General features: G+C 36.9%; 112 protein-coding genes, 6 tRNA genes and 1 rRNA gene (1 of these 119 running past the window's edge). 91 read left to right on the top strand and 28 right to left on the bottom strand.

All coding sequences use genetic code 11. The features are described 5' to 3' along the window. The first annotated feature begins 91 nt into the window (after positions 1–91). From rrf to H9632_RS11445, 23 genes are all read left to right on the top strand, one after another. Positions 92–207 (top strand): 5S ribosomal RNA (gene rrf, locus H9632_RS11340). A 381-nt stretch (positions 208–588) separates the two neighbouring features. Further along, positions 589–729, top strand: a complete 141-nt coding sequence (locus tag H9632_RS18865) for a hypothetical protein (RefSeq protein ID WP_225223808.1) — start codon at positions 589–591, stop codon at positions 727–729. A 116-nt stretch (positions 730–845) separates the two neighbouring features. Further along, on the top strand, positions 846–1,037 hold the full coding sequence (locus tag H9632_RS18870; RefSeq protein ID WP_225223809.1) for a hypothetical protein: 192 nt from the start codon (positions 846–848) through the stop codon (positions 1,035–1,037). A gap of 274 nt (positions 1,038–1,311) precedes the next feature. Continuing rightward, a tRNA-Asn gene (locus H9632_RS11350) sits at positions 1,312–1,387 on the top strand. Between the two features lie 134 nt (positions 1,388–1,521). After that, positions 1,522–1,596 (top strand) — tRNA-Glu (locus H9632_RS11355). A 44-nt stretch (positions 1,597–1,640) separates the two neighbouring features. Next, positions 1,641–1,716 (top strand) — tRNA-Val (locus H9632_RS11360). A gap of 31 nt (positions 1,717–1,747) precedes the next feature. Further along, positions 1,748–1,831: transfer RNA gene (locus tag H9632_RS11365), tRNA-Tyr, on the top strand. A gap of 13 nt (positions 1,832–1,844) precedes the next feature. Beyond that, positions 1,845–1,919: transfer RNA gene (locus H9632_RS11370), tRNA-Gln, on the top strand. A gap of 18 nt (positions 1,920–1,937) precedes the next feature. Beyond that, positions 1,938–2,010 (top strand) — tRNA-Lys (locus H9632_RS11375). Between the two features lie 190 nt (positions 2,011–2,200). Then, positions 2,201–3,103 (top strand): arginase, encoded by a 903-nt coding sequence (gene rocF / locus H9632_RS11380; RefSeq protein ID WP_191704200.1) that lies wholly within the window; start codon positions 2,201–2,203, stop codon positions 3,101–3,103. A 154-nt stretch (positions 3,104–3,257) separates the two neighbouring features. Beyond that, complete coding sequence (gene sigW, locus H9632_RS11385) at positions 3,258–3,821, top strand: RNA polymerase sigma factor SigW (RefSeq protein WP_191704201.1); 564 nt, start codon at positions 3,258–3,260, stop codon at positions 3,819–3,821. Between the two features lie 13 nt (positions 3,822–3,834). Further along, complete coding sequence (locus H9632_RS11390; protein ID WP_191704202.1) at positions 3,835–4,452, top strand: zf-HC2 domain-containing protein; 618 nt, start codon at positions 3,835–3,837, stop codon at positions 4,450–4,452. A gap of 234 nt (positions 4,453–4,686) precedes the next feature. After that, a complete protein-coding gene (gene cdaA, locus H9632_RS11395; RefSeq protein WP_191704203.1) occupies positions 4,687–5,523 on the top strand; it encodes a diadenylate cyclase CdaA in 837 nt (278 codons plus the stop codon). Continuing rightward, positions 5,516–6,514: a CdaR family protein gene (locus tag H9632_RS11400; RefSeq protein WP_191704204.1), complete on the top strand. Its 999-nt coding sequence runs from the start codon at positions 5,516–5,518 to the stop codon at positions 6,512–6,514. Before cdaA ends, H9632_RS11400 begins: the two co-directional genes overlap by 8 nt. A gap of 86 nt (positions 6,515–6,600) precedes the next feature. Next, on the top strand, positions 6,601–7,953 hold the full coding sequence (gene glmM, locus H9632_RS11405; RefSeq protein ID WP_191704205.1) for a phosphoglucosamine mutase: 1,353 nt from the start codon (positions 6,601–6,603) through the stop codon (positions 7,951–7,953). A gap of 356 nt (positions 7,954–8,309) precedes the next feature. Further along, positions 8,310–8,834, top strand: a complete 525-nt coding sequence (locus H9632_RS11410; RefSeq protein WP_191701466.1) for a type 1 glutamine amidotransferase domain-containing protein — start codon at positions 8,310–8,312, stop codon at positions 8,832–8,834. 641 nt (positions 8,835–9,475) lie between these two features. Next, complete coding sequence (gene glmS, locus H9632_RS11415; RefSeq protein WP_191704206.1) at positions 9,476–11,275, top strand: glutamine--fructose-6-phosphate transaminase (isomerizing); 1,800 nt, start codon at positions 9,476–9,478, stop codon at positions 11,273–11,275. A 590-nt stretch (positions 11,276–11,865) separates the two neighbouring features. After that, the gene (locus H9632_RS11420; RefSeq protein ID WP_191704207.1) at positions 11,866–12,393 is read left to right on the top strand and encodes a hypothetical protein; all 528 of its coding nucleotides are present in this window, start codon (positions 11,866–11,868) and stop codon (positions 12,391–12,393) included. Between the two features lie 546 nt (positions 12,394–12,939). Beyond that, positions 12,940–13,290 carry a TIGR04104 family putative zinc finger protein gene (locus H9632_RS19130; protein ID WP_404829026.1) on the top strand — a complete coding sequence of 117 codons (351 nt, stop codon included), beginning with the start codon at positions 12,940–12,942 and terminating at the stop codon, positions 13,288–13,290. An 85-nt stretch (positions 13,291–13,375) separates the two neighbouring features. Continuing rightward, positions 13,376–13,888 carry a sigma-70 family RNA polymerase sigma factor gene (locus H9632_RS11430; protein WP_225223810.1) on the top strand — a complete coding sequence of 171 codons (513 nt, stop codon included), beginning with the start codon at positions 13,376–13,378 and terminating at the stop codon, positions 13,886–13,888. Continuing rightward, the gene (locus H9632_RS11435) at positions 13,881–15,011 is read left to right on the top strand and encodes a hypothetical protein (RefSeq protein WP_191704209.1); all 1,131 of its coding nucleotides are present in this window, start codon (positions 13,881–13,883) and stop codon (positions 15,009–15,011) included. The genes H9632_RS11430 and H9632_RS11435 overlap by 8 nt, the downstream gene beginning before the upstream one ends. 120 nt (positions 15,012–15,131) lie before the next feature. After that, the gene (locus H9632_RS11440; protein WP_191704210.1) at positions 15,132–15,749 is read left to right on the top strand and encodes a YdhK family protein; all 618 of its coding nucleotides are present in this window, start codon (positions 15,132–15,134) and stop codon (positions 15,747–15,749) included. Between the two features lie 241 nt (positions 15,750–15,990). Then, positions 15,991–16,866, top strand: a complete 876-nt coding sequence (locus H9632_RS11445; RefSeq protein WP_191704211.1) for a pirin family protein — start codon at positions 15,991–15,993, stop codon at positions 16,864–16,866. A 48-nt stretch (positions 16,867–16,914) separates the two neighbouring features. Here H9632_RS11445 and H9632_RS11450 read toward each other — a convergent pair whose 3' ends face one another. Further along, positions 16,915–17,682 carry a sulfite exporter TauE/SafE family protein gene (locus H9632_RS11450; protein ID WP_191704212.1) on the bottom strand — a complete coding sequence of 256 codons (768 nt, stop codon included), beginning with the start codon at positions 17,680–17,682 and terminating at the stop codon, positions 16,915–16,917. Positions 17,683–17,780: 98 nt separating this feature from the next. Between H9632_RS11450 and H9632_RS11455 the strand changes: the two genes are divergently transcribed. Then, a complete protein-coding gene (locus H9632_RS11455; RefSeq protein WP_191704213.1) occupies positions 17,781–18,668 on the top strand; it encodes a LysR family transcriptional regulator in 888 nt (295 codons plus the stop codon). Between the two features lie 344 nt (positions 18,669–19,012). Here the strand turns inward: H9632_RS11455 and H9632_RS11460 are convergent, their stop codons facing one another. After that, positions 19,013–19,516, bottom strand: a complete 504-nt coding sequence (locus H9632_RS11460; protein ID WP_191704214.1) for a hypothetical protein — start codon at positions 19,514–19,516, stop codon at positions 19,013–19,015. A 141-nt stretch (positions 19,517–19,657) separates the two neighbouring features. On the opposite strand from H9632_RS11460, the gene H9632_RS11465 reads away from it, so the two are divergent. Together H9632_RS11465 and psiE are read left to right on the top strand one after the other, a co-directional pair. Next, positions 19,658–20,245: a DUF4166 domain-containing protein gene (locus H9632_RS11465; protein WP_191704215.1), complete on the top strand. Its 588-nt coding sequence runs from the start codon at positions 19,658–19,660 to the stop codon at positions 20,243–20,245. A 130-nt stretch (positions 20,246–20,375) separates the two neighbouring features. Then, positions 20,376–20,804: a phosphate-starvation-inducible protein PsiE gene (psiE, locus tag H9632_RS11470; RefSeq protein WP_191704216.1), complete on the top strand. Its 429-nt coding sequence runs from the start codon at positions 20,376–20,378 to the stop codon at positions 20,802–20,804. A gap of 69 nt (positions 20,805–20,873) precedes the next feature. On the opposite strand, the gene H9632_RS11475 is transcribed toward psiE, so the two are convergent. Then, the gene (locus tag H9632_RS11475; RefSeq protein WP_191704217.1) at positions 20,874–21,806 is read right to left on the bottom strand and encodes an S-layer homology domain-containing protein; all 933 of its coding nucleotides are present in this window, start codon (positions 21,804–21,806) and stop codon (positions 20,874–20,876) included. Between the two features lie 193 nt (positions 21,807–21,999). Beyond that, positions 22,000–23,988, bottom strand: coding sequence for a methyl-accepting chemotaxis protein (locus H9632_RS11480; RefSeq protein WP_191704218.1), 1,989 nt, complete (start codon positions 23,986–23,988; stop codon positions 22,000–22,002). A 133-nt stretch (positions 23,989–24,121) separates the two neighbouring features. On the opposite strand from H9632_RS11480, the gene H9632_RS11485 reads away from it, so the two are divergent. Both H9632_RS11485 and H9632_RS11490 read left to right on the top strand, forming a co-directional pair. Next, on the top strand, positions 24,122–24,664 hold the full coding sequence (locus H9632_RS11485) for a GNAT family N-acetyltransferase (protein ID WP_191704219.1): 543 nt from the start codon (positions 24,122–24,124) through the stop codon (positions 24,662–24,664). A 183-nt stretch (positions 24,665–24,847) separates the two neighbouring features. Then, positions 24,848–25,912 (top strand): PQQ-dependent sugar dehydrogenase, encoded by a 1,065-nt coding sequence (locus tag H9632_RS11490; RefSeq protein WP_225223812.1) that lies wholly within the window; start codon positions 24,848–24,850, stop codon positions 25,910–25,912. A gap of 58 nt (positions 25,913–25,970) precedes the next feature. Here H9632_RS11490 and H9632_RS11495 read toward each other — a convergent pair whose 3' ends face one another. Beyond that, positions 25,971–26,174 (bottom strand): helix-turn-helix transcriptional regulator, encoded by a 204-nt coding sequence (locus H9632_RS11495; RefSeq protein WP_191704221.1) that lies wholly within the window; start codon positions 26,172–26,174, stop codon positions 25,971–25,973. Between the two features lie 6 nt (positions 26,175–26,180). After that, positions 26,181–26,699 (bottom strand): DUF6773 family protein, encoded by a 519-nt coding sequence (locus tag H9632_RS11500; RefSeq protein WP_191704222.1) that lies wholly within the window; start codon positions 26,697–26,699, stop codon positions 26,181–26,183. 183 nt (positions 26,700–26,882) lie between these two features. Here H9632_RS11500 and H9632_RS11505 point away from each other — a divergent pair, with 183 nt between their 5' ends. Continuing rightward, positions 26,883–27,365, top strand: coding sequence for a GNAT family N-acetyltransferase (locus H9632_RS11505; RefSeq protein ID WP_191704223.1), 483 nt, complete (start codon positions 26,883–26,885; stop codon positions 27,363–27,365). Between the two features lie 34 nt (positions 27,366–27,399). Here H9632_RS11505 and H9632_RS11510 read toward each other — a convergent pair whose 3' ends face one another. From H9632_RS11510 to H9632_RS11520, 3 genes are all read right to left on the bottom strand, one after another. Next, positions 27,400–27,831 carry a hypothetical protein gene (locus tag H9632_RS11510; protein ID WP_191704224.1) on the bottom strand — a complete coding sequence of 144 codons (432 nt, stop codon included), beginning with the start codon at positions 27,829–27,831 and terminating at the stop codon, positions 27,400–27,402. Positions 27,832–27,905: 74 nt separating this feature from the next. Next, a complete protein-coding gene (locus H9632_RS11515; RefSeq protein WP_191704225.1) occupies positions 27,906–29,078 on the bottom strand; it encodes a M20 metallopeptidase family protein in 1,173 nt (390 codons plus the stop codon). Between the two features lie 18 nt (positions 29,079–29,096). Next, positions 29,097–29,636 (bottom strand): GNAT family N-acetyltransferase, encoded by a 540-nt coding sequence (locus H9632_RS11520; RefSeq protein WP_191704226.1) that lies wholly within the window; start codon positions 29,634–29,636, stop codon positions 29,097–29,099. Between the two features lie 437 nt (positions 29,637–30,073). On the opposite strand from H9632_RS11520, the gene H9632_RS11525 reads away from it, so the two are divergent. Beyond that, the gene (locus H9632_RS11525; RefSeq protein WP_191704227.1) at positions 30,074–31,777 is read left to right on the top strand and encodes a putative bifunctional diguanylate cyclase/phosphodiesterase; all 1,704 of its coding nucleotides are present in this window, start codon (positions 30,074–30,076) and stop codon (positions 31,775–31,777) included. Between the two features lie 107 nt (positions 31,778–31,884). Here H9632_RS11525 and H9632_RS11530 read toward each other — a convergent pair whose 3' ends face one another. Beyond that, positions 31,885–33,096 (bottom strand): NAD(P)/FAD-dependent oxidoreductase, encoded by a 1,212-nt coding sequence (locus H9632_RS11530; protein ID WP_191704228.1) that lies wholly within the window; start codon positions 33,094–33,096, stop codon positions 31,885–31,887. Between the two features lie 126 nt (positions 33,097–33,222). On the opposite strand from H9632_RS11530, the gene H9632_RS11535 reads away from it, so the two are divergent. The 4 genes from H9632_RS11535 (at position 33,223) to H9632_RS11550 (ending at position 35,800) form a co-directional block, all read left to right on the top strand. Further along, positions 33,223–33,882, top strand: coding sequence for a phospholipid phosphatase (locus H9632_RS11535; RefSeq protein WP_191704229.1), 660 nt, complete (start codon positions 33,223–33,225; stop codon positions 33,880–33,882). A gap of 119 nt (positions 33,883–34,001) precedes the next feature. Continuing rightward, positions 34,002–34,316: a PadR family transcriptional regulator gene (locus tag H9632_RS11540; RefSeq protein ID WP_191701435.1), complete on the top strand. Its 315-nt coding sequence runs from the start codon at positions 34,002–34,004 to the stop codon at positions 34,314–34,316. Position 34,317: 1 nt separating this feature from the next. Then, complete coding sequence (locus tag H9632_RS11545; protein ID WP_191704230.1) at positions 34,318–35,364, top strand: DUF4097 family beta strand repeat-containing protein; 1,047 nt, start codon at positions 34,318–34,320, stop codon at positions 35,362–35,364. A gap of 79 nt (positions 35,365–35,443) precedes the next feature. Continuing rightward, entirely contained in the window at positions 35,444–35,800 is a 357-nt protein-coding gene (locus H9632_RS11550) for a hypothetical protein (RefSeq protein ID WP_191704231.1), read from the top strand. Between the two features lie 71 nt (positions 35,801–35,871). Here the strand turns inward: H9632_RS11550 and H9632_RS11555 are convergent, their stop codons facing one another. Together H9632_RS11555 and H9632_RS11560 are read right to left on the bottom strand one after the other, a co-directional pair. Then, positions 35,872–37,584, bottom strand: a complete 1,713-nt coding sequence (locus H9632_RS11555; protein ID WP_191704232.1) for an ABC transporter ATP-binding protein — start codon at positions 37,582–37,584, stop codon at positions 35,872–35,874. Further along, positions 37,581–38,315, bottom strand: coding sequence for a MerR family transcriptional regulator (locus H9632_RS11560; RefSeq protein ID WP_191704233.1), 735 nt, complete (start codon positions 38,313–38,315; stop codon positions 37,581–37,583). Before H9632_RS11560 ends, H9632_RS11555 begins: the two co-directional genes overlap by 4 nt. A gap of 337 nt (positions 38,316–38,652) precedes the next feature. Here H9632_RS11560 and H9632_RS11565 point away from each other — a divergent pair, with 337 nt between their 5' ends. The 8 genes from H9632_RS11565 (at position 38,653) to H9632_RS11590 (ending at position 45,263) form a co-directional block, all read left to right on the top strand. Then, a complete protein-coding gene (locus tag H9632_RS11565) occupies positions 38,653–40,209 on the top strand; it encodes an NlpC/P60 family protein (RefSeq protein ID WP_225223813.1) in 1,557 nt (518 codons plus the stop codon). A 118-nt stretch (positions 40,210–40,327) separates the two neighbouring features. Next, on the top strand, positions 40,328–40,732 hold the full coding sequence (locus H9632_RS11570) for a DUF948 domain-containing protein (protein WP_191704235.1): 405 nt from the start codon (positions 40,328–40,330) through the stop codon (positions 40,730–40,732). A gap of 368 nt (positions 40,733–41,100) precedes the next feature. Continuing rightward, the gene (locus H9632_RS19015) at positions 41,101–41,223 is read left to right on the top strand and encodes a hypothetical protein (RefSeq protein WP_263618330.1); all 123 of its coding nucleotides are present in this window, start codon (positions 41,101–41,103) and stop codon (positions 41,221–41,223) included. Positions 41,224–41,246: 23 nt separating this feature from the next. After that, on the top strand, positions 41,247–41,369 hold the full coding sequence (locus H9632_RS19020; protein ID WP_263617279.1) for a hypothetical protein: 123 nt from the start codon (positions 41,247–41,249) through the stop codon (positions 41,367–41,369). A 442-nt stretch (positions 41,370–41,811) separates the two neighbouring features. After that, the gene (ahpC, locus tag H9632_RS11575) at positions 41,812–42,375 is read left to right on the top strand and encodes an alkyl hydroperoxide reductase subunit C (RefSeq protein ID WP_191704236.1); all 564 of its coding nucleotides are present in this window, start codon (positions 41,812–41,814) and stop codon (positions 42,373–42,375) included. A gap of 228 nt (positions 42,376–42,603) precedes the next feature. Further along, positions 42,604–44,160: an alkyl hydroperoxide reductase subunit F gene (ahpF, locus tag H9632_RS11580; protein ID WP_191704237.1), complete on the top strand. Its 1,557-nt coding sequence runs from the start codon at positions 42,604–42,606 to the stop codon at positions 44,158–44,160. A gap of 164 nt (positions 44,161–44,324) precedes the next feature. Next, positions 44,325–44,546, top strand: coding sequence for a hypothetical protein (locus H9632_RS11585; RefSeq protein WP_191704238.1), 222 nt, complete (start codon positions 44,325–44,327; stop codon positions 44,544–44,546). A 144-nt stretch (positions 44,547–44,690) separates the two neighbouring features. Beyond that, entirely contained in the window at positions 44,691–45,263 is a 573-nt protein-coding gene (locus H9632_RS11590) for a CueP family metal-binding protein (protein WP_191704239.1), read from the top strand. Positions 45,264–45,342: 79 nt separating this feature from the next. Here H9632_RS11590 and H9632_RS11595 read toward each other — a convergent pair whose 3' ends face one another. After that, positions 45,343–46,215: a MerR family transcriptional regulator gene (locus tag H9632_RS11595; RefSeq protein ID WP_191704240.1), complete on the bottom strand. Its 873-nt coding sequence runs from the start codon at positions 46,213–46,215 to the stop codon at positions 45,343–45,345. 180 nt (positions 46,216–46,395) lie between these two features. Between H9632_RS11595 and H9632_RS11600 the strand changes: the two genes are divergently transcribed. Continuing rightward, complete coding sequence (locus H9632_RS11600) at positions 46,396–48,597, top strand: MMPL family transporter (RefSeq protein WP_191704241.1); 2,202 nt, start codon at positions 46,396–46,398, stop codon at positions 48,595–48,597. A 47-nt stretch (positions 48,598–48,644) separates the two neighbouring features. On the opposite strand, the gene H9632_RS11605 is transcribed toward H9632_RS11600, so the two are convergent. Beyond that, positions 48,645–50,381: an ABC transporter ATP-binding protein gene (locus tag H9632_RS11605; protein ID WP_191704242.1), complete on the bottom strand. Its 1,737-nt coding sequence runs from the start codon at positions 50,379–50,381 to the stop codon at positions 48,645–48,647. Continuing rightward, positions 50,378–52,120, bottom strand: a complete 1,743-nt coding sequence (locus H9632_RS11610) for an ABC transporter ATP-binding protein (protein WP_191704243.1) — start codon at positions 52,118–52,120, stop codon at positions 50,378–50,380. The genes H9632_RS11605 and H9632_RS11610 overlap by 4 nt, the downstream gene beginning before the upstream one ends. A 566-nt stretch (positions 52,121–52,686) precedes the next feature. Between H9632_RS11610 and H9632_RS11615 the strand changes: the two genes are divergently transcribed. The 5 genes from H9632_RS11615 (at position 52,687) to H9632_RS11635 (ending at position 57,735) form a co-directional block, all read left to right on the top strand. Then, positions 52,687–53,193 carry a membrane lipoprotein lipid attachment site-containing protein gene (locus H9632_RS11615; RefSeq protein WP_191704244.1) on the top strand — a complete coding sequence of 169 codons (507 nt, stop codon included), beginning with the start codon at positions 52,687–52,689 and terminating at the stop codon, positions 53,191–53,193. A gap of 17 nt (positions 53,194–53,210) precedes the next feature. Then, a complete protein-coding gene (locus H9632_RS11620; RefSeq protein ID WP_191704245.1) occupies positions 53,211–54,788 on the top strand; it encodes an amidohydrolase in 1,578 nt (525 codons plus the stop codon). A gap of 149 nt (positions 54,789–54,937) precedes the next feature. Further along, complete coding sequence (locus H9632_RS11625; protein WP_191704246.1) at positions 54,938–56,554, top strand: glutathione ABC transporter substrate-binding protein; 1,617 nt, start codon at positions 54,938–54,940, stop codon at positions 56,552–56,554. A gap of 146 nt (positions 56,555–56,700) precedes the next feature. Further along, on the top strand, positions 56,701–57,204 hold the full coding sequence (locus H9632_RS11630) for a DNA-deoxyinosine glycosylase (protein ID WP_191704247.1): 504 nt from the start codon (positions 56,701–56,703) through the stop codon (positions 57,202–57,204). A 60-nt stretch (positions 57,205–57,264) separates the two neighbouring features. Then, positions 57,265–57,735, top strand: coding sequence for a DinB family protein (locus H9632_RS11635; RefSeq protein ID WP_191704248.1), 471 nt, complete (start codon positions 57,265–57,267; stop codon positions 57,733–57,735). Positions 57,736–57,808: 73 nt separating this feature from the next. Here the strand turns inward: H9632_RS11635 and H9632_RS11640 are convergent, their stop codons facing one another. Then, the gene (locus H9632_RS11640; protein WP_191704249.1) at positions 57,809–58,579 is read right to left on the bottom strand and encodes a TSUP family transporter; all 771 of its coding nucleotides are present in this window, start codon (positions 58,577–58,579) and stop codon (positions 57,809–57,811) included. Positions 58,580–58,712: 133 nt separating this feature from the next. On the opposite strand from H9632_RS11640, the gene H9632_RS11645 reads away from it, so the two are divergent. The 9 genes from H9632_RS11645 (at position 58,713) to H9632_RS11685 (ending at position 67,073) form a co-directional block, all read left to right on the top strand. Then, entirely contained in the window at positions 58,713–59,426 is a 714-nt protein-coding gene (locus tag H9632_RS11645; protein ID WP_191704250.1) for a YjjG family noncanonical pyrimidine nucleotidase, read from the top strand. A 132-nt stretch (positions 59,427–59,558) separates the two neighbouring features. Further along, a complete protein-coding gene (locus tag H9632_RS11650) occupies positions 59,559–60,224 on the top strand; it encodes a nuclease-related domain-containing protein (protein ID WP_191704251.1) in 666 nt (221 codons plus the stop codon). Between the two features lie 273 nt (positions 60,225–60,497). Beyond that, entirely contained in the window at positions 60,498–62,120 is a 1,623-nt protein-coding gene (locus H9632_RS11655; RefSeq protein WP_191704252.1) for a glutathione ABC transporter substrate-binding protein, read from the top strand. Between the two features lie 124 nt (positions 62,121–62,244). Further along, positions 62,245–63,003: an SDR family oxidoreductase gene (locus H9632_RS11660; protein WP_191704253.1), complete on the top strand. Its 759-nt coding sequence runs from the start codon at positions 62,245–62,247 to the stop codon at positions 63,001–63,003. Positions 63,004–63,169: 166 nt separating this feature from the next. Beyond that, positions 63,170–64,057, top strand: coding sequence for a polysaccharide deacetylase family protein (locus H9632_RS11665; protein ID WP_191704254.1), 888 nt, complete (start codon positions 63,170–63,172; stop codon positions 64,055–64,057). A 100-nt stretch (positions 64,058–64,157) separates the two neighbouring features. Continuing rightward, positions 64,158–64,994 (top strand): methyltransferase domain-containing protein, encoded by an 837-nt coding sequence (locus tag H9632_RS11670; protein WP_191704255.1) that lies wholly within the window; start codon positions 64,158–64,160, stop codon positions 64,992–64,994. Positions 64,995–65,000: 6 nt separating this feature from the next. Then, positions 65,001–65,888 carry an NAD-dependent epimerase/dehydratase family protein gene (locus tag H9632_RS11675; RefSeq protein ID WP_191704256.1) on the top strand — a complete coding sequence of 296 codons (888 nt, stop codon included), beginning with the start codon at positions 65,001–65,003 and terminating at the stop codon, positions 65,886–65,888. A 67-nt stretch (positions 65,889–65,955) separates the two neighbouring features. Continuing rightward, the gene (locus H9632_RS11680; RefSeq protein WP_191704257.1) at positions 65,956–66,558 is read left to right on the top strand and encodes a lysophospholipid acyltransferase family protein; all 603 of its coding nucleotides are present in this window, start codon (positions 65,956–65,958) and stop codon (positions 66,556–66,558) included. Positions 66,559–66,608: 50 nt separating this feature from the next. Next, the gene (locus H9632_RS11685; protein ID WP_191704258.1) at positions 66,609–67,073 is read left to right on the top strand and encodes a low molecular weight protein-tyrosine-phosphatase; all 465 of its coding nucleotides are present in this window, start codon (positions 66,609–66,611) and stop codon (positions 67,071–67,073) included. A gap of 40 nt (positions 67,074–67,113) precedes the next feature. Here H9632_RS11685 and H9632_RS11690 read toward each other — a convergent pair whose 3' ends face one another. Together H9632_RS11690 and H9632_RS11695 are read right to left on the bottom strand one after the other, a co-directional pair. Then, on the bottom strand, positions 67,114–68,469 hold the full coding sequence (locus tag H9632_RS11690) for a hypothetical protein (RefSeq protein WP_191704259.1): 1,356 nt from the start codon (positions 68,467–68,469) through the stop codon (positions 67,114–67,116). Next, on the bottom strand, positions 68,462–68,980 hold the full coding sequence (locus tag H9632_RS11695) for a sigma-70 family RNA polymerase sigma factor (RefSeq protein ID WP_225223814.1): 519 nt from the start codon (positions 68,978–68,980) through the stop codon (positions 68,462–68,464). The genes H9632_RS11690 and H9632_RS11695 overlap by 8 nt, the downstream gene beginning before the upstream one ends. Before the next feature lie 230 nt (positions 68,981–69,210). On the opposite strand from H9632_RS11695, the gene H9632_RS11700 reads away from it, so the two are divergent. The 6 genes from H9632_RS11700 to H9632_RS11725 all read left to right on the top strand — a co-directional run bounded on the left by H9632_RS11700 (position 69,211) and on the right by H9632_RS11725 (position 75,780). Continuing rightward, a complete protein-coding gene (locus H9632_RS11700) occupies positions 69,211–69,930 on the top strand; it encodes a YebC/PmpR family DNA-binding transcriptional regulator (RefSeq protein ID WP_191704260.1) in 720 nt (239 codons plus the stop codon). Positions 69,931–70,104: 174 nt separating this feature from the next. Then, a complete protein-coding gene (locus H9632_RS11705; protein WP_191704261.1) occupies positions 70,105–71,853 on the top strand; it encodes a methyl-accepting chemotaxis protein in 1,749 nt (582 codons plus the stop codon). A gap of 165 nt (positions 71,854–72,018) precedes the next feature. After that, the gene (locus H9632_RS11710; protein ID WP_191704262.1) at positions 72,019–73,716 is read left to right on the top strand and encodes a M3 family oligoendopeptidase; all 1,698 of its coding nucleotides are present in this window, start codon (positions 72,019–72,021) and stop codon (positions 73,714–73,716) included. Positions 73,717–73,863: 147 nt separating this feature from the next. Beyond that, entirely contained in the window at positions 73,864–74,952 is a 1,089-nt protein-coding gene (locus H9632_RS11715) for an AI-2E family transporter (protein WP_191704263.1), read from the top strand. A gap of 115 nt (positions 74,953–75,067) precedes the next feature. Then, complete coding sequence (locus H9632_RS11720; protein WP_191704264.1) at positions 75,068–75,532, top strand: hypothetical protein; 465 nt, start codon at positions 75,068–75,070, stop codon at positions 75,530–75,532. A 20-nt stretch (positions 75,533–75,552) separates the two neighbouring features. Continuing rightward, complete coding sequence (locus H9632_RS11725) at positions 75,553–75,780, top strand: hypothetical protein (RefSeq protein ID WP_191704265.1); 228 nt, start codon at positions 75,553–75,555, stop codon at positions 75,778–75,780. A gap of 332 nt (positions 75,781–76,112) precedes the next feature. Here the strand turns inward: H9632_RS11725 and H9632_RS11730 are convergent, their stop codons facing one another. The 4 genes from H9632_RS11730 to H9632_RS11745 form a co-directional block, all read right to left on the bottom strand. Then, complete coding sequence (locus H9632_RS11730) at positions 76,113–78,230, bottom strand: MMPL family transporter (RefSeq protein WP_191704266.1); 2,118 nt, start codon at positions 78,228–78,230, stop codon at positions 76,113–76,115. A gap of 107 nt (positions 78,231–78,337) precedes the next feature. Beyond that, positions 78,338–79,354, bottom strand: a complete 1,017-nt coding sequence (locus H9632_RS11735; protein ID WP_191704267.1) for an inorganic phosphate transporter — start codon at positions 79,352–79,354, stop codon at positions 78,338–78,340. Between the two features lie 18 nt (positions 79,355–79,372). After that, complete coding sequence (locus H9632_RS11740) at positions 79,373–79,993, bottom strand: DUF47 domain-containing protein (protein ID WP_191704268.1); 621 nt, start codon at positions 79,991–79,993, stop codon at positions 79,373–79,375. Positions 79,994–80,197: 204 nt separating this feature from the next. Then, a complete protein-coding gene (locus H9632_RS11745; RefSeq protein ID WP_191704269.1) occupies positions 80,198–81,361 on the bottom strand; it encodes a methyltransferase in 1,164 nt (387 codons plus the stop codon). Between the two features lie 136 nt (positions 81,362–81,497). On the opposite strand from H9632_RS11745, the gene hflX reads away from it, so the two are divergent. From hflX to zupT, 11 genes are all read left to right on the top strand, one after another. After that, the gene (gene hflX / locus H9632_RS11750; protein ID WP_191704270.1) at positions 81,498–82,775 is read left to right on the top strand and encodes a GTPase HflX; all 1,278 of its coding nucleotides are present in this window, start codon (positions 81,498–81,500) and stop codon (positions 82,773–82,775) included. Between the two features lie 309 nt (positions 82,776–83,084). After that, positions 83,085–84,569 carry a peptide MFS transporter gene (locus tag H9632_RS11755; protein ID WP_191704271.1) on the top strand — a complete coding sequence of 495 codons (1,485 nt, stop codon included), beginning with the start codon at positions 83,085–83,087 and terminating at the stop codon, positions 84,567–84,569. A 309-nt stretch (positions 84,570–84,878) separates the two neighbouring features. Next, complete coding sequence (locus H9632_RS11760) at positions 84,879–85,712, top strand: GNAT family N-acetyltransferase (protein ID WP_191704272.1); 834 nt, start codon at positions 84,879–84,881, stop codon at positions 85,710–85,712. A gap of 71 nt (positions 85,713–85,783) precedes the next feature. Beyond that, positions 85,784–86,893 carry an o-succinylbenzoate synthase gene (gene menC / locus H9632_RS11765; protein ID WP_191704273.1) on the top strand — a complete coding sequence of 370 codons (1,110 nt, stop codon included), beginning with the start codon at positions 85,784–85,786 and terminating at the stop codon, positions 86,891–86,893. Positions 86,894–87,232: 339 nt separating this feature from the next. Continuing rightward, positions 87,233–88,189: an ABC transporter permease gene (locus H9632_RS11770; RefSeq protein ID WP_191704274.1), complete on the top strand. Its 957-nt coding sequence runs from the start codon at positions 87,233–87,235 to the stop codon at positions 88,187–88,189. Then, positions 88,176–89,132: an iron chelate uptake ABC transporter family permease subunit gene (locus tag H9632_RS11775; RefSeq protein ID WP_191704275.1), complete on the top strand. Its 957-nt coding sequence runs from the start codon at positions 88,176–88,178 to the stop codon at positions 89,130–89,132. Before H9632_RS11770 ends, H9632_RS11775 begins: the two co-directional genes overlap by 14 nt. Next, positions 89,129–89,896 (top strand): iron ABC transporter ATP-binding protein, encoded by a 768-nt coding sequence (locus H9632_RS11780; RefSeq protein WP_191704276.1) that lies wholly within the window; start codon positions 89,129–89,131, stop codon positions 89,894–89,896. The genes H9632_RS11775 and H9632_RS11780 overlap by 4 nt, the downstream gene beginning before the upstream one ends. Before the next feature lie 178 nt (positions 89,897–90,074). Beyond that, positions 90,075–91,118: a siderophore ABC transporter substrate-binding protein gene (locus H9632_RS11785; protein WP_191704277.1), complete on the top strand. Its 1,044-nt coding sequence runs from the start codon at positions 90,075–90,077 to the stop codon at positions 91,116–91,118. Between the two features lie 64 nt (positions 91,119–91,182). Further along, positions 91,183–91,515: an antibiotic biosynthesis monooxygenase family protein gene (locus tag H9632_RS11790; RefSeq protein ID WP_191701387.1), complete on the top strand. Its 333-nt coding sequence runs from the start codon at positions 91,183–91,185 to the stop codon at positions 91,513–91,515. Between the two features lie 116 nt (positions 91,516–91,631). Beyond that, the gene (locus H9632_RS11795; protein ID WP_191704278.1) at positions 91,632–92,243 is read left to right on the top strand and encodes a phosphatase PAP2 family protein; all 612 of its coding nucleotides are present in this window, start codon (positions 91,632–91,634) and stop codon (positions 92,241–92,243) included. Between the two features lie 130 nt (positions 92,244–92,373). Beyond that, positions 92,374–93,195, top strand: a complete 822-nt coding sequence (zupT, locus tag H9632_RS11800; protein WP_191704279.1) for a zinc transporter ZupT — start codon at positions 92,374–92,376, stop codon at positions 93,193–93,195. A 58-nt stretch (positions 93,196–93,253) separates the two neighbouring features. Here the strand turns inward: zupT and H9632_RS11805 are convergent, their stop codons facing one another. The 3 genes from H9632_RS11805 to thrC all read right to left on the bottom strand — a co-directional run bounded on the left by H9632_RS11805 (position 93,254) and on the right by thrC (position 96,045). Further along, a complete protein-coding gene (locus H9632_RS11805) occupies positions 93,254–93,901 on the bottom strand; it encodes an NAD(P)-dependent oxidoreductase (RefSeq protein WP_191704280.1) in 648 nt (215 codons plus the stop codon). Between the two features lie 177 nt (positions 93,902–94,078). Further along, the gene (thrB, locus tag H9632_RS11810; protein WP_191704281.1) at positions 94,079–94,990 is read right to left on the bottom strand and encodes a homoserine kinase; all 912 of its coding nucleotides are present in this window, start codon (positions 94,988–94,990) and stop codon (positions 94,079–94,081) included. Next, positions 94,987–96,045, bottom strand: coding sequence for a threonine synthase (gene thrC, locus H9632_RS11815; protein ID WP_191704282.1), 1,059 nt, complete (start codon positions 96,043–96,045; stop codon positions 94,987–94,989). The genes thrB and thrC overlap by 4 nt, the downstream gene beginning before the upstream one ends. A gap of 211 nt (positions 96,046–96,256) precedes the next feature. Between thrC and H9632_RS11820 the strand changes: the two genes are divergently transcribed. The 3 genes from H9632_RS11820 (at position 96,257) to H9632_RS11830 (ending at position 99,765) form a co-directional block, all read left to right on the top strand. After that, positions 96,257–97,489, top strand: coding sequence for an MFS transporter (locus H9632_RS11820; RefSeq protein ID WP_191704283.1), 1,233 nt, complete (start codon positions 96,257–96,259; stop codon positions 97,487–97,489). Positions 97,490–97,848: 359 nt separating this feature from the next. Further along, positions 97,849–98,706: a MurR/RpiR family transcriptional regulator gene (locus tag H9632_RS11825; RefSeq protein ID WP_404829024.1), complete on the top strand. Its 858-nt coding sequence runs from the start codon at positions 97,849–97,851 to the stop codon at positions 98,704–98,706. Between the two features lie 132 nt (positions 98,707–98,838). Continuing rightward, a complete protein-coding gene (locus H9632_RS11830; protein WP_191704285.1) occupies positions 98,839–99,765 on the top strand; it encodes a manganese-dependent inorganic pyrophosphatase in 927 nt (308 codons plus the stop codon). A 23-nt stretch (positions 99,766–99,788) separates the two neighbouring features. Here the strand turns inward: H9632_RS11830 and H9632_RS11835 are convergent, their stop codons facing one another. Continuing rightward, entirely contained in the window at positions 99,789–101,168 is a 1,380-nt protein-coding gene (locus H9632_RS11835; RefSeq protein ID WP_191704286.1) for an FAD-dependent oxidoreductase, read from the bottom strand. 153 nt (positions 101,169–101,321) lie between these two features. On the opposite strand from H9632_RS11835, the gene H9632_RS11840 reads away from it, so the two are divergent. Beyond that, on the top strand, positions 101,322–102,026 hold the full coding sequence (locus H9632_RS11840) for a DsbA family oxidoreductase (protein WP_191704287.1): 705 nt from the start codon (positions 101,322–101,324) through the stop codon (positions 102,024–102,026). Between the two features lie 190 nt (positions 102,027–102,216). Beyond that, on the top strand, positions 102,217–102,855 hold the full coding sequence (locus H9632_RS11845; protein WP_191704288.1) for an FMN-dependent NADH-azoreductase: 639 nt from the start codon (positions 102,217–102,219) through the stop codon (positions 102,853–102,855). Positions 102,856–102,908: 53 nt separating this feature from the next. Here the strand turns inward: H9632_RS11845 and H9632_RS11850 are convergent, their stop codons facing one another. Continuing rightward, positions 102,909–103,433: a YceI family protein gene (locus H9632_RS11850; RefSeq protein WP_191704289.1), complete on the bottom strand. Its 525-nt coding sequence runs from the start codon at positions 103,431–103,433 to the stop codon at positions 102,909–102,911. A gap of 179 nt (positions 103,434–103,612) precedes the next feature. Here H9632_RS11850 and H9632_RS11855 point away from each other — a divergent pair, with 179 nt between their 5' ends. From H9632_RS11855 to H9632_RS11910, 12 genes are all read left to right on the top strand, one after another. Further along, positions 103,613–103,918 (top strand): winged helix-turn-helix transcriptional regulator, encoded by a 306-nt coding sequence (locus tag H9632_RS11855; protein ID WP_191704290.1) that lies wholly within the window; start codon positions 103,613–103,615, stop codon positions 103,916–103,918. Positions 103,919–104,003: 85 nt separating this feature from the next. Continuing rightward, on the top strand, positions 104,004–104,915 hold the full coding sequence (gene murB / locus H9632_RS11860; RefSeq protein ID WP_191704328.1) for a UDP-N-acetylmuramate dehydrogenase: 912 nt from the start codon (positions 104,004–104,006) through the stop codon (positions 104,913–104,915). Between the two features lie 167 nt (positions 104,916–105,082). After that, positions 105,083–105,841, top strand: coding sequence for an exodeoxyribonuclease III (locus tag H9632_RS11865; protein WP_191704291.1), 759 nt, complete (start codon positions 105,083–105,085; stop codon positions 105,839–105,841). A gap of 80 nt (positions 105,842–105,921) precedes the next feature. Continuing rightward, positions 105,922–108,333: a penicillin acylase family protein gene (locus H9632_RS11870; RefSeq protein WP_191704292.1), complete on the top strand. Its 2,412-nt coding sequence runs from the start codon at positions 105,922–105,924 to the stop codon at positions 108,331–108,333. Positions 108,334–108,456: 123 nt separating this feature from the next. Then, positions 108,457–108,798 (top strand): ArsR/SmtB family transcription factor, encoded by a 342-nt coding sequence (locus H9632_RS11875; RefSeq protein ID WP_225223815.1) that lies wholly within the window; start codon positions 108,457–108,459, stop codon positions 108,796–108,798. Between the two features lie 5 nt (positions 108,799–108,803). Next, the gene (locus H9632_RS11880; RefSeq protein ID WP_191704293.1) at positions 108,804–110,918 is read left to right on the top strand and encodes a heavy metal translocating P-type ATPase; all 2,115 of its coding nucleotides are present in this window, start codon (positions 108,804–108,806) and stop codon (positions 110,916–110,918) included. Positions 110,919–111,038: 120 nt separating this feature from the next. After that, positions 111,039–111,320, top strand: coding sequence for a late competence development ComFB family protein (locus H9632_RS11885; RefSeq protein WP_191704294.1), 282 nt, complete (start codon positions 111,039–111,041; stop codon positions 111,318–111,320). Between the two features lie 198 nt (positions 111,321–111,518). Next, positions 111,519–111,938, top strand: a complete 420-nt coding sequence (gene mntR / locus H9632_RS11890; protein ID WP_191704295.1) for a transcriptional regulator MntR — start codon at positions 111,519–111,521, stop codon at positions 111,936–111,938. A 26-nt stretch (positions 111,939–111,964) separates the two neighbouring features. Beyond that, complete coding sequence (locus H9632_RS11895) at positions 111,965–112,828, top strand: CvfB family protein (RefSeq protein WP_191704296.1); 864 nt, start codon at positions 111,965–111,967, stop codon at positions 112,826–112,828. Between the two features lie 140 nt (positions 112,829–112,968). Further along, a complete protein-coding gene (locus H9632_RS11900) occupies positions 112,969–113,889 on the top strand; it encodes a DUF1002 domain-containing protein (protein ID WP_191704297.1) in 921 nt (306 codons plus the stop codon). 93 nt (positions 113,890–113,982) lie between these two features. Next, the gene (locus H9632_RS11905) at positions 113,983–114,264 is read left to right on the top strand and encodes a GNAT family N-acetyltransferase (protein ID WP_191704298.1); all 282 of its coding nucleotides are present in this window, start codon (positions 113,983–113,985) and stop codon (positions 114,262–114,264) included. A gap of 334 nt (positions 114,265–114,598) precedes the next feature. Continuing rightward, positions 114,599–115,003 carry a 3-oxoacyl-ACP reductase gene (locus tag H9632_RS11910; RefSeq protein WP_191704299.1) on the top strand — a complete coding sequence of 135 codons (405 nt, stop codon included), beginning with the start codon at positions 114,599–114,601 and terminating at the stop codon, positions 115,001–115,003. Between the two features lie 85 nt (positions 115,004–115,088). Here H9632_RS11910 and H9632_RS11915 read toward each other — a convergent pair whose 3' ends face one another. Continuing rightward, positions 115,089–115,343, bottom strand: the final stretch of a protein-coding gene (locus H9632_RS11915) for a succinate CoA transferase (RefSeq protein ID WP_191704300.1). The gene runs 1,266 nt beyond the window's last position; only the last 255 of its 1,521 coding nucleotides appear in the window; the start codon falls outside the window, past its right edge; its stop codon occupies positions 115,089–115,091.

Below are 115,343 nucleotides of genomic sequence, written 5' to 3' on the forward strand. Positions count from 1 at the left end.
AATACTAATCGGTCGAGGACTTAACCACATTTTATTGCACAACTCAATGAAACGTTTATCCAGTTTTGAAAGAATGAAATTCTTTCAATAGTCTAGTGATGATGGCAAAGAGGTCACACCCGTTCCCATACCGAACACGGAAGTTAAGCTCTTTAGCGCCGATGGTAGTTGGGGGCTTCCCCCTGTGAGAGTAGGACGTCGCTAGGCTCAAAAAGTCGCTGCTGATTCAGTCAGTAGTGGCTTTTTTATTATTTTAAAAAGATAGTGAATTAAAGATAACAAGCATGACCTGAAAGGATAAGACTTTCTGGGGCATGCTTTTTTTATTTAACGAACGTAAATACCTTAATGATTTTGAAGATACGCATTAAAGGTTGAGGGTTTAAAAAGGTTCGCCAATCGATCTTTGAACAGATTTCCGGATTTGAAACTTTTACAACTAAAGTACCGTATACAGAAGGGAAATTTTAATTAAGGGGGGAGCTGATGCGTAAAATACTGTATATAGCGGTAGCTAGTGTATTGCAGGCGGCCTGTGGCAATGATAATAACAAGCAGTACAGATATAACTACTAAAGGACAAACTGAATGCTCTCAGGAGGTCATCCAGATGAACGGAGCATAATTAGGGAATGGCAAGACATGATCGAAATTCCACAGGCACCATTGGAAATTATTTTAGATTTGCAAAAAACGGGCGGAAATATATCGGTGCCAGCCCAAGGATGATTAAGTGAATTTTCATTTGAATTCCGCTTACTTTAAATCCATATACAGAAGCTTCTATAACATATGAAGAACATTCTCTCCCTATTTTCGGCGGAGAGTTAAACGTAGCATTACAAATGCCCGAACAACCTACAGGGGAGCTTATTATCCATGCAGGTTCTGGACCAACGAATAAAGATGGAAATACTATTGGTGGTGGGTCTAATAATAGCCTAAAGATGATTGCGGAAAGTTTAGCAGACCAGGGAATTACCTCAATTCGTTTTGATAGGCGGGGTATTGGAGAAAATACAGCCCTAATAGCATAAGAAGAAGACTTAACATTTGATATGTATGTAGAGGACGTCACGTCGATTGTGGACTATGCTAAAATTTACAGCCGCTTTTAGCGAGTGGCTTATTAGATAAAATTGTTAAATTCGTGAAGTGAAATAGCTTCTAGATAAGAGGATTATTTTCTCACTCTGAAAATAAAAATGTAAGAAAAATTATTTAAAAAAAGTGCTTGTATAAAATAAAAACGTTGCTATAATAATAAATGTACAAGGGAAACAATGTACTCGGGTACATTTATAGTAGCGTTCCGAAGTAGCTCAGTTGGTAGAGCATCCGGCTGTTAACCGGCAGGTCGCAGGTTCGAGTCCTGCCTTCGGAGCCATTTTTTTTTGCTCTTTTGTATAGTGAAATTAAAAACAAAAATTTTTAAAAAAATTTTTTCAAAAAGGCTTGCATGATATTGAAAATGATGATATTATAAATCTTGTCTTAAAGAGAACGTAACATTTACATAACGGCCCGTTGGTCAAGTGGTTAAGACACCGCCCTTTCACGGCGGTAACACGGGTTCGAATCCCGTACGGGTCACCATTTAAGGCTTCATAAAAAAATAATCAGTAACACTTGTTATGTATGGAGGATTAGCTCAGCTGGGAGAGCACCTGCCTTACAAGCAGGGGGTCGGCGGTTCGAGCCCGTCATCCTCCACCATTCATTGTTTAACAGTGTTGCATCATTTGTCGGAGGGGTAGCGAAGTGGCTAAACGCGGCGGACTGTAAATCCGCTCCTTAGGGTTCGGCGGTTCGAATCCGTCCCCCTCCACCATCTATAAAATGTTTGGGGTATAGCCAAGCGGTAAGGCAACGGATTTTGATTCCGTCATGCCCTGGTTCGAATCCAGGTTCCCCAGCCATTTTTTTTATTTTTTTCTGAGCCATTAGCTCAGTTGGTAGAGCATCTGACTTTTAATCAGAGGGTCGAAGGTTCGAGTCCTTCATGGCTCACTTTTATTTTATAAATTTAGAAGTGCACTTAAATTAAAAAATTACAATCCTTTACTTATATTTATGAGTAAAGGATTTTTTGCATTTTAAAGGGAAAATCGTGTAGGAAATCGAAATTTCAATAGAGAGTTTAGCTGAGCATAGTATAGCCGACAAATATATTAAAAAGATATCGTAAGGGGATGGGAAAATGAATAGAAAAATTTCGATTGTAGGTGTTCCATGTGATTATGGTCAACAACGTCGTGGGGTGGATATGGGACCAAGTGCTATTCGATATGCAGGCTTGCAGCAACGTTTAGTAAATCTAGGATTTGAGGTTGAAGATGAAGGCAATATTCAAGTAATTGAAAGAAATGCAATTGAAAAGAAAGACGAAAAACTTCTAAATTTAGATGAAGTAATTAAAGTGAATACAGCACTTGCCGAGAAAGTATATGAAGTTGTAAAAAAAGATTGTACACCGCTAGTATTAGGGGGTGACCATAGTATAGCAATAGGTACGTTAGCAGGACTTTCCATGAAATATAAAAACTTAGGAGTAATATGGTTTGACGCCCATGCCGATTTAAATACACCAGAGACAACACCTTCAGGAAATATTCATGGTATGCCTCTTGCTACAAGTATAGGGCTTGGACACAAGAGATTGACTTCAATATTACACGGAGAACCAAAAATCAAAGCAAAAAATATAATCATTATTGGCGGGCGTTCGATTGATGAAGGGGAACGTGAATTAATAAAAACGCGTGGAATTAAAATCTATACGATGCATGAAATTGACCGACTTGGAATGACGCATGTAATGGAAGAAACGGTGAATTATTTCAAACAAAATGAAATAGATGGAATGCATCTATCTCTTGATTTAGATGCATTGGATCCTTTATATACACCTGGAGTTGGAACACCGGTTGCTGGAGGAATTACCTATCGAGAAAGTCATTTAGCAATGGAGATGATTCAGGAATCAGGATTGCTGACTTCTGCCGAATTTGTTGAAGTGAATCCTATACTGGATGAACGTAATAAAACGGCTGATGTAGCAGTTGCGTTAATCGGTTCTTTGTTTGGTGAAACTTTAGTATGAATATTGTGGAAAAATGGGTAGAGCATAATGAAATTTGTTATAATAGGTACACATATTTTTGCGGAAAAGATAAAATAAATTTTTTTGAAAATGAAACCTTTTAAGAAACAATCCGTATATATAGAACAGCTGAAAAGGTGGAGAGGAAAGACAAATGGATGCGTTAGTAAATAAAAGAATAAAGCAAGTGCTTAAAGGTGATCAAAACGCATATGCCGACATTGTTAACCTCTACCAGCACAAGCTGTACCAAGTATGTTTTCGAATGCTTGGAAATAAACAAGAAGCAGAAGATATTGCTCAAGAGGCGTTTATACGTGCCTATATTAATCTACATTCGTATGATCAAAATCGAAAATTTTCAACATGGCTTTATCGAATAGGTACGAATCTATGTATCGACCGTATTCGGAAAAAGAAACCAGATTACTATTTAGATGCCGAAGTTGCTGGGACAGAAGGATTGGATATGTACTCGCAAATTGCTGCTGATGAGCAATCACCTGAAGCTGCCGTTGAACAAATGGAGCTTCAGGACAGAATTCAATATGAAATCAGTCGCCTCCCTGACAAATATCGTTCGGTCATTGTTTTAAAATATATTGAAGAGTTATCGCTCCAAGAAATTAGTGAAATTTTAGATATGCCGCTTGGTACAGTAAAAACCCGTATTCACCGGGGTCGTGAAGCGTTAAGAAAGCAGTTAAACAATTTGTAGGAGGAAGATACGCATGAAAACGTGTGCATCAAAATTCGTGGATTATATGCACGAATATTTAGATGGTGATATTAGTCGTGAGCATGAACAATCATTAAAACAACATTTGCAGACATGCCCGGACTGCCAACAACATATGCATGAATTAAGTGACACGGTTGCGTTTATCAAGAGTGCAGCGCATATTACTGCCCCTCCAAGCTTTGAGGAACAAGTGATAAGTCGTTTACCGAAACGCAAAAATTCTGTCGGCATAAAGCGTTGGTTCCGTCAGCATCCGCTACTCATGGCTGCTGCATTGTTTTGCTTGTTTATGAGTGCTACAGTGCTAGGTAGTTTCCCGAATGACAATCAATTTTCTGTGACAAAAAAGCCAAATATAGTTGTTGAAGGGCAAACGGTAACAGTTCCCGCTGGTGAAGTTGTTAAAGGTGACATCGTTGTGAAAAATGGCGATATCATTATTGAAGGGGAAGTAGATGGGAATGTCACCGTGATAAATGGAAACTATATGGCATCTACAGCAGTAGTTACAGGACAAGTAGAGGAAATCGATGAAATGTTCGAGTGGCTATGGTTTAAAATTAAAGATGGCTTTAATAATTTGATGGCGGTCTTTAGCAATAAATAAATAAATAAATAAATAAATAAATAAATAAATAAATATCAGTTTTACTGAAAATCACATAAAAATAAATTTTTCCTGACGAATGGTGAAACTTTCTTCAAAAAAATGACGTTCTATTATAAAAGGCAAAGTCTACTCGTTCGGGTAGACTTTTTTCTGTTATGAAAGTTAATCAATGCCAAAATTGTGCTATACTAAAGGCAATATGGATTAGCTATAAAAGGTGGGGGATGCCACATGCAAATAATTGAACAATTTACAGACATTGCTGCTGTAGATATGATTTTTAAAGTGTTGGACGTACTGCTTGTATGGTACGTAGTTTATAAGGCATTGACCCTCATTAAAGGAACGAAAGCCGTTCAATTATTAAAAGGGTTGCTGATTGTTGTTTTAGCGAAATTTGCTACCTACGTTTTTGGACTCGATACACTTGATTGGCTATTGCAGGAAGTAATTGACTGGGGTTTCTTGGCCATCATCATTATATTCCAACCGGAAATTCGCCGGGCGCTTGAACAAATAGGGCGAGGGAAGATTTTCCAACGCACTAATAACCAACAGGAAGATGAACAAACACGTTTAGTCGAGGCAATAAAAAAATCTGTGAGCTATATGGCGAAACGTCGGATTGGTGCACTTATTTCAATTGAAAAAGATACAGGTCTAAATGAATATGTGGAAACAGGCATTAAAATGGATGCCGCGCTTTCTTCTGAATTAATGATTAATATTTTCATTCCAAACACCCCATTGCATGATGGAGCTGTAATTATCCAGAAAAACCGAATTTCGGCTTCTGCCTGTTATTTACCGTTATCTGAAAGTGCATTTATTTCTAAGGAGCTAGGAACACGTCACCGAGCTGCACTGGGATTAAGTGAAGTCACAGATGCCATTACAATTGTAGTATCGGAAGAAACAGGTGCGATCAGTATTACAGCAAACGGCAATTTACACCGTAATCTCACTATGACTGAATTTGAAGAGCTATTACGTAAAATGTGGTTTGGTCCTGAGCAAGATTCTAACTTAGCATCTAAGTGGACTTGGGGAGGGAAAAAGAATGGATAAATTATTCGATAGCCCGTGGATGCTACGGTTAGCAGCATTGTTTTTAGCGGCTGCTTTGTTCCTGTACATTCAAACAGAAGGAAATCGAACAGCTGATTCGGGTTCGTCAAACGAAACAGATGTCATAACAAATGTCCCGCTGGAAGTGTATTATGATTCAGATAATCTGTTTGTCACAGGGATTCCTGAAACCGTCGATGTGAAAATTTCCGGACCGACTGCAATTGTTTTAAAAACGAAGCTTGAAAAGGATTTTAAACTATTTGTCAATTTAAACTCATTGTTAATCGGTGAACATAGCGTTACAATACAGCAGGAAAACTTTTCTGAAAAACTTAATGTATCAATTGAACCGAAAATTGTTAATGTGACAATTGAAGAAAAAATTACCGAGCAGTTTCGTATAGAGCCTGAGATGAATAAAAGCCTTGTTGCTGAAGACTTCATCGTAAATAGGATGAGTGCAGAACCGACGAAAGTTGCTATTACAGGTGCAAAAAGTGTGATAGATAACATAAGCTTCGTAAAGGCAACAATTACAGGTGAGAAAGGTTTAAAAGAATCATTTGAGCAAGATGCGACTGTAAAGGTACTTGACCGTGATTTAAATAAACTGGATGTGCGTGTTAATCCAGATAAAGTTAAGGTGAAGGTAGAAATTAATGAATATAGTCGAGAAGTCCCGATTACATTGAAGGAAATTGGGGAATCAGTAGATGGGCTTACGATTGAAAAGTTGTCGTCAGAGCCATCCCGCATCACTGTTTATGGGGCGAAAACGACAGTGGATGCTTTGGAAGAAGTAATTGTAGAAGTATCTCGTGAAAAAATTACTGAGTCTGGCTCCTATGATTTTAGTATTCCGCTTCCTACAGGTGCAACGAAGCTATCACAGGATAAACTAACGGTATATGCAGAGGTATCAGGTAAGCCTGTTCAGGAAGAGGAAAGCGAAGCCAATGCAGAGGAAAGTGTTGACGACGCTGAGTAAAACTAACTACCAATAAAACAACCAATCCACATTAGGTGGTAAATTTAAAACGTATGTAATTTAAGCGTTGAAGGAGAGAGAAAGTAATGGGTAAATATTTCGGAACAGATGGCGTCCGCGGTGTCGCAAATAGTGAACTAACACCAGAGTTGGCGTTTAAACTAGGTCGTATTGGCGGCTATGTGCTAACGAAGGATGCTAAAGATCGCCCGAAAGTATTAATTGGACGAGATACACGTATTTCTGGGGAAATGTTGGAAGGTGCACTTGTTGCAGGTCTCCTTTCAATTGGTGCGGAAGTTATGCGTTTAGGAGTGATTAGTACACCAGGTGTTGCTTATCTTACACGTGTCATGAATGCAGAAGCAGGGGTCATGATTTCAGCTTCGCATAACCCTGTGGCGGATAACGGCATTAAATTTTTTGGTCCAGATGGCTTTAAATTAACAGACGCACAAGAAGCAGAAATTGAAAGCTTAATTGATGCAGAAGAAGATACATTACCACGTCCTGTAGGTGCTGCTGTTGGTTCAGTGACAGACTACTTCGAAGGTGGACAAAAATATATTTCATACTTAAAACAAACTGTAGATGAAGATTTCGAAGGCTTACATGTGGCGGTTGATTGTGCACATGGGGCAACTTCATCTTTAGCAACACATTTATTTGCAGACTTAGAGGCCGATATTTCTACTATGGGTGCTTCTCCAGATGGTTTGAATATTAATGAAGGTGTAGGTTCAACACATCCTGAAAAATTAGCTGAATTTATCTTAGAGCGTAATGCAGATGTTGGCCTGGCCTTTGATGGAGACGGTGACCGTTTAATCGCAGTGGATGAGAACGGAACAATTGTCGATGGTGACCAGATCATGTTTATCATCGGAAAGTATTTACAAGCAAAAGGTCGCCTAAACAAAGGTACAGTCGTTTCTACTGTAATGAGTAATATGGGCTTCTACAAAGCATTAGAAGAGCATGAAATGACAAGTATTCAAACAGCAGTTGGTGACCGCTATGTCGTAGAGGAAATGCGTGCAAACGACTATAACCTAGGTGGCGAACAATCAGGTCACATCGTATTTTTAGATTACAATACAACTGGTGACGGACTTTTAACGGGAATTCAATTAGTAAGCATCATGAAAGCAACAGGTAAAAAACTATCTGAGCTTGCAGGTGAAATGACAATTTACCCGCAAAGATTAATCAATGTTCGTGTTACAGATAAACATGCAGTAACACAAAATGAAAAGGTTGCAGCAGTAATTGCTGAAGTGGAAGCAGAAATGGCCGGCAATGGTCGTGTGTTAGTCCGCCCTTCAGGTACTGAACCTTTAGTACGTGTGATGGTAGAGGCAGCTTCTGCGGAGGCTTGTGAAGAATATGTTACCCGCATTGCAGATGTGGTAAGCGCAGAAATGGGTTTAGCTGAATAACATAGAATAAGGCGCCGGGGGTGATGGAGACATTGCTTTCGGTGTTTTTTGCTTTTGTGGGGATGGCTAGGGGCTCATTTTCTAATATACTGACTTGAAGTTCTAATATAGCTAAAAAAGATCTAGTAAAAGACCATTTTTCTGAAATAATTTCAGTGTTCTAAAATTCGGCTCAAATCGTCTAATATCATGGTGAAGTGTCCTAAAATCAAACATATCTTTTCTAATATTAGCTTCATTTATTCTAATTAAAGCACCTTACTAAAAAGCTTATAACTAAACCAATAAATGTTTTAATTTATAATCTTGAGGGAAACGATATAGTGTACCCTATTAAGACGAAGGAGTGTTTTACATTGGCTAAAATTGCAACATTAATTACAGATAAGTTTGAAGATGTGGAATTCACAAGTCCGAAAGAAGCACTGGAAGCTGCAGGGCATACACTTGTAACGATTGATAAAGAAGGAAATAAATCAGTTACAGGTAAGAATGGTGAGGCTACAGTTCAAATCGATAAAGGTGTGGCAGATGTAAATCCTGCAGACTTTGATGCATTGTTTATCCCAGGAGGTTTCTCACCGGATTTACTGCGTGATGATGATCGTGTCGTAGCATTCGCAAAGTATTTTATGGATGAGAAGAAACCTGTATTTGCGATTTGCCATGGTCCACAACTATTAATTACTGCAAAATCCTTAGAGGGAAGAGATACGACAGGTTATAAATCAATTAAAGTCGATTTAGAGTATGCAGGTGCAAAATTCCATGATGAGGAAGTATTTGTTTGTCAGGAACAGCTTGTGACAAGCCGTACTCCAGATGATTTGCCGGCATTTAACCGTGAAATCGTGAAGTTATTAAAAGATAAGGCACTGTAATAGTGCTCTTAGCATAAGATAATATAATAGTGCATATCCCGTTTGGAAGTCATTGGAGTGAATGAATAAATCAGTGGACAGCACAATTCTTCACTGATGCGTTATTCCAATGACAAAACGGGATTTTTTTCTATGAAGCGCTTACATTAGAAACAGAGGATTGACGTATGAATTTGATTATGTGTATGATGGAAATGCTCATGGAAAAAACTATTTCCTAAGTTGCGCTAAAGGAGGGAAAAATGCGCATAAAATAAAATCGGAAAAAAAGTAAAAGCGCCAGAGCTAAGGAAATCGAGCGAACATTAATCCTTAGCTGACGAGGTGGAGGTTTATCGAAATTTCGGCGGATGCCTCCCGATCGCACATGCCCGGTTGTAACTTTCGTTTTAAAACAGAGAAGTGATTTTCTGGACAGAAGAACGAAACGGCATACAAATAAAAAATACTAACAAGCTACATCACCTTTTAAAGAGTAGGAATTTTATAGATGAGTGGACACCTTGCTAAAAGAGAGCAAAGAACATCTTCTAATTAACATTCCTAAAGCGCATCCGGCGAAAAAAAGGTAGATTTCGTAGTCTGCTTTCTTATTGCCAAAAGTCGCTTAGATATAGCTGTTGCATCGGAGGAAATGGATTATGTGTGGAATTGTAGGATATAATGGTGTATTAGACGCAAAGGAAATTTTATTAAAAGGTTTAGAGAAACTAGAATACCGTGGCTATGACTCAGCAGGGATTGCTGTTCATAATGAAGAGGGTATTACAATCTTTAAAGAAAAGGGCCGTATTGCTGATTTGCGTAAAGCAGTAGATGGTGATGTCGAAGCTGCAGTAGGAATTGGTCATACACGTTGGGCAACTCACGGTGTACCGAATCGCTTAAACGCTCACCCGCATACAAGTGCTTCAGGAAGATATACGCTTGTACACAATGGCGTTATTGAAAACTACCACTTATTACAAAAAGCTTATTTAAAAGGCACAAAAATGTCTTCAGATACAGATACAGAAGTTATTGTTCAGTTAGTTGATTTATTTGCAAAAGAAGGACTATCAACATTAGAAGCATTCCGTAAAACTTTATCGTTAGTGCATGGTTCATACGCATTAGCGCTTTTAGATAACGAAGATGTTGAAACAATCTATGTAGCGAAAAACAAATCTCCTTTATTAGTAGGTGTTGGAGAGGACTTTAATGTTATTGCTTCAGATGCAATGGCGATGCTGCAAGTAACAGATCAATTTATCGAATTACATGATAAAGAGGTTGTTATTGTGCGTAAAGACAAAGTAGAAATTTCTACTTTAAATGGCCGTTCGGTTGAGCGCGCTCCATTTACAGCAGAACTAGATGCTTCTGATATTGAAAAGGGTACTTACCCTCACTATATGTTAAAAGAAATGGATGAACAGCCTACTGTTATCCGTAAAATTATTCAAGCTTATGAACAGGGCGAAGATGTAACGGTTGATGCTGATATATTAGATGCATTGGCAGAAGCTGACCGTCTATATATTATTGCAGCGGGTACGAGTTACCATGCTGGATTAATCGGTAAACAGTACTTTGAAAAAATTGCTGGTATCCCGGTAGAAGTGCATATTTCAAGTGAATTTGGCTACAACATGCCATTACTTTCGAAAAAGCCTCTATTTATCTTTATTTCACAATCAGGTGAAACAGCAGATAGCCGTCAAGTATTAGTGAAAATTAAAGAGCTTGGCTATAAGTCATTAACTGTAACGAACGTTCAAGGTTCGACGCTTTCTCGAGAAGCGGACTACACATTACTGTTGCATGCTGGACCAGAAATTGCCGTAGCTTCTACTAAAGCTTATGTCGCACAGATAGCTGTGTTAGCGGTGGCGGCTTATGCGGTGGCAAAGCAAACAGGTGTGGCACTTGATTTTGATTTAAAACAAGAACTGGCAATTGTTGCAAATGGTATTCAAACAATCATCGATTCAAAAGATAAAATGGAGCAAATTGCTGAAGATTACTTGAAAATTGCACGTAACGCATTCTTCATCGGCCGTAACATGGACTTCTGTGTATCGCTAGAAGGTGCATTAAAGCTAAAGGAAATTTCTTATATTCAAGCAGAAGGATTTGCTGGCGGTGAGTTAAAGCATGGTACAATTGCCTTAATTGAAGAAGGTACACCTGTATTTGCTTTAGCAACACAAAAAGACGTAGCGCTTAATATTCGCGGTAACGTTAAAGAAGTTGTTGCGCGTGGTGCCAATGCATGCATTATTGCAATGGAAGGTATGGAAGAAGAAGGCGATTGCTTAGTGCTTCCTCCTGTTCACGAACTATTAACACCACTTGTATCGGTTGTACCGTTACAGTTAATTAGTTACTATGCGGCTCTTCACCGTCGTTGTGATGTAGATAAACCACGTAATCTAGCAAAATCGGTTACAGTTGAGTAGAATGATAAAAACAACCTCTATTGTGAGTTATAACTAATATTGTCACAACTTATAATTATATTTGTCATATAATTATAAGTTGTTATGACACATAAGTTCACCTTGATACTGCGATAAACATTGCTGGATCAAGGTTTTCTTTTTTTAACCCCAGTTGTATTAAACAAGTGTAATTTACTAAAAGTTAAAAAAGTAACAGTTAAATATTATAATTAATATTGGCATAATCCTATTCTGTGACTTTGAAATAAAGTTGAACTGTTTTGTAACTGTATAATAAAGTTGTAGCTTTGTAATAAAGTTTGATTAAAATCATCTTTCCTCTCTAGATTTCTTAGAGGATAGATGATTTTAATTTGGATATTTATGTCAATGAAACTATATAGATTGTGAAGAAATGTACTTAAACTAACGTCGCAGTTTAGTTGAAGAAGGATTATAGTCAGATTTACAACGATAAATAAAGAAATGTTACCAAACGACGCTTTGGGAATGTTCTTTATGAGTCGCATATCATTTTTACTAATTAACTGTAAGATATATTAGCCGATAGTTTAAGTAATAAAGAATTTCAAAAGGAGATGTTTGAAATGAGGTCAGTAGGCATTGATGAAATGACATTAAAATTACTAGGAGTAGAAATATCAGATAAGAAAGCACAAATGCCTGTGCCTAAATTTAATGGTGCGACAGGTATGCCCACAAAATCAGCACCAGCGATGAGTGAAGAAAAATTTAAAGAAGCAATTATAGCACAAGCTAAAAAGGATTTTGAAAATGGTAAGTTTGGTGGTCATAACAATTCTTCTTATATGGTGTTAAAGAACAGCTTTGTTTCTGTCGTATCACCTGACCGTAAAGGTTCAATCGCACAAATGATAAGACAAATACCAGCCTTACAGCGTGGTAAAGTCAGCTATTTAGAGATAAAGGACGCTAAGGGAAATCTTACGTCTACCTATTCGCCTCATAACGGTTGGCACGCAATTGGTACAAAAGAAGAGCAGCGTCGTGAAAGTGCTTTTGACGCAATTTATACAGAAACGTGGCGCGCTTTAAAAGCCGAGGCACAACAGCAAGTAAAACCGACTTCGAGTTCGATTGATACATTTATTTGAGCTATACAAAGACATACAAAATAACGTTCCCAAATGCAAGTTAGGGAACACACCAAAAAGCCATAAACGCTGTCACATCAACATTTATGGCTTTTCATATGGAACATTGTTTATACGTGATTTTATGCACGTTTCTACAAAGCCAGTGCCAGCAACAGGTTGAGCGTGTTTTTGGAGATGCTGTGTCAACGACGATATTGTATAGAATTGTGTATATTCTTAACGTTGTAAATCCGCATAAATCTGACTTTCCCCTTATTGAACTAACGGGTGCTTTAGTTGAATATTGGATTTCCGAAATGATCAATCTTTATTACAAAAAGCCCTATACAAAAATGAAAAATAACCCCTATTTTGATTAATATTTGTCAAAATAGGAGCTATGATTTTCTATAAGAATCATCATTTATAACTGCATTTTAATCAAAATGTTTTTCAAAGTATAAGTTTCTGGGAGAGATTTTGTTTTTTTGCGATGACTCAAGAAGTCTTTTAATTCACGTTCAAAAGCCGGGCGATTAGCTGCTGAAATTAACTTTAGTTTTGGTGACATTATGGGTTTTATATGATGCTCGGGACCGAGAACAGTCACATTGTCCCCATTGTGAGACCCCATTTACACGAAAACAAATTTTCCGTAAAACCTATATGCCCTATCGTGAAAAATGCGATTCTTGCCAAAAAATTATTTATTTAGAGGGTAATGCCACACAGAGTACAATGAGATATGCACTAATACCATTAGCACCGATCTGGCTACAAAATTTCCTGTCACTTCACTTTGCCTATGTATTGTTATTTTCAGCGCTATTTGTTGTCTCCTTAACATATTTTTATACACCGCTTATGGTACAGTTTACTGATCGAGATACGACAATGGATGATTTTAAGAAGTGAGAATTTAAGCTTGGCAAAATATGCTAAGCTTTTTTCGTCTTTTTAGCAGTCAGCTTCGTTTATATAGAGAAGGGAGGGAGAACGTTTGAAATCTTCCGGGTTCATTGAAGAAGTGATGCATACTTATACCGACTACCTGTTTCGCGTCGCCTATTATTATGTTAAAGATTCACATATGGCAGAAGATATTGTGCAGGATGTGTTCATGAAATTATATTGTTCTAACTATGTGGAACAAGGCGAACTAAAGGCATATTTATCACGAATAACAGCGAATGCGTCCAAAGATTATTTAAAGAGCTGGGCGTACCGCAAAATCAAGTTAACTGAAAAGTTATTTTCAAAAGAAAAAGTTTTACATAGAGATCGCTTAGTGCACCAGGAAGAACTAAATACAATCGACAAAGCGATATTAGCATTGCCTCTAAAGCAAAGGGAGGCAATTGTTTATTACTATTTAGAAAGTTTATCGACCAAGGAAATTTCGGAGCTAGTAGAACGTCCCGAAAGTACAGTGAAATCGAGGCTAAAGATTGGACGGGATTTGCTGAAACAAAACCTTGCAAAAGAAGAATGGGAGGTGCTTTTACATGACTAATTATCGTTTAACACCACTTCGAGATACATCAGAGAATAAAAAACGCATTATGGAACATATGCGAAATAATATGCCATCACCCAAACCAACATCTAAACGTAATTGGATGCCGGCGCTCATTGCTGTTTTCACGCTTATCGTTGCTATATTTTTGATTGGTCCTTCTATGTATCAGGCGTTATTTAATAAACAAGATTTTACGATTGAAAAAGTTGTATTCCCTGAAACAGCGTATGATGCGTTAAATAATTCGACTTATCTTGATGAATCAAATGAATTTATTTATCGAACAGAGCACGGATTTTACTCATTTAATGTTACTAGTAAGAAAGAAACATTATTGGTAGAAACAACTCACTGGGGTTATGACTATGGAGTATCAGAAAACTGGCTTGTTTGGTCACAGCCTGTTGAAAATGAGGAAAAACTCCATGTATTGAATCGTCAAACGAATGAAGTCCAAATATATGAGACGGATTACTTTTACGGGATTGAAGTGAAGGACGATACATTGATTTATATGGGGCTCACTAGTATTGATGGAAATTCTTCAAGTGCTGCGTATAAAATGGTGGATTTGAAAACGGGAGAAATCAAAGAGTTGCGAAAACTTGGTGGAGAAGGGAGTAATAGTCGCCCGGCAATTAATGGCAGCCGTATCGCTATTTCTGAACGAGTAGAAATGGAGAGAGGAATGTCGACTGTAATTACCGTACAAGATTATAAAGAAATAAAAGATTACGGAAACTATACAGTGCCCTATAAATCTGTTCAAAATTTGCAGCTAAAAGGAAATCACGTTTACGGTTATATGTGGAATGAAGGAGACGATGAGCCTTTTATCGGTTCAATTGATATGGAAAGCGGTCAATTCCATGCAATTAATACTTCTTTCGAGGTACATGACTTTGCAACAGATGGTGAGCATTATGCTGTTTCGGTACAAAGAGGTGACAGCAATACAGTATGGTTATATGAAAATAATGATGGCGTATTAAAGCGAGTATCCAAGTTACCAAATATTAAAGAGCGTCTTGTTAAACCGAGATTTACAGAGGCAGGTAGCCTAGTTGTAAATGGAGAAGGACCAGATCGCGCCATGTACTTAATACGATTTAAATAGTGTGTAAAATGTGCATTTAGCGTCCATCTGAATTGCAATCCCAACACGGGTGTTTTCCAGTTACCAAGTTTGGCTCTACAGACTAAGGGTAAATACGTTAATAGCTAGGAGGGATAGACAATGAATACTAAATTTAAGATGGGCATTATTTCTCTTTCTGCTGCCTTAGCACTTGCTGCATGTGGTGGGGAAGGGGATGAAGATACTGCCCAAAATAAAACAACACAGGAAGAAACAAACGGAATATTAAATGAACAAAGTGAAGGTGCAGAAAAAGGTAGCGAGAAAGACATGGATCACTCTTCAATGAACCATTCGGGGACAGGTGAAGTTCCAGTAAATTTAAAAGAGGCACAAGATCCAACATTCCCTGTTGGGAGTAAAGCAATTATCCAGACGGATCACATGCCTGGTATGAAAAATGCTGAAGCCATAATTGCAGGAGCTTTTGATACAACGGTATATACGGTTTCCTATACACCGACTACGGGAGGAGAAACCGTTAAAGATCATAAATGGGTTATTCATGAAGAAATAGAGGACGCAGGTGAAGCGCCTTTAGAACCTGAAGCAGAAGTATTACTTGATGCGGATCATATGGAAGGGATGCAGGGAGCAACTGCCATAATAGATTCAGCTGAAGAAACAACGGTTTATATGATTGATTTTACTTCCACAACAGGAGAACAAGTAAAAAATCATAAATGGGTAACAGAAAGCGAACTATCTTCTAAATAAAATCAGAAAGGTGTCCATGTAAAGGTGGACATCTTTTATTGGGCGCCCTTCTCGAAAGATGGGTGCCCTTTTTGTATTTAGTTATAAGGTAGAAGTAACAATTATAAAAAATTCAGTGGCTTAAAAGTGGTGGCTTAAAAGTTTAGTTGCTTGAGAGGTAATTAGAATATATCTATACTTTAATTATGCAATAAGTGATAGTTATTAATAGGCGGCAGAGTATATCAAAGGGGGCTTTAAAATGAAGAGCGATTCAACATTTCAAAGAGAAGTAAAAGATTATTGGTATCCGAAATATAACAAGAATGGTTATCCTCATATTCAGCAGGGCTTCATCCTTTCTCCAGACAGGAATAAAGAATTTGACCCATTTATTTTAATGGCGGAAGACTGGTTCAAACGTGGAACATTCTCAGATCACCCACATCGGGGCTTCCAAACGGTAACGTATGTAATCGATGGAAGACTTGAACATATAGATAATGCAGGCGGATATAGCGTATTAGATGCTGGCGATGTTCAATATATGAATGCAGGTTGGGCTGCTAGACATGCGGAAGAAGCTTATGATGATGATCTTATTCATACATTACAGCTATGGCTGAACCTTCCGAAAAGCCTGAAACATACAGAGACAACTTATCAAAATATATATGTAGAAGATGCGCCTGTTGTAAATTTTGAAGGGGGCTCCATTCGAGTATATTCAGGCGAGATTGCAGGAGTAACAGGACCAATGAATAGTTTAGTCCCGATAACGATGACAGAAATTAGCCTCCGCGAAGGAGCGGAGTATACACATGTTTTACCTGAAAACCATAATTCATTTTTGTATATGCTGGCAGGAGAAATGGCGTTCGGGGATAATGAGACAAAGATTGCTAAAACAGGGGCAGCTACTTTATCCTTTTACGAAGAAGGTTCAGAAACTAATCAAAGTGAGTTGAAAATCAAAGCAGTCTCGCGTTCCAAAGTGTTAATTTATTCAGGCATTCCAATCCGTGAAGAGATTGCTCTCGGTGGACCATTTGTAATGAATACAATGGAAGAAATCAAAGAGGCATTCCGAGATTTTCAGCAAGGGAAGTTTGGCGCACCGGCCGTAAAAGAGAAGTAAGTTCAAAGAAACCAGATGGAGCGAAATCATCTGGTTTCTTTTTATAAATTAAAATAGTAGATCAGCGATAACTTGGACAATTAATAAGAAAAAGATAATAGGAAGCAAAATCTCAATCCATTTACCCTTTAAATAAGGGATAATTTTAAGACCGATTTGGGAGCCAACGATTGATCCGACAGCTACTGGAACGGCAACGCCCCAATTGACAATTCCATAAAAAAGGTAAAACAAAAATGCGGTCGTACAGCTTGCAAACATGACAAAGCGGGTCATTTCAGCAGCCATTACATAGCTGAATTGTTTTTTTAGAAAGTACGTTATATTTAAAAGCGCGGACCCCGTTCCAAGCCCGCCGTCATATATTCCTATAAGAAATGGAGCTATTAAAGTAGTTTTCTCTTCAATCTCAGGTTGTTCGTTAACAACTGCTTTTTTATTACTTTTTAAAACGAAAATGAACATCACGATTAACACAATACAAGCCACAATATTCATCGTTTGTTCCGACAGTCTTGTTGCTAAAAAGGCTCCGCTTATTCCGCCAACTGCAGCGATGAGCATGAATGGGATCATTTTTTTCAGCTGTACTCTCTTTTTCATTGTCAGAACAATAACCGTAGAAAAAGAAGATATGCCTGTTGCAAACTTATTTATTGCAACGGTTGCATGGATTGGGATGCCGACTAGTAATAAGGAAGGAAGTAATACAAATCCTGCCGCTCCAAACATTACACCCACAACTGCTGCAAGCAAACCAATTCCAAATAATATGAGACCATCAAATGATAGCCACTCTAGTAGTAAGTTTTCCAAACAAATCACCCCTAATGACAAAATACTGCTATACTACTCATAAAACAAATATATATATTTTGTTTATTCATAAATTTTAGTTATGAATGGGTGAGAAAATGAATTTACATACACTAAGAATTTTTACAAATGTCGCAAAGCTAGGCAGTATTACCGAAGCGGCAAATATACTGCATATTAGCCAGCCAGCTGTTACCGCACAGATTCGAAAACTTGAAGGGGAAATCGGGGTCAAGCTCATTACTGGAAAGGGAAGAGGGATACAACTAACCTCCGAAGGGGAATTTCTTTATGAACAAGGAATGCGCTTATTCTATTTAGAGGAACAAATTGATGAAAAATTTAACACATTTTTGGCGAAGAAGGAGAACGTAAAAATTGCTTCTTCTTATATTTCAACAAATTATATTTTACCGTCAATAATTGCGAGTTATAAATTGGAAAACCCACAAATCGATGTGTATGTATCGTTAGGTAATGTGCAGTCAGTAGAGCGGCTCGTCCTAAATTATGAAGTCGATTTTGGCTTTGTTGTACAGAGTAATATAGGTCATGAAGATTTATCCTTTGAGAAAATACTGGATATCCCATTTTGGTTTGTAGTAAATCCAACTCATCCTCTAGCAAATAAAGAAGTATCAATTTTTGAATTGAGTGGGCATGATTTTATTTATAGAGAACGGGGCAGTTCAACGCTGGATTTACTCGAGGCAATTTTTTATACACATAATTGTCCGCTACCAAAATTCGGCTTACAAATGGAAGGTGTACTTGAATCAATAAAAGTCGTGGAAGCTGGTTATGGAATGGCCATTGCACCAGCCGTAAGTGTAAAGGAGAAATTGGTACAAGGCAGTCTGGCGCGTGTATTTGTAGATCAGGTAGAAATCAGTCAAAGCCTGTTTATTTGTACAAGGAAAGCAGATCAGAATGAGTATCCGTTTATTCAATTTTTAAAAAGGAAATTAGGAGATTTAGAAATCTAACTTCCCTTTATTATGTTAACCGTAGTTTCTATCCAAAAACAGAAGCATATAACTAGCTGCAAAAAGAATAATAGCAATTCTAGTAATAATATATATTGAAAGCTCTGATGAATTCAGTTTTCTTTCCCTCTTCATTTTTTTAAAATGTCTATAATAATAGATGGAACACAGTAATAATATAACTGCTGATATTTGAAAAATGTTCTCTAATAAATGAACCAAAAAACCGCTCCTCACTTAAGGATTTTTTCCCCTTTAGGACAAAGGAATCCATTGGGGTGGGGGGATAAATTAAACTTCATCTCAAATCAGCATGGCTATGGGTGCTGGAATCGTATCGGTCATTATTTGTGTATATTATATACAACCGTATCGAATAATTCCCCGTTCGTATAAAGTAAAATTGCCCATTCCCCTGATTTGGGTATTTTAACGCTAGAAGGAATATGAGCGTCAGCTCCATTATTCTCACCACCAAGTTTCAGTGACCAACCATCAATAAGTATTGGATGAACAGTACCTGATTCTCTATGAAAGCCAACTACTGTAAGATCGGTATTTGTGGCATTTTCTGTTCCCCAAAGGTGCCACATCCACTTTTGACCATTTAAACTCGGCATATCTGCTCCTATTACACCGGATTTTTTTTCATTGCCAATCATTCCGCTGTCCCCAAATTTTACAGCCTTTCTATCCCAATCAATTGTTTCAATATCACTCTTTTGAACAAATGAAGGAATTGTAGCAGGTAAAATAAGTTCTTTTTCTATTTCTTCTTGAGCAGGTGTACAGCCTGTTATGCAAAGTAGCATACTGAAAAATATTAAGATTATTTTTATCCTATTCATAGTATCGCCTCCCCAAAATAACCAAATAGTTGTAAATTTTAAATGATCAACCGTACAATGAGATTAATTATCTCAATAAAAAGTTCTACAAATTCGGCAACTATTCCTTTTTTTAATGGATGCACTATTAGGAGGATTTCTATGATCTATCAAATTTTGCTAGGCAAACAGTTTGAGCAGCTCCATCCAAAATTACAGCATCGATATACAATGCCCTTTTATGCAAAGGGAGTCATGCATGAGATTCAAACAGGTTCTACTTTTATAAAGCCTGTTTATCTACTCGGAAAGCATGTGAATTTCTTGTTTCCTGAAAACGGCAAAAACATTCCTTTTACACTTAAAAATACATGGGATGGCAAGGACACTGTAATATTTGAAAGAACTTTTTACTTCCCTGCCGCAACAAGAACCTTTACAACTGCAATGCATGTTAATTTAAACAGTCTAACAGCACGTGATTATTTAGGTAAACCCACCATTGTATCTGCTGATTTAGAATTTTTCACAACGAAAGATGGTGGTCTCATTACAAAATCAGGGGCACAAAAGCTTGTCGCAGGTCCTGTTGAAATTCCGCTGCCTTCTATTTTAGAAGGGCGTGGCAGCGCGGTTGAATGCTTTAATGAACAAAAACAAATGTATACAATTGAAATTGCTACATACAATCCCCTATTCGGTAAAATTGTCAGCTATATTGGGGAGTTTAAAGAAACAGAACCTTTTTAGCAGTTTTTCTGCACGAGATTTAATCAATAAAAAAAAGAGAAAAAATTTTTTGGGATAGTAATCGCTTACAAAATTGACACATATAAACAGATGGAATAATCTGAAAATATAACATCTGGAGGTGTGTACAATGAAGCTTTTAACCAATCCTAAGCCATTCAAAGAATTGATTCCTAAAGTTTTGCAAGTGATTTTGAATATTGGTTTATCGGTACTGGCGTTAGCTCTATGCGTCATGCTCATCGTCGAGATGGTCGAATTTCTAAAGTTTATAATTAATAGCGGGAAGCAGGAGTATAAATACTTTTTAGCAAAAATTTTAGTCTTCTTTCTGTACTTTGAGTTTATAACAATGATTGTGAAATACTTTAAAGAGGATTACCATTTCCCGCTTCGTTACTTTATGTACATCGGGATTACGGCAATGCTCCGGCTCATTATTGTCGAACATGATTCTGCATTAGATACACTTATTTTCGCAGGAGTTATATTAATTTTAATCATTGGTTACTATATTATTAATATAACTCCGAGAGAGAGACCAGTGAAGAAATATTAAATACAGTGAGTATAAGTTTCAAGTCTTGAAAGGGCTTGAGGCTTATTTTAAAGTGTAATAGCAGGTTCCTTAATTCTTAACTACATTTATTAGCCACTTATCATCCGCATCTTTTGAAACAATAAGTTTCACTTGAATATCTTTAAATATAATTTCCCCTTCTTTTCTGACTGTTGCCGCCATATTAACCGTATCTATATAACGAATATCTTTATAAGAAGCGATATATTTTAGCACCTCATTATTTGAAAGGGATTTCAGCTTTTCAACCGCAACGTCTGCATTAATACCTAACGTTATAAATTCCCTCACAAGAGTTGACTGATTAAAAAAGTTTAGCTCATCTCTATCAGCCTTTACTAGCATATTGGCAAACTGTGAACGCTTAATGGGTGTATTAGGTTTAAAGTTACCATCCTGATAGCCAGATATAATTCCGAGTGTTTCAAGTGTGGCAATTTGTTGTCCCCATGGATCCGTAAAGTAATTGCCGTTAAAGATATCCGATTTACCAGCTCCATTCTCTTTGTAGCTGTGACGTTGAATTAGTGGAATGTCATAGGCTTTTATAATGATTCCAGCAAATTGTCCACGTGTTAAAGGTTGATTTATACCAAATGCCCAATCGAAAGAATTTCCGACAGTATAGCCACGCATTATTCCATTAAAGAACAGTCTATCAATATAAGGGTAAAATTGATCTGTCTTCGGCACGTCTATATAGTCGATTCCATAATACAAATCTGAGTATTCTACCTCTTTTAAACGATTGTCCAATGCCTTTGTTAATATACTGGAAACCTGTCCACGTGTAATATTTTCATAAGGTCTAAACTTAGGTAAAGTTCTGCTAATAGCCTTTTGATCTAATAAATATTGAACAGATGGATAAAAGTTGTCAGATTCCTTTACGTCAGTGTAATGTACTTTGGCATTTGCGCCGGCACTTGTCGAAAATAACAATCCTAATGCTATACTAAGAGATACAAAAGTTCTTTTCATTTATCCAGCTCCTTTAATTATTTGGGTTAATTTTCCTTTAACATACCATATTATTACCAGAATAATCAATAAATTGATAGAAAAGCTTTGTATTTCATTAATAATCTTAGTGAATAGAGTAATTAAAAAGTGCAGCCAAAGTACAATTTAGTGTACGTTGGCTGCACTTCTATTTGGATACATCTTTTTTTCCTTAAATTTTGAAACGACTAACAGCTGTCGCAAGGTCAGTGCTCAAGTGATTTAACTCCTCTGATGCCTGTGCGACCGATTGAATCGCATGTAACTGCTCGTCGGTCGATGCACTTACTTCTTCACAAGCAGCAGCTGCTGTTTGTGAATTCATCGACATTTCCTCGATTGTATCAAGCACACGGTCTTTGTATTTATTTACATTATCAATTTCTGAATGAACAGCAATAAATGAATGGTTTACACGGTCAATTAAATTAGATAGCTGCGCGAACAGCTCGCCCGTTGTATTAACGACTTCATTTGATTCATTAAAAGACCGCTTCATTTCATTCATACGAATTGTCACATCATGAGACTGACTTTGAAGCTGATGAATCGTTTTTTTGACGGTTTCTGTTGCCTCAGCCGATTGTTCAGCCAGTTTGCGTACCTCTTCTGCAACAACCGCAAATCCCTTGCCGTGCTCACCAGCACGAGCAGCCTCAATGGAAGCATTAAGTGCAAGTAAATTTGTCTGGGTTGAAATAGAGGAAATCGTATTCATTATAGAATCGATTGAAACAATTTGTGACTCTAACAACATAATCACCTTTGTCAGCTCTATTAGTTCCTGATCATTTTCTGTAAAGCTTTCTAAAAGGTTATCCATCTTCTGACGACCTTCCTGATTCAGGGACGCTGCTTCTTTTGTTGTTTGTTCAACTTGAGTGGATAGATTTTTCATATTGTTGATTTTCTCGCTTAAACTTGTTGATTGCTCCGTCACAATATCCGCCTGGTCAGATGTATTCGCAGCACTAATTGCAATTTCATTTACAGCTTGTGCCACTTGAACCGAAGAGGCGCTCGTTTGTTCAGCCATCGCACTTAAATGTTGTGAGCGATCATCTACTTGTTCGGAAGAGGTTTTTACAATACTAATAATATTTTTCATTTCACCAATCATTGAGTTAAAGTGGTGAGCTAAACGTCCAATTTCATCTTTTGTTTTTACATCAATATGAACAGTTAAATCTCCTTGAGATACTTTCCCCATTAATGTACCGAGGGCAAAGAGCGGTTGAACAATTTTTGAAATAAAGAAGTATAGCACGATAAAGGTAATAGTCAATATTCCAATTGTAATTAAGAAAATAATCTTTTGAATATCAGTTGCTGTACTGTTGAGACTGGATTTATCATAAATCGTGGCTATGGTCCAATCTACATTATCGATACGCTCTGAAACGATAATACTCGCCACATTATTTATTGATTCTTTAATAGTTGCAGATTCAGTTGTTTGCAGTAACTGCTTAGCGTATGGTTCCCCCGATAGGTCCTCACCTGCGAGATCGGGGTGGACAATTGCTAAGCCTGTACGGTCAAAAATGACAGGATATCCTTTATATCCAAGCTCCATTGCTGAAACCATTTCTGTTAAGTTTGTTAATAAAATATCTGCTGCAAGTACCCCGGTTACTTGGTCATTTACTTTTATGCCTGTCACCCCAGTAATAGTAAAAGTACCAGTTGCCGCATCCAAATAGGGCTCTGTCCAGCTCACGACATCCGGATTCTCTAGGCCAAGCTGATACCAAGGGCGTGTTGTCGCATCGATATCTTCGAGACCATCAAAGTGAGGCTCATACATCAACCCTTCAACGTCAGCAGTATAAATTCCGGACACATTAGGGTATGTAGCTAAAAATGTTTGAAAATCCTGACGAAGTGTTGCATCCGCTTCGTCAAAAAGCACACTATTATTCAAATAGTAGTTTTCAATTTCATCAGATTGTGCAATTATTTGAAGAGAGTTACCATAATTTTCTAAAACTGTTTGAACATTCGTTGATAACTGTTCCACAATGATCTTACTTTGATTCACAACGCTTTCTTCTGTTTTGTTCGAAATAATAATAGAACTAATGGTTGCCAATGATCCTAAGCCAATAATAATAATCATAATAACTATCCCTATTATTTTCCATTTTACTGATATTTTCATAGACTCATCCTTAAATTAATAGTAAGTTTTTACTTTTCTAATAATAATAATAATAGTAAATAATGAATATTGCAAAATCATTTTTTGTTATTATTAATATAATATTATTCCAAAAAATGAAGGGGGATTGAAAATGATTTTAGAAACAGAAAGACTCTTATTAAAGCCTTATGAAAAAGAATTTGCAGATGACATTTACGAGGTCGTGAAGCATAAGGAAATTGCAGATACAATGGTGATGATTCCGCATCCTTATCCTCGTGAAGTGGTGTATAGTTGGATTTCTTATTTACAGAAAAGTTTTGAACAAGGAAAGGCCTATGAATTTGCAGCATTTCTAAAAGAAAATGGCCGTTATATTGGAAATTGTGGGTTAGTTACGATTTCAAAAAATCACAGAAATGCTGAAGTAGGTTATTTTATTGATGTTTCGGAGTGGGGCAAGGGATATGCAACAGAAGCATGCAAGAAAATAATAGAATATGGATTTCAGGAACATCAATTAAATAGAATTTATAGCCGCTGCATGGTTAGAAATACCGCTTCAAGAAAAGTAATGGAAAAGTCAGGAATGATATGGGAAGGGCGCCATAGACAAGAGTTTTTAAAAGATGGTGTATATGAAGATATGGATTATTTAGCTATTTTAGCAGAAGATTATATTAAAAATAATTAGATGTTCTGTCCTTTTAGGAATCATTATTATACTTCTAATAAAACGCTTGAAATGTTGTTATAGCAATATTTTAAGTGTTTTATATTTTTGTGGGCAAATACTTCAAAAATATATAGTAAATGTCCATATATAAGGGTAGTAATTTATATGAACGATAGTTTTTATAAAAAAGGAGGTTTTATTTTGAAGTTGCTTGTCGGATTAAGCATAGTGATATTATTTTTCTTCGGATGTTCAGCAAAAGAAGACGAACAGGTTCAGCCTTTGCCTGCAAATGAGGACATACAGGTTGATGGACGATATGAAGCCATCGTAACTAACCTTAATGCACCATGGGCAATTAATAAGCTCGGTGATAGTTTTTATATTACGGAGCGTACAGGTAATATTGTAAAGGTAGAGCAAGGTGAAGTAGTAAGACAGGAAGTAAGCTTGGAACAAACACTTTCAACTGCTTCAGAGGCAGGCTTATTGGGACTTGTATTAGCACCGGATTTCGAACAGTCAAATAAAGCATTTGCGTATTATACTTATGAAAAGGGACAAGAACAGTTTAATCGGGTTGTGTTACTTCAATTAGAAAACAATATATGGCAAGAGCAGCAAGTGCTTGTTGACGAAATCCCAAGTGGAACTTATCATCACGGTGGTCGTTTGAAAATAGGTCCAGATAACATGCTTTATGCTACAGCGGGTGATGCGTCAGATCCTGAAATTGCGCAAGATACGGATTCGTTAGGTGGAAAAATATTGCGTCTGAATTTAGATGGCAGTATTCCAAAGGACAACCTATTCCCTGGCTCATATGTATATAGCTATGGGCACCGGAACCCGCAAGGCATCACTTGGTCTCCGGATGGAAAAATGTATGCGAGTGAACATGGGCAAAGTGCGAATGATGAAATTAATGAAATTGAAGCAGGAAAAAATTATGGCTGGCCTACTATTGAAGGGGATGAAGAACAAGAAGGATTAATGTCTCCTTTATTTACCTCAGGTGAGGGAACGACTTGGGCTCCTTCAGGTATGGCTTTTTACAATGGAAAGCTATATGTTGCTGCACTGAGAGGGACGGCGATACTTGCTTTTAATTTAGATACAAAAGAAGTGGAAGAAATCGTTAATGATGTAGGTCGAGTACGGGATGTTTGGATAGAAGAAGATAAACTTTACTTTATTACGAATAATACAGATGGTCGAGGAAATCCATCTAATAAAGATGATCAGCTATACTCATTGGACTTATAGAATAAAAAGGGGCTAGTAAAAGCAGATAACTTTTACTAGCCCTTTTACACGTCGTCTTTTATTCAGACTGTTCTTCCCAAAACAAATCGTCCAACGTTTTATTTAATGTTTTACAAATCGCTATGCACACACTTAATGTTGGATTGTATTTCCCGAGCTCAATGAGTCCGATCGTTTGTCGAGTTACCCCCACTTTTTTAGCCAATTCCTCCTGCGATAAATCATGTTCAATACGAGCCATTTTTAAACGTACATTTTTCATCTGTATTCACCACGTATCTTCATCATCTTTTAACATCTTATCATTTACTTGTTTGCTTTTCTTCACAGCTGATTGATGGCCAATAAATAAAAATAGCGCTAGAAACGGTGCGTAAATAAGCAATGAAATTAAAAATACCATAAAGAAATATTCTATCGCCTGGGCATTACTGTCTGCATAGTTGATGCCACTATTTAATCCCATTGCTAAAGCGATTACGACACCAGTAAAAATGCCGATAAAAATAGTCTTGGTGCTATAGCGGAATTTACTATTCGCATCATGGATTTCAACCTCTTCCGATAAAACCCCCGTATACATCGCGCGGTAACTATAATAAATACCGCATGCTATTAGGATAATAAGTTCAGTTGCTATATACTCGACACCGCGACCGTAAATAATCATTTTAGTAATTAATGAAATAAGACAAATAATGGATACGATGTAGTAAACTTCACGATAAATTTTGTTTTGGATATTTTGTACACGTTCATCAACAATTTTACGATTAAATAACCCCATAAATAACGCCCCTTTATTCTATTTGATAATTTCATTATACAATATAAATTACATAATGCAATTTATATATGTCATAAAGTGATGTATTTTTTGCTTTGAAAATACGTTCAAATGACTATTAATGTATTTTAATTAATGATATGTTATTTTCATACAATTATTTTAAATGCGGAGGGTATATAAATGCTTGATACGATTAGAAGTGTTAGCGATGGGGATCAAATTATAGAAGTAATTCATGCAGCGTTTAAATGTTATGAAGATGATCCGATGCCCTCGAGTGCGTTAATTGAAACGGCATCAACAATTAAAAAAGAGCTTGAAAGTAATGTACTAATATTTGGTGCAGAAGTTCTAGGACAGCTTGCTGGGGTTGTAAAGGTTAGATGTTTTAAAGATCATTTTTATTTTTCAAGGTTATCAGTGTTGCCTGAATTCCAAGGGCAAGGAATAGCAAGTGCGATTGTAAGATATATTGAAAAGCAGGCAATACAAGAGCAGACGCCTTATGTACGCTGCAAAGTTCGGAAATCGGAAGGGGATAATATTCGTTTGTATAAGAAGCTGGGGTACCATATTTCACAAGAAGAAGTAATGACGAGCCCATTAGGTTTTGTTATGGAGACGGTAACGATGGAAAAGGAGATTGATTGGGAAGGAAATTAAACCACCAACAAGATTACTGTTAGTGGCTGTATGATTATTTCACCTCTATACTAAACACATAAGAGGCACTTCCTTTACTCCAACGACTGGAAACGACATAAATATAAACGCCGCGTTCTTTTGGGGCAGTAATTGTATTATCCACAAATTCTATTTCACCTATATTGTCATTGTTCCAAACTGATATAGAAATCTCTTCGGTTGGTTTTTTATTAAACTTGATTTGAAGTTTGCTTTGGGGTGCCACAACCGTTGGAACTACTCCCTTTTCCTTTATTTGTTCGGAAGGTGAAATGTAATCGACACATTGCTGTCGCCAGATTTCATTCCAACAATAAGAACTTTTCAAAACCGTCACTCTTCTATCATCTGTAGTAACCGATGCATTAGGCACACCGCTATTTGTCGTGATAAAAATGACTATAATTACAATGGAAAGCAGAGCGCCTATTCTAAGAGCCTTCATACATCACCTCTCCTTGGGAAAATAGGTAAGGATCTATCTGGAAAGTAGACTTAGATAGATCCTGAAAACAATTTTTATTTTATTACTCCATGGAGCGTTAAGGCTTGTAAAAAGACTTCACTAATATGAAGCATAGATTGCTCATCAACATCAAATTTCGGATGGTGATGCGGGTAAATAGCATTAATGTCGTCATTACCGCCACCAACAAAGAAGAATGTACCGGGCTTTTCCTGCAAATAATACGTGAAATCTTCAGCACCCATACGAGGCGGTACATTGACAACTTGAAGCTCAGGTAAATTGTTCGAAACAGCTTCACGTAATGCAACTGTTTCAGTAGGATGATTGTATACAGCATCATAGCCGCGTGTATAGTGGAAATCGAGCTGGGCATCGTACTGAATTTCAATTGCTTTACATAAGTTATTTAGTTTTTGCTCTACCATATTGCGTACGTCCGGATTAAAAGTACGTACAGTCCCTGTTAAATAAGCTTTATCAGGAATAACATTGCCGACTGTACCACTCTCGATTTTGCCGACGGTAATTACAGCGGATTCAATTGGATCGGCATTACGGCTAACAATTGGCTGCACACCAAACACAAATTGTGCTGCTGCCATAATCGGATCAATCGTTTCGTGCGGAGATGCGCCGTGACCTCCTTTTCCTTGAATCGTCAGTTCGAAAAAGTCTGCAGCGGCCATTGAATAGCCTTCACAAAACAGTACCGTACCAACCTCGCTCCAGGATGAAACATGCGCCCCATATACGTAATCGACACCTTCCAAACAACCTGCCTCTACCATCGCTTTTGCCCCACCAGGAACAACTTCTTCAGCGAACTGGTGAATAAAAACGATATTGCCGTGTAGAATTTCTCGTGCATCGGCAAGTGCTTTGGCTAAACCAAGAAGCGCAGCAGTATGAATATCGTGTCCACACGCATGACTTACCCCATCAATTTTAGATTTGTAGGACACATCCTTTTCATCTTGAATCGGAAGTGCGTCAAAATCTGCACGAAATGCAATAGTTGGTCCATCATAAGCCCCTTTTAGAAACCCAACAACGCCATTACCGCCAACGTTTTCTTTTACTTCAATGCCTAATGAAGCAAGTTTATCAGCGATAAGTTTTGGTGTATTTACTTCTTTAAAAGAAAGCTCAGGATACATGTGTAAATGTCTACGGATTTCAATCATCTCATCAAAATTGGCTTGTAGCTTTTCTAAAATGCTCAATTCATCCACCCCTAAATTTTATAGTTGTAACGCTTCCCACTCTTCTCGTAAAACCCCCATACGAATTGAATCATAATATTGACCATCATAATAGCGGACTTTACGAATACGTGCTTCCATTTGCATGCCGAGTTTTTCACCTACACGAATCATACGTTCATTGCCTGACCAAGTTGTGAGTCCAACCCGAACAAGTGGCATTGACTCAAATAAATGTCCAATCCATAATTTCAATGCGCGTGTGCCAATACCTTTGCCCCACGAGCCAGCTTCGTGTAAAACAATGCCGATTTCGAGCCATTTGGAAGGCTTATGCTCCCAGTAATACGTAATAATTCCGCGTACTACACCAGCTACTTCAATAACCCAATAGCTATCATCGCCAATCCAATCGCGCTTTGTTTGAATGAAGCTTTCGTAAGGCATAGCTTTATGCGGATAGTAGGGTGCATCCCACTTTTTCCATTCAGGCTGTTCCTCTTTATATATAAGCTCCCATAAGCGTTTCATATCATTTTCTACAATTGGTCGAATCGTTAAATCTTGATCTTTATACATTGTTCTCCTCTTTTCAAGTGTTCTTTTTTGTAATAGATTGAAAAGAGCATAGTTCTACTTTCCAATCACCTAGGTTGTGTGTTTCATTAAGTTCATTAATTTCTATTTATTAACTTAATATTATTTTATCAGAAAATTAAATCAATTATTAGTGGTGTTTCATTAAAAAAGGAATATGAAGATGAGCCGTGTTTGGGATGGCTCTCTTGCTGTTTTTAGGAAATATTCGATTTTAATAGAAAATAAATGATATTTATAAGAGAATTATTGTAATAGATAATAAAAGTAGGGGTAAAAGGTAAAGATTAATGAAAATGAGCCGAGTTTAATGATAAGAACTATTAATATTGCTTATTAAGAACTATAATAATCCATTAAAGCGTAATGGGAATATAAATAATAATAGAATATCAATAAATTAAAAGTGAGGTGGAGAAATGGCTGTGGTAGAGCAAACAAATGTCCTAGGATCCATCCAACTGACAGTAGAAGAATTACAAAATATAAAATTGGCATTAGATGAAGCCTCTATTTTAGCTGTTACTGACCAGCGCGGTGTAATTACAATGGTTAACGACCGATTTTGTGAAATATCTAAATATGAAAGAAATGAGCTTATTGGACAGGATCACCGACTGTTAAACTCAGCTTACCACCCAAAAACTTTTTTTAAGGAAATGTGGCGCACAATTGGTTCTGGACAAACTTGGCATGGTGAAATTTGTAACTGTGCAAAAGATGGTTCAATATATTGGGTGCAAACGACTATCGTGCCATTTCTAAATTCCAAAGGAAAACCGTATCAATACATTTCCATTCGTTCAGATATTACAGCTCGGAAGAAAATCGGAGAAATGATACATATCGCCCATCATGATGATTTGACAGGACTGCAAAATCGCCGACAATTAATAAATGACTTAAATAAATTGATAGAAGTAGAAAATCAGCCATTCACACTTATGCTGTTTGATGTAAATCGTTTTAAAAATATTAATGATGGTTTAGGTCATCATATAGGTGATATTTTTTTGGTTGAAATAGCCCAGCGAATGAAAACATTAAATAGTGATGAAGTCACTTTTTACCGGTTAAGTGGCGATGAGTTTGTTTGTATTTTAAAGGAACCCGAATTACTGGAAAAAATTGCGGATGACCTCCAAAATAAAATTCAGCGGCAATTCGATTTAAATAATCATAAATTTTATGCATCAATTAGTATTGGAGCCGTGAATTACCCCGAACACGGTCAGTCAGCGCAGGATATCCTAAAATATGCAGATATTGCGATGTATGAAGCGAAGAAAAGCAATAATAAAGGCTATGTAATTTATAAAAAGCAGCAACGTTTTTCTCATAACCAAATGCTGAAATTAGAGACGAGATTGCATGATGCAATTATTAACGAGGCTTTTGAGCTATATTACCAGCCTAAAGTAAATTTGCAGACGAATAAAATTGATGGAATGGAAGCCCTAATTCGTTGGTTTGATGAGGAGCTTGGCTTTGTGGCCCCGGATGAATTTATACCATTTGCAGAAGAGGTTGGTTTTATAACAGACATTAGTGAATGGGTAATTGCTACGGCTGGACGTCAAGTTATGGAATGGAACAAACAATTTAACTTAAAACTACGTGTCGCGGTTAATATTTCGCCAAGCCATTTAAAAGCAGAAGATTTTATTGAGCGTTTGAAAAATATACTAAAGACCAATGATATTTCGCCAAGTTCATTGGAAATAGAAATTACCGAAATGAGCTTTTTAGATCAAAATACAGATTTACTGAACACGATAATGCAATTGAAAGAAATGGGTATTACATTAGCCATTGATGATTTTGGTACAGGGTACTCATCATTGAGCTATTTAAAAAGATTTCCGGTTGATCTACTGAAAATCGATCGGTCGTTCATCCATGAAATGTATAAAAATGAAGCGGATGTTGCAATGGTCTCAGCTATTATAACGTTGGCGCGGGCACTTGATTTAAAGATAGTTGCAGAAGGTGTAGAAGAAAACAAAGACTTGTTGCTACTACGTGAATTTAACTGTGAGTTTGTCCAAGGTTACTATTACAGCCGACCATTAAATATTGAGGATTTTTCAAAACGTTTAAGTGAGAAGGGTATACGAGTATAACTATCCACGCATGTTGATGTATATTAATTTTGTGAAAAGTTTTAAGAAGCTAAGAATAAAAAGCCATGGCTTGCCCTAAAAACTGATAGAAAAACCATGGCGGTTACTTATTTAATTCCATATTTCCGGTCTAATGTGACAATACGTGCGTCGTCATTTGGTCGATTCATAATTAAGTCAGCTATAATTTTCGAGCCGAGCATGCTATAAACTGTGCCATTGCCGCCAAAGCCAAGCAAATAATAATGATTTGGGTCTTCTGGATGTTGCCCGATAAATGGAAGGTGGTCTAAAGATTCCCCGAACGATGCACAATATTTGTATGGTGCATGAAACGTTTCGTCAGGCAATAACTCATGGAGTTTATCGATTAGCTCACGTGCCATCGCGTCGACTACTGTTTCATGTTTGGCGGGTGATGATTTTCTTTCATCCAACCCACCGATAATAATGCGATTGTCCACCGTTTTTCTCATATATAAATATGGACGGGCCGTTTCCCAAATTAGTGCATCCTCAAACCAGCCTTTAAAGCTTGGTTTTTGCTCGGTAACAATCGCATAGGAGCGATTAATGTCAGCGCCCTTTATTGTTGCATACGGGAGCCGCTCATAACCTGTTGTATAGACGATCCGTGATGCTTTAAAGTCACCATTCATTGTTCGCAGAATAATCTCATTTCCTTCGTTTTCAATCACATTGGCGTACGTATGTTCAAATAAATCCATTCCTTGCCCTATTAGCTGTTCTGCTAAGGAAACAACAAATTTATAAGGATTTATTTCTGCATCATCATTCGTGTACAATGCAGCAGGCGCTTTAAAAGGCAACCGCTTTTCTACGACAAGTTCGTTCCAGAACTCAGCAGGAAAACCGTGTTTTATTAACATCTCACATTCTTTTTCCAGTACTTTTACATCGCCTTTTTTACTTGCATAACAAATGCTCGGGCGTCGAATAAAATCTGCCTGATCGAGCAATGAATGTGCTATTTCCTCTAATTGGTCTACGGCTTTATAGCAAAGTTTATAAAAGCGCACTGCATCCTCTTCACCTATCAATTCGCTTAATTCATGTAGCTGGATGTCATTTGAATATTGGAGGAGTCCAGTATTGGCGGCAGTACTGCCAGAGCCAATTTCGTTTCGTTCTAACACGGCTACTTTTAAGCCCTCATCAATCAATGCCTTCGCTGTTAATATTCCACTCATTCCAGCACCGACCACGATGACATCGTAATGCGGTCTAATGGGTGGGTTCGAATGTTGTTTTTTAACGAATGTACTCGGCCAAAACAATAAGCCGTTGTGTAATTCCATATATAGTCCCCCTTGAGATGATCTAGAGAATATTTCCCGTTCTTTACTATTTCTAATCTTGGAATTTTTAGATTAAATAAATATGGGTAAAGAGGAAAGAATAGAAATTAGAAGGAGGTATAGTAGATGGATCCTTATATTTTTGGATTTTTTGCATTAGCTTATATTGTTATCTTAATTTGGGGAATTACGAAACATAAAAAAACAGCCTCGGCAATTATATTTTTTGTCATCCTTGCCCTTATTTATGATAATGCAATATTAGCGGTAGGACACTTGTTTGGAGAAGGGGAGTTACTAAAAAATTTAAGCTATGGACGATTCTGGCTTCACGCAATCTTTACCCCAACATTGATTATTTTTTCATTATTCGTTATGAGAGAAGCGAACATTCAGTTTGCCTATAAAAAATGGGTTGCCTTTTCATTTGGTGCTTTATGGATTTTGGCAATGATTGTCGAGTATTTTACGGAGCTAAGTGGTCTTGAACTCGCACCACAAGAGTCATATGGGGTACTTAACTATAGTACAACTGAAGCCGCATCAGGACCTCCACTCATGATTTTAATAGTTCTTGTAGCATTATTAATCGCTGCAATTATGCTTGCTTGGAAAAGAAAGTGGTGGTGGATGCTTGTCGGAACAATCTTTATGACAATTGGCAGTGCGTTCCCGCTCGATATCGGGAGCGATGCGATTACAAATGCATTCGAATTATTTTTAATTGCAACGTTAATGTGGACAGCCATTCATTTTTCAAATGAAAGAGAGCATAAAAGATATTAATAAATAATTGTGCTAGTTTTTTACTTAGCACAATTATTTTTTGTACACTACCTTGCAATGAACATTAGTGTTTGATACACTACTGTATATAAAACAATAGTGAGGTGTGAGGTGAAGTAGTGAATCCTCAATTTAAAAAAGGTGTATTAAATTTATGTGTACTCGCCTTGTTAGAGCAGAAAGATATGTACGGATATGAGCTTGTCCAGGCGATCTCAACACAAATAGAAATTTCAGAAGGCTCGGTCTATCCGTTATTGCGCAGGCTCACAAAAGATGGGCTTTTCACAACGTACTTAATGGAGTCTACAGAGGGACCGCCACGCAAATATTATCAAATTACCGAACAAGGCATTGAACAACTAAACAGCTTACGTAATGAATGGGAAAGTTTTATTTCAGGTGTAAATACTTTAATTCAAGGGAGCAAATAAAATGAACGAACAACAATTTTTAATTTTACTTGATCACCATTTAGAAAAATTACAGCAGCAAGAGCGTGAGGATATTCGCCGAGACTTTGAGGAATACTTCGAAAATGGCCGTGCCGAGGGGAAAACGACAGAGGAAATCATTCAATCGTTCGGAAATATAAAGGAGTTGGCCGAAGAACTTCTTGCCTCATATGATGAAGAGGATTTCACAGAGAATATGGCCATTATGAAAAATGATGAAACGTTTCCATATCGCAATGTAGAGATAGAAGCTGACGGAGTTAACATATTAATTATTCCAACAGATGCTAGTGAGGCAATGATTGAAGCAAAGGATAAGGACAACTTAACAGAAGCAACGATGGAAATTAAAAATGACACACTTTTTATTTCCGTAAAGCGTCAAGAACAAGTTCGCCGTTTTTGGTTTATAACAATAATAGGGTCAATCAATCCAATAGATACGGTTATTCATTTGCCGAAAAAACAATATGAGAATCTCACAATCAATAATGACAATGGGCGTATTAAGGTGTCCGAAACAGTCGCACAGCAATTTTATTTAAGATCAGATAACGGTCGTATTTTAACAGATCATATTCAAGGGAAGATGCTTGATGCTCACTCTGCTAATGGGCGTGTTGTACTTACAGAAACTAATATTAAAAATGTAAAAGCAAGTTCTAATAATGGTCGAATTATTGCAGAGAATGTAGTGGGTCAGGAACTTCAATTAGAGTCTGATAACGGACGTGTAGAACTGAAAGATGTTGTAGGTGAAATTAAAGCACAGTCACGAAATGGACGGATTGTAGCCCAATTAAAAACTGTTCAATCCCCATTAAATTTTGCATCCGATAATGGGCAAATTTTATTGAGCACAGAAGGAAAGTTAGAAAATGTTGAAATTGAAAGTTCGACTGCCTGGGGTTCTGTCTCCATTTATAATGAAAAAACGTCGCATTATACACATGGAACGAAAGAACATCGAATTCAATTGAAAACTAGTAATGGGAAAATTACAGTAGAGGATCGGTTAGTCCTGTAATCATTGTAAAAATTAGAATTTCATCGTCATAATCCGTATAATAAAACTACTAATGATAGTTGAAATGGAGTCGTTAACGATGAAAACATATAGCTTTAAATTATTTGGTGGCTATAAGGTGATGCTTGACCAAAAGGATATAATAATTGACTATGCGGGGGAGAAGTTCCTTTTTATAAAAAAAGCAAAACCTCGCAAAAAGGCCATTCCTTATCAGGAGATTTTACGAGTAGATTATAAGGAATCCGGTATGACATTCGGTTATGTACGTCTTATTACCGAGCACAACGCCCCCTATGTTAGCAGTTCTTATGTTGCTCAGCATGATGAAAATGCCTGGATGGTAGAAAAAGATGAAATCGGTAAATTAAACGAAGTGTTGGATTTACTGAAAAAACAATGTAAAAATATAGAGTTCGTTCATATGAAAGCTTAGCTAATATGCTAGGCTTCTTTTTTTGTGCTATAAAAAAGTACCCAAAAATTTTGGGCACTTCCTTATATATATTAAATTGTTTGCATTTTTGACCACAGCTGCTTGTAATAGGAGTGGGAGTTAATAAGTTCTTCATGTTTGCCTGCGCCTGAAAGCTGGCCTTCTTCAAATAGTAGTATTTGATCGGCATTCGTAATCGTTGAAAGACGATGGGCAATAATAATCGTCGTCCGGTTTTTCATCAATGCCTGCAAAGCAAGCTGAACTTCTCGTTCTGATTCATTGTCTAAATTAGATGTTGCCTCATCTAATAATAATATTTGGGGGTTACGTAAAATTGCTCGTGCTATCGCAATTCGTTGTTTTTGACCGCCGGATAATTTAATGCCGCCTTCACCAACCTCGGTATCCAGGCCCCGATCCAATGTCATAACAAAATCATATGCATATGCAGCTCGTAATGCTTCCACAATCTGCTCCTCTGTTGCATCATGTTGACCGTATAATACATTTTCACGTATTGATCCGTTCATAAGCGGTGCATCTTGGGTTACATAGCCGAACAGCTTCCGCCATTCATATAAGTTGTATTGTTCTATGTTCGTCTGTCCATATAAAATTTCACCATCTGTCACTTCATAAAAACGTTCAATTAAGGAAAACATCGTCGTTTTCCCTCCGCCACTAGTACTTACAAATGCTGTCGTTTTGCCAGCAGGAATCGTAAAGTTCATTCCTTTTAAAATAGGCTGCTCGGCATACTGAAACTTTACATTTTGAAAGACAATTGCCTGGGCAGTAGTTGGGATAACAGAGCCAGGGATCTTTTCTGTCGCCTGTGAAATGATGGATTGGATACGCTCTGTGGCACCGAGTGCTTTTTGTAATGCAGTAAAAAATGTAGCCATTTGTGTAAATGGAATAATAATTTGTACTAAATAAATCATAATTGCTACAAGTGCTCCTGAAGAAATTGCACCGGTAGAAACTTGAGTACCACCGTAACCGAACAAGAGAATTAGAACAACCATCATAATAAGTGTCATAATTGGGGACAAAATAGCTAAAATTTTAGCTTCCTTTAGACCGAATCGATAAAGCTGCTCAATACGGTCTTCTCCGCGCTCCTTTTCCAAACGCTCAGTTTGAGACGATTTCACGAGTCGAATATTCGATAATACCCGGCCTAGATGTCCGCTGAAAGAAGCAAGTTCATCTTGATTGGCTTTTGCTATTTTATGCATTCTTTGTCCAAGCGGTATTGTGACAAATATGGCAAGTGGCACAGCAATTAACATAAGCAATGTCATCTTCCAGTCAATCCACAATAAAATTGCTATCGCTCCAATAATGGAGAAAATACCTGAAACGAAGCTGACAAGATGACTCGTCACTAATTCTTTAACAACGCTTGTATCTTGTGTAATACGGCTCATCGTTTCACCCGATTCATGGGCATCAAAATAAGGTGTTTTTAAATGTAAAATATGCTGCCAAAGTGTATTGCGTAAATTTGCAACAATACGCTCTCCGAGCATGCGCATTAAGAAATAGGTAAGACCACTTAGTATTGCTTGAATAACTAAAATGATAGCTACAGCGGTTACCGCTGTCCATGCAAATCCAGTACTCGAAAAATCATTGATCATATTCATTGTAAAGAGAGGCACGGCTAAAGATGCGAGTGTTTCAATAATGCTTAACGCAAAAACAACAATAACTAGTCTTTTTGGGAATTTGCTTTTTTTTACGAGTGCCCATAATTGCTTAAGTTGAACGTTCATGTAATAACCTCCTCATGTATTTTCAATCGCTCAACTTGTTCCATTAGCCATTTTTCCTCTTCGGTAGTAAAAGGAATAGCAAATAACCAATTATCAACTTCAATAGTCGCATACTTCTCAAATTCCTGAACTAAACTTTTCGCTAAATCCTGTGGAATAATATTAAATAAACGTTCAAGTATCTCTTTTAAGACAGTATCTGAAGGTGGACACATAAAAGCTTGCTTTAGTTCATGTACACTTTCAATATAGCGCCGATTAATTTCGATAAAGTTCATATCAAAATAGCTATACATGCGGTCGATTAGCTGCTCAGGAAGGTATTGCTTTAAATAGTCCCTTTGAGCATCCTCTGTTAGTAAACTATGGATGACGAGCAATAATGTTGTAGGATCAACCGCAGTATGATCTTGGTGTATGTGAATGGCGGTATCGATTGTTGAAATCATTTGTTCAAGTTGTTTTTTCTTTTTGAGTAACTGGTATTTTTGCTGTTCCAAAGATTCGAGTATGGAATCGTTCTTTTTCAGAAGTTCCTTAATATCCTCCAGAGAATATTCAAGATATTTAAATGTTAAAATCTTTTGGACTGTAATTATATTGTCATCATTATAATAGCGTTGCCCACCAGCAGAAATATAGGCTGGGTACAATAAACCTTTTTCTCCGTAATACCGCAATGTACGAATTGTAATGCCTGTTTTTTTAGAAAACTCCCCAATTGAATACATTCATTTCACTCCCTTATATGTAGTATAAAAGCTAACGTAACGTTACATGCAATAAAAACAATTAAAATATTTTTCATGTATTAAAAAAAATATGACGTATTTGTCGAAAGCTGTTGCAATATGTTTCACGTGAAAACTTTTGACCTAAATTTAACTGTATAGATTAAAGGGGTATAATAAAAATTTGTAAGAATCAAAAAATATTAACAATTAACATAGAAAAAAATTACAATAAATACTATTATATTTAATAAGAAAGAGTTTGATTGTTAAGTGGAATTTCGATTTTTATATACAAAGCGTTTACAACAACGATGATAGCGAGGAGAGAATGTGTATGATTCGAAGAATTTTGTTTCAAATTGTAATAATATGTATATTTATGGCTACGGCAACCGGGGTAGGGTATGCTAATACATTTCCCGATGTTCCGAGTGACACAAAATTAAGCGAAGAGCTTAATGTTTTAAGTGATTTTGGAGGAATCGCAATAATACCGAATGAACCTTTTCGGGTAAATGATGCAATAACAAGATATGAAGCTGCAGAAATGATCGTTCGAACAATGCAAATTGATTATGAAGCTTCACCAATTCCTACATACGAGGATATTTCAGAAGATGACCCACGCATGCCCATTATCGCAGCGATTACAGAGCTACGTATTATGACAGGGTTTGAAGGCAAGTTTAACCCTGATGCAAAGTTGACACGTGCCCAGGCAGTAAAAATTCTGGCACAGGCATTTGGGTTATCAGGGCAAGCACCGATAACTTATAAGGATATTCCTAAAAATCATAGTGGATCAAATGCTATCCAAGCTTTTGTAGCAAATCAAATTCTATTTCCTGCAAAAAACGAAAAGTTCAATCCAAATGCAGTGATGACACGCGGGAACTTTGCTTCTTATACTGCAAGAATTATCGAGCCTACATTGCGACCTTCAGAACCAGAACAACCAGTTTTTGAAAGCTGTGCAAAAGATACCAATAAAAAAAGATATGTAGTCGATGTTGCAGTCACAAACTTCTGGAATAAACCAAATCAAGCGCGTGCTGTTGATTATCCTTCGACGAAAGATCCAGTAGAAATGCAAAAGTGGGTTTCATCGTTAAGTTTGTCACAAAAAAAGTGGCTGGTAGGACGTACAGATACACAAGCATTATACGGGGATGAGGTTGCGTTGCTTGAAACAAAAGGAAAGTGGCAACGTGTGGCGGCAAAAGATCAATATGTACCGTATTTAAAGGAAGGCTATCCGGGCTGGGTACCCAAAACTCATATTGTAGCAACGAATAAAAATTATGATGACTGTGCCATTGCCATTATTACATCACAAAAAGCACACTTATTAGAGGAAGACGCAAAAACAAAATTCCTTCAGATTAGTTATGCAACGATACTACCTATAATCGAGGAAGACGCAAAGTACTATTACGTTGAGACACCAAGTAATGGCGTTAAACTATTAAAGAAGGGGGACGCAAAATCGTATACAGCATACAGCAAAGTCCCTAAACCAACTGCACAAACGATTATTAAAGAAGCGAAGCGTTATTTAGATCTTCCTTATTTATGGGCAGGAACATCTTCATGGGGCTATGATTGCTCAGGAATTTTATATGCGGTATTTAGATCGCACGGCATTATGATTCCCCGCGATTCATTTTACCAAGCGACAGGTGGGAAAGCCGTTGCAAAGAAAGACTTAAAGCCTGGAGACCTTGTATTTTTTGCTTATAATGGCGGCAAAGGAAAAGTATATCATGTCGGTCTGTATGTGGGAGAAGGCAAAATGCTGCATGCACCACATTATGCGTCAAAAGTGAAAATTGAATCGATGAATAATGGTGCCTATAAAAAGAATTATTCTGGAGCAAGACGTTATTTATAGAAAATAGGGTGTGTTAAAAGTGAAAAGCTTTTAACACACTTTCTTGTCTTTTTATATGTATTATTAATTGTCATATGGGTATATGTATTAAAATAGAGGAAAAGAAGGAGGCGTATTTATGAATAGTTGGCTTTTAGCTTCAATTATAATATTAGGAATAGCAGTTGTTCTATTAGTAGGATGTATAGTAGCTGTACTAGGACCAATAAAAAAAGTCGTCACTTTATTATTGGCACGTGTTGAAGGCATTCAAAAACAGTTAAGCTATATACAAACAGAAACGGTAAAGTTAACGGAAACGATGGATCGTATAAAAACAGATATTGAATTTAAAAAGGACTCTGTTCAGTCGGTCATTCAATCGGTAAAAAACACCGGTATTGTATTAAACCAGGTAAGTGATGTCTCCTATGACAAGACTTCGGCTGTTTTGAAAAAGGCAAATAATGATTCACAGCGACAAGCAGAAGTGAAAGAGTGGACAAATATAGTAATGAGTTATGTAAATCGCAAAGCACAATAAAGAAAAGACGTAAGACTGTGTTAAAAGTCAGGTTGACTTTTAACACAGCTTTTTTTGCTTGAAAAAGTATAAGAGAAATGAAGAGCAATAATTATGAAAGCGTTTTTATTCTGTACTACAACAGATGATGCTAATTAATGATCTATTCTTCTAAATAAAATTTAAAACTAAAAAAACTGAGGTGTCACAAAGTGTTCAAAGAAAGCGTTTCAATTTTGAACACATTGTGAAAAGGGGTATTTCTCACTTTTAATTTTATAAAATGGGAGTACAATATGAATTAAGTAAGTTGTTATACAACAAGTCGCAAAAGTCATTGGGGAAAAGGCTTTTTAAAATAACAGGTTTTAAAAAAGGAGAAATGAAACATGTGGGTAGTAACAGTGTTTAACCATATAAATGATATTCGTATGTTCGAATATACGACAAAAAACGAAGCAGCAACACAATTAGCAAAATATACAAATGCAGTTTTATCATACACAAAATAAAAAAACAAAAGGAGCTGAAAAATATGTGGGTAGTAACTATTTTTAACAATCCAAATGATATCAGAATGTTTGAATACACAACAAAAAAAGAAGCATCGGCAATTTTAGCTCAATACAAAAATGCGGTATTATCTTTTACAAATTAATATTAGAAAAGTCTATGCTGTAAGTGAAAAAGCTTACCGCATAGATTTTTTTTTAGGGAAAAACAGTAAAGGGTGTTGCCCCACCTTTCTCATTTATTAGAATCAAATGATATGTTAAACGAGAATGGTCTGAATTAGAATGAGTTGTTGCTCTAAGGGAGGTATAACTCTTATTTATTATAAAATAATTATTATAAAATAATTCCTTGATACAAAGATAATGTATAAGTAACGAAATTTTATAATTGAAGTACTTTTTAATGTTAATATAAATTATTGGATATTACTGTTGTTCATGGGTTTGCCCATTCTAAAAGTAAAATCCCACAATTTATGTAGCTACTAGTTGACGAAATATTATTAATGTAAGATAATTTTAGATGGTAATAATAATTATTTTGTAATAATTATTCAATGATATTTATATAGGAGGAATTTTAACATGGCATTAATCGGTAAAGAAATAGCACCATTCGCTGCAAAAGCATTCCAAAAAGGCGAATTCATCGACGTATCTTCAGAAAACTTCAAAGGACAATGGTCAGTAGTATGCTTCTACCCAGCAGACTTCACATTCGTTTGCCCAACTGAGTTAGAAGACCTACAAAACGAATATGCTACTTTAAAATCTTTAGGAGTAGAAGTTTACTCAGTATCAACTGACACACACTTCACTCACAAAGCATGGCATGATACTTCTGATGCAATCGGTAAAATCGAGTACATTATGATTGGTGACCCATCACATACAATCTCTAAAGCATTTGACGTATTAAACGAAGAAGATGGTTTAGCAGAGCGCGGAACATTCATTATCGATCCAGATGGTATTGTACAAGCAGTAGAAATCAATGCTGGCGGTATCGGTCGTGACGCATCTATTTTAGTTAACAAAATTAAAGCAGCTCAATACGTACGTAACAATCCAGGTGAAGTTTGCCCAGCTAAATGGGAAGAAGGCGGCGAAACGTTAACACCAAGCTTGGATCTAGTAGGTAAAATCTAAAATCTAAGTTCTAAGTTCTAAGTTATAAATAACAACAAAAAGGCGGCAAAAAACAACCATTATGGATTGATTTTTGTCGCTCTGTTTTTAATGTGGGAAAGGAAAGATAAGCTCTCTATCTTTTAATTTAAATATGAAAGAGGTGAAAGGCTTGCTGTGTTAGAGGGAGAATGGTCGACTATTTTTCGGGGGGAACAATAGGAGGGCATTCGTACAGCAGCCAGTGCAATGTTAGATAATCAAATTAAAGCGCAATTACAGCAGTATTTAACGATGCTTGAAGGAGATCTATTGATTAAAGCGAGTATTGGTGATGACAAAACTTCACAAGATATGCTCAATTTAGTAGAGGAACTTGAAAAAATGTCGCCTCGTATTACGGTGCAACATTCATTGTTGGAACGTACACCAAGCTTTAGCATTAATAAGGTAGGTGCAGAGGAATCGGGCGTTGTATTTGCAGGTTTACCGCTTGGCCATGAATTCACATCATTGGTTTTAGCGCTTTTACAAGTTTCAGGTCGTGCGCCAAAAGTAGATGCCGCGGTTATAAAACGTATTCAAGCAATTAAACAGCCGTTGAAATTTGAAACGTATGTAAGTTTAACTTGTCACAACTGCCCAGATGTTGTACAGGCATTAAATATTATGTCAGTGTTAAATCCGAACATTTCCAACGTGATGATTGAAGGTGGTACGTTCCAGAATGAGATTAAAGAGCGTGACATTATGGCAGTACCTACAGTTTATTTGAACGGTGAGAATTTCGGTGGCGGTCGTATGGAATTGGAAGATATTTTAGCAAAGCTAGGGGAAGTATCGGATGGTTCGGAGTTTGCGGATAAAGAACCTTTTGATGTATTAGTAGTAGGTGGCGGTCCTGCGGGTTCTGCGGCGGCAATTTATTCGGCGCGTAAAGGGATTCGTACAGGTATTGTTGCTGAACGCTTCGGTGGTCAAGTAAATGATACGCTATCAATCGAAAATATCATCGGAACAAAGGCAACGGAAGGTCCTGCATTTGTATCGAGCTTAGAGGCGCATGTACTAGATTACGAAATCGATGTAATGAAATCTCAACGTGCTAAAAAAATCGAGAAAAAAGATCTTATTGAAGTTACATTGGAAAATGGAGCTGTCTTAAAAGGTAAAACAGTAATTCTTTCAACAGGTGCACGCTATCGTCAATTGGGAGTACCGGGTGAAGAGAAATTTAAAAATAAAGGCGTTGCTTACTGTCCGCATTGCGACGGTCCAATCTTTAAAGGGAAAGATGTAGCGGTTATTGGTGGAGGTAACTCAGGTGTTGAAGCTGCAATTGATTTAGCGGGTGTAGTAAATCACGTAACGCTAATTCAACGAAGTGAAGAGTTGAAGGCTGATAAAGTGCTGCAGGAACGTGTTCGTAGCTTGAAAAACGTTACAATCATTACGAATGCTTTAACTACAGAAATTACAGGTACTGATAAAGTGAATGGCTTAACATATAAGGATCGAAAAACAGGTGAAGAAAAACAAATTGCATTGCAAGGTGTTTTCATTCAAATTGGCTTATTGCCAAATACGGAATTCCTGCAAGGGGCAATAGAAATGAATGCACATGGAGAGATTATTGTCGATAAGCACGGTGCGACAAATGTTTCTGGCATCTTTGCCGCAGGTGATTGTACAGATACTGCGTATAAACAAATCGTCATCTCAATGGGTTCAGGTGCAACAGCAGCTTTAGGAGCATTTGATTATATGATTCGTAATGTTGATTCTCGTGACTATATAGAGGCGTAAAAAATAGATCCGTTGTGCGAAAAAATTCGTGCAACGGATTTTTCTATTAGAATGGAATTGTGGGTGATACATCAAGAAGAAGGTTGTTATAAAAGAAAAAAGTGTATTCTTTCTAGTAAACGGGTAATAAATATAATGACTACTAGAAAGGGAGGTTTTTATAAATGAGAAATGAAAGAGATGAAAAAATAAAGCATAAAAAACTCGACAATCCTGATTTATTAAATACCGAAAAGGATAGTATTTTTGATATAGATGAGGAAATGAAATTTGTCGATCCGATCCCGATGGAAGAACTTAATGATCAAGTAAAAGATGAGAGACATCCTGCAGACACTAAAAAAACGTCAGGTAGTGAGCGTAAAAACCAACCGAGACGTAGATAGTTTAATTTAATAAATAATTGATCATTTTACTTTTGTAAAATGGTCAATTTTTCTTGTCACTTTTCAGAATTGCCCTATACTTTTCACAGAATTGCACCTTGAAATGAATTACAATAATGGAATAAAGGAAGGGAGTTCTTAAAAATGAAGTGGAAATCCATAGTATTAAGTTTATTTGTAATGGTATTTTTAGCTGCGTGTGGTGATGAAAAGGAAACAGTTAGTCAAGCGATTGATAAGAAGGAAGTCGAGTCTGAAACTGAAACCATATCAAAAGGCCAAACTGAAGATGTGAAAGGTTTGGTGGCGGAATATAGTGCGAACAAAACGACTGATGAAAAGGCATCAATTACTTCAACACAATTAATCGTGACGGATACAAGTGAAAATAAAGTTACATATGATTTACCGGAAGATGAGTTTTTTGTTTCGATTGCACCGTATATTAATGAAACTCATCCTTGTAAAGACCATAGTTTAACAGGTTGCCAAGGCGAGTTAGTGCAAAAGGAAATAGATGTTTTCATTGAAAATGAAAAAGGTGAAGTTGTAGTGGATGAGACGATGAAAACTTTAGAGAATGGTTTCGTCGATTTATGGTTGCCGCGTAATGAAGCATTCATTGTTGAAATGTCTTATGATGGGAAAAGTGTAACAGGAGATTTAACAACGTTTGAGGAAGATGGAACATGTATCACGACATTACAATTACTGTAAATTGGATATAAAAACTACAAGCTCATAGTAGAGGACTATAACATCCTTTACTGTGAGCTTGTATTGTCTGGGTTATTTTTTAATTCTTTTTTGCAGGGATGATATCATTAATAGTACGTGATAATTTTAAAGCTTTTAATTCAAATTCGCTATAGTAGATTTCTGCGCCTGCTCCACCAATATAAAAAGATATATCCTGATGTGCTTGGGCCAACTTTTCCAATGTTGTAATGGATTGTGCAAATTCAGTAAAAGCAATTTCAGTGGATCCTGTGAGGAGCACAATGGCCGGCTTTTTTAAAGCGATAGTCGATTGAATCGCGGTAGGTGCAGGTGAAGGACCGAGCATTAGTGTTCGATAACCACGTAACATGCATTGAATAAGCAGAATCTGCATAGGAATTTCATGTCTTTCTCCAGGAAGACAGCTCCCTAAAACGAGCGGAGCATCTTCTGGGACGTAAAAGTGCCGACGGATATGACTTAAAAAGTCTCGCACCGTTTGACTACTGATGGCTTCCTGATATTCCCCCCACGCATTTTCGCACCAAAGTTGGCCAATTTCATGTAAAAAAGGAACAACAATTTCATGAATCAGCTTTTCAACACCAAATTTATGGTGTGCCTGTTCGAGTAAATGTAATATCTCATGTTCATCCCCTTCCGTACCAGCCTTAATAAGCGCTTTATGGAAGAAAGTAATAGGGTTTACTTCTGGGGTGTCTTTATATTTAAGATAATGGTCTACAGCTTGCTTAATTGTCATGCCATTATTTATATGATTTTTCAACTGTATTAAAGTTTGTACTTCGTCTTCGGAATAAAAGCGATAACCATTGTCCAATCTTTCGGGTTGGATGATTTGATAGCGATCTTCCCATTTACGGATCAGTTGTTTTGAAAGATTTGTAATATCAGATACTTGCTGAATAGAATACGTTTTTTTAACCAAGTTTTGCACCTCCTTAAGTAATTACTTATTTATGTCTATTCAATCGAAAAAAAAAGCACTTGTCAAATGTTTTTCGTATGCTGTACAATGTTTGTATAACAATGTATGGGGTTATTGTTTGTAGGGTATGATTATTAGTAAAAATTTGTAAATAGAAAAGTGGGAGAAGGAGGTTGTATTATGTCAAAACATCCATTAGAAAAATGGGGAAGTGTAATGGGCGGCAAGAATACACGCTGGATAGTTGTAGCACTATGGATTGTATTCGCTGTTACATTTGCACTTATCTTCCCGCAAATTAATAGTGTAGAAAGTTTTGCGGGTGATGAAATCCCAGAAACATATACATCAATACAAGCAGGAAAGATTTTAGAAGAAGAATTTGCGTCAGATAGTGGAATTCCATTATTAATTACTTGGTATAACGAATCAGGAATTACAGAACAGGATGTAACAAATATCCAAGGGTTATACAAGCAACTTGCAGATGATCCACTAAATGGGCAGGAATCTATTCCTCCATTCCATGAAATTCCGGCTCAAGCATTAATGGGCTTGTTATCGGAAAATGGAGCCGCACTTGTAACACCTGTGTTTTTCTCCCCAGATAAAAATACAGATGTATTAAAAGAAAACTTAGCGATTATTAAAGAACGTACGGAAGAACAGTTTGGTGAAAATCCATATGAGTCGAACTTGGAAGATGAAGGGTTACATGCTCGTTTCTCAGGACCAGTTGGAATCTCAATTGACGCGACGGATCTTTTTAAAGCAGCTGATGTTCAACTTATGATTGCCACTGTTATCATTATTTTAGTCATTTTATTATTAATATACCGTTCTCCAATTTTAGCTATTATTCCTTTAGTTGTTGTTGGGATTGCATATTTAGTTGTCAGTCCTTTATTAGGGGCGATGGCAGAAAACGGCTGGATCGATAAAGATGCGCAGGCAGTAGCGATTATGATTGTCCTACTATTTGGTGCGGGTACAGACTATTGTTTATTCTTAATTACACGTTACCGCGACATATTATTAACAGAAGAAAACAAATTTACGGCGTTAGCCATGGCAGTACGTGAATCTACCGGTGCCATTGTAATGAGTGGTTTAACTGTAGTAATCGGTTTAGCAACACTGGCTTTAGCGGACTATGGTGCTTTCCAGCGATTCGCTGTTCCGTTTAGTTTCGGTGTATTAATAACAGGTTTTGCTGTTGTCACATTATTGCCGGCTGTACTCGGCATTTTAGGTCGTGCAGCATTTTGGCCGTTCGTTCCACGTACTGAATCGGCTGAAAAAGCACATGCAGAAAAGAAAAATAAACCATATAAACCTCGTAAGCCAAATCACCGTTATATGCGTGCGGTCGGTGAATTCGTAACGACAAAGCCGTGGCTTGTCATTGTTATTGCAGGTGTAATTTTGATTGGTTTAGCTTTCGCTTCAACGAATATTAAATATAATTATGATTTAATTTCTTCATTCCCGGAAGATATGCCTTCTCGTGAAGGCTTTACAATTATTGAAGATAACTTCACACCGGGCGAATTAGCTCCGGTACAGCTTTTAGTAGATTCAGAAGGAACAGATATTAATATTACAGAACAATTATTAGGGTTGCCTTACGTGAGCATTGTAAAAGAAATGCGTACAGGTGAGGTGAATAGTAATATTCAGCTTTATGAAATAGATTTAGACAAAAATCCATACTCAAATGAAGCGATGGATGATGTTGAACAGATGAAAAATGATGTGAAGTCGATTTTAGCTGAAAATAATCTGGAAGATGGTCAGTTCTGGGTAGGGGGCGAAACAAGCGCTCAATTAGATACAAAGGTTGTACAATCAGGTGATGAAAACATTATTCAACCTGTTATGATTATCATTATTTTCATCGTATTACTAGGTTACTTACGTGCCCTTATTACTTCGATTCAACTGATGGTAACTGTATTGATTTCCTTCTTCTCAGCTTTAGGTGCTGGTTGGTTAATAATCCATTATGGATTAGGGCATGAAGCAATGGCAAGTGCGATTCCTTTATATAGCTTTGTATTTATTATTGCTTTAGGAAATGACTATAATATATTCATGATTTCAGATATATGGAAAAACCGAAAGCGTGGGATTGCTCATCGTGAGGCCATTGTGAATGGTATTGCATCAACAGGAGCCGTCATTACTTCGGCAGGTTTAATTTTAGCGGGTACATTCTTAGTATTAGCTACATTACCGATTCAATTATTAGTGCAATTCGGTATTGTAACGGCAGTCGGAGTATTACTGGATACGTTTGTTGTACGTCCGTTGCTTGTACCAGCAATTATTACGGTATTTGGAAAATGGTCCTATTGGCCAAATAAAAAGCTTCAAAAATAGAAAAAGGGTGCTGTCCGAAATGAACTTCCGGACAGCACCTTTTGTTTTTAAGAAGTTAAAGAACCTGATTGTAATCGATACATCAATTCATATTTACCGCCGAGTGCAACAAGCTCATCATGGCTTCCTTGCTCGACAATTTCCCCACGATCTAATACTAAAATTTTATCTGCATTTTTAATAGTAGAAAGGCGGTGTGCAATGATGAACGTAGTCCGTCCCTTTTTTAGTACATCCATCGCATGCTGGATAATCTCTTCTGTTTCAGAGTCAATATTAGATGTTGCTTCATCCAAAATCAAAATGGCTGGGTCAAATGCTAGTGCCCGTGCAAATGAGATTAATTGGCGTTGACCAGATGAAAGGGTACTTCCTTTTTCGATTACTGGTTCATCAATTCCTTTTTCAAATTTTGATAAAACACGGTCACCACCAACCGCCTCCAGTGCATTTTCTACCATCTCTCGTGAGATACGCGCATCATTCAAGCTAACATTTGATGCAATCGTTCCTGTAAATAAATACGGGTCCTGTAATACGATACCCATATGCTCACGAATTGCTTGGCGAGGCAGCTTTGTAATATCCTGCCCATCAATGATAATACGTCCTTTTTGTGGGTCATAGAAGCGGAATAATAAATTCATTATTGAGCTTTTTCCTGAGCCTGTATGACCAACAAGTGCAATTGTTTCGCCTTCCTTTGCTTCAAAGTGAATATTTTTCAATACATACTCGTCATTTTTGTATGCAAAAGAAACATGATCAAATACAACATTTCCTTTGTAGCGCTCAATTCTTTCTTTGCTTACTTCTTCTCCCGGCTGATCAAGTAATTCGAATACACGGGTACCCGCTACAAGTGAACGTTCCAGTTGTGAAAATTGATTGACCAAGTTAGTGATCGGATTGAATAGACGCGTAATATAATCAACAAATGCATAAAGTGTACCTGCTGAAACTGCTTCGGGCAATGTCATCGATTGTGTACCGAAGTAATAAACGAATACAGCGAACATACCAAGTCGTAAAATATTTACTAAGTTATGTGAAGTCGCAGAATCCAACAATAAAAGCTTACGGTTGTATTGGTAATGCTCATCGTTCATCTCATCAAATTCAAGTCTCATCTGATCTTCACGGCGGAAAGCCTGAATAATTGTCATTCCATTAATCGATTCGTTAATCATCGCATTAATATCGGAAATTTTTGTACGAATAACATGATTGTATTGTGAAGCGAATTTTCGGTATAAAATCATCCAAATATAGACGATTGGAATGAGTACTAGGGCAAAAAGCGCCATTTTCCAATTTAAAATAAATAAAGCTATATATACCCCTGCAATGGTAATAAAGCTGTTCGCAAATTGCGAAAGTACGGTTACGTAAAGGTTTCGAATAGCCTCTGTATCATTTGTAACACGGGCAACTACTTTACCGGCCGGCAAGTTATCAAAGTATTCAATTGGTAGCTTTTGAATATGCCCGAACACATCTTTCCGTAGCTGTTGGATGACAAAGTTTGCACCCCGCTGTAAAAAGATGAACATTAAATAACGGAATACAGCAGTCAGTACGGATAACAAGAAGAAAATCGATAATAAAATCGCAATTGGCTCTGCCTGTAAATTACCTGGTTCCATGTAATGGTCGATAATATATTTTGCGATAAACGGACCTGCAATATCCGTTGCAACAGCAATTGTTAATAAGGATAATCCGATTAAAATCGGCTTTTTAAATTTTAAAGCATAAAGATACAGTCGTTTAGATGTACTCATTGTTTTACCTCCTCAAGCTGCTGGCGGTCAAATTGCTCTTTGTACCAACCACCTAAGCGTAGAAGCTCTTCATGTGTACCTCGTTCAACAATAAAGCCATCATCCAGTACAATTATTTCGTCCGCATGCTGAATACCCGACAAGCGGTGGGTTGAAATGATTGTTGTTTTCCCGGAGCGCTCTGTTTGAATATTTTCAATTATTTTTGATTCCGTTTTTGCATCTACTGCTGATAAAGAATCATCCAGAATTAAGATTTCCGGATCTTTAATAAGTGCACGTGCGATTGATACACGCTGTTTTTGTCCGCCAGATAAAGATACTCCTTTTTCTCCGACTAGTGTTTCGATGCCTAGTGGTAAATTAGCTAAGTCTTTTTCAAAGTCTGCTAAGCGAATAGCCTCATCAATATCTGCTGCTGTCGCATCTTCTTTTCCGAACAATATATTTTCACGAATGGTACGAGAAAATAGTACGTGATCTTGTGGTACATAACCAATCCAGTCTAAAATTTGTTCCTTCGTCATATGTGCTATATCTGTATTATTAATAATAATTTGCCCATTTCCTAACGGGTACTCTCGTAATAGTTGACGAATGAAGGTTGTTTTTCCGGCACCTGTTTTTCCGACAATGCCAAGGGTTTGCCCTTTTTGTAAATTCAATGAAATTTGCTGTAAGTTTTTTACCTGAGATAAAGGGTATTGAAAAGTAAACTCAGAAAAACCAATTGAATTGGGTACGTTATGTTTCATTGGAGTATTTGGGTTTTTAACATCTGCTTCATACTCTAATGTATCTTGTACACGGTCAAGAGAGGCACTTCCTTGCTGCATGACGTTAATCAGCTCGCCAATTGCGAACATTGGCCAGATTGCAAGCCCTAAATACACATTAAATGATACGAGCTGACCCACTGTTAGCGCCTCATTTGATACAAGGACGGCTCCGTAACCAAGCGCGATAACGTAACAGACTCCTGTACCGATTTTTGTTATTGGCATAAAAAGACCATTAATATAGGCAACGCGCATATTTTTTGCAAAGATATTTTCGCTCATCTCTTCAAAGCGTTCTTCGTCTTTACCTTCTTGGACGTAAGCGCGGATAACGCGTGTTCCTGCAACTGATTCAAGAACATTGTCATTCATTTCACCGAATGCGCCCTGTGCAGTCATATATCTTTCGTGGACAATCTTACCTAAATATTGAATAATGATTGCCATAACCGGTATTGGGAGCATCGCAAAGAAAGTTAATTTCCAGGAGATGAAGAAACCCATTGCCAAAATAATAAGCGCCATAAACACCGTCGAATCAATTAGAGTCATGATTCCAAATCCTGCTGTTAATGTAACGGCATTTAAATCGTTTGTAGCTTTTGCCATTAAGTCCCCTGTACGGTTTTTTTCATAAAATGTAGGTGTCATTTGTAAAAATTGATGCATTAATTTTTTCCGCAATATTCGATCAAGCGCAATAGAACCGCCAAATAGTTGGTATTGCCAATAGAAGTTTAATCCATAGCTTGCAATCGCAGCAGCCAGAATAAATCCTACATACTTAAGAAGCTGTGCCTGATCCATCTCACCGCTTGTCATAACATCGATGGCTTCACCTAAAATCCATGGCGGCAATACTTCTATAAAACTTGCAATTATCAATAGTGTTATAGCGATTGTGTACTGCTTACGGTACTGTTTAAAAAACCATTTTAATTTAAAAAACACATTAAACATTACTTATACCTTCTTTCTATAAAATTTAAAGCAAGGCTACCCATCATCATATCGATCCGTTTTTAATAGTTTTCGCGTAAAGAATGTCATTTAAAGCCCTCCTGAATGTTTTTTCACTAAATAGCACTGCTTTTTTGTTTCGATCACTTGTAAGCTCTTATCCAACAAAAAAACACCTCTTTCGATTTTTCGAAAAGGTGTCATTACGAAAAAAGCACAAGGAAGTCCAAACCCGTGCCCTTCATTTAAAAGTGCAAGCTACATCAAAACAAAGGTACGGAATAGGGGAATATGAAGTTGTCGCTTTTGAAACGTGTACATCTAAAGGTGTTGTCATCATGCCCCTAATCTCCTTTCCTTGTTCCAATTTATTTAGTGTTCCTTAATATTATTAGAGCGAATTATCATTGTCAATATATTTTGAAAACAATTTATATTCAGTGTTGGAATTTTGTGGTTTTTTACTATTAGATCGTATAAAAAACAATTTTATTGTTATAAAAGTTTGAAAATTGAGAGTATATTCGTTATCGTGGAAGTAATACATCAAAAGGAGTGGTACAACGATGAAGAAGCTGTTTTTTACTTTGTTACTGATATTCGTGCTCGCGGCATGCGGGACGGAAGATACAACAGATATAACAAATAATGTCCCGGGAAATACTACAGATGATGTAACGCAGGGTAATACAAATGTAGAGGAAAAAAAGATTACTTTATATAAATCTGATGAAAATGCTGAAAATACAGTTCCATATGAAGAAGAGTTTGAAGGTGATGAAGGAAACCTAGTGCCGTTTATTTTCTCGGAAGTAAATGAGCATGACGTAGAATTATTGGATTATACAGTAGAAAGTGAGAATAAAAGCTTAGTGCTAAATTTAGGCGACGATATTTATACTATTCAAGGTTCAGCTGGAGCGAAAATGTTCGTAGAAACATTAGCCCGTTCTTACTTTGAAAATTTACCGGAAATTGAGGAAATTACATTTATCCATAAGGGCTCGTACGAACCAGCTTTGGATCATATGAATATAGGGCAGCCTTACTTACGAAGTGAATTTGATATGTAGATTGGGGATTGTGGGAGATGAAACAACTATGGACAAATGGCACGATTTATACGATGGAACAAGAAGGAAGTACAGTTCAGGCTGTGCTTGTGCATGAAGGGGAAATTATAGAAACAGGAGACTTCAATCAATTACGGGAAAAAGCAGATGAAATAATCGATTTACAAGGTGCCTTCATGTATCCCGGCTTTGTCGATAGTCATTTGCATATGATTGGGCATGGAGCAAAGTTAATGCGACTGGATTTAACACAGGCCAAGAGTGGAAAGGAACTTCTGGAGCTCGTACAAAATGCTACAAGTCTGCTTGAAGAAGGGCAATGGTTAATTGGCGATGGCTGGAATGAAAATCAATTTATAGATGTTCAAATTCCGACAATAGAAGAACTTGATGCCGTAACTGATAGACCTATATATCTTAATCGTGTTTGTCATCATGTTGCACTCGTAAATTCAGCGGCGTTTCAATTAGCAGGTATAACAAATGACACGCCAGATCCAGAAGGTGGAAAATTGGGCCGTCATAAAAATGGGGAACTGAATGGCTTACTGTATGAGCAAGCTATGAATTTGGTGTCGTCTATTTTCCAGCAAGAAGGAGAAAGCTATATTGATAGTTTGCAGCACTATCTGCAATTGGGCATTGAACATATGCAATCATATGGATTAACGGGTGGTCATACGGAGGAAATGGGTTATTTTGGGCATTACATTAATCCGTTAACAGCCTATCAACGTACAGTTGGGGATAAAAAGCATTTCCGTGTCAATCTATTGCGTCATCATACAGTCTTTGAAGAAATGATTAAAAATAATGCACCATATGATGAACCGTTTATCGAGCCCGGTGCGATGAAGATTTTTGCCGATGGCTCATTTGGAGGCTCCACTGCTGCGTTATTGGAGCCATATGCAAATGAGTTGGATAATAAAGGTATGCTTATTCATACAGATGAACAAATGGAAGCCCTCATTCAATTAGCAAGAAAATACGATGAAGCAGTCGCCATCCATATTATCGGGGATGGTAGTATGGAACAAGTATTGACGTATTTAGAGAAATATCCTGTTAATAAAGGAAAGCGAGATCGCCTCATTCATTGCTGTCTCGTATCTGAAGAGCAGCTGGCAAGAATAAAAAAGCTGTCTGTTATTTTAGATTTACAGCCTGCTTTTGTCACGTCTGACTTCCCATGGATACGTGAAAAGCTGGGAGAAAATCGTTCCGGTCATATATATGCTTGGAAGACTTTTGTAGAAGCAGGTTTAATGTGCGCGGCAGGAACAGATGCGCCGATAGAAGCGATTAGTCCATTTGAAACAATTTACGCTGCAGTAGAACGCAAAAAGCCTCACGATACGCATGACGGATATGGAGCTGCACAAAAGCTATCTCGTTTTGAAGCAGTCAAAATGTATACGGTTGGAAGTGCGGAGGCCATTTGTAAAGAAAATGAGCGTGGTTACATCCGGCCGGGATACGATGCAGACTTTACAATACTCGATAAAGATCTATTACATTGCACTGCCGAAGAAATATTGCAAACTACTGCATTAAAAACAGTTGTTGCAGGTAATGTTGTATATAAAAAGTAACTAATGCATAAAGAATCACATATAAGTGTGGTTCTTTTTCTTTTGGAAAATATAACCCAAGTAAACTTATAGGAAAAAGTGTTGAAAAATCCTCTGTAAAAAGATATGATATAAAAAGCTGAAAATTCAGTTATATAAGGAGTGGTGAAATGAAGTTAAATAGATTATGGATTTTATTACCTTTTTCTTTTCTATTGTTATTAACCGCATGTAGCGGTGGTGAAGGTACAACCCAAGAGAACTCAACAGTCACAAACAATGAACCGGCTTCAAATACATCAACAGAGAATTTGAATGCACAAGGCGGTGAGTTAGTAATCGAAGTGCTTTCTGAGGCTGTGGAGTTGGATCCCCACGGTTCAAATGATATTCCTTCGTCAAATGTACAACGCAATATTTTCGAAACACTAGTTGTTCGAAATTTTGAGACAGGGGAGATAGAACCGTTATTAGCAGAGTCTTGGGAATATATTGATGAGTTGACTTTACAATTAAAATTACGTCAAGGGGTAAAATTCCATGATGGTACAGATTTTAATGCTGAAGCAGTAAAGGTGAATTTGGACCGTTTACTTGACCCAAATATCGCTTCACCACGTCTTTCAAACTTTGAACCAATTACAGAGATTGTTGTAATGGATGACTATACAATCCAAATTAAAACAGAGAAACCATATGGACCGCTATTATTCGCATTAACACATCCCGGCGGAAATATTATGAGCCCAGCTGTCATTGAAGAAGACTATAAACGTATGGAAAATGGCGGAGAGGCACGTGCATACGGAAATGAAAATCCTATCGGTACAGGTTTCTTAAAATTAGATAAATGGACGCCAGGTCAGGAAATTCGTTTAGTGAAGAATACAGAATACTGGGGTGAGCAAGTTACTTACGATTCAGCTGTCTTTAAAACAGTGCCTGAAAGTGCTACACGTGCAGCTGATTTAGAAGCAGGGTATGCACATATTATTGATCCGGTGCAACCAACAGAAGTACCTCTAGTGGAAGGGTATGCACAGGTATTAAAGCAGCCCTCTGTATCTATTTCATATTTAGGCTTCAATACTGAAAAAGAACCATTTAATAACCCGAAAGTTCGTCAAGCTATTGCAAAAGCATTGGACCGCGAAGCAATTATTAAAGGGGTGTACGATGGATTTGGTGTGCAAGCCTTTGGTCCATTATCACCTATGGTATGGGGTTACACAGAAGATGTAACAAAACAGGATACAAACATAGAAGAAGCAAAGGCATTATTGGCGGAAGCAGGCTTAGCTGATGGCTTCAAAACAGCTATTTGGACGAATGACAATCCACAGCGTCAACAAATTGCAGTAATATTACAAGAAACATTAAAGCAATTGAAAATTGATGCAACAATTGAAGTAATGGAATGGGGCGCTTATTTAGAGAAAACATCCAAGGGTGACCACGATATGTTCATGCTAGGATGGGCACCTTCTACAGGGGATGCGGATGGCGCACTTTACCCATTATTCCATTCATCTGATATCGGTAATAACAACCGTACCCGCTATAACAATGCAAAGTTGGATGAATTGCTGGAACTCGGACGTATTGAAACGGATGAAACGATACGTGCGGATATTTATAAGCAAGCACAGGAAATGATCAATACAGAAGCACCAGCGGCATTCATTCATCACCAAGCATACTTAACAGGGTATGCGAATAATGTTACAGGGTTTTCAGTTGATGCGACAGGTATTTATCAAATTCAAAACGTACAAATTAATCAATAAGCAAAAAAGTGCTACTTGCAACCGACAAAATTCACTCGGTATGCAAGTAGCCTTTTTCATGGATAAAAGTTAATTGCCCTTTCCTGATGTTTGGCATGTCCTGGATGTATTTAATATACTAAATTTACGAGAAAGGATGGGATACGATGGAACCTATAGAAAATGTATTGCCTCCAATTGTAGATGATAAAACATATGTGCTAGTCATAGGCTCGATGCCAGGGAAACAATCATTAGAGAAACAACAATATTACGGTAACCCAAGAAATCATTTTTGGGCAATCATCGGGAAGCTACTGGCAACCGAAATTCCTGAAAACTATAATGATAAAATCAGACTTCTTCGTACACATAGAATTGGTTTATGGGATTCAGTAAAAAGTTGTGAACGGAAAGGGAGTTTGGATGCAGCGATAAAAAATGAAGTTCCAAATGACTTTGCAACGCTTTTTAAAAAGTATCCCCAAATTAAACTTATCTTATTTAATGGCGGTAAAAGCTTTGAAGTATTTAAGAAGCATGTGGGATTAGAGACTTTAGAAAATCGTGCGTATGAAAAAATGCCTTCTACAAGCCCTATACCAGGAAGAAATATAAAATCATTCGATGAAAAGGTGGAGGCATGGCGTGTTATTCAACAATATCTATAAATAGACCATTTTAGTGTTGTTCGGTATGATTATATAAATGATAAAAAAGGGGAGTTTTCCATGTATCGTGTAGCAGAAGATTTCGTAAAAGATTGGGCAATAGCATCAAAAGGTGCACTAAGAATAATGCAGGCAATTCCGAATGATAAAATGCATATTGCGATTGTCGATGACCATAATTCACTAGGTTGGTTATCGTGGCATTTAGTAAGTGTAGCAGGTGCATTTGGTCAATTTGCAGGGTTACAAATTCCTGCTCCGGGACCAGATATGCCACAGCCTGAAACAATGGAAGAAATCATTGAGAAATATGAGCTAGTACGTGAAGCATATAAAAAAGAAGCAGCCACATTGACGGAAGAGCAATTATTAGAAGAAGTGCCTGCATTTGGAGGAATGATGCAGCGCGGTGATTTATTGAGTAAAGTCATTGCACATCAAACACATCATGTTGGTCAAATGACTGTATTACTTCGCCAAGCAGGCTTAAGCGTTCCACCAGTAATGGGACCAACAAAAGAAATGCAGTAATATAGTGACCTTCGCCTTTCGGTAAATGAAAAAAAGAAAGTGCCCCAACTTTAAGGCACTTTCTTTTTTAAAATTAATTGGAAAAATAATCATATGCATTTTTTGCAAGTAAAGTAACTGTGACGATAATGAATAGGACGCGAACATAGCCACTACCACGCTTAATGGCAAATCGTGAACCAACAATCGCACCGAAAATTTGTGAAGCCCCCATTATAAGCCCGTATGTATAATTGATTTGGCCTAAATAGACGAACATCAAAAGTGCCCCAATATTACTTCCAAAGTTTAATAACTTTGCATTGCCTGCAGCCTTTAAAAAATCATACCCAACCATTAAAAATGCAAAAATTAAAAATGAACCTGTACCTGGTCCCAAAAAGCCATCATAAAAGCCGATAAGTGAAATGACTAGGAAGAATAAAATATATTTAGTCTTCGATAGGGATTTAACTGCAGAAATACTACCCCAATCCTTTTTGAAAATGGTATAGATTGCTACAGCAGCTAACATAATTAGCATTAGTGGTTTTAATAGATTCGGATCGAGTAAATGAACAATCCATGCCCCAATCATAGAACTAATAAAAACATAAGGAAAGTATTTCATTACCGATTTAATATCCAATTTTCCAGAACGGTAAAATGTAATGGTGCTTGTTAGTGATCCCATTGTCCCGGCAAGCTTATTTGTTGCAACTGCTGCAGATGGACTAAGCCCAGCGAACATCAGTGCAGGTAAGGAAATTAGACCACCGCCTCCCACAACAGAATCGATAAAGGCAGCTAAAAAACCAAAGCAAAGTAAGATAATAATGAGTTGTGGGTCTAACTCAAATCCCATAAAGGAAAACCTTCTTTCTTAATATAAACCAATATAGTCATGCTAACGAAAAACAGGTTTCATGTAAATACTTAAAATTTTGCAATAACTATGATATTGTTAGTAAATTAGCTTTATAGAACGGAGTATATAAATGAAAGACTACCAATTTTTACTGTTTGATTTAGATGATACACTGCTGGATTTTAAAGCAGCAGAGAAATTAGCTTTACCGAAGTTATTTGAAGCGCATCAGTTGCCATTAACTCCACAAATTAAAAGTGTCTATCAGGAGATTAACTCTAATTTATGGCGCTTACTTGAAGAAGGATTAGTTACTAGAGAAGAGTTAATGCAAACGCGTTTTGGAAAAACATTTGAATACTTTGGCTATGAAGTAGACGGTAGGGCATTGGATGCTGAATATCGCGGATATTTAACAGAAAGTAAAGTGTTCGTAGACGGTGCGTTGCAATTAATTCAAACATTGGCGCCTCAATATGACCTATATATTACATCAAACGGTTTGGCTGATACACAAATGAAGCGGCTCCAAGTTACGGGACTGGCTCCATATTTTAAAGGAATCTTCGTCTCGGAAAATACAGGCTATCAAAAACCGATGAAACAATTTTTTGACTATGTGTTTGACCATATTCCGAATTTCGATTTAAATAAGGCATTGATAATAGGTGATTCCTATAGTGCAGATATTATTGGTGGGGATCGTGCAGGCATTGATACGTGTTGGTTAAACCCAATGTATATTACACCGCCGCAATCCGTTGTTCCAACATATGAAATTAGTAGGCTAAATCAACTTCTTTCGATTTTAAAGAATGAAAAGCATTTAAAAAGCACTGTATAATATTGCTTTTTTTAAGGGTCTTTACTATTAGAAAGGTCCAAAGTAGGGGGGGAGAGTAGTCTATAGGTGCATAGTAAATGGTGAATTTTTTTGTTAAAATGTAGTATAAAATGTACGCAAGGAGTGAGCGTAATGACCTTATTTATAATAGTCGTAATGGTAATTGTAGGCTATCTCGCATACAAAATTTACATTCATGACAATACAATTTTCTACAAAATGACAGGTTATTCTTATTTTGATGTATTAATGAAGAAAAAGGTTCGCATATTAAATAAAATTATGCATGACTTAGAGCAGGCTAAAGGCGCTCGAAAAGTAATGATAAATTTACAAATTCCTGTTTACGAGGAAATACATTCAATTGATGCTTTACTCCTGCATGAATCAGGTATTTATGTAGTGAACATAAAAGACAAATCAGGTTGGATTAATGGACGAGAGCAAAATATTGAATGGAAAGAGCTATTACATAAGAATAAAATACGTACATTCAACAACCCAATACACGAAACTAAGCGTCTGATAAATGCCTTGCAGGACCAACTTCCAGAAGTTGATGCAACACTATTCGAGACGGTTGTTGTTTTTACAAACGATTGTTCATTTCAACAAATTGAAATACATTCGGAAAATGTTGAAGTGTTAAAAATGTCCGAGTTAAATAATCTGACAAAAACTCTTGATCGAAAACGTTTAACAGAAGCGGATATTGAAACATTATTCTCAACATTAGAGGGCTTTATGACTGGAAAAAACAGTGCATTAAAGTCGAAACCAACAGTATCGGTGAATTGAAATTATGAGCTAAGCAGATTGTCTACTGCTTAGCTCTTTTTTTATTTAAAAATGAAATGTATAAAAAATGCATAATGTACTATTGAAAAATGATGAGTTTTGCTATATAGCACATTTTATTTGCTCATTTAAGTAATTTATTACGAAAATAATATGAACGAATTATTTGTCTGAAATGTATAAAAATTTGAAATATTGTTTGTTTTATGAAAATTAATCTGTAAAATTTAGGATGTAAGATGTATAAAGCAAAAAACAAAGGGGGCACAACAAATGAAGAACAATTTTAAAAATAGCTTTCTGCTATTTATAGTAATGGCATTTGCCTTATTACTTGTTGCATGTAGCGGAGGGGATGATTCAACGGAAGATTCTTCTAGTAATAACGATTCTTCGGCAGATTCGTCGAATGATACGCATGCAGCAGGCGGTGATTTAGTATTAGCAACCTTATCCGATGCCGCAAATCTAGATCCACATATGTCAACGGACGTTCCATCAGCTTCGGTATTATCAAATATTACAGAGGGATTAGTAAAAAAGGATAAAGACGGAGAAATTATTCCGAGCTTGGCAAAAAGTTGGACATCCATTGATGATTTAACATGGGAGTTTGAACTTGAAGAAGGGGTAAAATTCCATGATGGAGAAGAATTCAATGCTACAGCAGTGAAAAAGAACTTTGAAAGAATTTTGGATCCCGAAGTTGCAGCGCCACGCGCATTTTTGTTTGAAGCCATTAAAGAAGTGGAAGTTGTGAGTGATTACACTGTACGTATTCATACACATTATCCATTCGCACCACTGTTAAACCATTTAAACCACCCAGTAGGCGTTATTCTTTCACCAGCTCAAATTGATGCCGATTATGAAAATATGAAAACGGGCAATATAGCCGGAGCAATTATGAATGCAAATGGTCCAGTTGGTACTGGCTTTATGAAGTTTGATTCATGGACACCAGGAACGGAAATTAAATTAGTGAATAATCAGGATTACTGGAATCAAAAGGCTTATATAGATTCAGTAACTTTTAAAGTAATTCCTGAAAGTGCAACGCGTGCAGCTGAACTTGAGACCGGGTATGCACATATTATTGAGCCAGTTCAACCTAATGAAGTTGAAATGATTGATGCAACATCTAGTTCAGTTAGTATTACTCCAGGTTCTTCACTATCTTACATTGGATTTAATATTAACAAGAAGCCGTTTGATGATGTACGTGTACGTCAGGCAATCTCAATGATTGTAGATCAACAGTTAATCATTGATGGTATTTATGAGGGAATTGGTGAACCGGCACGTGGTCCACTAGCACCAACTGTGTTTGGCTATGATGGAACACTAACACCAATTTCAAAAGATATCGAAAAGGCAAAAGCACTTTTAGCGGAAGCTGGGTACGCAGAGGGCTTTGAGACTTCGATTTGGACAAATGATAATCCACAACGACAAAATATTGCAATTATGCTTCAAGAAGAATTAAAGCAATTAAATATTACAGCTAATATCGAAGTTTTAGAGTGGGGTGCATACCTTGATAAAACGGATGCAGGTGAGCATGAAATGTATATTTTAGGTTTATCTAATCCAGTAGGTGATGCAGATTACTTCTTGACACAACTATACCATTCTAAAAACCACGGAGGATCTGGTAATACTACTTTTTATAGTAATAAAGAGTTAGATGCAATACTAGATGAAGCACGTGAAGAAATTGATACAACGAAACGTTTGGCCTTATATAAACAGGCTCAAGAAATCTTAATAGAAGAAGCACCAATGATTTACGTACACCACCAAGCCTATATTTCAGGATTAAGTGAAAAAATTGAAGGACACTGGATTAATGATTCAGGACATCATAAGCTTCAGGAAGTGAAATTTGTAAAGTAAGTATAGTAAAAGGAAGCGGAACTTTTCGGAGTTCTACTTCCTTTTTATGTATTTTTTAAAGGTAAACTGGTCGTTACCGTCGAAATTATTTAAGTAACGAAATCCTATTTAGGAGGTTTTATGTATGAGATTGAAGGATAAAGTCGCAGTAATAACAGGTGCTGCATCAGGAATGGGGAAGGCGACGGCCATTTTATTTGCCCGAGAAGGTGCAAAGGTTGTTGTATCGGACCTAACTCTTGAAGGTGCGGGGGCAACAGTAGCAGAAATTACAGCACTGGGCGGAACGGCAACTGCTGTAGTAGCTAATGTTGCGACGGAAGCAGATATTCATAAATTAATAAAAGCCGCTTTAAATAGTTATGGTACACTTGATATTTTAGTAAACAATGCTGGTATTATGGACGACTTCTCTCCAGTAGGCGATGTGAAAGATGACTTATGGGATCGCGTATTTGAAGTAAATGTAAAAGGTGTTATGCGTGCAAGCCGTCAAGCGATGCCTATTTTTCTGGAAAAGGGTGCAGGAACGATTATAAATATTGCCTCAATAGGTGGTTTATACGGCTCTAGGGCGGGGGCTGCGTATACAGCATCTAAACATGCTGTTATAGGATTAACGAAAAATACAGCATTCCAATATGCGGAAAAAGGTATTAAATGTAATGCTATTGCTCCAGGCGGGGTCAATACAAATATTGGTGCAAGTTTCAGCAGTGCAAATCAAGAAGGTATGACTCGTGCAATGGCAGGAGCAAGTTTTAACCCACGGAGTGGTGAACCGGAAGATATTGCGCGGGTTGCACTGTTTTTAGCATCAGAGGACTCTGATTTTGTAAATGGGGTCGTCATTACTGCAGATGCAGGATGGACAGCGTATTAATATTTTCTATTTTCAAGGTTCGGTAAACATACCGAACTTTTTTTTATGGAAAAAAATCTATCAATCTAATACTAATTCAAGAAAAATATGTTTTTTATTGAATTTTATTAACTTTTTGCTATATTAATACGTCTAATATATAAAGTAAAGATTGGAGGGCAATAAGATGGGGAAAAAAATTGGCCTACTTGGTATTTTGTTTAGTTTCTTGTTAGTTGTTCAAGGTTACCGGTTTTGGACAGACGTACCATCCACATTTGCAGAGAGCGGGATGGTTACGATAAGCATAACTTACTCTGAACAGGTGGCTTTCGACCGTTTTATTAATAAAGCATCAAGTACAAGTGAATTAGTGAAACCCTTTTATTTATTTAATGGAGGGCTAACGCGGAGCATTCAAAACTGTGATGAATACATAGAGGTTGAAAAAATACTAGAAGACAAGAAGCGGCCTACCAATAAGCAAGGGAATGAACAGAGCCAACCGATTAGTGGAGATAATAAGGGAAAAAGAATTGCGCTCACATTTGATGATGGTCCACATCAATCGGTGACCAATCAAATTTTATTAACGCTTCAAAAACATGAAGTGAAGGCGACATTTTTTGTGCTTGGGCAAAATGTTGTGAAGCATCCTGAAATCGTAAAAAAGGCAGATGCATCTGGGCATGAAATCGCCAACCATTCATGGGGGCATAAAAATTTAACCAAGCTAAACGTAAGCCAAATGCAAGAGGAAATCAATCGGGCAAACGAGGCAATCTGTGATGCAATCGGGAAATATCCCACAATGTATAGACCACCATTTGGAGCGATTGACGAGACGGTACGAGAAGTAATTGAGTTAACCCCGGTTTTATGGAATATTGATACGCTCGATTGGCATCATAAAACGCCGGCAAAAACGTTGGCGAACTTGAAGGCCCAGGCAAAGAATGATGGTATTATTTTAATGCATGATATTCATCAACAATCGGCAGAAGCTTTGGAAGATGTTATTCTATATTTAAAAGAGGAAGGCTATGAATTTGTGACAACAAGCCAATTATTATAGTGTGAGAGTTTCTAAAGGAAGTAGTGAGGGCTATTTCCTTTTTTTATTTTTATCAGTTTATGGTACGATACAAGCGAACACATACGAAGGAGGATCCGTCGTGGGTCTATTATCAAAACGAGCGTTAAGTATTCAACAATTTCAATTAAACAGTAAAATTTTTGCTTGTCCTTTTTGTAAACAGCAAATGAATATGAGTGATGAAGGGAAAATGAGCTGTGCCTTGAATCATACATTTGATGTAGCAAAGCAAGGTTATTTATATATGTTAAATCGACCAGTACAGTCGATGTATGGTAAAGAGCTATTCGTATCACGGCATACGATTATTAATGCGGGGATATATGACAAAGTGCAAAAAGCGATTGCCAGTGAAATCAAACAGCAAAACCCGGTCATTTTAGATACAGGCTGTGGGGAAGGTTCCCATTTACACCGCATCTGTGAGCAATTGGACGGTGCTGTTGGTATCGGAATCGATATTTCAAAAGAAGGAATCATGGCCGCTGCCAAGTTTTATAACGAACAGCTTTGGTGCGTGGGTGATTTGGCAAATAGTCCATATAATGAGCAATCCTTTGATGCCATACTCAATATTTTATCACCTGCCAACTATGAAGAATTTAAACGATTGCTTAAGCCAGGAGGAAAAGTTATTAAAGTTGTTCCCCAGGAAAATTATTTAATGGAGCTACGCAAGCAAGCCTTTGCAGATTCTGAAAAGGAAAGCTATACAAATGCTCAAACTGTGGAACGTTTTAAGACAGCCTTTGGACATGTTGAAGTGAAGCGTATTACGTATACCGTCCCACTTGAAGCGCATCTAGTACAAAACTTACTCGAAATGACACCAATGGGTTGGCACATTGAAGAAAAAGAGAATATTCAATTACGGGAAATTACAATTGATTTAGATTTATTAATTGGAATGGAGTGATGATGGATGAAGAAAATTTTAGTATTAGGTGGAACACGTTTTTTTGGAAGGAAATTAGTAGATTTATTACTGGAGCAAAAGCATGAAGTAACGATTGTAACGCGAGGGGTTTCTGAAAATCCGTTTGGTGAAGCGGTGGAACATATTAAAGTCGACCGCAAAGAAAAGGCTGCGTTTGAGAAAGCTTTGGAAAATCGCACTTTTGATATTGTTTACGATAATATTTGCTATTCACCGAATGAAGCGAAGCAACTATGTGACATGTTTAAAGGAAAAATCGGTAAACTTGTTTTCACCTCTACATTAGCTACATATGAGGCAGATGGTATGCCCCATGCAGAGGGGGATTTTGACCCAACTTCATATGAAATCGTAATGGGTGATACGCATGAATTTACTTACGGTGAAGGAAAGCGTTTAGCGGAAGCGGTCTTTTATAGATTTGCCGATTTCCCTGTCGTGGCTGTTCGCTTCCCGATTGTGATGGGTGAGGATGATTATACGCGCCGCTTGCATTTCCATATTGAGCGCATCGTAAATAATGAGCCGATTGGATTTAGTAATATGGATGCTGAAATGTCGTTCATTCAAGCAACAGAAGCAGCAAGATTTTTAATGTGGGCAGGAATGGGAAATGTTGAAGGACCGATTAATGCTACGGCGAATGGTGTTATAGCATTAAAAGATTTGATTTCACTTATAGAAGAAAAAACGGGTGAACGTGCAAAAATAGCACTGCTCGGTACTGAAGAAATCCGTTCACCATATGCAATCCCTGCTTCATGGTATATGAAAAATGATAAATCACAGCAACTAGGATTTAAATTTAGTCATATTGATGATTGGTTGCCTCAGTTAGTCGAAGAAATTGCAAAATCTACACCAAAACAGTAATGATTGTATAGCAATACGACTATAGATTACAATAGATTGAGAATCAAACATAAGGTAGGAATGAAAAGTGTATAAATTTATTGCAAATATTGTATATGGTATTTTAGGGGTTAACGGGTCAAAGGCAAAGGTATATGGGAAAGAAAATATACCGAAAGAAGGAGGCTTTGTCATTGCTTGTACACATAATGGCTATATCGACATTTTAAATTTGGGAATATCGATGTTGCCACGAGAAGTACATTTTATGGCTAAAAAGCAATTGTTCGATGTTAAAGGCATAGGTTGGCTTATTAAAAGGCTGAACGCATTTCCGGTCGATCGTGATAATCCAGGGCCTAGTGTAATTAAAATCCCTCGACAACTTATTAAAGAGGGAAAGGTTGTAGGGATATTCCCAAGTGGTACAAGAAGCTCTGAAAACTCAGAATTAAAAGCCGGTGCCGTGACAATCGCCCAGCTGGCTAAGGCAGAAATTGTGCCGGCTGCCTATATCGGTCCGAAAAATGCAAAGGGTGTATTCAAACGTCAAAAAGGCTATTTGATTTACGGCAAGCCATTTACAGTGGAATCGGGAAAAGAAGGTCGTGAACAATCGGTACAGTTTTTGGAACAAGAGCTCAACCGACTGACTGCCCACCTTAAAGAATTGCATCCAGAGGTAAAATAATAGAAGCTGCCAAAATTTTTTTGGCGGCTTCTTTATGAGGAGGAGTCAATATGAAACAAGTGTTATTCGTATGCTTAGGAAATATTTGCCGTTCTCCAATGGCAGAGGCGGTTATGCGTGATTTAATAGAAAAGCGCGGTTTGTCCGATCAGATTAAAGTCGATTCAGCAGGAACGAGCAACTACCATATCGGCGAACCGCCACACAAAGGGACAAAGGCAAAACTACAGGAATTCGGCATTACTACAAGTGGGATGCAAGCTCGCCAGTTACGAAGCTCCGATTTGCATAACTTTGATTATATTGTGTGTATGGATGAAAGTAATGTAGCTAATACAATTGAAATGCTACGTGCAGAAGGGGATGTAAAAATATTTCGCTTCCTTGATTTAACTACTCATAAGAAGGATGTTCCTGACCCATGGTATACAGGCGACTTCCAGGAAACTTATGAACTTTGTTTGGAAGGGTGCGAGGCACTACTGAACCGAATTTTGGACGACTTTAAAAAATAAAATAGCGGGGCTGATGAAGACATCAGTCCCGCTATTTATTTTAGTATGGTAATGAAACTTCGATAATTTTGGTTTTTTGCTGTTTTGTCTGTCGCCATTTATAGATTGTTGGCGATTCATAGTTTTCAATATCAGGCACTTCCGCTTGGATTGTCTTGTCATCTATCCATTCATAATGAAAAATTGGGTACCATGGATGAGTAAAATAATCTTGCTTAGAGCTTGGCAGATTGACTTCCATCTTATCGATATTGAGCACGTGAAGCATTGCTCGAGGAAGTAAAGTGTCTTCATAATATTCATCAAGGGTAATGGACATTAAGATGTTTTCATAATTTGGTGACAGCTTGAAGCTCTGTAATTTACCCCAAACTAAACTGCCGAATGTAATATCCTCACCAAGCCTTTTAACGAATGCATTTTCACAATATTGTTCTAGACAATTATATTTGAAAACGCCAATTTCTGTATCTTTATCTGTAAATAGAGGTTCATACGTCAATTCAAAGTTATCTGCCTCATATTTGTATAGTAAAAGTTGGTTTAAAAATGTCAACTGATAAAACGGGATCTCTTCTACTGTATTATTCAAAGTGTTTTTAAACGAAATGACTTTCTCTTTATTTATTGTTGGTAGTTCATTGATTGATCCTAATAATGATAATATTTCATGGCCATCATTCGTAATAAACTGCTTGGCAACAAGTCCGTCGCCATTATCGTAATAAAAGTAGTTTTTCCCTCCCTCAATCTCCTTGGTAATTTGTACTAAGTTATCGTACTCCTTGTATGGTGTTATAAGTTTTACTGGATACGACATCGCCTGCCCTTCAAATGTGAAACCATCCTTTACAGGCAATTTTATAATAGTTTGTATAGGGTCTAGCTGGTTTAACTGTGTTAAGGTAAAAGACTTTTTTTCAAATTCCATAATTTCCTCATACACAAGTTCTATCGCATCAGTTTTTATACGATAAACTTTTTGCATTACTGCTCCAGTATTATCTTCCAATATTTCAACATATTCATCGGACAGCCAGGTCGTTGTTTCTGTAAACCCTGCATATTCATTTCCCATTCCTAAGAAGTAAGCAACATCGCCGTCCTCTTTAAAATATTTTTGTAATGGTAATTCTTCTATCGTTTCTTTGATTTCTTCATCTACAGGTACGGTTGGGGTCGTTTGGCTGAAGTCATTTAGGGACCATGGATTCATCACAAGAATTGTAAGGGTAATCATCGCTAAAAAGATTACAAATGTTGCATAGTATAAACGGTTGGATTTTTTGAATGGCTGCTTTTGCCGTTTTCGAACGTTTACTTTTGCCATTACTTGTTCCGATCTTTTAGATGTGGAGCCCATTTTTTTATTGAGCTGACGTTTTATTTCATTCATTGGCAAGCACCTCCCATTCCTCTGAAGATAGTTTTTCCTTTAATAATTGTCTTGCTCTCCGCATCCTCGTTTTTACAGTGTTATCGGATATCCTTAATAAACTTGCAACTTCCAGGACGGAAAGCTCCTCATAATAGTAGTGAACAATGACTTCCCTTAAAGGTATAGGCAATTGTAAAATTGCTTCTGCAATATCGAGCCGTTCTGCTTGTTGAAGCATTTTTTGTGGATCTATTTTTGTTTGAAAAAAATGGTTTGTTAATTGTTGCTTTCGGTATGTCCAGCTTTTTAAATAGTCTTTGCTCTTATTTATAACAATGCGTACAAGGTAAGTTTTTAACGAAGCGCGTTCTTCAAACTGTTCGAACTTAACGTAATACGATAAAAAGGAGTCCTGCACAATATCCTCTGCCACTTGCCAATCCTTCACATATAAAAAGGCAATGCGGAGCAAATAATCGCTATACGTTTCCATTACTTGTTGAAATGCTTGCTCATCGGAAAGCATCATACAATAAGCACTCCTTTCTATTGATTTATTCATTAGACGAATCAGATGTAGCATTCGTTTTAGTAAACAATAAATTTTAAAATGTATTAAGAAAAAATGCTACAGGTTTTACATTTTTTTGAGAAGGCAATTTAATTTTTTTTAGACTTTATGTATAATGAGTAAGTTAAATAATATTTTTTCGTTTTTAAATAATGTGATGAATAGATAATCGAAAGAGAGTGGATATAATGGGTCGTAAATGGAATAACATTAAAGATAAAAAAGCTGGGAAAGATGCAGCTAACAGTCGTATTTATGCGAAATTTGGCCGTGAAATTTATGTAGCAGCTAAATCAGGTGAACCAAATCCAGAATCAAACCGAGCGTTAAAAACAGTTTTAGAACGTGCGAAAACATATTCAGTGCCAAAGCATATTATTGAAAAAGCAATCGATAAAGCAAAAGGTGGCGGCGATGAGCAATTCGATGAGTTACGCTATGAAGGTTTTGGTGTAGCGGGTACAATGGTTATCGTTGATGCACTAACAAACAATGTAAATCGTACAGCTTCAGAAGTACGTGCTGCATTCGGTAAAAACGGCGGAAATATGGGTGTATCAGGCTCTGCGGCACATATGTTCCAAAATACTGCTGTATTCGGTATTGAAGGCAAAACAGAAGATGAAATTCTTGAAATCTTAATGGAAGCTGACTTGGATATGCGCGATATTATGGAAGAAGAAGGAACTATTATCGTATACGTTGAGCCGGAGCAATTCCATGCAACACAGGAAGCATTTAAGGCAGCGGGTATAGAAGAATTTACCGTTGCAGAGTTAACGATGCTACCAATGACAGAAGTAGCATTAGCAGGCGATGATCTAGTGAAATTTGAAAAGATGATCGATGCACTGGAAGATTTAGAAGACGTACAGCGTGTGTACCATAACGCTGATTTAGGAGAATAATTATTCTAGCCCAAAATATAAAATTTTGGGCTTTTTTTAATGCTTATATAGGTAAATTTGTACAATATTTATACTAAATGTTAATGAATATGTTGGATTAAGCAGAATTGGTTGCATTTAATATTCGAATAATTCAAAATACATATATTATGAATAAACTAGGAGACGAAGCATATGAAAAAAAGGGATAAACTTGGTACTAGAATCATAGCGATAATTGGTATTATTTTTGCAGTGATTCTATTACTAAACATAGCTTTAATGAACTACAATTCCTCGCAATCCGTAGAGTCAGCTGTTAAAGAACGTACGGTTGAAGTAGCGAGTAATATTGTAAATTTTATTGATATAGAAAAGTATGAGCAGTTAATTAATAATCCAGGCGAAAATGAAATTTATTGGGAATTGCGTGAAGAGCTTAATGCCCTACGTGAATATAACGGTGTGTTATATGCGTACACGTATTTTGTTCCAGAAAAAGATGGGGATGTCATATTTTTAGTAGATGGTATGCCAGCAGATGATATAGAGGGGGCTGGAAAAATAGGTGATCCTTCTTCTGCGACAAAATATGAGCATATCGAATCTGTAATAAGAGAAGGGCGCTATGCTACGGATATTTTAAGTAACAATTTCGGTGAATATATCACAGGTATTGTCCCTGTGAAAAACGCTTCAGGAGAAACAATTGCTTACTTAGGTGTCGATATCGATGCTTCATATATTGCATCCTTAACAGGTAATGTTGCAAAGCAAGTAGTTCCATTGATGGCAATTATATTTATCGTAATTATTAGTGGAGCCTTAATTGGTATTTATGCCTATATACGTCGTGCGTTATTACCTTTAGTTACTTTAAATGTAGCTGCTGAGCATTTAGCTTCAGGGGATATTGCTCAATCAAAAGCAGTTATTGAAGGTATGAAATTTAAAACGAATAATGAGATTATGGCATTCGCCACAAATTTCCAAAACTCATTAGGTGATTTATCGACAACTTTCCAGATTCTCAAGGACCGAACAAATGGTTTAACAGAAGTAGTTGATATGATTGAAGCATCGACTGCGAGTGTTAATACCTCCAATGAAAAAATGGTAGAAAATATTGCAACGATTTCTCAAAGTGGAGCAATGCAAAAAGTAAGTAATACAGAAGTAAATGCAGCGATGAGCGAAATGGCGATTGGTATTCAAAAGCTTGCCGACACAATTAGTGAAATAGCAGAAATATCAACAGATATGACAAGTACCGTGGAAATTGGTGCACAGAACGCAGAAAAGGTTATAGCTCAAATTCAAGGGGTAGAAAACTCGGTAGAAAATACTTCAAGCCTCGTGAAAGATATGGGTGAAAGCTTCCAATCCATTAAAGAGATGGTCAACGTTATTACGAGTATTGCAGATCAGACAAACTTATTAGCGCTTAATGCAGCAATAGAAGCTGCTAGAGCTGGAGAAGCAGGGAAAGGATTTGCTGTTGTTGCTGATGAAGTGAAAAAACTGGCTGAAATGTCTCGTCATTCTGCAGAAGAAATTTCAGGACATCTTCAAAAATTCTCGACGATTACAAATAAAGTTTTAGTTGAGATGGATATGACAACATCAGATGTAAAAGAAGGGACAATTGCGGTAGGAGAAATTGGTCAACAATTACATCAAATTTTAGATTCAGTTTTAGAAGTAAATAACCGGATTCAGGATGACTCAGCCGTTGTAGAGCAAATGTCTGCAGGTGCAGAACAAATTTTAGCTTCTACTGAAGAAATGAGCGGCTTAGTGAATAATACTTCAGACAATGCAAAAAATTTAGCTTATGTTTCAGATGAACAAACACAAGTAGTAGATGATTTAACAAAAGCCGTTACTCAATTAGACGAGCATTCTCAACAAGTTGTGTTAGAAATGAATAAGTTTAAAATATAAAGATATTGATTGTTTCATAAATGATAAACAGTGGCGACAATTCTCCACTGTTTATTTTTTCATTTCACTAGAAATGGTTAAATATTCTGAAATTAATTGCAATTTCTGGCAATATAATAAATAATAAAAGAGTGAATTTCGAATTATTAGATGGGGTGAATGAGTTTGGTAACATTTAAAGATTTTGAATATATACGTCCAGATTTTGAACAAATGAAAGAACAAAACGAGGCACTATTAGAAGAGTTTAAAGCTGCAACTACAGTAGATGAACAAAGCGAAGTTATAGAAAAATTAAATGCAATCCGCAATACATTTTCAACAATGGCTAATATCGTATATGTACGCGCTTCAATCGATACGAATGATGACTATTATCAAAAAGAGCGGGACTTTATTGATGAAGTAAGTCCAATGGTAGATGAGCTTGTTTTTAATTACTATACAGAGCTTGTAAAATCGCCATTTCGTGATCAGTTGGAAGAAAAATGGGGTACACAGCTATTTGCTTTAGCAGAAAACTTATTAAAAGGTTTCTCGCCTAAAGTTATAGAGCTTATGCAAAAGGAAAATAGATTAACATCTGAATACAGTAAGCTAGTTGCTTCAGCTCAGATTGAATTTGACGGCAAAACGTTGACATTGGCACAACTGGGACCATATGCAGAATCTACCGAGCGCGAAGTACGTAAAGCAGCCCGTAAAGCGACTGCAGACTTTTATGCTTCCAATAAGGAAAAATTTGATCAAATTTATGATGATTTAGTAAAGCTGCGCCATAAAATCGCGACAAAATTAGGCTTCAAAAACTATGTGGAACTTGGCTATGTCAATATGAACCGTATTGACTACAATGCGGAGATGGTCGCAAAATTCCGCGAGCAAGTGCGCGAAAATATCGTGCCGCTTGCAACAAAACTATACGAGCGCCAAGCTGAACGCATCGGTGTGGAAGACTTTAAATTCTATGATGAGGGCTTAACTTTCTTAACAGGAAATGCTGTACCACAAGGTGATCCGCAATGGATTATTGATAATGGTAAAAAAATGTACGAAGAACTATCTAAAGAAACGGGCGAGTTCTTCAACTATATGATCGAGCATGACCTGATGGATTTAGTTGCGAAAAAAGGTAAGGAGAGCGGTGGATACTGCACGTTTATTGAAGACTATGAATCTCCGTACATCTTCTCGAACTTTAATGGCACATCAGGAGATATCGATGTACTGACACATGAGGCAGGGCATGCATTCCAAGTATATTCAAGCCGAAACATTGGCATTCCAGAATACTTATGGCCGACATATGAGTCAGCAGAAATTCATTCAATGAGTATGGAGTTCTTCACATGGCCATGGATGGAGCTATTTTTCGAGCATCAAACAGATAAGTATAAGTTCTCACATTTAAGCAGCGGATTACTATTCTTACCGTATGGTGTAGCAGTAGATGAGTTCCAGCATATTGTGTATGAAAATCCAGAAATGACACCAGCTGAGCGTAATGGTGCATGGAAGGAAATCGAAGCGAAATATTTACCGCATCGTAATTATGATGGTCATGATTATTTAGAGTCAGGTGCTTTTTGGCAACGACAAGGACATATATATTCAAGTCCATTCTATTATATCGATTATACGTTAGCGCAAATTTGTGCATTCCAATTTTGGAAACGTTCGCGCGAGGATTTTGAAGGAGCGTGGAAGGACTATCTTCACCTATGTGGTCTAGGCGGTTCGTTTGCTTTCACAAAACTTGTTGAAGAAGCGGGTTTAATCTCTCCATTTGAGGATGGTTGTGTAGAATCAGTTATTGGCACGATTGAAGATTATTTAAATTCAATAGATGATAAAAAGCTATAGTAAATAAAAAGGATTGTTTTGCAAAAATTCAGTTGCAAAACAATTCCTTTTTATTTTGTATTTTATGAAGCTTTATGGCATGCTAAAACGTACATAATCTATAGTGATTAAGAAAAGAAAAAGAGAGTTGAGAAAGAGAGTGAGCCGATGACAAGGAAGCTGTGGTTTCAAGTTGGGGTAGGAATTTTAATTACTTTATTAATTATCAAATATTTCATTGAAATTCATACGATTTTTAATCCGATTATCATCATTTTTACGACAATTCTTGTACCGTTATTACTGGGTGGGGTGCTCTATTATATTTCAGAGCCGTTACAGCGTATATTGGAAAAACGGGGAATGCCGAGATGGGGAAGTTTAATAACAATTGTTCTTATAATTGCCGGTTTATTCGCAAGTTTTTTGATTTTAGTTGGTTCTCCAATTGCAACCCAAGTAAACAGACTTGTAGAAAATGCACCAACAATTGCTAAGGATATTGAAAAAACAGCTGATTTTATTTTAGACAATAAGGAAAATATTCCGATGTTACCTCCGCAGGTAGAAGAGTTTATCGGGTCGGTAACCAATTCCATTCAAGACATTGCTGTCGCAAGTAGTAAATATCTTATGTCCTTCTTAAGTGGAGCGGTTACGGTAACATTAACATTAGTATTAGCGCCGTTCTTCTATATTTTTATGTTGAAAGACCATGAAAAGTTTGCTCCTCAAATTTATGGTATATTTTCCGGGGAACGCCGCACGTGGGTGAAGAAAACATTAGAAGATATTGATAACGTATTAAGAAGCTATGTACAAGGGCAAGTATTGGTCAGCTTTTTACTCGCGATCATGATGTACATTGGTTATTTAATCATTGGTTTGGAGTATTCATTATTACTTGCTTTATTTGCATTTTTCATGAATATGATTCCATTTATCGGTCCGTGGATTTCCCTTGTACCGGCAGTGATTGTAGCATTGATTTATGATCCGTTTGACGTTATTTGGGTTGGTGTTGTAACGCTTGTCGCACAACAAGTAGAAAGTAACTTAATTACACCAAATGTTATGGGGCGATCTTTGGATATTCACCCGTTGACAGTAATTTCAATCGTATTGGCAGCAGGAAATATCGCTGGATTTATCGGAATTTTAATCGCCATTCCTACGTACTGTGTCATTAAAGTAATCGTTCAGAATATTTATGAAGAACGTAAACAAATTAAAGAGACAGCCAATAAGACAGTATAGTTTATTTTATATTGCTAAATTGCGGGGTATATGTGACAAACATATGCTTCGCTTTTTAATTTTCGCTGGACGCGGTATACTTAATAATTGAAAAGACATTTAAAAGGAGCATACAATGCTAACATTTGAACAAAAACAAGAAATTATTGAATCATTCCCACAGCTGACAAAAAAGGAAATTTCGTTAAAGCGTGTGAATTATCACTTTGAAGAAAGTCTTTATGAAAAAACAATTGTTGTAGAAAAGTTGCACCCTAACGGCAATGGCTTTGTTTTCGTGGGAGACTTATTAAAATATGAAAAAGAAGCGAGCGACAATGGACTTGTGAACATTCGTGATTATGATGAAGAAGCGCTACGTGAAATTGTACGTGATGCCATCGACTATTTATCTGAAGAAGAAGTAGAGGACTTGCCTATTATCGAAACATGGGTATCTCGTGAAGGTACGAAGCTGAATCTCGAATTTAATGATCGTTCTTGGAATATTTATCACCAGGGAAATTTAGAGGAAACATTCGGTACGCGTGAAGACGCTGTCGCTTATTTACGTGAAGATGGTTTCCGACTTTCAAAATAGATAAGTGGGGGTTATGAAGGATGGGGCAAGAGCAACAATCAAAAGAGATGTCAGGGAATAAAATGGTGAAAATTATCATCGGTATAATTTTAATTGCTTCCATCATTATCGTTGTTGCGATTCAAGCATTCTACATGCTGTGGGAGCCTAAAGAGCCAAAGCAAATTGAACAACAAAACGAAACTGAGCAGCCAAGCTATTCGAAATCGGCACAAAATTTTTATGAAGAGCTACTTTATTTAGGTTAATATAGTGAGCTAATCCCTCTTGTTGTTTATACGACGAGAGGGACTTTTAATAGTAGTCTGCGGTTTTCTAATAAGTAGACTGACGTTTCTAAAATATTTTCAAAATATCTAATATAAGTGCGGCTTTCTAATATCCAAGCGCGGTGTGCTAATAAGTGTTAGAGATGTTCTAATATAGGCTGTAGGTTTTCTAAAATCATTTCCAGTTGTTCTAATATCCGTATAGTTTGTTCAAATAAAATCATCCGCCTCCAACGTAAGACCAAAAGAGATTCTGCATAAAAAAGCCATCCATCCCGATTAAGAGGATGGATGGCTATTTTACTTTCTTCCTATTTCGGTCTCGTGTCTTTTCTAAACGGCAGCCACCAGTTCCAATCGCCGAACAGCTTCATGAAACTAGGGACAAGCATGAGTCGGATAATTGTTGCATCAATGGCAATAGCTATTGCAATACCGACACCAATTTGTTTAACAGGCATTACATCAGTAAATGCAAATGCGCCAGTAATGACAATCATAATGAGTGCCGCTGAAGTAATGATTTTACTTGTTGAGACAAGTCCATCTATTGTTGCCTTTGTATTTGTCGCCCCTTTTAAATATTCCTCTTGAATACGGGAAATTAAAAATACCTCGTAGTCCATACTTAATCCGAATACTAAACAGAATATAAGAACAGGAACAATCAACACAAGTGTTGTTGCTTCCAAACCGAAATGCCCATATTGGAATATGTAGACGAGAATCCCAAACGTTGCACCAAGCCCTAAAATGTTCATGATAATCGCCTTTAATGGAATTAAAATCGATCGGAATGCCACCATTAAAATAAAGAAAGTTGAAACGATGATAATCGCAATTGCAATAAGTACCTTACTTGCTATTTCATCAAATATTTCCTGGTTGAACTTCGCTTGACCAGACAATGCGAAATCAACGCCTAAATCTTTATCCATCCAGTCGCGTACAAAATCCTGTGCTTCTGAAGTTGCACCAGTTGTATTTAAATAGGCCACCATATACATTTTATCTTCTTTAATAAAGTTATCAGCAACTTCATCGAGTACTCCCGGCGCTTGTGGGTTACTATTTGCCATTTCCCACATTTCAGCAGATTCAATATTTGCCACCGTAAACATAGAAGTTACCCGGTCTACCAATGGATCATCTAATAGCTGCTGTTGAATATCGAATATTTTTTCGCGTCCTTCTTTCGTATCCCAGTCATCATAGTTTTCAGCAAACAAGAAGACAGGTGTATTTTCAGCTATGCCAAATTCTTCATCCAGTTTATCAAAAGTTTGGCGAGATTCATAAGAAGTCGGTAATGACTCCGTTGAAGGAATCGTTAACTCAATATCTTTAATCGGTACCATTGCAATGATTAGAAGGATAACGGCAACGAAAATAATAGTGATGGGACGCTTCATAACGAAAGCGGCAAATTTTTGCCAACGAGAGGCAGTCGGCTTGATACGGAGAATACGTCCTTTATTTAAACGATCACCGAGCAGAATAAGAGTTGCAGGTAAAAGAGTTAGCCCTGTTAATACCGCCAATAGCACAACAATTGTTCCACCCAATGCAATATTCATGAAAATCTCAACATCGATGACAACCATAGCACCGAGTCCGATCATGACACAAAGCGCGGAGAATATAATCGAGCGCCCTGCTGTTTGGATGGCGATTTGTACAGATTGTTCAATTGACTGTGTATTGCGCTCTTCACGATAACGATTTATTAATAATAAAGCAAAATCGATGCTTAACGCCAAACCGAGCATTGGTACAATATTTAATACGAAAATGGATAGGTTAACTGAATCCCCTAAAAGTGTCAAAATACCGAGAGTCATTACAACAGTTGCACCACCAACAAAAATTGGCAGTAATGAAGCAACAATAGTACCGAATGCAAGTAGTAAGACAATCAATGCAATAGGTAAACCAATTGTCTCTGCTTTAATTAAATCATTTTGGCTAGCTAAATTAATATCTTTTGAAATAACAGGTTCGCCCGTAATGGAAATGCCATTATTTTCTCCAAGCTTTTCCCTCAGTTCGTCAATAATAGGGAAATAATCGACGACTGTATTATCAAATTCTAAAAGACCGTAAGCAAAATCATTGTTATTTAATTCTTCCACACCTATTGGGGAGGTAATAGTTTGTATTTCCTCGATCGTTTCTAAACTTTCAAGTGCCGAATTGATTTCTTCTTCGGTTTTATCTTCAAACAATACGAAAATCGTTTTTGCAGGAAGATTGAAAGTTTCGGAAAGTTCATCTGTTACATAAGAATGATCCCCATCATAAAAAAATCCATCCCCTTGCAGTTTAGCGGGAAGTTGTAGTGCCAAATAGGCAAGAATGACTAAAAGCGTACACCATATAATAACTATGGGCTTTGCGAACTTTGTGACAAATGCTGCGAACTGTTTCATCTAATACCGCCTTTCTTTCTCAGTAATTACAGTGTAATAGATTCCTGGAAAAAAAGAAAAGAGGGAGGTTTGCCCGAAAGAAATTTCGGAACATACCTACCCTCCAACTAAAAGAATATGTTTAATATTGTGTAAATAACTGCTGCCATGACAGCAGAGATAGGCATTGTAATAATCCAAGTAGTGACTATTTTACGAGCCATTCCCCAGTTTACGCCTTTAACATTTTGAGCCGCACCAACACCCATAATCGCAGATGAAATAACATGTGTTGTAGATACCGGTAAATGGATTAGTGTTGCCCCAAAAATAATCGATGCAGAAGAAATATCGGCTGCTGCACCATTTACAGGGCGGATTTTCATGATTTTCCCGCCGACTGTTTTAATAATTTTATAACCACCAATTGATGTACCTAGACCCATTGCTAAAGCACAGGCGAAACGTACCCAGCTTTGCACATCATCAGTCGTTTGCCAATTGGCTGCAATAAGTGCCATTGTAATAATACCCATTGCTTTTTGCGCATCGTTTGTACCGTGCGTAAATGACTGGATCGCAGCCGTAAAAATTTGCATAATACGGAAGCCCTTATTTGTTTTATAAAGATTCATATCTTTAAAAAGGAATTTCATAAGTGTCATCATAATATATCCGACAGTAATAGCGATGATTGGTGAAGCTAATAAAGCGATAAGAATTTTAGAAAAGCCACTATAATTTAAAACACCAATTCCAGATGCTGCAATGGCTGCACCGGCAATTGAACCAATCAATGTATGTGAAGAACTTGATGGAATCCCAAAATACCAAGTGACTAAGTTCCAAGTAATCGCAGATAATAATGCTGCTAGTATAACAACAGAACCGATTAATGGTGCATCAGGGGTTGATAATGCAAATGGATCAACAATATCTGATGCAATCGCTTTTGCTACGCCTACGAATGTAATGGCACCTAAAAAGTTCATGATTGCTGCCATGATTACCGCTACTCGAGGTGGTAGGGCACGTGTAGAAACAGATGTTGCAATCGCATTTGCAGTATCATGAAAACCATTAATGAAGTCAAATGCAAGTGCAAAAAAGACTACTAAGACGGTAATGATAAGTAGTGTGTTCATAAAAGGACTCCCTATATTTTACGCGTTACGCATAATGATTGTTTCAATTGTGTTTGCCACTGTTTGACAGTAGTCAGCAATTTCTTCTAACTGCTCATAGATGTCTTTAAACTTAATTAAACGAATTGGATCTTTTTCATTTAAAAATAATTTTTTTATAGAAGAACGTAATACTTCATCGCATTCGCGCTCATAATCTTTAATTAAAATTGCATGCTGGCGCATACCAACAAGATCCTTTTTGTTTAATAGCTCCATTGCTTTTACAATTTCATCAGTTGATTTGGCAATATAGGCTAGGAAATTACGCATCGAGTCATCGATTTCTGTTAAAGAGAACATTTCAAAATGTCCGATTGTGCCTTCTGTTCCATCTAAAACATCATCCATACGGATAGCTAATGACAAAATATCTTCACGCTCGATAGGCGTCATAAATGACTTGTTAAGCATAACGATCAATTCATGTATTAATTTATCGCCCGCTGTTTCATATTGTTTCATTCGAATACTAATTTCTTTTAAATCTGCAACCGTCTCGATACGGAAATCATTTGCATAGTGAATGCCTTCACGCATATTTTCAGCAATTTTCAATAATGCCGAGAAAAACGGGTCTTGCTTCTTTGAACTAAACATGGAATTGCCTCCTGAATTTATATAATAGAAAAATTATTTTAAAAATTAACCTCAATTATCATAACAAAAACTTAAAAAAATCTATACAAAATTTACGTTGATAGTGATAAACTTTACAATTCTGTAACATAAGGAAAAGATGAATATTTACTTATATTTAGTCACTGTAGAGATAATTTTTGATGATAAGAGAATATACTTATGTTATTTCAATAAAAATTGCAGTTCATTTTCCAAAAAGGGCTTTGCATTTAAAAAGCGCACAAACTCGTCATATTTTACTCGTTGTTCATTTGTTGGCTTTTTCCCGGTGAAATATGCACGGATTAGAATATTCTTTGGTGTATTTTCCATATCGATAAACTCTAATAGCTGTGTGTCATAGCCAACAAGTGATAATAGTTCAGCTCGAATGGAATCTGTCGCTAATGCAGCAAAGCGCTCCTTCACTAACCCGTGTTGTGTCATAACTGATAAAGTTGGTGCTTGAAGCTGACGATTAAGTTCATGTTGACAGCAAGGGACACTTAAAATTACTTTTGCTCCCCATTTCACTGCACGAGCTAATGCCATATCTGTCGCGACATCGCAAGCATGGAGAGTTACAACCATATCGACTTGAGTTTCTTCATTAAAGTCATTAATATCACCTACTAGAAATTGCAGATTTTCATACTGCAAATCTTGTGCAATGCGATTACATTCATCGATTACTTCTTTTTTTAAGTCTAGACCTGTGACTTGAATATCGAGTTCTTTTTCAACCTTTAAATAATAATAAAGCGCAAATGTTAAATAGGATTTACCAGAACCAAAATCTAAAATGCGAATTGTTTTGTCTCTTGGTAAATGCGCTAAAGAATCGTCGATGAATTCAACAAATCGATTAATTTGTTTAAACTTATCATATTTTTGTTTTTTGATTTTGCCGTCCTCTGCCTGCACCCCTAAACGAACTAAAAATGGGTGCACTCTTGAGTCATCTAATAAATACCGTTTTTTACGGTTATGGGATAAATCAACTTGTTTTGCCGTCGCATTTTGACTCGATTTCCAGAGTACTTTGTTCTTTTTAGAAAGCTGTACCTGTATCGTTTGCTCCTGAAACTCGGCATGTACTTGCCTGAATTGTTCGAAAAGCATGTCGAGCTTAGCAGCCAAATCCTGTATTGCCACATTTTCATGCTTTAAAATTCGTTCATATTGATATTCAAGCTGAATCATATATTCCTCGCGTATTTCTACTGGCTTTAGCTTTACGCGCTTTAAGTCATTTGATTTTTGACGTGGTTGGCTAATTGTTGCTTGGAGTAATGTTTTATTAGAAATAAGTGCGAGCAGTTGCACTTTCATTTGTTCAAATTCCATAAAAACCGCCTTTTCTTTTTCCGAAATAATCTTGTTCCTTTAGTATAATAATGCGCCTTTGTCGTCTTATTGTACAGGCTTTTGAATTGTATGATACGATGGGAAAAAGTTTTAATGTAAGCAAGGAGGCAATAGTTTGAAAGATGTTGAGGTATTAATTGAACGCGGTGTATTGGTTGGAGTCAATTTACAAAAGAATGAGCATTTTGATTATTCAATGGAAGAATTGGCAAATCTAGCGGAAGCTTTGAATGTGGAAGTTCTCGGTATGGTAACGCAAAATTTAGAGCGTGTAACACCGTCACATTATGTAGGCACTGGAAAGATTGAAGAAATTAAAGCGTTTTTTGAAGAAACGAATGCAAACATTGTTATTTTTAATGATGAACTGTCCCCTTCGCAAATTCGAAATTTAGAGCGGGATTTAGAATGTAAAGTAATTGACCGCACAATGCTCATTTTGGATATTTTTAGTCGACGTGCAAAAACACGTGAAGCGCAATTGCAAGTGGAGCTTGCTCAATTACAATATATGCTTCCACGCTTAGTTGGGCTTCATGCATCGTTATCACGTCAAGGCGGTGGCACAGGTGGTGGCTTTAAAAACCGTGGTGCCGGAGAAACGAAGCTTGAGTTGGACCGTCGAAAGATTGAAGATCAAATTTCGAAAATCAAAAAAGAATTGGAAGTTGTTAAAGAACAGCGCGAAACACAACGTAAGCAACGACGTAAAAATGCTGTACCGGTCGTTTCTATTGTAGGATATACAAACGCAGGGAAATCCACGATTATGAATCAGCTTCTTGCAAAAGCGGGACAAGATGTTACAAAGCAAGTTTTTGAAAAAGATATGCTATTCGCAACACTGGAAACTTCTGTCCGTAATATTGAACTCGAAGACAATAAATCATTTTTACTTACGGATACAGTAGGTTTTGTTAGTAAATTACCTCACCACTTAGTAAAGGCTTTCCGTTCCACATTGGAAGAAGCGCGTGAAGCGGATTTACTATTGCATGTAGTCGATGTATCCAATGAAGAATACCGCTTCATGATGGATGTGACAAATGAAACATTAAAGGCTATCGATGTTGAGAATATTCCTACCCTTTATGTGTACAATAAATCCGATTTGGCAAGCTTAGAATACCCGCTAGTAAGTGGCGATAATATTTGGCTTTCTGCAAAGCAAAATATCGGATTGGATGAATTGTTACAGCTTATTCGCAAACAAGTTTTCGCCAACTATATCACCTGTCAAATGCTGATTCCTTACAATCAAGGAGCCGTGGTTTCTTATTTAAATGAACAGGCCACAATTTTTGAAACGGCCTATGAAGAGAATGGTACGTTACTAACGCTAGAGCTTAAAGAAGCTGACTATCAGAGATACGACAACTATGTCGTGAAATAAAGTATTAATCATTCAATCTAAGGTACAGTGCAATATGGCATTGTACCTTAGATTTTTTTATGGCTTTTTATCCAACAAGAGGAAGAGTCAAAATATTTCCTTTATATAATTAATTAATTTATAATTCAGAAGTCTAAATTGTAATGATACGTCTTAATTATTTGAAAATATAGAAAAATAACATAATTATAACATTTTGATTATTTGTTGATTTTGATCAACTGTTACGCTAAAGTGTTGAAGTATATTATTTCAAATGTCAGACAACAGACTTTATTGTCAGAATATTTATTAATCGGAGGATTTCAAATGTATTCAAAAGAAGAAATAGTGAAATCTGTTCCTCAAACAGGATTTGTTGGTCAACCTAAAGGTTTATTTACATTATTCTTTACAGAGTTTTGGGAACGATTTTCATATTATGGAATGCGTGCCATTCTACTTTTCTACATGTACTATGCTGTTAAAGATGGTGGATTAGGACTAGACCGTACGCAAGCTAACATTATCATGTCGATATATGGTTCATTAATCTACATGTCAGGTATTATTGGCGGATGGATTGCTGACCGTATAACAGGCACGCGTAAAGCCGTATTCTATGGCGGTATATTAATTATGGTCGGTCATATTTTATTGGCATTACCGCTGGGCGTAAACGCTCTGTATTCATCAATGTTCTTTATTATAATTGGTACAGGGTTACTTAAACCGAACGTATCATCAGTTGTAGGTGACTTATATGCGCCGACTGATGCTCGTCGTGATTCTGGATTCTCAATTTTCTATATGGGTATTAACATGGGTGGTTTCTTAGCACCATTATTAGTTGGACTATTCCAAAAGAACTGGGGCTTCCATGCTGGATTTGCAGTAGCTGCAGTAGGTATGTTCATCGGATTAGTTGTATATTTAATGTCTCAGAAGAGTCTTGGTTTAGCAGGTTCATTTGCACCAAACCCTCTTACTAATGTAGAGAAGAAAAAATCAGCTCGCAACTTTACAATTGGTGGTTTAGTCATTGTAATTTTAGGTTTCATTGCATACCAAACAGGTAATGCAAATATCGAAAACTTCTCATTATTAATTACAGCATTAGGTATTATCATCCCAACTTTATTTATTACCTATATGTATCGTAGTCCAAAAACAAATGCAGATGAAAAATCACGTTTGTTGGCATATATTCCATTGTTCCTATGTGCGGTAATGTTCTGGGCAATTGCAGAACAGTCTTCTACAATTCTTGCAACATTTATTGATACACGGACAAATCTAACGTTTTTAGGATTTGAAATACCAGCTGCATGGTTCCAATCGTTTAACCCATTATTCATTATTCTAATCGCACCATTATTTGCGGTTCTTTGGACAAAGTTAGGTGATCGTGGTCCTTCAACACCGAAGAAGTTTGCGCTTTCGCTATTCTTCTCAGGTACTTCATTCCTAATAATGATCGCTGCAATCGTTTTAACGCCTGCAGATACATTAGTTAATCCATTATGGGTTGTATTCTCGATTTTCCTAGTTGTATTAGGTGAATTATTGCTTTCACCAGTTGGTTTATCTGCAACAACTAAGCTAGCACCAGCAGCATTTGCTGGACAAACAATGGCTTTATGGTTCTTGGCAGCAGCAGCAGCTCAGGCAATTAATGCACAGTTAGTTCGTGTATACGAGCAGGTCTCAGAAACAACATACTTCGGTGTTTTAGGTATTTTATCTATTGTACTAGGTATAGTTATTTTAATCATCTCACCAATCATTACGAAAGCTATGCGCGGTGTAAAATAATTTTTTAACCTTAATTTGTAGAATTTTTTACGAATTAAGGTTTTTTCTTTTGGAAAAAAAGGAATAATAAAAGTTAACTACTTAAAAAGGTAGCTTGTGGTATATAATGGAATTGGGAGAAGCCTTACTAAAATGTCTCCATAAAGATTTTAGTTGGGAAGTTATAAATACAGCACTTGATATACAGAATATTCCCGATGGTTACAAGGATCTCATTAAGCAATGTAATCGATAGCTATGAGATGCAAATTATTGTTTTAACATTTTTAGTGGCACGATGAAAAAGTAACTATAGGGGAGGCAAAATTTATGTTAGAATCAGTAACGATTAAGGAATTGACGACTATTGAACAAATTGAAGAGGCACGTGAATTAGAGCATGAGATTTGGGCAGTCGGTAGCATCCCTGTTCATCAAACCATTGCAACAATACGTAATGGTGGAATTGTTCTTGGAGCTTATTTAAATGACGAAATTATTGGCTTTAACTATAGTTGTCCTGGATATATGGATGAGCAAGTGTATTTATATTCCCATATGATCGGTATTAAACGTAACTACCGTGAACAAGGTGTAGGAGAATTACTAAAAAACTATTTAAAAGATATCGCTATCGAACGCGGTTATAGAACTTGCCGTTGGACGTTTGATCCACTTGAAGCGCGTAGTGGTCATTTAAACTTTTCAAAGTTACGTAGTTATAGTGATACTTATATAGAGAATTGCTATGGTGAGATGGAGGATCCATTTAATAAATTATTGCCTACAGACCGCCTTTGTGTAGAGTGGCAGCTTGTTGATAATGATTATTTACGTTGGGATGCAAAAGTAGAAGAATTACTTGATGAAGCAAAACCTATCGTAGATTGGGAAGCAAATATTGTAGGGTTGCCTACATTGGATAAGGAACAGAAGTTTCGTAAAGAGGAAACGCTTATCCATGATGCATATACATTACCTATTCCAACAAACTTCCAAAAAATCAAAGTTGAGAGTGTCGCTTTAGCAGAAGACTGGCGATATAAAACGAGAAATATATTACAAGCAATGTTTGACCAAAATTACAAAATTATTTACTTAATGAAAAAAGATGAGCAAATAAGCCATTACCTACTTGTAAAGCGTTCTTTATTTGCCCTTTAATTCCTTTTTCAGCGGGTGTTTACCGCCCGCTGAAAAACTTTTAAAGTAATGAATCAGTAGGAGCAATGAACATGAAATTAGTGGAAGTCACGATGCATGAACTTATAATGCGAATGAAAACGCCTTTTACAACGAGCTTAGGGTCAATGCAAGATAAGCGATTTTTAGTATTGGAGGCGAAGGATGAAAGTGGTTTTGTCGGTTGGGGAGAGGGCGTTGCTTTTGAAGAACCATCCTACACAGAAGAAACTTTTAAAACTTCCCGCCATATGCTGGAAGATTTTTTAATTCCGGCGTTATTGGGAGCTGAATTGAAGCATCCAGATGAAGTGTTTGACATGTTTCGATCCATTCGTCGCAATAATATGGCAAAAGCAGCAATTGAAGGCGCAGTATGGGATATTTATGCCCAATTAATGAACCAACCATTAGCGCATGTCATTGGTGGGTCCCAGGAAAAAATCGAAGTGGGAATTAGTATTGGTTTACAGCCTACAGATGAACAGCTTATCCAAACGATTCAGCATTATTTGGATGAAGGCTATAAACGAATAAAAGTAAAAATCAAACCTGGAAAAGATATTGAACTTTTACATACAATTCGCCAAGCATTTCCTACCATTCCTTTAATGGCGGATGCAAACTCAGCGTATACATTAGATGATATGGAAAGTTTAAAAAAGCTGGATGAATTTAATTTAATGATGATCGAACAGCCACTTGCCCATGATGATTTAGTCGACCATGCATTATTACAAAAGCAAATCAAGACACCGATTTGTTTGGATGAAAGCATTACTTCTCTAGAGGATACACGTAAGGCTATTCAGTTGGGGAGCTGTGGTGTAATAAACATTAAAATTGCACGAGTAGGCGGTATCAGTGAAGCGAAGCGCATTCATGATTATTGCATGGAGCACCATATTCCCGTATGGTGTGGGGGGATGCTTGAAGCAGGAATAGGCCGAGCGCATAATGTTGCCATTACTAGTCTAGCTAATTTTATAATGCCCGGGGATACTGCTGCCTCAAGTCGTTATTGGTACGAAGATATTATTAGCCCAGAAGTAACAGTAGAAAATGGCTATATTAAAGTTCCCAAAAAACATGGAATCGGCTATGAAGTAAATCGTGCATTATTGGAAAAGTATAGTGTCAATAAAACGACATATCGGATATAGATGCAAACCACGAATTAAAATTTGTGGTTTTTTCTTGTTTCATCTAATTTCCTATATATACTGTAACTTGTAAATAAAGCGACTAATTGCTCTTAAAATACAATTTTCATTATATTGGTTATTCAAAAGTGCCTTATTTTTAAATCGTGCGTTTGATTTTCATTATTAGCAATTATATAATGATGTAGGGAAAGAAATGATTCTCATTTTCATTGAGAATCAGTGAATATATCTTGGCGTATGGCAATCAGATTTATTAGTTCACTCAAAATTCAGCAGCGTTTGTCTAGTTGAATTAAAATAAAAATAAAAATATATAAAGAATAGTGGGAAAATGAAATGAGACTTTGGATGCTCGTTGCAGCAACCATCGTTCTGTCCTTTATATCATTATTTATTGGGGCAATCGACATAAAACCATCTGATTTATTGGATTGGGATTCAGATAAGACACAAATTTTCCTGATGAGTCGAGTGCCGCGATTAATGGCGATCATACTTGCTGGGGCAGGGATGGGTATTTCAGGCTTAATTATGCAAAGTTTAAGCCGTAATAAATTCGTATCACCGACAACATCCGGTACACTGGATGCGGCTAAACTAGGTATTGTAGTATCGATGGTATTTTTCACAAGTGTAGGTTATATGGAGAAAATTCTCTTTAGTTTTACATTCGCGCTTATTGGTATGATGATTTTCATGCGCCTTCTGGAAAGCATTAAATTTAAAGATGTAATTTTTGTGCCTCTAATCGGGATTATGTATGGGAATATTATTGGTGCGATATCCACATTTATTGCTTATGAAGCAGATGTTTTACAAAGTGTAGATACATTCTTTTTAGGGAGTTTTACACTTGTTGTTTCAGGACGTTATGAGTTGCTTTATGTAGCTGTCCCGGCGATTATTCTTGCTTACTTATATGCAAATAAGTTTACAGTGGCAGGAATGGGAGAAGATTTTGCGAAAAATCTAGGGTTGAGCTACCGTACTGTGTTAAATCTCGGTTTAGTGCTTGTCGCGATTATTTCAACAACTGTAGTATTAACAGTGGGGATTATTCCTTTCTTAGGGTTAATTGTGCCAAACATAGTTTCATTATATATGGGAGACAATTTACGTAAAACGATTCCGCATACAATTTTCTTAGGGGCAGCATTCCTATTGATGTGTGATATCTTGAGTCGTCTTATTGTGTATCCGTTTGAGATTCCTGTAAACACAACGGTTGCGGTAATCGGCAGTGCAATCTTCTTAGTAATGTTGTTTAGGGGGAAAGCATATGCGAAAAAATAGGACGAAGCTTATTGTTTTAGCTATAATCGCGATTATTAGTATACTGTTATTTTGTCTATATAATATTCAAGGTGGATTTAGTTACGCCTTTCCAAAACGTGTAGAACGCGTATTGGCAATGATTATTACCGGTACTGCCATTGCGTATGCAACAGTAACATTCCAGACGGTTACGCATAATCGGTTATTAACACCTTCAATGATGGGTGTTGACTCGATGTATGAAGTCGTACAGACAGTCATATTCTTCTTTGCAGGGTCTGCTTCTATATTTGTAGTAAGTCGTTATTTAAATTTTGGATTATCAATTGCTGCGATGGTTTTATTCGCACTTATTTTATACAGATTTCTATTCAGGGCAGATAAGCATCCAATCTTCCTACTGCTGCTAGCAGGGATGATTATAGGGACACTGCTCGGTAGCTTAGTAACATTTTTACAAGTTATTATAGACCCGGTAGAATATGAAAGCTTACAATCTCGTTTATTTGCAAGCTTTATGAATGTGAAAACTGAGCTTTTACTTATTGCTATCGTTATATTAGTGGCTTCGTTTATATACGGTTATCGTTTATTAAGGGATTTAGATGTAATGTCATTAGGACGTGAAAATGCAATAAACTTAGGTGTGAATTACGATAAGATAGTATTGAAAGTTCTAATTTTATCTTCTGTTCTAATTGCAACATCTACTGCGCTTGTCGGTCCAATTACGTTTTTAGGGTTAATCGTTTCAAACTTAGCGTATCAATTTTTTGCTACGTACAAGCATTCCGTTTTAATTGTGGGTGCAAGTCTCATTAGTATTATTGCACTTGTCGGTGGGCAGTTTTTAGTACTGCATGTGTTCCAATTAAGTACAACGATAAGCGTAATTATAAACTTTATCGGTGGATTGTACTTTATTTATCTAATACTGAAGGAAAGTAGGAAAGCAGGATGATTGAAATTAAAGGGCTTTCTAAAAGCTTTGGAAAGAAACCAGTTGTTGAAAACGTATCATTAACTATCCAGCCAAAAGCAATCACTTCATTTATTGGACCAAACGGTGCCGGTAAGTCAACATTATTATCCATGGTAAGCCGATTGCTTGATTCAGATACAGGAGAGGTATTTTTGGATCAAAGTGATGTGAAAAAAATGAAATCAAATGAATTTGCTAAACGTGTGGCAATTTTACGTCAATCAAATCATTTAAATGTGCGTTTAACTGTACGTGAGCTCGTGGCATTTGGCCGTTACCCTTATTCAAAAGGACGTTTAACACCAGAGGACGAAGAACATATTGACCGTGCAATTGAATATATGACATTGGGCGATATGGAACAAAAATTTTTAGATGAATTATCTGGTGGTCAAAAGCAACGTGCTTTTATCTCGATGGTAATTGCACAAGATACTGAGTATATTTTGTTGGATGAGCCATTAAATAATCTGGATATGAAGCACTCGGTTCAGATTATGAAAATTTTACGCAAGCTTGTAGATGAATTAGGGAAAACTGTTGTGATTGTATTGCATGACATTAACTTTGCTTCTGTGTATTCGGATCGTATTGTCGCTTTAAAAGATGGACGTCTTGTAAAAGATGGTCCAACTAATGACATTATTAATTCAGAAGCACTGCGGGAAGTGTATGATATGCATATTCCGGTTCAAGAGCAAGATGGCTGTAGAATTTGTGTATACTTTAATTCCCATAGCTAAAAATAAGTAAATGTATAGGTTATTCTCGCTTATGCATTTATTTTCTGACATTAAATGAGAATGAATATTAATTTCATAAAAACAATTGACAACATTAAACAGTTGATTTAGACTTACGTTAGTTAATTGAAAACGATTATCACTCTCGATTGAGAGAAAAGTAGGAGGAAATTTTAACATGAAAAAGTGGAAATTCTTAACGGCAGCAGCATTAACTTTAATGCTAGCAGCATGTGGTTCAGATGAAGAAAAAACAACTGAAACAAATGAACCAGCTACAACTGAAAACGGTGAAACATCTACATCTACATCTACAGAAACAGCAGCATTCCCAATGACAGTTTCTCCATTATCAGCGGGCAGTGAAACAGAAGATGGAAAATCAATTTCCTTTGAAGATGTAACATTTGAAGAAATGCCAAAAAACATCGTAGTACTTGACTACGGTTTCTTAGATACACTTGATGCATTAGGCGTTGAAGGAATTGTTGGTATCGCTGCAAACGGCGGTAAAGGGAATATCCCGGCGCATCTTAAAGAGAAATACGTAACAGATTCAGTAGCAGACGTTGGTACTTTAAAGCAAATCGACTTTGAGAAAGTAGCAGCTGCTAACCCAGATGCAATTTTCATCTCTGGTCGTCAGGCTCCATTCTATGAAGAGTTAAAAGAAATCACTCCAAACGTAGTATTCATCGGTTCTGATAACTCAAACTATGTTGACGGTGTATTTGAAACTGTAGACTTAGCAGCACAAATCTTCGGTAAAGAAGAAAAAGCTGAAGAGTTAAAAGCAAACCTACAAGCTAAAGTTGATGAAGTGAAAGAAAAAGCAGTTGGCTATGAAAATGCATTAGTAGCAATGTACAACGACAAAAAAATCTCTGGTTTCGATAACGGTGAAGATTCTCGTTTTGCATATGTATATAATGATTTTGGCTTCAAACCTTCAACTACAGATATTAAAGCATCTTCACACGGTTCAGACTTCTCTTATGAGTCAATCCTTTCTGTAGATCCAGAAGTATTATTAATCATCGACCGTACAGCTTCTGATGTAGATACTATTAAAGCTGACATCGAAAATGATATCATCAAAAAGACTCGTGCTTACAAAGAAGGTAAAATCGTTTATCTTGATGGTGTAAACTGGTACTTCTCTTCTAACGGTGTAACAACTGAAGCAGAAAAATTAGATGAAATCTTAAACGAATTAAAATAATATTATAAATAGGGCATGTCTCATTTTGAGGCATGCTTTTTTTAAAGAAAAGGAGCGATAGATTATGTTTGTACAAATACGTAAATGGGTTGTAACTGAGGGAAACTCAGAAAAAATTATTGAACGTTTTAGTAGAAAGCCGGATCAAGGTCCATCGAAATTGGAACAACGCGAAGGTTTTATTGGTCGCGAATTATTGGTGAAAAATGTTCGCCGTGGTGAAGAAGAAGTGGTCATGATCATCCGTTGGGAATCCGAAGAAGCATGGAAGGCTTGGGAAAAGAGCCCTGAACATATCGCTGGCCATAAAGCGAAAATAAAAGAACATGGTGGTAAACCTCCAAAGCCGGAATTCGTCATTTCGATGGAGCACGGAAATTACACTGTTGTAGAATAATTAAACTTGTAAAACTACTTTGCTGAAAATTTTGGCAAAGTAGTTTTTTGTTTTTTTATATAGTGTATATAATTTCGGGTAAAAGAATAGATGTATATAGAAAGAGGTGGATGTTATTGAAAAAAGGGGCTTATTTATTCGCACTAGTCACTCTGGCTGTATTTATCATAATTTCTTTGAATTATAGAACAGCAAACTTTGAAACAATGGATGCAAAAATTCAATCTATACTACGTGGTAATGAGAGTATTATTCTATTCCACTATTTAGGTGAAACAGAATTTATTGTAATGATTACTGTCCTCCTTTTACTCTTTCTAGGAATTTGCAAAAGAAATTACCGTGGTATGTTATTTACTTTGTTAACAATCGGAGTGGGGAACAGTATTAATCAACTTTTAAAGCATTTTTTTGAAAGACCTCGACCGGAGATTTTAGATCAGCTTATTACATATAGCTTTCCATCTGGGCATTCTCAAATGAGTGTGCTGTATTTGTTCACCATAGCATACTTATTTTCTAATATGACTAATAGTAATTTAAAGGCAATGACTATATGGAGTATAGCGATTGTATTAGCTTTCTTTATTGGTTTAGCACGTATTGCTGAAGGTCGACACTATCCAACAGACGTCTTAGCTGGATGGAGTATAGGTTATAGTTGGTTTATTATTTGCGTATTATGGTATGAGTCTAGTAAACATCGTCTTAAACAAGGGAATTCCTAAATAGTAGGGATTCTTTTTTTAAACTGAAAGTTGGTTTGTTACATAAGATGTTACCTGGATAAAAAAAGTTGCATTAAGGAAACATCTGGCATATAATTTTAGAAATGAATAAATTACAAAGGAGAATTGTATGGATGATAACGTATTATTAGCTTTAGGGTTAACGTTGTTTGCAGGGCTTGCTACAGGAATCGGTAGCTTAATAGCCTTTTTTACAACGCGTACGAATAAAAAGTTTTTATCAATTGCCTTAGGATTTTCAGCTGGGGTCATGATATATGTATCGCTTATTGAAATTTTTGTGAAAGCAAAAGATTCATTAGTGAACGTTCATGGGGAAACGACTGGATATTGGTATACTTTGTTTGGATTCTTCGGGGGGATGCTTTTAATTGCATTAATTGATCGCTTTATTCCAAAGGGCAACAATCCCCATGAAGTAAAATCTGTAGAAGATGTTCAAAAAGCACAATTAATTGTTAATGAAGAAGTAGAAGCTGACCGTCTCATGAAGATGGGGCTCTTCACAGCAATGGCGATTGCCATTCATAACTTCCCAGAAGGTATTGCTACTTTTATGGCGGTTTTACAAGATCCCAATGTAGGAATTGCCATTGCCATTGCTGTAGCTATTCATAATATCCCAGAAGGTATAGCTGTAGCCATTCCTATTTTTTATGCAACAGGGAAGCGGATGAAGGCGTTTAAATGGTCGTTTGCTTCGGGTTTATCAGAGCCTTTAGGTGCATTAATCGCTTATTTTTTACTTATGCAGTTTATGACTGATACAATGTTTGGTATTATTTTTGCCGGTGTTGCTGGTATTATGGTCTTCATTTCTATTGATGAATTACTCCCGGCTGCCAAAAAATACGATGAAGCCCATTCGTCTATTTATGGTTTAGTGGCAGGTATGGCCGTTATGGCAATAAGCCTAGTAATGTTAACTTAATCAGGACAGTGTAAAAGCCAGCATCATCAACCGGATGCTGGCTTAAGTGTGTTTGTTTCTAGGAAGCAGCTGTTACATTTTCAGATGCAACAGTAAAAGTTGTATTCGGGTATTCATTTTTTTCTATTTCATCGAGCAATGCTACGGCAAAGTCTGCATAACTAATATAACTGTTAAATTGTGAGTTTACTAAAATTTTCTCGGCCCCTTTAATATAATGACCTGTACGCGGTCCGTCAGAATCGAACATAGCTGAAGGAATCGCAAAGGACCATTGGATTGAGGAACTTTCTAAATCCTGTAAATTTTGTAATTGTGCCCTTGCTGTGTCAACAAGGTCTTCTGGATAATCTTCCAGGTCCATAAGGCGAACGGTCTTTTCGCGGTTCACAAATAGACAGCCTGAGCTACCTACAACAAATAGCTTTTTATTCGTTCCTTCTAATAAGGAAATTAAGAATTCTCCCGCCGTTACATGCAAATGTTCTTCCCCCGGTAGTGGGGCAAAGGCATTAATTAAAATATCAAAAGGTTCAATTTGCTCTTTCGTCAAATTAAACAAGTCGCTTTCTATAATTGCTATATTATCTTCCTGTAATGTTGCCTTATTTTTTACAATAGCTGTTACATCGTAATTTCTCATTAAAGCCTCACGTAAAATATGAGTCCCTGCTTTACCAGCAGCACCAATAACTGCAATTTTCATAAACATTACCCCTTTCTAACAGTAGATTTATTAATATACCCAATATTGAAAGGAATTATGCATATTTTGGGATGAAAGATAAGTGAACATTGTTTGTAGAGGGCAAAGTTAGTGGGCTTCATCTAACTAAAAAAGGGTCGCAAATTTAATAACTAAATTTTGCGACCCTGGTGTATTTTAATTACTATTTGAATAAGTAGTGACTTGTATTCCTGCAGAAGCTCCTGTCGTTAAAACAATTTGATGTGTAGGAAATTGCTTTTTCATAGCTTCAATAAATTGTCCTTGTATCGATAGTGGAATGATGGAAATTAATGTTGGCCCCGCACCACTTAATGCAGTCCCGTAGGCTCCGGCCAATTTTGCTGCTTCATGAATTTCGTTGTAGTTTGGTATAAGCTCTGCACGGAACGGCTCATGGAATAAATCCGCCTCCATATAACGCCCGATACGTACATAATCTTTGGCAATTAGAGAAGCCGCCAGCATATTTGCATTTGCACTTGCTCGGACAGCATAGCCCCGCTCTAATTGGCTTGGTAAAACACCACGTGAATCAGATGTTTTTAACTCAACATTTGGAATAAACACTACAAATGCTGCATCCATTTCCTGAATATGAAGAGTATCGACATTTCCTTGTTCATCCATAGAAGAAATAGTTAGCCCCCCTAATACAGAGGCAGTAGCATTATCAGGATGTCCTTCAATTTGAGAGGAAATATTCAACTTGTCCTGTGTCGATAAGTTTAACTCTCCTAAAATATTCGCTAACTCGATGGCCGCAACTATAGCTGCTGCACTACTGCCGAGTCCTCTTGCTAGAGGAAGCTCGCTCTTCATTTCAACTTTGCATGGTCGTAATGAAGCATTGTACTGTTTGCCCACTTGTTGGGCAATTTTATAAATTAAATGTTTTTCAACTGTTGTATCTGAAGGTACATTGTCTCCAATATGAACAAATTCCCACTCATTTTGTAAAGTTACTTCCAAAGTTAAATAAAGTGATAGTCCAAGACCAATCGAGTCAAATCCAGGTCCTAAATTTGCTGTACTGCCTGGGACTTTGATTTGCCAACTGTTGCTCATAAACTGAATACGCTCTCGATATAGCTGCGAATTTCCTGTTCATCATTTTTAAGTGCAACTAAGTCAACAGTTGAAACATTCATTGCTGTATCAGGATCTTTTAAACCATTGCCTGTAAATACTGATACTACTTTGCTGCCCGGAAAAATCTTACCAGCTTTAACGGATTTGATGACACCTGCTAATGATGCAGCAGAGCCTGGTTCAATGAAAATTCCCTCTTTTTGGGCAATTAACTTATAGGCTTCCAAAATTTCCTCATCTGTAACGGCCTCGATTAAACCACCTGATTCATCACGTGCTGCTTCTGCATATTTCCAGCTCGCAGGATTCCCAATGCGAATTGCTGTCGCAACTGTTTCTGGATTTGCAATTGGAGCTCCATTTACGATGGCAGCTGCACCTTCTGCTTCAAAGCCATACATTTTTGGCAGACCGCTTTGTTTTGCTTCATTATATTCTTTAAAGCCTTTCCAGTATGCTGTGATATTACCAGCATTACCCACTGGGATGCATAGGTAATCCGGTGCTTGGCCTAATTGATCAACTATTTCAAATGCTGCTGTTTTTTGCCCTTCAATACGGTAAGGGTTAACTGAATTTACTAATGCGATTGGAGTAGTTTCTCCTATTTTGCGCACAATATTTAATGCATCATCAAAGTTACCATCAATCTCGATAATTTTAGCGCCATACATCGTAGCTTGTGCTAATTTTCCAAGTGCTACTTTACCTTTTGGAATCACTACGATTGATTGAATGCCTGCACGTGCTGCATATGCTGCAGCTGCAGCTGAAGTATTACCTGTAGAGGCACAAATAACTACTTTTGAACCTTCTTCAATAGCTTTCGCAACGGCAAATACCATGCCCCGATCTTTAAAAGAGCCGGTTGGGTTGGCGCCTTCTATTTTTCCATATAATTCAATCCCTAGTTCCTTCGATAAATTCACTAAAGGAATTAAGGGAGTATTTCCTTCATTTAAAGAGAGAGCAGGTGTATTTTCAGTAATAGGTAAATACTGTTTATATTCTTCAATAAGACCTTTCCACATAGACAATTTAACTCCTTCTGTTCTCGGTAGATGAACATTTGTTTTTGTATACAAGACATTTTAAACCTATGTGCCTCTTATTTCAATAGGAATCGATAAATTGTCGGAACAATTTGTTAAGTAAAAAAGATGTTGTCACTTTTAAGAAAGAAATGTATGATAAGAATGTTGTTAAGTCAAGTGTAAAGACACATGGAGGGTGGAGTAGTAAATGTCAGTGGAAGTAAATGAACAAAAGCCTTTATCACGTAATAAATTATTGGGCATTGCTGGTGTCGGTTGGATGTTTGACGCTATGGATGTCGGAATTCTCTCCTTTATCATTGCTGCACTTGCAGTGGATTGGGGATTAAACAGTAGCCAAATGGGGTGGATAGGTAGTGTAAACTCCATCGGTATGATGGTAGGTGCATTAGTGTTTGGGCTACTAGCAGATAAAGTAGGCCGTAAGCAAATTTTTATGTGGACACTTATTTTGTTTTCTGTAGCAAGTGGATTGTCTGCATTTACAACTACATTAACCCTTTTTCTAATTTTACGTTTCTTCGTAGGAATGGGTCTTGGTGGAGAATTGCCGGTTGCTTCCACATTAGTATCTGAAAGCGTGAAAGCAGAAGAAAGAGGAAGAGTCGTTGTTCTATTAGAGAGCTTTTGGGCAGCGGGATGGTTATTGGCAGCAATCATATCTTATTTTGTAATTCCTGCAGATTTTTGGCCAATTGAAGGATGGCGCGTTGCGTTACTAATTACTGCAATACCAGCATTTTATGCTATCTATATACGAATGAAATTACCTGATTCACCGCAGTTTAGGGTAAAAGAAGAGTCTAAAAAGCGATCTGTATTTCAGAACATTGCTGAAGTTTGGGCAAAAAAGTATGCACGCTCTACCGTTATGCTCTGGATACTGTGGTTTACAGTTGTGTTTTCCTATTACGGTATGTTCTTATGGTTGCCAAGTGTAATGGTTGGAAAAGGGTTCGACTTAATATCGAGCTTTAAATATGTACTTATAATGACATTAGCTCAATTGCCAGGTTATTTCACTGCCGCCTGGTTTATCGAGAAATTTGGGCGTAAATTTGTATTGGTTACATATTTGTTAGGTACTGCAGCAAGTGCATTTGTTTTTGGAGGTGCCGAAACAATCACAACTTTACTGATTTCTGGAATGTTGCTTTCATTCTTTAACTTAGGGGCATGGGGAGCTTTATATGCCTACACACCAGAGCAGTATCCAGCGATTGTACGCGGTACAGGTGCGGGAATGGCTGCGGCAGTAGGGCGTGTTGGTGGTATTTTTGGACCGTTATTAGTCGGCTCACTTTTAACAAAAGGGTATGATATTAGCTATATATTTACCATTTTCTGTGGTGCTATTGTTATAGGTGTGTTAGCTGTAATTTTCTTAGGAAAAGAAACAAAACAAACTGAATTACAATAAAAGTAAAAGGAAGGACCTGTGCAGATTAAACATGCACAGGTCCTTTTAAACATAATTTATACAGTTTATGATATACAACTAATTTAATTTGAACAGTTAGTTTTAGGGGTATATTTTTACTTTTATACAATATATTTTCAAATAATTGTCTATTTTATACATAAAATATCCAGTTCTTTAGCATAATGAAGTTTTTTCAGAAAACTCATTGTATTCTATTAATATTCATGATAATGTATTTTTTATTATTAGAAATTACTGCACGGAATTTACATCATAATAGTTATCATTTTCTATTTTAGTTATCATAACCATGTTAACTCATTAGTGGGTATTTAAGATGATTTTAAGAAAGGGAGATGTGGAGTTTGAGTATATGTGATGATATTAAAAAAAGATATATTCGATTGTCAAAAGGACAACGTAAAGTAGCACAGTTTGTTATAGATAATCCGAATGTGGTTGCTACACAAATTGCTTCTGAAGTAGGTAGGCTTGCAGATGTTAGTGAATCAACGGTTATTCGATTTTGTTATGCAATGGACCTTTCAGGTTTTAGTGACCTTCAGGACAAAGTGAAAGGTTACTTAATTGAAAAAGGGGGAACGATTGAAGCAAAAAAGGCAGTTGCAAAGAATAAAATTAGAAAGCAAATTGGCGTTGAAATTGTAAAGCAGGATATTGCCGGGATTTCCAAAACTTTTAATGCATTAAAAGAGCATGATGTTGAAGAAGTTGTACAATTGTTGCATCAATCAAAAAGAATACACTTTTTAGGATTTAGACACTCGGAACCAGCTGCTTTTTGGATGTTTAGCAATTTAAAAATGCTGCGCGATCAAGTATATTTTATTCCACATGAAGCGGACAAAATTGCACAACAATTAGCATTTATGGATGAAGACTCTTTACTATTTGTTATTTCATTGAATGATGATTATGAAGATTTGGCAACAACAGTAGAGATTGCGAAAAGAAAAAATGTAAAAATTGTTGCGATTCGAGATAAAGAGCTGTCTTCTATAAAGGATCCTGCAAATCCAGTACTCATTGTTCCTTCGGCAAAAGAAGGCGGAGCGACGTGCACAATTGCAATATTTTCTTTATTACATATTTTAGTGGAAACAATGGTAATGCTAAATCCAGAGAAATATAAGGGATATGATGATAAAGGCAACACTAAAAAAAAGCAAATTAATTTAACAGCAATGAGCTGAGAAAACGTAAAGGCTATTATTAGGCCTTTACGTTTTTTGTACGTTCTCCACCAATGATAAATCTTGTTTTTCACTTTCATATCATTATGTTAAAATGGAGAGCGAACAGTATTTTATATAGGAGGCTCAATTATGAGTAAAACATTAGTTTTTGGACATAAAAACCCTGATACAGATACAATTACTTCGGCAATTGTTTATGCATACTTAAAGCAACAGTTAGGATTAGATGCAGAGGCGGTACGTCTTGGAGAATTAAATAACGAAACAAAATTTGCATTGGAAAAGTTCGGCTTTGAAGCACCTCGCCTCATCGGAAATGTTAAAGACGAAGCAACCCAAGTAATTTTGGTCGATCATAACGAATTTCAACAATCGGCTGACGGCATAGAGGAAGTACAAATTTCAGAAGTAATAGACCACCACCGTATTGCTAATTTCCAAACAGCGGATCCACTATACTTCCGTGCTGAACCTGTAGGATGTACGGCAACAATCTTAAATAAATTATTTAAAGAAAATAATGTTGAAATCCCAGCTAATATTGCAGGCTTAATGCTTTCAGCTATTATTTCGGATACGCTATTATTTAAATCGCCTACATGCACAGAGCAGGATGTTAAAGCAGGTAATGAATTAGCTGCGATTGCGAATGTTGATTCGGCACAATATGGTTTAGCTATGCTTAAAGCGGGCGCCGACCTTTCGGATAAATCATTGGAAGATTTATTGTCGCTTGATGCAAAAGCTTTTGAATTCGGTGAATATAAAGCAACTGTTGCACAAGTAAACGCTGTAGATATTGAAGATGTACTCGGGCGTCAAAAAGAGCTTGAAAACTTATTAAACAAAAATATAGCGGAGAACGGGTTAGATTTATTCTTCTTCGTCGTAACAGATATTTTAAATAACGATTCAACAGCAGTGGCTGCTGGACAAGTTGCGGAAAACGCAGCAAAGGCATTTGGAGCAGCAATCGTTAATGGACGCATTAGTTTACCAGGAGTTGTATCACGTAAAAAGCAAATAGTGCCAGTATTGACTGAAGGCTTAAAATAATCTAAAAAAATCCGGTACTCCATTTAATTGGAGTTACCGGATTTTTTGATATCTAAAGGATAAACAGCAGGACCTTCTATTACTTGTCCTTCAGCATTATAGCGTGAACCGTGACATGGGCAGTCATACGTTTGATCGGCTTCATTCCATCTTGTTTTACAGCCTAAATGGGTACAGCGCGGAGCTTTAGGGCGTTTTATATATCCTTCAATGAACTCCTTGCCAATAACCCCACCTGTCTGAAGCATGAAATAGAGTGTCTTACCAAAGCTCGATCGATGTGGAGAGAATAGGTTTGATGCTTTATTTGGTACGTTTTTTATAAGGTCTGTAAGAAGATCACCTGCAACAAGTGAAGTCGATAACCCCCACTTATTAAAGCCCGTTGCAATATACAGGCTTTCATCGTCTGGAGAAAGCTGACCGATATAAGGGACCTGGTCGGCAGTCATAATATCTTGTGCGCTCCATGCATACTCGAATGGAGGCAGTTCAAAATCTGCTGTCAACTCATGCTGTAATGTTTCGTAAAACCGATTGGTCTCGCCTGTGGCTCCTGCTAAGTGGGACTGGCCTCCGTATATGAAGTAAGGCTGATTATCGATAAGTGCACTTCGGATGGTACGACTTTGATCATCAATACTTAAATATTGACCCTCTAACAGCTGAGAATATTTTGTAGCAGTTAAATACGAACGACTTACTTGCAGTTTTATCGAATAAAGTTGGCGAATAGATTCGATTGGATAATGGGTGCATAAAATTAGTTTATTATACTGAACGGTGTAGCCATTGCTTGTACGAACCTGGTTATTCCGTAGTTCGATACTTGTAATGCGAGTATTTAAATAGAGCTGTGCACCGTATTTTCTTGCTAAATGAACGTAAGTATTTGTGAATTGTACAGGATTAATCTGTCCCTCATTTTTTATGCCGAGTGCCAATTTTACAGGAAGATTAAGCTCAGTTTCATTTGTTGCTACAAATGGAATACCGATTTTTTTATATTGCTCAGCTTCATTTAATAGCTTTTCTTTTCCTTGGGAAGTGGAAGTGTATAAATAGGAAGTAGCTCTAGTAAATCCGCCGCTATTTTCGGAAATGGCCTTTTCGATTGCATTTTTGTTTGCTTCATAATAGATTTTCCCATCTTCCGGTGTTAATTTCGAATAAATAAGATTATGCTGCACAGTTAATTTTCCTGTAGAATAGGCAGTTGTTCCATGTGCAAATTGTGGAAGTGCTTCAATTAGTACAACTTTAAATCCTTCCTTAGCAAGTGAATAAGCAGTATATACCCCACTAATCCCACCCCCAATAATGCAGATGTCACATTGAATGGGTTCCTGAATGGATGGAGAGGAAAAACCTGAATCTGTTGGGAGCCAAAGCGATTGTTTCAAAATATCACCTTTTTATTTTTAGCTTAGGATATTTTTTGTTTTTTTATTCAACTAGAGTAAAAATCGGAAATTCTATTACGAATGCATCGGATTTGAAAAGTTGTACTTTTGCAACACAGCTCGTTACAATACAAGACAAGGAGAGTGATTAGCATGAAAATAGAAGTTTGGTCTGATTATGTTTGCCCATTTTGCTATATCGGCAAAAAACAGCTCGAAATCGCCTTGGAAGAATTGGGGTATGGGGAGAGTATTGAAGTTGAGTATAAAAGCTACCTTTTGGATCCTACTACACCAGTGGATACGGATAGCTTGGTTTATGAAGAGCTACAACGTAAATATCAAATGTCGTTGGATGAAGTAAAGAAAATGACTGCTAATGTTACTGCTCGGGCAAAAGAAGTTGGATTAGTCTACAATTTTGATGAAATGAAAAGTGCAAACACAGTAAAAGCCCACCGTTTGGCAAAATGGGCTGAATCAGAAGGTAAAGGGAAAGATTTTACTGAACGAGTTTTGAAGGCGTACTTTTTGGAAGGAAAGGCAATTGGTCAAACCGATGTCCTCCTATCATTAGTAAGTGAAGTGAATTTATCGATAGAAAAGGCTAGACAAGTTATTGAAAATGATGACTATATTAAAGAAGTGGAGCACGACATCGCAATTGCCCAAAATCTAGGTGTACGCGGTGTACCATTCTTTGTTATCGATAATAAGTATGGTATTTCAGGAGCGCAGCCACAAGATGTGTTCGAACAAACAATTGAAAAGGCAGCACAAGAACTGGGCTTGCGAAAACCTTTAAAAATGCAGGGGGATAAAGGTGCAGCTTGTACCGATGATTCATGCAATATTTAATTACCCCCACTTTATAGCGCTCCCAAACGTAAAATGCCATCTTATATTCAGTCAAAAGTATGAGGGTATTCATGTTGATTTTCTTTGAATATTATTTTATTATATTAAAGTACCTCGAATTTGAGATGTTTAAAAATAAGATAAAAATTCAAAAAATAAATAAACTAATTTAGTAGGGAGCAATAAAAAAATGACAAACGTATTAGTAGTAAAAGCAAATAACCGCCCAGATGGTGTATCAACTAAAATGTATGAAACTTTCATGGCTGAAGTAGGTACTGTACAAGGTGTAAACGTAACAACTTTTGATGTATTTGAAGAAAACATGCCGTATTTTGGTCAGGAATTATTCAACGCATTCGGTAAAGCACAAGCGGGTGAAGAATTATCGGCAATTGAGGCAGGTTCTTTAGCTGCTTTCAATAAATCACGTGAAGCATTAACAGCTGCAGATGTAGTTGTATTTGCATTCCCATTATGGAACTTAACAATCCCAGCTGCATTACAATCATTCATTGATTACACATACGGTGCTGGATATACATTCAAATATAACGAACAAGGTCAATTAGTAAGCTTAATGACGGACAAAAAATATATCGTATTAAATGCACGTGGCGGTATTTACTCTTCGCCTGAAGCAGCTCCATCTGAAATGTCAGTAAACTATATTAACGCAGTTATTGGCGGCGTATATGGTATGGAAAAAATTGATGAAGTAATTATTGAAGGTCACGCTTCTAATCCGGCAGGTGCAGAACAAATTATTTCTGATGGTTTAGAGAAAGTAAAAGCTGCAGCTAAAAACTTAGCGAAAGTAACAGCATAATTTTATAGTTTTATTGGAAAAAGGGGGCTCATCATATGGTGAGCGCCCCTTTTTTAGTTTTTATTTAATTGTAATTCGACGGAAATTTTTACTTGCTCAGAGATTAAAAGTCCCCCCGATTCAAGTGAGTCATTGTATGTTAAATTGAAATCGCTTCTATTGATCTCGGTTTGGCAAGTATAGCCGTATGTATCGATATCCCATGGATTTTTGATACAACCATTATATATTACCTCGAAAGTAACTGGCCGTGTAACATCTTTAATGGTTAAATCTCCATGTAGTTTAATTTGATTATTGTCGCTTATAACTTCTTTACTTATAAATGTAATCTTAGGATAACGATCAGCATTAAAGAAATCTGCGGAAATTAAATGTTGATCCCTTGAAATGTCCCGTGTATTAATACTCGCTACATCTATATCAAAGCGTATATAAGAATCATTAAACTCTTCTATTTTACTCGCCTCTATATGAGCAGCAAAAGAATCAAATGTACCATGTACATTTGTAATCATCATGTGTTTAATGGAAAAATTAATTGATGAATGAAAAAAATCTACCGAATAAGTCGTCATAGTTTCACCTCAAATTTATTACAATATGTTAATTCCATCATAAAATAGAAGATATTTTTTTACAACATGAATTAAGTTCTAAGTAAGCTACTTACTTTTCGTAATCTATAAAAGGTGGTAATATAATATTAAGGAGTTAAATAAAGTTTATTTTAAGCAATAAATTTGAGGTGAAAAAAATGAAGGAATCAGCATTATGTCCACGTTTGTCCAAGGCTATGGAACTTGTAGGAAAACGGTGGACAGCTTTAATTATTTATCAACTATTGGAAGGTCCGCAACGTTTTAATGCGATTGAATCAGCATTGCCGATAAGTGGAAGATTATTGTCGGAACGTTTAAAGGAACTTGAAAAAGAGGGCATTGTTGAACGAAAAGTATTTTCCGAAGTCCCGATTCGTGTGGAATATAATTTAACAAAAAAAGGCCAATCACTTGAACAAACGGTTAGAGAAATTGAAAATTGGGCGAAAAGTTGGTTATAAATCATATTGTTTTACTTGTAAAAAGCGCGTCAAAAACAGATACTAAAAAGGTATGTCAGCTTTTGAGGAAAGGAAAATGGCTTTTATGACAATTCAACAATGGGAAAATGATTTATTACAGTGGATACCTTCAAATAATATAAAAACAAATGAAACGTTAAAAAAATATACGATGACAAAACTTGGAGGTAAGGCAGATATTCTCGTGCTACCAGAAACTGAAGAACAAGCAGCAGCTGTTGTAAAGTATGCATCTGAAAATAATGTGCCCCTGTTGATGCTGGGGAATGGCTCTAACATGGTTGTACGTGATGGCGGTGTCCGCGGAATCGTCCTTCACTTTGCCTTATTGGATGAAATTCGTATTGAGGGCAATATTGTCTATGCTCAAAGTGGAGCTTTAATTAAGGAAGTATCAAAGCAAGTAGCAGCGAAAAGCTTAACAGGTTTCGAATTTGCATGTGGAATACCAGGATCAATTGGTGGTGCAATGGCTATGAACGCCGGAGCATATGGTGGAGAAATTAAAGACGTTGTTATAGCCTGTACGATTTTAACGCCTGAAGGTGAGCGGATTGTATTGAACAATGAGCAGCTGGAGCTTTCCTACCGCAAAAGCATTATTGCTAAAAAAGGTTATTATGTATTGTCTGCTACATTTGAATTAGCGCAAGGCGATCAACAAGAAATCGATGATAAAATTGCAGACCTAACATTTCAGCGTGAATCAAAACAGCCTCTTGAATACCCGTCAGCAGGCAGTGTATTTAAACGTCCACCCGGTTACTTCGCAGGTAAATTAATTCAGGATAGTGAATTGCAGGGGAAAGGCATCGGCGGCGCAGAGGTTTCTACAAAGCATGCCGGATTTATCGTAAATAAAAACAATGCAACAGCTAAAGACTATATTGAAACAATTCAAATGGTACAGCGTGTCGTGAAGGATAAGTTCGATATCGATTTAGAGATGGAAGTAAAAATCGTCGGTGAGGATTAATCTTGGTAGATAAAAAGACTTCAACTCGTGCTAATTCGGCACGGGTTATCTTTTTGTGGATAAGAAAGCGATAAGATGTGTTTTTACTAAAACATTTCCTTACTAATCATATTGGCAGAAATGGTATCAATTATAAATCAGCATATAACATAGGGGGAGCACAAAAGATGAAATTCATTTCGTGGAATGTAAATGGTATACGCGCATGTGTTAATAAAGGCTTTTTAGATTATTTTCATGAAATGCAAGCTGACTTTTTCTGTATTCAAGAAACTAAATGTCAGGAAGGACAAATTGACCTTCAATTGAAAGGATATTATCAGTATTGGCATTCAGCAGTAAAAAAGGGGTATGCAGGTACAGCAGTATTTACGAAACATAAACCATTGGCGGTATTTTATGGTATTGAAAATGAAATTGCACCTGATGAGGGGCGTATTATTACATTAGAATACGAGAATTTTTATTTAGTAAATACTTACACACCGAACGCAAAACGTGATTTAACACGCTTAATAGAACGTCTCCTTTGGGAAGACCGTATGGCGAATTATTTAAGGGAACTTGATGCAAAAAAGCCCGTCATTTATTGTGGGGATTTAAATGTTGCACACGGCGAGCTTGATATAAAAAACGTCAAATCCAATATTGGCAATTCCGGATTTACATATGAAGAGCGAGGTAAAATGACCGACTTACTTGACAGTGGATTTACAGATACATTCCGCCATTTCCACCCGAATGAAACGGATCATTATACGTGGTGGAGCTATATGTCAAAAGTGCGTGAGCGAAATATTGGATGGCGAATTGATTACTTTATTATTTCGAACCGCCTCGTTGAACAAATTGAAGAAGCGTCCATACATTTTCAAGTTTTAGGTAGCGATCATTGCCCTATCGTATTAAAATTAAAAACAGTGTAAGATAAAGAGAATTATAGAAAACTATTTTTTGTAAAGCAGAAATCACACTTTGCAAAATACAAGATAAAGAGGTGGATTTAATGGCACAACAGGCGACAAAGGCAAAAGGGCGCAAAATTGTTAACATTGTCATTTGGACAATTGGGATTTTAATTGTTCTGGGCGGTTCAGCAGTTGCTGGGTTACATTTATACGTATCTAACTCGAAGCCTTTAATTGAAGGTGAGAAGATTGTTACGATTTTAGATGAAGATGTAGAAGTTACGAGGGATGGTGTAGGGGTTCCTCATATTGAGGCGAAGTCAGATGCAGATCTTTATCGCGCTCAGGGCTATGTCCAAGCGCAGGATCGTTTATTCCAAATGGATTTAGCTCGTCGTCAGGCAAGCGGTACTTTAGCGGAAGTTGTTGGTGCATCTGCAGTTAATACCGATAAATTTTTCCGTACATTCAGCTTGCGTCATGCAGCAGAAAATTCATGGGAAGATTATGATGCGGGATCTAAGCAAATTTTAGAATGGTATACAGAAGGTGTAAATGCTTTTATTGATGAAGTAAAAGGGACTAGCAAGCTTACCTATGAATTTAAGCTGCTTGGTTATACACCAGAAGCCTGGACACCAATTGATTCATTGGTAATAGGAAAATATATGGCATACGACCTTGGTGGGAACTGGAATCAACAAGCATTCCGTTCATGGGCGTTACAAAATTATACAGAAGAGCAGGCTAAAGAATTATTTGTAGAATACCCGGAAAATGCAAAGTCAATTATTGAGGCAAATTTAAATATAGAAACGGATATTACGACTGCCTTTACAACAGATTATTTACCTCAGGAATTTAACGGAAGTAACAACTGGGTAATTGGCGGGAAGTTTACGAAATCAGGGAAACCGCTACTTGCGGATGACCCACATCTAGGCTTAGGTACGCCATCTGTTTGGTATCAAATGCACTTAAAATCCCCTGAACAAAATGTGAGCGGTGTTATTTTTGCGGGAATTCCAGGCATTATTTTAGGACATAACGAACAAATTGCATGGGGAGTTACGAATGTAAATCCTGATGTACAGGATCTATATATCGAAACTCCAAACCCGGAAAATCCATATCAATTTGAATATGATGGTAAATGGGAAGATGCAACTGTTCGAGAAGAACCTATAAAAGTAAAAGACGGTAAAACGATTGACTTCGAAGTAGTGGAAACACGTCATGGTCCAATCATTTCAAACATAATGCTAAAGGAAACAGAAGTTAAAGAGCAGTTTTCAATGCAGTGGACAGCGCTTCAATCCACACAGGAATTAAAAGCAGTATTAGGCTTCAATAAAGCAACAAATTGGGAGGAGTTTGAAGTTGCATTAGAAGACTTCAAAGCACCCGCACAAAACTTTGTATTTGCTTCAACAGACGGTACGATTGCCTATAAAGCCAATGGTTTAGTGCCGATTCGTAAACAAGGTACAGGGGCATTACCGGTACCAGGGAATTCTTCTGAATACGGTTGGGAAAGCTATATTCCATTTGATGAGTTACCGACTGTCATTAATCCAGAAGAAGGTTATATTGCGACAGCAAACAATCAAATAGTAGGCGAAGAATATCCATATCATATTTCCAACCTTTGGGCACAGCCATATCGTTATGAACGTATTGTGGAAATGATTGAAACACCTGTTTATAACGACGAGACGGGAGAATTATTAAAGCTAACAGCTGCGGAAATGAAAGGGATGCAAATGGATAAGAAAAACTTGCATGCCGCAGAGTTTTTACCAAGCCTACTGGAAACGATTAAAGCGCAGGATACAGAGGGCAAATATAAAAAGGTTATTACACTATTGGAAGAGTGGGAGTATTATGATGATAAAGAGCAGGGTGCACCGCTCGTATATCACTTCCTAATTGAAAATATGGAAAATGCCTTATTTAAAGATGCGATGCCAGAAGATGTCTTCAAATTAATGCCAGGAAAATCTCAGATTACCGATCAAATGCTTCGTGATGCATATGCCGGCAATCCAGGGGTATGGATTACAGAAGAAGGCGGCTTAGATCAATTCGTTTATACTGCATTTGAAGATGCTGTAACGAAAATTGAAGGTAAATTTGGTACAGCAGTTTCAAAATGGAAATGGGGAAGTTACAATAAATTAACTTTCAGCCATCCATTAGCAAGTGCATCTGACTTCTTAGCAGATTACGTAAATCCAGAAAGGCTGGCAGTAGGCGGTTCGAGTGTAACAGTTCAGGCTGCTTCAGAAGACGGAAACGGAAATGTGAAGCATGGTGCATCTTGGCGCTTTGTAGCTGATTTAAATAATTTATCTACAGCGCATCATATTGTTGGTCCTGGTCAAAGCGGGCATATGAAGTCGAAATGGTATGACAATCAAGTATCAAATTGGGTATATGGTCGTTATCACAAAACTAATATCGATGGCACTATTAATACGAGATACGAGTTGATTTTGAAAGCCGAATAACAAGAGTGAAAAACCTTCCTTTTATTAAAGGGAGGTTTTTTTTTACATTCAAACAATCATTTGAATGTAAAAAGTGCATAAGCTATAATACATTCAAACCAATATTTGAATGAGGTGCGGAAATTGAAGGATACTTGTGATGTAACAAAGGTAAATGAGGAAGCATTGGAAGCTGTAAAAGAGCAAATGCCCGATCTTTCCAGGTTAGCAAAATTTTTAAAGGCACTTGCAGATGAAACCCGTCTGAAAATTACATTTGCATTGACAATAGAAAAGCGACTTTGTGTATGTGATGTAGCAGCAATCATCGGTATGAGTACAGCAACAGCTTCCCACCACTTACGTTATTTAAAAGAGCATGGTTTGGCAAAGTCTACACGTGTAGGGAAATTAGTATATTATTCGTTAGCAGATGACCATGTGCATCAAATTGTCATGATTGCTTATGAACATTCAAAGGAGTGAATCGCATGGTGACAAAAACAGAACAGTATCGCTTGGAAAATTTGTCCTGTGCAAACTGTGCTGCAAAATTTGAGCGAAACTTAAGGGGAATTGATTCGGTTGAAGATGTACTTTTGAATTTCGGTGCAGCCAAGCTAACGGTAACAGGTGAAGTAACAATTGATCAACTAGAAGCTGCAGGAGCTTTTGATGGAATTAAAGTTGTCCGCGCAAATGAGCGATTAATGGTAGAAACGATACCGTTTTATAAGCGTCGAGAAAATAAACTTGCTGCATTTTCATTATTATTTGTATTAGTTGGAATCCTTTGCAGTTACATATTTCAGGAGGGACACATTATCGTAAATAGTCTTTATGCGGTCGCCATCGTTGTAGGAGGCTATGCTACTTTCCTAACGGGGATAAAGAACTTATTCCATTTGGAATTCGATATGAAGACATTAATAACAATTGCGATAATCGGAGCGGCCATTATAGGCGAATGGCAAGAGGCTGCAATTGTCGTATTTCTCTTTGCGGTAAGTGAAGCTTTGGAAGCATATTCGATGAATAAAGCCCGCCAATCCATTTCCCAATTAATCGATTTGGCGCCAGATACAGCGACTATTAGGCAAGCGCATGATGGGCACTCTGATGAAAGAGAAGTCCCAACTGATATGATTCAAGTTGGGGATATTTTAATTGTTAAACCAGGACAGAAAATTGCTATGGATGGTGTCGTAGTTACTGGTACTTCCACCGTCAATCAAGCAGCGATTACAGGTGAACCAATCCCTATTGCCAAACAGATTGGGGATGCAGTATTTGCGGGGACAATAAATGAAGCAGGTGCCTTAGAGGTAAAAGTGACCAAACGGGTAGAAGATACAACGATTGCTAAGATTATTCATTTAGTTGAAGAAGCACAGGCTGAAAAAGCACCATCACAAAAGTTTGTTGACCGGTTTGCAAAATATTATACGCCAGCAATTATAGTTGTTGCATTATTAGTAACGATTGTACCGAGCATCATAACGGGCGATTGGCTACATTGGGTTTATCAAGGTTTGGCAGTCTTGGTTGTAGGGTGTCCGTGTGCGCTTGTAATTTCAACACCTGTTGCTATCGTCACAGCAATTGGTAATGCCGCTCGCAACGGTGTATTAATTAAGGGTGGGGTTTATTTAGAGGAATTGGCCCGCATTAAAGCAGTTGCTTTTGATAAAACTGGAACTTTAACAAAAGGTCAACCAGAGGTAATGGCAATTGAAATGGAAGATGATAAAAATACGGATATATTACTCGCAAAAGTAGCCGCTGTCGAAAAAAAATCACAGCATCCTTTAGCCCGAGCAATTTTAGCGAAAGCTTTTGATAAAAAGATTCTTATTCCCGATGCTGTTGATTTTCAGTCAGTGACAGGAAAAGGTGCCTATGCATCGGTAAATGGTGAAGTAATTTATGTAGGAAGTGTGAAATGGATTCAATCAATTGTGCCTATTTCCAAGTACTTATTACAAAAAGTTGAACAGCATGCATCAAGCGGTCATTCGGTAATCGTAGCTGCAAATGAGAAACGCATTTTAGGTGTTTTATCGATTGCCGATCAACTTAGACCGGAAAGTAAAGAAGTCATTGCAGCACTGCACGAAAATGATATTCAGCATACTGTAATGCTGACAGGTGATGAATCATTAACAGCAGAAAAAATTGCAGGGCAACTTCAGATCGATGACGTAAGAGCAAACCTTTTGCCGCAGTCCAAGTTACAGGCAATGAAGGACTTGCAACAACAATATCATTTCGTCGCAATGGTTGGAGATGGGGTAAATGACGCGCCTGCCTTAGCATCAGCTAATATCGGGATAGCAATGGGAGGAGCAGGAACTGACGCAGCACTTGAGACAGCCCAAATTGTTTTTATGGCAGATGACCTTACAAAACTACCGTATACGATGAAGTTGAGTAAAAAAGCAATGAAAATAATTAAACAAAATATTACGTTCGCACTCGGATTGAAACTTCTTGCGCTTTTACTTATTATACCTGGGTGGTTGACCTTATGGATTGCAATCTTTGCTGATATGGGTGCGACATTGCTAGTTATTTTAAATGCATTACGCTTACTGAAAATTAATTAGACTAAAAAGGTATATAGAGTAAAGATAAGAGTCAAAGGAACTAGCTCTTGAGTTATTTTTATTAAAGTTATATTATTAAAGTTATATTACTGAAAAGAGGCGGAAGGTCTAAATATCAAAATGTCAAATATAAAATTAGTAAATGTTACAGAAGAGATTGTAAGAGGAATTGTAAGTTTTTTGTTGCATGGCGTGGAATACCAGACATTTTGTCACTGCAAACAATGTGAAATGGATGTAGCTGCCATAGCATTGAATTCTTTACCTGCTCGATATGTCGCTTCAGAAGAATCCAGAGATGCTGCATTCAACCAAATGAACACACCTGAAAGTATTGAAGAAATCAACAAACAAATTATCCGTGCACTTCATCTCGTCAATCGATACCCAAGTCATCCATAATTCCTTGGGGGAAAATCAATGATATGTATAAATTATGTAGCTGTATGGCAACCTTTAACATAGATTTAAAATAAGAGGGTATTCAATTAGGGACAAACTAATTCGAATAACCCTTTTTTAACGTTCACTGTTTTCAGTTAACTTTTTGTATGAAATTGTAGTAAACTTAAAGGAGCAATTGAAAGAGAGGGAACAGTTATGCCAACACCTAGCATGGAGGACCACATTGAACAAATTTATTTATTGATAGAAAATAAAGGGTATGCTCGTGTGTCCGATATCGCAGAAGCTTTATCTGTTCTACCTTCCTCCGTTACGAAAATGGTGCAGAAATTAGATAAAGATGGATATTTACTGTATGAGAAATATAGAGGCTTAACATTGACGCCAAAAGGGCAAAAATTAGGAAAGCGACTTGTTCAACGACATGACTTGCTGGAACAATTCTTGCGTTTAATTGGGGTAAATGAAGAACATATTTATGAAGATGTCGAAGGTATCGAACATCATTTAAGTTGGAATTCGATTGATCGTATTGCCGATTTAGTACAGCTTTTAGAAGAAGAGCCGGACATGACAAGGAAGCTAGAAGAAATGAAATCAAATCATAATATGTAATGATTGACGAGAAAAAGGAGAATATCATGAATCAATTAATTAAATCAGGACAAGTAGTGGAATTAACTGTATTAGAGGAACAAGGATCACGATATGTATTAACTAACGGTGATTTAGAAATCCCATTAAACGCTTCTGATGTAATAGAGACGGTAGCGATTGGGGATATAGTAAAGGTTTTCTTATATGCGGACAGACGTGGAGATCTTCAAGCGACAACAGCAATTCCCCATATTACAGAAGCAGATTATGGTTGGGCACGCGTTTTAAAAGTTACAAAAGAAGGTGCATTTTGCGATATTGGCACATCTCGTGAAGTTTTAGTCCGTGCAGAAGATTTACCAGCTATTTCCGAAGTATGGCCGGAGTCAGGCGACCATTTGTACATGACATTGCGTACAGATCGCAACGGTGATTTGTTTGGTCGTTTAGTTACAGAAGAAAAGGTAAATGACATGTATGAGGGTGCTGAAGCAGAGCTGTTCAATAAAAACATTACAGCTCGCCCATATCGTCTATTACCAGTAGGGTCATTTTTACTGGGTGTTGAAAAACCTTATCGTATATTCGTACATGAGTCAGAAATGAAAGCTGAACCTCGCTTAGGACAAGATGTACAGGTACGAATTATTGATGTGAAGGAAGATGGATCACTAAACGGATCATTTTTACCTCGAAAGCATGAACGCTTAGGAGAAGATGCAGAAAAAATCTTCGCTTATTTAGAAAGCATCGGTGGTAAAATGCCGTTCGGAGATAAGTCAACACCGGAAGAAATTACGGAAATGTTCAAAATGAGTAAAGGCTCGTTTAAACGTGCACTTGGTACATTAATGAAAGCACGTAAAATTACACAAAAAGATGGCTGGACGGAAATCGTCAGAGATTAAATACGTTCTTTGAAAAGTAAAAGGTGAGATAAATTTTGCAACCTTTTACTTTTTTTATTCGTATTAATAGAGAATGTATATGAAATTAGGACAAGATTAGGTGAAAATGGGAATATACATTTAAAAAGGGGGATTTAATAATGAAACAAAAATGGATTGCATTAGTTGCGACGTTTGCACTATTAATCTCGGTAGTATTACCATTGAATGCGTCTGCAGCAACAACTGATCAAAAAAATCCAATCAATGAAAAATTAGGGGTGCCAATCGTAGTTTATGGATCGAATTTATCCGAGAGTGAAAAAGAGATTGTAAAAACTGCTTTGCGTGTCTCTCAAGAAACAGAAGTTGATGAAATTACCATATCAGGACAAGATTTAGCTAAATATATAAAAGACAGCAACCCTAGTTCCCGCATGTTCTCATCTGCTAAAATTACGCGTCAAGATGCAGGGAAAGGATTGACAATTAGCATAGTTACTCCAAATGATATTACACAAGTAACATCAGAAATGTATGCAAGCGCAATGTTAACTGCAGGTATTGAAGACGCGATTGTAGAAATTGCAGCACCAAAACCAGTAACAGGTCACTCTGCGTTAGTGGGAATTTATAAAGCTTATGAAGTAAAAACAGGCGAAACATTGGATATTGAACGTACAGATGTTGCTAATGATGAATTGTCAGTTGCCACTTCACTTGCCGAGTCAGCAGGTGTTACAGATGAACAGGTAGCAGAGCTATTAACACAAATTAAAAAAGAGATTGCTGAAAACAAGCCGGCTACCAAAGAGGAAGTTCAACAAATTGTTGAAGAACAATTGGATAAGCTGCAAATTAATTTAAGTGAGAAAGACCGTCAATTATTAGTGGATTTAATGGACCGTATCAGTAATCTAAATATTGATTTTAGTAAACTATCTTCGCAGCTTTCAGATTTAACTGCAAAATTTGATGAAACTTTCGGCGGTATTTTAGAAGATGAAGGATTCTGGCAAGGTGTCAAAAACTTTTTCACTAATTTAATCGATACGATTTCATCTTGGTTTAAGAAAGAATAGTACTATTTAAAAGCGCTCATGATTGGGTGCTTTTATTTTTCAAGAAAATTCAAACTATGATATATTATTGTGAATAGTAAAGGAGGGGAAATGATGGAATTTACGTACAAAGACCACGGAAATAACAATGGAGCTTTTGAATATGAAGTGAACGGGGAACGTCTAGCGGAGATTACTTGGGTGTTACGCGATGGGGTCATGGTTATGGATCATACGTATGTATCAAATGAGTTGCGCGGTCAAGGGGTAGCTAAAAAACTTTTGGATGAAGCGGCAAACTATGCCCGAGAAAATAATTATAAGATGAAAGCCCTTTGCTCATATGTCGTATCTTCATTTGATAATAGTGATGCATATGATGATGTAAAAGTATAAAAAATGCAAAAACACGAATTCCCACTGTGGTGGGGAATCGTGTTTTTCTTTATACATATTAAATAAAATTAATTTTTGATTAAAAGCCGACAAAAAGTGAAATTATAAAAGTAATGACTCCAGAGACGCCAAGAAGAGTGAGCATTTCAGTGCCTTTGTATGTAATTTCCTTTTTTTGGATCATAGTCAACACCCCTTTATTTTGCTTTATTACTTATTAATATCCGTTTTTTGGATTTTTTAATCCTAAATAGTTAAGGTTTTAAAAGAAATTCACAGGGTATATTAGTAATATGAATGGAAAACAAAATCAAATGATATTGGAGGTAATATTATGGCTAAATTAAAAGGTAAAGGTGTTGTAATGGCGGGTTTAATAGCTGGAGCAGCGTCTTTCTTAAGTAAGAAAGAAAACCGTGATAAAGCAATGGATTATTTAAATAAAGCAAAAGGTAAAGTAGATGAAAAGGGTGGCATGCAAGGTTTAATGCAGAAAGCCCAAGAAAAAGTAACCGGTAACGATGCGGCCCATTCTCCAATTACGAAAGATCTGAATACGAATATTGCTAAGTCTGCCTCTGTCGGAAAAGATGACTATGAGGAAGAAACGTTGGAAGAAGTTGCAATGACAGCCGGAGATGTTGCCGATCATACTTTAGAAGGTAACCAAATGGTTGAAGAAGGCGCTCAAACAACAACGGATTATTACAATGAAGAGCAGGATAAACGTTCTAAATAAATAATTAAAAACTATAGCAACAAAAAAAGGGTTTGTCTGAATAGTCATAAAGACTTTCAGACAAACCCTATATGTGTGCATGAAATTAAGATTTAGCTACTTCTTTTTTCATTGTTTTATTTTTAGCAAGGTTTACGTGCCAAGAAAGAGCTTCCTCTAAAATGTGAGGAGTTTGCGCGCCGCCTGTAGCTTCGTAAGCGCGGTTGTAGTAATCCCATAATTGATCTTTGAAATCTGGGTGTGCACAGTTTTCGATGATTAACTTAACACGCTCTTGTGGAGCAAGTCCGCGTAAGTCCGCGATACCTTGTTCAGTTACGATTACGTCTACATCATGCTC

Source organism: Solibacillus merdavium (assembly GCF_014836935.1).
Lineage (GTDB): Bacteria > Bacillota > Bacilli > Bacillales_A > Planococcaceae > Solibacillus > Solibacillus ferritrahens.

Bases quoted from the DNA above. Each gene is read 5' to 3' on its own strand.
- H9632_RS11740 (WP_191704268.1), bottom strand. From the start codon at position 79,993: ATGTTTAGTTCAAAGAAGCAAGACCCGTTTTTCTCGGCATTATTGAAA.
- H9632_RS11880 (WP_191704293.1), top strand. From the start codon at position 108,804: ATGGTGACAAAAACAGAACAGTATCGCTTGGAAAATTTGTCCTGTGCA.
- thrB (WP_191704281.1), bottom strand. From the start codon at position 94,990: ATGAGCAACAGTTGGCAAATCAAAGTCCCAGGCAGTACAGCAAATTTA.
- H9632_RS11830 (WP_191704285.1), top strand. From the start codon at position 98,839: ATGAGTAAAACATTAGTTTTTGGACATAAAAACCCTGATACAGATACA.
- H9632_RS11620 (WP_191704245.1), top strand. From the start codon at position 53,211: ATGAAACAACTATGGACAAATGGCACGATTTATACGATGGAACAAGAA.
- rocF (WP_191704200.1), top strand. From the start codon at position 2,201: ATGAATAGAAAAATTTCGATTGTAGGTGTTCCATGTGATTATGGTCAA.
- ahpC (WP_191704236.1), top strand. From the start codon at position 41,812: ATGGCATTAATCGGTAAAGAAATAGCACCATTCGCTGCAAAAGCATTC.
- H9632_RS11645 (WP_191704250.1), top strand. From the start codon at position 58,713: ATGAAAGACTACCAATTTTTACTGTTTGATTTAGATGATACACTGCTG.
- H9632_RS11625 (WP_191704246.1), top strand. From the start codon at position 54,938: ATGAAGTTAAATAGATTATGGATTTTATTACCTTTTTCTTTTCTATTG.
- murB (WP_191704328.1), top strand. From the start codon at position 104,004: ATGACAATTCAACAATGGGAAAATGATTTATTACAGTGGATACCTTCA.
- H9632_RS11545 (WP_191704230.1), top strand. From the start codon at position 34,318: ATGAACGAACAACAATTTTTAATTTTACTTGATCACCATTTAGAAAAA.
- H9632_RS11885 (WP_191704294.1), top strand. From the start codon at position 111,039: ATGTCAAATATAAAATTAGTAAATGTTACAGAAGAGATTGTAAGAGGA.
- H9632_RS11555 (WP_191704232.1), bottom strand. From the start codon at position 37,584: ATGAACGTTCAACTTAAGCAATTATGGGCACTCGTAAAAAAAAGCAAA.
- H9632_RS11400 (WP_191704204.1), top strand. From the start codon at position 5,516: ATGGATAAATTATTCGATAGCCCGTGGATGCTACGGTTAGCAGCATTG.
- H9632_RS11910 (WP_191704299.1), top strand. From the start codon at position 114,599: ATGGCTAAATTAAAAGGTAAAGGTGTTGTAATGGCGGGTTTAATAGCT.
- H9632_RS11460 (WP_191704214.1), bottom strand. From the start codon at position 19,516: ATGAATAGGATAAAAATAATCTTAATATTTTTCAGTATGCTACTTTGC.
- H9632_RS11755 (WP_191704271.1), top strand. From the start codon at position 83,085: ATGTATTCAAAAGAAGAAATAGTGAAATCTGTTCCTCAAACAGGATTT.
- H9632_RS11695 (WP_225223814.1), bottom strand. From the start codon at position 68,980: ATGATGCTTTCCGATGAGCAAGCATTTCAACAAGTAATGGAAACGTAT.
- H9632_RS11825 (WP_404829024.1), top strand. From the start codon at position 97,849: ATGTGGAGTTTGAGTATATGTGATGATATTAAAAAAAGATATATTCGA.
- H9632_RS11535 (WP_191704229.1), top strand. From the start codon at position 33,223: ATGGATCCTTATATTTTTGGATTTTTTGCATTAGCTTATATTGTTATC.
- H9632_RS11760 (WP_191704272.1), top strand. From the start codon at position 84,879: ATGTTAGAATCAGTAACGATTAAGGAATTGACGACTATTGAACAAATT.
- H9632_RS11855 (WP_191704290.1), top strand. From the start codon at position 103,613: ATGAAGGAATCAGCATTATGTCCACGTTTGTCCAAGGCTATGGAACTT.
- H9632_RS11485 (WP_191704219.1), top strand. From the start codon at position 24,122: ATGATTTTAGAAACAGAAAGACTCTTATTAAAGCCTTATGAAAAAGAA.
- H9632_RS11505 (WP_191704223.1), top strand. From the start codon at position 26,883: ATGCTTGATACGATTAGAAGTGTTAGCGATGGGGATCAAATTATAGAA.
- H9632_RS11865 (WP_191704291.1), top strand. From the start codon at position 105,083: ATGAAATTCATTTCGTGGAATGTAAATGGTATACGCGCATGTGTTAAT.
- H9632_RS11665 (WP_191704254.1), top strand. From the start codon at position 63,170: ATGGGGAAAAAAATTGGCCTACTTGGTATTTTGTTTAGTTTCTTGTTA.
- H9632_RS18865 (WP_225223808.1), top strand. From the start codon at position 589: ATGCTCTCAGGAGGTCATCCAGATGAACGGAGCATAATTAGGGAATGG.
- H9632_RS11655 (WP_191704252.1), top strand. From the start codon at position 60,498: ATGAAGAACAATTTTAAAAATAGCTTTCTGCTATTTATAGTAATGGCA.
- H9632_RS11840 (WP_191704287.1), top strand. From the start codon at position 101,322: ATGAAAATAGAAGTTTGGTCTGATTATGTTTGCCCATTTTGCTATATC.
- H9632_RS11715 (WP_191704263.1), top strand. From the start codon at position 73,864: ATGACAAGGAAGCTGTGGTTTCAAGTTGGGGTAGGAATTTTAATTACT.
- H9632_RS11775 (WP_191704275.1), top strand. From the start codon at position 88,176: ATGCGAAAAAATAGGACGAAGCTTATTGTTTTAGCTATAATCGCGATT.
- H9632_RS11770 (WP_191704274.1), top strand. From the start codon at position 87,233: ATGAGACTTTGGATGCTCGTTGCAGCAACCATCGTTCTGTCCTTTATA.
- H9632_RS11455 (WP_191704213.1), top strand. From the start codon at position 17,781: ATGAATTTACATACACTAAGAATTTTTACAAATGTCGCAAAGCTAGGC.
- H9632_RS11570 (WP_191704235.1), top strand. From the start codon at position 40,328: ATGAATAGTTGGCTTTTAGCTTCAATTATAATATTAGGAATAGCAGTT.
- H9632_RS18870 (WP_225223809.1), top strand. From the start codon at position 846: ATGCCCGAACAACCTACAGGGGAGCTTATTATCCATGCAGGTTCTGGA.
- thrC (WP_191704282.1), bottom strand. From the start codon at position 96,045: ATGTGGAAAGGTCTTATTGAAGAATATAAACAGTATTTACCTATTACT.
- H9632_RS11780 (WP_191704276.1), top strand. From the start codon at position 89,129: ATGATTGAAATTAAAGGGCTTTCTAAAAGCTTTGGAAAGAAACCAGTT.
- H9632_RS11630 (WP_191704247.1), top strand. From the start codon at position 56,701: ATGGAACCTATAGAAAATGTATTGCCTCCAATTGTAGATGATAAAACA.
- H9632_RS11635 (WP_191704248.1), top strand. From the start codon at position 57,265: ATGTATCGTGTAGCAGAAGATTTCGTAAAAGATTGGGCAATAGCATCA.
- menC (WP_191704273.1), top strand. From the start codon at position 85,784: ATGAAATTAGTGGAAGTCACGATGCATGAACTTATAATGCGAATGAAA.
- glmM (WP_191704205.1), top strand. From the start codon at position 6,601: ATGGGTAAATATTTCGGAACAGATGGCGTCCGCGGTGTCGCAAATAGT.
- H9632_RS11565 (WP_225223813.1), top strand. From the start codon at position 38,653: ATGATTCGAAGAATTTTGTTTCAAATTGTAATAATATGTATATTTATG.
- H9632_RS11805 (WP_191704280.1), bottom strand. From the start codon at position 93,901: ATGAAAATTGCAGTTATTGGTGCTGCTGGTAAAGCAGGGACTCATATT.
- H9632_RS11870 (WP_191704292.1), top strand. From the start codon at position 105,922: ATGGCACAACAGGCGACAAAGGCAAAAGGGCGCAAAATTGTTAACATT.
- H9632_RS11615 (WP_191704244.1), top strand. From the start codon at position 52,687: ATGAAGAAGCTGTTTTTTACTTTGTTACTGATATTCGTGCTCGCGGCA.
- H9632_RS11900 (WP_191704297.1), top strand. From the start codon at position 112,969: ATGAAACAAAAATGGATTGCATTAGTTGCGACGTTTGCACTATTAATC.
- zupT (WP_191704279.1), top strand. From the start codon at position 92,374: ATGGATGATAACGTATTATTAGCTTTAGGGTTAACGTTGTTTGCAGGG.
- H9632_RS11725 (WP_191704265.1), top strand. From the start codon at position 75,553: ATGGGGCAAGAGCAACAATCAAAAGAGATGTCAGGGAATAAAATGGTG.
- H9632_RS11735 (WP_191704267.1), bottom strand. From the start codon at position 79,354: ATGAACACACTACTTATCATTACCGTCTTAGTAGTCTTTTTTGCACTT.
- ahpF (WP_191704237.1), top strand. From the start codon at position 42,604: ATGTTAGATAATCAAATTAAAGCGCAATTACAGCAGTATTTAACGATG.
- H9632_RS11600 (WP_191704241.1), top strand. From the start codon at position 46,396: ATGTCAAAACATCCATTAGAAAAATGGGGAAGTGTAATGGGCGGCAAG.
- H9632_RS11845 (WP_191704288.1), top strand. From the start codon at position 102,217: ATGACAAACGTATTAGTAGTAAAAGCAAATAACCGCCCAGATGGTGTA.
- mntR (WP_191704295.1), top strand. From the start codon at position 111,519: ATGCCAACACCTAGCATGGAGGACCACATTGAACAAATTTATTTATTG.
- H9632_RS11610 (WP_191704243.1), bottom strand. From the start codon at position 52,120: ATGTTTAATGTGTTTTTTAAATTAAAATGGTTTTTTAAACAGTACCGT.
- H9632_RS11435 (WP_191704209.1), top strand. From the start codon at position 13,881: ATGACTAATTATCGTTTAACACCACTTCGAGATACATCAGAGAATAAA.
- H9632_RS11590 (WP_191704239.1), top strand. From the start codon at position 44,691: ATGAAGTGGAAATCCATAGTATTAAGTTTATTTGTAATGGTATTTTTA.
- H9632_RS11685 (WP_191704258.1), top strand. From the start codon at position 66,609: ATGAAACAAGTGTTATTCGTATGCTTAGGAAATATTTGCCGTTCTCCA.
- H9632_RS11465 (WP_191704215.1), top strand. From the start codon at position 19,658: ATGATCTATCAAATTTTGCTAGGCAAACAGTTTGAGCAGCTCCATCCA.
- H9632_RS19020 (WP_263617279.1), top strand. From the start codon at position 41,247: ATGTGGGTAGTAACTATTTTTAACAATCCAAATGATATCAGAATGTTT.
- H9632_RS11550 (WP_191704231.1), top strand. From the start codon at position 35,444: ATGAAAACATATAGCTTTAAATTATTTGGTGGCTATAAGGTGATGCTT.
- H9632_RS11650 (WP_191704251.1), top strand. From the start codon at position 59,559: ATGACCTTATTTATAATAGTCGTAATGGTAATTGTAGGCTATCTCGCA.
- H9632_RS11525 (WP_191704227.1), top strand. From the start codon at position 30,074: ATGGCTGTGGTAGAGCAAACAAATGTCCTAGGATCCATCCAACTGACA.
- H9632_RS11520 (WP_191704226.1), bottom strand. From the start codon at position 29,636: ATGTATAAAGATCAAGATTTAACGATTCGACCAATTGTAGAAAATGAT.
- H9632_RS11510 (WP_191704224.1), bottom strand. From the start codon at position 27,831: ATGAAGGCTCTTAGAATAGGCGCTCTGCTTTCCATTGTAATTATAGTC.
- H9632_RS11905 (WP_191704298.1), top strand. From the start codon at position 113,983: ATGGAATTTACGTACAAAGACCACGGAAATAACAATGGAGCTTTTGAA.
- H9632_RS11585 (WP_191704238.1), top strand. From the start codon at position 44,325: ATGAGAAATGAAAGAGATGAAAAAATAAAGCATAAAAAACTCGACAAT.
- H9632_RS11895 (WP_191704296.1), top strand. From the start codon at position 111,965: ATGAATCAATTAATTAAATCAGGACAAGTAGTGGAATTAACTGTATTA.
- H9632_RS11745 (WP_191704269.1), bottom strand. From the start codon at position 81,361: ATGGAATTTGAACAAATGAAAGTGCAACTGCTCGCACTTATTTCTAAT.
- H9632_RS11730 (WP_191704266.1), bottom strand. From the start codon at position 78,230: ATGAAACAGTTCGCAGCATTTGTCACAAAGTTCGCAAAGCCCATAGTT.
- cdaA (WP_191704203.1), top strand. From the start codon at position 4,687: ATGCAAATAATTGAACAATTTACAGACATTGCTGCTGTAGATATGATT.
- H9632_RS11690 (WP_191704259.1), bottom strand. From the start codon at position 68,469: ATGAATGAAATAAAACGTCAGCTCAATAAAAAAATGGGCTCCACATCT.
- H9632_RS11530 (WP_191704228.1), bottom strand. From the start codon at position 33,096: ATGGAATTACACAACGGCTTATTGTTTTGGCCGAGTACATTCGTTAAA.
- H9632_RS11390 (WP_191704202.1), top strand. From the start codon at position 3,835: ATGAAAACGTGTGCATCAAAATTCGTGGATTATATGCACGAATATTTA.
- H9632_RS11605 (WP_191704242.1), bottom strand. From the start codon at position 50,381: ATGAGTACATCTAAACGACTGTATCTTTATGCTTTAAAATTTAAAAAG.
- H9632_RS11820 (WP_191704283.1), top strand. From the start codon at position 96,257: ATGTCAGTGGAAGTAAATGAACAAAAGCCTTTATCACGTAATAAATTA.
- H9632_RS11480 (WP_191704218.1), bottom strand. From the start codon at position 23,988: ATGAAAATATCAGTAAAATGGAAAATAATAGGGATAGTTATTATGATT.
- H9632_RS11660 (WP_191704253.1), top strand. From the start codon at position 62,245: ATGAGATTGAAGGATAAAGTCGCAGTAATAACAGGTGCTGCATCAGGA.
- H9632_RS11705 (WP_191704261.1), top strand. From the start codon at position 70,105: ATGAAAAAAAGGGATAAACTTGGTACTAGAATCATAGCGATAATTGGT.
- H9632_RS11500 (WP_191704222.1), bottom strand. From the start codon at position 26,699: ATGGGGTTATTTAATCGTAAAATTGTTGATGAACGTGTACAAAATATC.
- H9632_RS11785 (WP_191704277.1), top strand. From the start codon at position 90,075: ATGAAAAAGTGGAAATTCTTAACGGCAGCAGCATTAACTTTAATGCTA.
- H9632_RS11420 (WP_191704207.1), top strand. From the start codon at position 11,866: ATGAGGTCAGTAGGCATTGATGAAATGACATTAAAATTACTAGGAGTA.
- H9632_RS11700 (WP_191704260.1), top strand. From the start codon at position 69,211: ATGGGTCGTAAATGGAATAACATTAAAGATAAAAAAGCTGGGAAAGAT.
- H9632_RS11440 (WP_191704210.1), top strand. From the start codon at position 15,132: ATGAATACTAAATTTAAGATGGGCATTATTTCTCTTTCTGCTGCCTTA.
- H9632_RS11495 (WP_191704221.1), bottom strand. From the start codon at position 26,174: ATGAAAAATGTACGTTTAAAAATGGCTCGTATTGAACATGATTTATCG.
- H9632_RS11475 (WP_191704217.1), bottom strand. From the start codon at position 21,806: ATGAAAAGAACTTTTGTATCTCTTAGTATAGCATTAGGATTGTTATTT.
- H9632_RS11640 (WP_191704249.1), bottom strand. From the start codon at position 58,579: ATGGGATTTGAGTTAGACCCACAACTCATTATTATCTTACTTTGCTTT.
- H9632_RS19015 (WP_263618330.1), top strand. From the start codon at position 41,101: ATGTGGGTAGTAACAGTGTTTAACCATATAAATGATATTCGTATGTTC.
- glmS (WP_191704206.1), top strand. From the start codon at position 9,476: ATGTGTGGAATTGTAGGATATAATGGTGTATTAGACGCAAAGGAAATT.
- H9632_RS11675 (WP_191704256.1), top strand. From the start codon at position 65,001: ATGAAGAAAATTTTAGTATTAGGTGGAACACGTTTTTTTGGAAGGAAA.
- H9632_RS11850 (WP_191704289.1), bottom strand. From the start codon at position 103,433: ATGACGACTTATTCGGTAGATTTTTTTCATTCATCAATTAATTTTTCC.
- H9632_RS11790 (WP_191701387.1), top strand. From the start codon at position 91,183: ATGTTTGTACAAATACGTAAATGGGTTGTAACTGAGGGAAACTCAGAA.
- H9632_RS11720 (WP_191704264.1), top strand. From the start codon at position 75,068: ATGCTAACATTTGAACAAAAACAAGAAATTATTGAATCATTCCCACAG.
- H9632_RS11560 (WP_191704233.1), bottom strand. From the start codon at position 38,315: ATGTATTCAATTGGGGAGTTTTCTAAAAAAACAGGCATTACAATTCGT.
- psiE (WP_191704216.1), top strand. From the start codon at position 20,376: ATGAAGCTTTTAACCAATCCTAAGCCATTCAAAGAATTGATTCCTAAA.
- sigW (WP_191704201.1), top strand. From the start codon at position 3,258: ATGGATGCGTTAGTAAATAAAAGAATAAAGCAAGTGCTTAAAGGTGAT.
- H9632_RS11445 (WP_191704211.1), top strand. From the start codon at position 15,991: ATGAAGAGCGATTCAACATTTCAAAGAGAAGTAAAAGATTATTGGTAT.